The following is a 110,255-nucleotide window of genomic DNA, read 5'->3' as shown; positions in this document are numbered from 1 at the left end:
CCTGGCACGGGACTTCGACCGGGCCTTCGCCATCGCCCGGGAGGGCGGCCTGCTGGCGGCCCCGCACGGCGGCGAGCTGGCCGGGGCGAGCAGCGTCCGCGACTGCCTGGACGACCTGCACGCGAGCCGGGTCGGGCACGGCGTCCGGGCCGCGGAGGACCCGCGGCTGATGGCCAGGCTCGCCGAGCGCGGCGTGACCTGCGAGGTGTGCCCCGCCTCCAACGTCGCCCTGGGTGTCTACGAGGAGCCCGGGCAGGTGCCGCTGCGCACGCTCTTCGACGCCGGGGTGCCGATGGCCCTGGGCGCGGACGACCCGCTGCTGTTCGGCTCGCGGCTGGCCGCGCAGTACGAACTGGCACGCGGGGCGCACGGCTTCGGGGACGCCGAACTGGCCGAACTGGCCCGCCAGTCGGTGCGCGGCTCGGCGGCACCGGAGGGGGTGCGCACCAAGCTGCTGGCCGGCATCGACGACTGGCTCGCTCACTGATCCGGGGCGATCCCGGACAGCACGGTGCGGGCGATGGCGGCGGCGAACTCCTCCAGCGGCTGGTCGTCGACGGGTTCGCCCAGGTAGCAGTTGAGGAAGCCGCGCTGGTAGCAGGCGCCGAGGAGCAGCGCGGCGGCCGCGTCGGTGTCGGCGTCGGCGCGGATGCGGCCGCCCGCGCGCTCCGCGCGCAGGTAGCGGGAGAGCGCGCGCAGCGGGACGACCGGGCCGCGGTCCAGCGGGCGCAGGGCCTCGCGGTGCCGGGCCAGCAGGGCGGGTTCGGCGAAGAGCGAGGCGGCGATCGGCACGCTGGACTCGTAGAACAGCACGGCGGTGCGCGCGATGTCGGCCAGGCAGCTCTCGACGCTGCGGCCGCCGGGGTCCGCGGTCAGCTCGGCCATCAGCGGTCCGAGCCGGGGCGCCCGCTCCGCCAGGACGTGGACGAAGAGCTCCTCCTTGTTGGCGAAGTGCTTGTAGAGCGCGGCCTCTGAGCAGCCGGCCGCCTTGGCGATCTCCTTGGTGGTCGTCCTGGCGAGGCCGATCGTGCGCATCAGGCGGTCGGCGGCGTCCAGAATTCGCTGCCGGGTGGGCGTTGACTCGGGGGTGAGCATGCACTCACCCTAGTAGTGAGTGAATACTCACCCACTACTCACTCGGGGAGATCAGCGATGGAGCTCACGGTGTTCGGAGCGACCGGCGGCATCGGGCAGGAGATCGTGCGGCAGGCACTGGCGCAGGGCCACGGTGTGACCGCGGTGGTGCGCGACCCGGCCCGGCTGCCGGTGACCGGTACCGGCCTGCGGGTCGTCACCACGGGGCTGACCGACCCCGAACCGCTGCGCACGGCGGTCGCCGGGCGGGACGCGGTGCTGTCCGGGCTCGGCCCGCGACGGCGGGGGGACGCGGGGATCGCCACCCGGATCACCCGTCCGGTACTGCGCGCCATGGAGGCCGAGGGCGTACGCCGCTTCGTCGCGGTCAGCGCGGCGCCGCTGGGTCCCGTGCCGGAGGGCGAGACGCTGTTCGGGCGGATCATGACGCCCGTGGTCTCCGGGCTGCTGCGGCCGGTCTACGACGACCTGCGGGAGATGGAGGACGAGATGCGCCGCAGCGCGACCGACTGGACCGCCGTCCGGCCGCCGAAGCTCAACGACAAGCCGCTGACCGGGGTCTACCGGACGGCCCTGGGCGCCAATCTGCGCGGCGGCCACAGCATCGGTCGGGCCGACGTGGCCCACGCGATGCTGGCCGCGATCGGCGACCCCGCGACCGTGAAGCAGGCCCTCGGCGTGGCGTACTGACCCCTGGCGACGCCCGGCCCCGCACGTCCGCTTCCCGCCCGCCGGGTCACTGCGGCATCGTTCCCGGTATGACACATGCGCCGCGCCTGGAGACGATCACCGTCGGCAACATCGACGCCGCGCTCGGCCTGCGCGTCCGGCCCGGACAGGAGCACCTGGTCGCGCCGGTCGTGAAGTCCCTCGCCGAGGCGTACGTCCATCAGGACACCGCCTGGCCGCGGCTGATCGTCGACGGCGGCCGGGCGGTCGGCTTCGTGATGGCCTTCCTGGACATCGACTGGACCGGCGACGGCACCGGCCGCGACGTGCGGTCCGGCCTGTGGCGGCTGCTCGTGGACGCGGACGAGCAGGGCCGCGGTTACGGCCGCTTCGCCGTCGCGGAGGTCGCCGCCGAGATCCGCCGCCGCGGCGGCACCCGGATGACCGTCACCTGGGTGCCCGGCCCGGGCGGCCCCGAGCGGTTCTACGCGGGCCTCGGCTTCCGCCTAACCGGGGAGACCAGCGGGGACCAGGTGGTCGGCGAGCTGGAGCTCGGCGGCCCGGGCTCCGGCCCGGCCCCGGTCAGAGGCTGACGCCCACCGTCACCGGCTCGTTGACCAGGACGACGCCGAAGGCCTCGTGGACGCCCGCGACGACCTCGCGGGCGAGGGCCAGCAGGTCGGCGGTGGTGGCGGAGCCGCGGTTGGTCAGGGCGAGGGTGTGCTTGGTGGAGATGCGGGCGGGACCGCTGCCGTAGCCCTTGGTGAAGCCGGCCTTGTCGATCAGCCAGGCCGCGGAGGTCTTGATGTGCCCGTCGCCCGAGGGGTAGGCGGGGGGCTCCGTGTCCGCGCCGAGGCGGTCGTGGACGCGGGCCAGGAAGTCGGCGTACCCGGCCTCCGTGAGGATCGGGTTGGTGAAGAAGGAGCCGGCCGACCAGGTGTCGTGGTCCTCCGGGTCCAGCACCATGCCCTTGCCGGAGCGCAGCTTCAGCACCGTCTCGCGAGCGGTGGCCAGCGCCACCCGCTCCCCGGCGCCGACCCCCAGGGCGCGGGCCACCTCGGCGTACTTCACGGGCGCGGACATGCCGTCGGCGTCCTCCAGCGCGAAGCGGACGCGCAGCACGACGTAGCGCGCCGGGTCCGCCTTGAAGCGGCTGTGGCGGTAGGAGAAGGCGCACCCGGCGTTGTCCAGCGTGACGGTCTCCCCCGCGACGCGGTCGTACGCGATCACCTCGGTGATCGTGCTCGCCACTTCCTGGCCGTACGCCCCCACGTTCTGGATCGGCGTGGCCCCGGCGGAGCCCGGGATGCCGGCCAGGCACTCCACGCCCGCCAGGCCCGCCTCGACGGTGCGGGCGACGGCATCGGTCCACACCTCACCGGCGGCCAGTTCCAGTGCGGTGCCGAGCAGTTCGAAGCCCTGGGTGGCGATGCGCAGCGCCGTGCCCGCGAAGCCCTCGTCGCCGATGACCAGGTTGCTGCCGCCGCCGATGACCAGCAGCGGTGTCCCGGACGCGTCGGCCTCCCGGACGGCCTCGACGACCTCGGCGTCGGTGGTCGCGGTCACCAGGCGGGCGGCGGGGCCGCCGAGGCGGAAGGTGGTCAGGGGCGCGAGCGGGGCGTCGTGGAGTACGTGCACGGCATTCAGGGTACGGGGCGGGCCGCGCCGGTCCGCGGCCCGGCCGCCCCGCACCCCGGGCGGCTAGAGCGCTTCGAGGATCGTGGCGTTGGCCAGGCCGCCCGCCTCGCACATGGTCTGCAGCCCGTAGCGCGCGCCGCGTGCCCGCATGGCGTGGACGAGGGTGGTCATGATCCGCGCGCCGCTGGCGCCGAGCGGGTGGCCGAGCGCGATGGCGCCGCCGTTGACGTTGACCTTGGCCGGGTCGGCGCCGGTCTCCTGCTGCCAGGCGAGGACGACGCTGGCGAAGGCCTCGTTGACCTCGAACAGGTCGATGTCCTCCAGGTTCAGTCCGGCACGGCGCAGGACCCGCTCGGTGGCCGGGATGACGCCGGTCAGCATGAGCAGCGGGTCGGAACCGGTGACGGCGAAGCTGTGCAGGCGCGCGAGCGGGCGCAGGCCGAGGCGTTCGGCGGTCTCACTGCTCATGATCAGCACGGCGGAGGCGCCGTCGTTGATCGGGCTGCTGTTGCCGGCGGTGACCGACCAGTCGATCTGCGGGAAGCGCTCGGTGTAGCCGGGGTGGGCGAAGGCGGGGCGAAGCCCGGCCAGGACCTCCGGGGTGGTCGCGGGGCGCACGGACTCGTCGGCGGTCAGCCCGGCGAGCGGCGCGACCTCCGCGTCGAAGGCGCCCGCCGCCCAGGCCGCGGCCGCCTTGCGGTGCGACTCGGTGGCGAAGACGTCCATGGCCTCGCGGCTCAGCGACCACTTGGCCGCGATCAGCTCGGCGCTGATGCCCTGCGGGATCAGCCCGCCGGGGAAGCGCTCGGCGATGCCGGGCCCGAACGGGTCGGAGCCGGGCAGCACGTTGGAGCCCATCGGCACCCGGCTCATCGACTCCACTCCGCAGGCCACGACGATGTCGTAGGCGCCCGCGACGACGCCCTGCGCGGCGAAGTGCACCGCCTGCTGCGAGGAACCGCACTGGCGGTCGACGGTGGTGGCCGGGACGGAGTCGGGGAAGCCGGCGGACAGCCAGGCCCAGCGCGTGGTGTTCATGGCCTGCTCGCCGACCTGGCCGACGGTGCCGCCGATGACGTCGTCCACCAATGCGGGGTCGATACCGCTACGGGTGACGAGCTCCGCGAGGGTGTGGGCGAGCAGCTCCACCGGGTGCGTCCCGGCGAGCGCCCCGCCGGGCTTGCCCTTGCCGATCGGGGTGCGGACGGCTTCGACGATGACGGCGTCACGCATGACGGTCGCCTCCTGGGTGAGGGTGGGGTTCCGGACGACGAGAGGGGCGGCGCGCGGCAACCGCTCCCGACAGGTCGCCGGGCCGGACACCGGGTCCGCCGAGGGAGTTGATTTGAATCTCCAACTCACTCCCTACTCCAGAGTAGGACCAGTCGATTTGAAATCACAACCTGCCATGTGAGACTGGACCGGTGAGCCCGACCACAGCCCGCCCCGCCGTCCCCGGACGCCCCTGCTCCGCTGCCGCCGCGCTCCAGGTCGTCGGGGAGAAGTGGGCGCTGCTCGCGATGCGCGAGATCCTCTACGGCAACCACCGCTTCGACGTCATCGCCCGCAACACCGGCGCCCCGCGCGACCGGCTCACGGCGCGGCTGCGCGCGCTGGAGGAGGCGGGCGTCATCGAGCGCCGCGCCTACAGCGAGCGTCCGCCGCGCTACGAGTACCACCCCACCGCCGCCGGACGGGACCTCACCGAGGTGCTCCGCGCCCTGGTCAGGTGGGGCGACACATGGGTCCTCGACGAGCCGCCGGTCTCCTTCCGCCACCACGACCACCCCTTCGACCCCGTCGAGACCTGCCGCACCTGCGGGGAGACGGTGGCCGAGGGCACCCTCTCGCTCACCCTCAACACCCCGGACTGGGACCACGCCGGCCCCGTGGGCTGAAGTCCGCGGCCGAGTCCGCCGGCGAAACGCCGTGCGGCCCCGCCCCCGCACCGGGGACGGGGCCGCACGCGCACCGGTGTCACTGCTCGGCGCCCACCAGAAGCCGCGCGTCCCCGGCCGCGCCCGCCTTCCCTGCCGCCGCCGCGGAGCGCCGCCCCGGTACGAGGAGCGCCGCGACCGCGCCGACAGCGACCGCCGCCGCGCCGACCCAGAGGGCGGGGGTGATGCCGTCCACGAAGCGGGTCGCGGACTCGTAGCCGCCCTGGGCGGAGAAGACCGCCGCCAGACTGGCCACGCCGAGCGCGCCGCCGACCTCGCGCAGGGCGTTGTTGGCGCCCGAGGCGATGCCCTGCTCCTCGGGGCGGACGCTGCTCATGACGATGTTGGCGCTGGGCGCGAAATACAGAGCCATGCCGACACCGCTCACGACGAGCGCCGGGATCTGCGCTCCGTAGGACACGCCGGGCTCGATGACCAGGGCGAAGAGCCCGAGCCCGACCGCCTGCAGGGCGAGCCCCGCCGCGACGACCGGGCGGCCGCCGATCCGGTCGGAGAGAAAACCCGCGATCGGCGCCACGATCATCGGCATGCCGGTCCAGGGCAGCATCCGCAGCCCCGCCTCGGTCGGGGAGTAGCCCGCCACGCCCTGCAGGAACTGGCTGAGCAGGAAGATCGACCCGAACATCCCGAGGAACATCAGCAGGCTGGCCGTGTTGATCGCGGCGAACGCGCGGCTGCGGAACAGCCGCATCGGCAGGATCGGGTTGCGGGCCCGCATGCCGTGCCGCACGAACAGGGCGAGCAGGACGCCGCCCGCGATCAGGCCGCCGAGCACCGGCCCGCTGGTCCAGCCGTCGGCGTTGCCGCGGACCAGGGCGTAGACGATCCCGAAGAGGCCACCGCTGGCGAGCAGCGTGCCGGGCACGTCCAGCCGCGGGTTGGGGCCGCGGCTCTCCGCCAGGCGCAGCCGGGCGAGCGGGATGAGCAGCAGACCGAGCGGGACGTTGACCCAGAAGATCCACTGCCAGGAGATGTGCTCGGTCAGCGAGCCGCCGATCAGCGGCCCGGCGGCGACCGCGAGGCCGTTGACCGCGCCCCAGATGCCGAAGACCATGCCGCGCCGCTGCGGCGGCACCGCGGCCGACAGCAGGGTGAGGGTGAGCGGCATGAGGATGGCCGCGCCGATGCCCTGGACCGCGCGGGCCGCGATCAGCTCCCCCATGCCCGGCGCGAGCGCGGCACCCGCGGAGGCCGTGGAGAAGATCCCGAGGCCTACCAGGAACATCCGGCGCCGTCCGAAGCGGTCGCCGAGGGCCGCGCCGAACATGAGGAGGACGGCGAAGGTGAGCGTGTAGGCGCTCACCGTCCATTCCAGGTCCTCCAGGGCGCCGCCCAGGTCCTTGCGGATGGAGGGCAGCGCGGTGGTGACGACGAGGTTGTCCAGCGCGGCCATGAAGCCGGCGACGCTGGTGACGAGCAGGGCCCAGCCGACGCCCCCGCGTCCCGCGGGGGCGTCCTGCCGCTGTTCTTGCTGTGCCGGTTCCATGATTCCGTCCCCCAAGCAATTTAGTAATTGATCAATAACTTTCGCGGACAGACGTCCGCCCGCCGGGATCCGGCCCGCGCGGTCCGCCGGCCGTTCCCCTCCTTGTGCGTGCTCAGTGCGCGCCGCCCGGGGGCTTGTCCGGGAAGCGGTCGCCGTACAGCTCCTCGACGCCCGCCCAGCAGCGCGACTCCGGTGGGACACCGAGCGCGACCAGGACGTTCACCAGCATGCCGGTGCCGAAGAACTCGGCCGTCTCCCGCTCGCTCACCCCGGTACGGGCCGCGACGTACTCCCACAGCCCCATCCAGCCGCTGCGGCAGGCGTCCCGGATCTCCTCGTCGTCGACGGAGGCCACGTACATCTGCAGCTGCATCCGCAGGATGTCGCCGCCCGAGATGAGCTCCTGGTACGAGCCGCACATCGCCTCGAAGGCCTCGCCGCCTTCCAGACCCTGCGCCGCCTTCTCGAAGTGCCCCTCGATGGACTGCAGGCACCGTTCGAGCACGGCCAGGAACAGCGCCTTCTTGTTCGGGAAGAGCCGGAAGAGGTACGGCTGCGACACGCCCATGCGCTTGGCGATGACGCCGGTGGAGGTGCCGTGGAAGCCGCTCATGCCGAACTCCGTCATCGCGGCGCGCACGGCCGCCTCGCGGCGCTCGTCCGCGCTCATCCGCATTCCGTCGCTCGCCATGGTCAGTAAGTTATCAGTCACTAACTACGCGGGGCAAGAGGGGAGGCGGCGGGACCTCCCGCCGCCTCCCCCCTCGAACGCCGCTTCCGGCTACGCCAGCCGGACCACCGCACGGGACATGCCCAGCACCTTCTGCCCGGCACTGACGGCCGTCAGATCCACCCGCACCGTGCGCTCCCCGTCGTCCAGCTTTGCCGCGACCTTGGCGCTGACCTCGATGAGTGCGCCCTCGTCGTCGTCGGGCACCACGACCGGCTTGGTGAAGCGCACCCCGTAGTCGACGACCGCGCCCGGGTCGCCCGTCCAGTCGGTGACCACCCGGATCGCCGAGGCCATGGTGAACATGCCGTGCGCGATGACGTCCGGCAGGCCCACCTCCTTGGCGAACCGCTCGTTCCAGTGGATCGGGTTGAAGTCGCCCGAGGCACCCGCGTACTGCACGAGTGTGGCGCGATTCACGGGGAAGGACCGCGCCGGCAGCTCGGTGCCGACCTCGACCTCGTCGTAGGAGATCTTCGCAGTCATCAGCTCACTCACCCTCCGGCGCGCGCGCCACCAGCTTCGTCAGCGCCGTCACCACGTGCTCGCCGCTCTCGTCGTGAGCCTCGCCACGAACGTCGATGACATCGTTGCCCGCGAGCGACTTGATCGCGTCGATCGCGACCGTCACCGACAGCCGGTCACCGGCGCGCACCGGACGGGTGTACTCGAACCGCTGGTCGCCGTGGACGACCCGCTCGTAGTCGAGGCCCAGTTCCGGGTCGAGGATGACCTGCATCGAGGCCTTGTAGGTCATCACGAAGGCGAAGGTCGGCGGGGCGATCACATCGGGGTGCCCGAGCGCCTTGGCGGCCTCGGGGTCGAGGTAGACCGGGTTCGGGTCGCCGATCGCCTCGGCGAACTCGCGGATCTTCTCCCGGCCGACCTCGTACGGAGCGGTGGGGGGATAGGTCCGCCCCACGAACGACTGGTCCAGCGCCATCGGCACCTCCTGGAGCTGTGGTGGTTCTTGGTCCAACAACGCCGCGAGGCCGCCCCTGCAGTACAGGGACGGCCTCGTCGGTCCTACTACGGCCTGTGTCAGCGCGTCTCGCGGTGCGCGGTGTGCGCGTTGCAGCGCGGGCAGTGCTTCTTCATCTCAAGACGGTCCGGGTCGTTGCGCCGGTTCTTCTTGGTGATGTAGTTCCGCTCCTTGCACTCCACGCAGGCCAGCGTGATCTTCGGGCGGACGTCGGTGGCGGCCACGTGAGTGCTCCTTGACGAACGGTAATAAGGTTTCGAACACGGAAAGAGTAGCCGATTGAGGGACCGATCCCACAATCGGCTACGCAAGGTAGCGGCGACCGGACTTGAACCGGTGACACAGCGATTATGAGCCGCTTGCTCTACCGACTGAGCTACGCCGCTTCGATGAGGAGATCACCCGCCCGAAGGCGGGTCACCTGATCATCAGAGCCCCAATACGGAATCGAACCGTAGACCTTCTCCTTACCATGGAGACGCTCTGCCGACTGAGCTATTGGGGCGAGCGAGGAAGACATTACACGGTCCGCCGCCGAAGGTGAAATCCGTATCTAGTGGGCACCGGCCGCGTCCCCCGGGCGGCGGCCACGCGCCACCCACCCGGTGCCGTACGTCACTTGACGGCACCAGTACGACTATTCGCTCTTCCCGGACGGATCGGGCACCGGCCCCTAGGCTCGGATCCGCGTGATCTTGCCTCCGGCCCCGAGGAGCGCGATGACCGACAGCCAGCCGCAACAGCCCGCCGACCCGCTCCGCGGCGAATCCGCCCCGGCGCCCGCACTCCTGCTCTGCGGGGGCCGCCTCGCCGACGGCCGGACGGTCGACGTGCGCCTGGCCGGGCCCCGGATCGAGGCCGTCGGCACCGCGGGCAGCCTCACCGGTGACGGACAGACACCCCGCGTCGACCTGGCCGGCTATCTGTTGCTGCCCGCACCCGCCGAACCGCACGCCCACCTCGACACCGCCCTGACCGCGGACTGCGCCGGGCCGCCGTCCTACGAGGGCGAGGAGGTCCAGCGCCGGGTGACCGAGGCGGCCCTCCTGCAGCTCGGGCACGGCGTGACCGCGGTGCGGGCCCACGCGCGGATCGGCGACGTGCAGGGGCTGCGCGCGGTCGAGGCCGTCCTCCAGGCCCGGCGCGCCCTGCGCGGGCTGATCGAGGTGCAGGCCGTCGCCGTGCCCCGGGTGCTCACCGGTGCCGCCGGCGCGGACAGCCTCGCGATGCTCCACGACGCGCTGAAGATGGGGGCCGGCGTGGTGGGCGGCTGCCCCGACCTGGACCCCGACCCCTCCGGGTACGCGGAGGCGGTGCTCGGCGTCGCCGCGGAGTACGGGCTCCCCGTCGACCTGCACACCGACGCGGCCGACCCCGCCCGGCTCTCCCGGCTCGCCGCCATGGCCGGCGGCCTGCGCCCCGGGGTCACCCTGGGGCCGTGCGGGGGTCTGGCCCTGCAGGGAGCCGACACCGTCACCCGGCTCGCCGGGCAACTCGCGGCCGCCGGGGTCTCGCTGACCGCCCTGCCGCAGGGCGGCTGCGGCGCCATGGAGTCCGTGCGCCGGGGCACCACCGCCCCGGTGCGCGCGCTGCGCGCGGCCGGGGTGCGCGTCGCCGCGGGCAGCGGGGCGCTGCGCGACCTCACCAACCCGGTGGGCCGGGGCGACCCCCTGGAGGCCGCGTTCCTGCTCGCGTCGCACGGCGAGTGCTCCCCCGCGGAGGCCTACGACGCGATCAGCCGCGAGGCCCGGGCCGTCATGGGCCTGCCCGAGGTGCGGGTCGAGGCGGGCTTCCCCGCGGAACTGCTGGCGGTGCGCGCCGAGCGGCTGGAGAACGCGCTGTCGCTCGCGTACAGCCGGGTCGTGATCCACCGCGGGAGGGTGGTCTCGCGCACCAGTGCGGTCCGCGAGTTCACCGACACGCTCGCGCTCGACCTGCCACGTCAGTCCCGGAGCCGCCGAGATCCGGCATGAGCCGTCCGGCGGGCGTACGGTCGGTGGCATGCGCACTGTGATCGCTGGTGGACATGGACAGATCGCGCTGCGGCTGGAGCGGCTGCTCGCCGGGCGCGGTGACGAGGTGGCGGGCATCATCCGCAAGCCTGAACAGGCCGCGGCGCTGAGAGAGGCCGGCGCGGAGCCGGTCGTCCTGGACCTGGAGGCGGCCTCGGTCGACGAGGTCGCGGAGGTCCTGCGGGACGCCGACGCGGTGGTCTTCGCCGCCGGCGCGGGACCCGGCAGCGGCGTCGCGCGCAAGGAGTCCGTCGACCGGGACGCGGCCGTGCTGCTCGCCGACGCGGCCGAACGCGCGGGCGTGCGCCGCTATCTGATGGTCTCGTCGATGGGCGCCGACTCCGATCCCCGGCCGGGCACCGACGACACCTTCGCCGCCTATCTCAAGGCCAAGGGCGCCGCCGACGCGGCGGTGCGGCACCGTGCCGCCCTCGACTGGACCGTCCTGCGGCCCGGCCTGCTCACCACCGACCCGGGCACCGGCCGGGTGCGGCTCGCCGCGTCCACCGGCTACGGGTCGGTGACCCGCGACGACGTCGCCGCGGTCCTGGCCGAACTCCTGGACACCCCGTCGACGGCCGGCCTGACACTGGAACTGATCGGTGGTCACACCCCGGTGCCGGTCGCGGTCAAGGACGTCGCCGGCAACTGAGCGTCACTTCATTCGTTTGGCCGTCACAGTGAGCAACCCCCTGTGGCGGCCTCTTGAATGGCCTCATCAGTCTCATTTCGGCCGTAGCGGAACGCTGCGGCGTGCCACGAAAGAGGTGTCCGATGAGGCGTATCGAACGATCGGGTCAGGACGACACTCCGCCCGGCATATCCCGCACAGGCCGCCGCCATCGCTGGCGGCGGCTCGTCGTCCTGGCGCTCGCCCCCCTGCTGGCGCTGACCGCCACCGGCGCGACCGCCCAGGGCGTGTGGCTGACCCTCCCCTCCATCCCCACGGCCCGTTCGGGCCACGCGGCGGCGACGGCGCCGTGCCCGGGCGGACTGCAGAAGGCGTGCGTGTACGTGTTCGGCGGGCAGCTCACTGCCGGTGGCCTGCGCAACGAGTTCGAGGCCTTCAACCCGGTCACCAACGCCTGGGCCACCCTGCCCCCGCTGCCCACGCCGCGCAGCGGCCTCGCGGGCCGCGGGGCGCCCTGCCCGGGCGGACTCGACGACGGGTGCGTGTACGCCATCGGCGGGACCAACGGCACCACGCCGCTGAAGACCGTGGAGGCGTACAGCCCGGCCACCAACGCCTGGGCCACCCTCCCCGACCTGCCCACCGCCCGTGAGGACCTCGCCGCGGCGAAGGCGCCCTGCCCGACCGGGCTCGGCCTGCGCGGCACCTGTGTGTACGCGATCGGCGGCCGGAACGCGAGCGGCCCCCTCACCACGGTGGAGGCGTACAGCCCGGCCACCGAGACCTGGGCCACCCTGCGTGACCTGCCCGTCGCCCGCACCGACCTCGGCGCCGTGGGCGCCCCCTGTCCTCCCGGCCTCGGCCTGCACGGCGGCTGCGTCTACGCCATCGACGGCACGGGCAACGGCTCGGTGACGGTCTACAGCCCGGTCACGAACGCGTGGGTGACGCTCCCCGCGCTCCCGGTCTCGCACGGCGACCGCCCTGCGGTGGTCGCGGCTCCCTGCCCGGGCGGACTGCCGGGCGGCTGCGTGTACGTCATCGGCGGCACCAGCGCGGGTGTGCTGCTGCGCGCCGTGCACGCGTACAGCCCGGTGGCCAACTCCTGGGTGACCCTGCCGCTGACGCCCACCCCGCACCGGCGGACCGCCGGCACGGTGGCGCCGTGCCCCAAGGAGTCCGCGAGCCCCTGCGTGTACGTCGTCGGCGGGCTGCCCGACAACGGGGGCGTGGCGGGTGCGGCGACCGAGGCCTTCGCGGTCGAGCACCACCGCCAGCGTCCCGGCGGACCCGGAGGACCCGGGGGACCCGGCGGGCCTCGCGGATGAACGGGCCCACCACCCTCGTGCCTGCGCCCCTCGACACACCTTTGCGCTCCGCCTGTTCGAGCACGTACCCCGCAACTGCCCTTGGGGGCGCGGCAGCAGCCGCGTCCCGCCATGGAAGAGGTAATCGATGAGGCGCATCCGACGGTCCGGGCCCGGGTCGGGACCCCGGTCCGCGACCGCCCCGGCCGGCCATCTCAGGCGCCGCCGGCGGCTCGCCGGGCTCGCCGGCCTTGTCCTGGCCCCGCTCCTCGCGCTGGTGCCCACGGGCGCGACGGCGGACGGCGTATGGCTGGACATCCCCCCGCTGCAGACCCCGCGCGCGGAGCTCGCGGCCGCACCCGCACCCTGCCCGCCGGGCTTGCGGCAGACCTGCGTGTACGCCTTCGGAGGCCGTGACGCGGGAGGGCTGACCCACACCCTCGAGGCGTACAGTCCCGCCACCAACGCCTGGATCACCCTGGCCCCGCTGCCCACGGCGCGCACCGGGCTGGCGGGCAAGGCGGCTCCGTGCCCGGAGGCCGTGAAGAAGAAGACGTGCGTGTACGCCGTCGGCGGCTCCGTCGATCGCAGTGTCGTGGGCACGGTGGAGGCCTACAACCCGGCCGCCAACACCTGGATCGACATCCCCCCGCTGCCCACCCCCCGCAGCGACCTGGGCGCGGCACCGGCGCTCTGCCCCGAGGGGTACGGCCTGCGCGGCGCCTGCGTGTACGCCGTCGGGGGCAGGACGGACACGGACGCGGCAGTGGGCACGGTGGAGGCCTACAGTCCGGCAACCGGCACTTGGGCCACCCTGCACGACCTGCCCACGCCGCGGGCCGGGCTCGCCGTCGCCTCCGCGCCGTGTCCCGAGGCGCCCGGGCTGCGCGGACTGTGCGTGTACGCGTTCGGCGGGCGTGACGACGCCGGGATCAGCCTGCGGACGGTCGAGGTCTACAGCCCCGTCACCAACGCCTGGCTCACCTTGCGGCCGCTGCCCACCGCCCGCGACAGCTTCGCCGTCGCGCCGGCGCCCTGCTCGGACGGACCGCGCGGACGGTGCCTCTACGTCTTCGGCGGCGTCCAGAGAACGGGCGTGGCGCCGGACCGCCTCCTGGACACCGTCCAGGCCTACAGCCCGGTGGCAGACACCTGGTCGATCCTGCCTCCGTTGCGGATCGCCCGTTCCCACCTGGCGGTCGCCTCCGCGGCGTGCCCCAAGACGTCGAAGGGGGTCTGCCTCTATCCCCTCGGCGGATTCGTCACGACCGGTCCTCCTTTCGTCCTCACGGACACGGCGGAGGCCTTCGCCATCAAGCACGAACTCCCGCCGGCCCGCCCGACGCTGGGCGAGCGTCCGTACGGCGGCGGTGGCGGCGGCGGGAGGCCCGACGCCGCACAGGGCGGCGGCCGGGAGCAGGCGGGCCGGAACGAGCAGGCCGGCGGCCGTCCGGGCGGCGGCTGGAACGACAACGGTCCCCGGCAGAGCACCCGCGACGGCCTCGGCCAGGGCAACGACCGCACCGAGACCGGCCAGAACGATCTGGACGACGCCGGCACCGGCCGCTCAGGGCCCCCAGCGGGCTGACGGGAACACCCTTCGGGCCGGCGCCTCCCCAGGTGCCGGCCCGCGGTCCGTCAGGGGTGACGCGTCCTCACCGGCCGTGCCCGCCCGGGTCCGCGGCCCGGTCACGGCGGCATCCCCGGAATAGTAGCTGCGGACATAATATCCGCATACAGTATCTCGTATGAAGCTCGACTACACGCCCGGCTATCTGGTGTGGCGGCTGTCCATGAAGTGGCGCGCCGCCGTCGACCGCGCGGTCGGCCCGCTCGGCCTCACCCACGCGCAGTACTCGCTCCTGGCGTCGCTGTACGGCATGACACGCGGCGGGACGCGCCCCAGCCAGCGCCAGCTCGCCGACCACACGGGCCTGGAGCCGATCTTCGTCTCGAAGCTCGTCCGCACCCTGGAGGCGGCCGGCCTCGTACGCCGCGACGCCCACCCCGACGACGCCCGCGCGGTCCAGCTCACCCTCACCGACGAGGGCGCCGACGTGGCCGTCCGGGCGGTCGCGGTCGTACGGAAACTCCACGAGGAACTGACCGCACCCCTCGGCGGACCGGGCGCCGCGCCCACCGCCGAGTTCACGCACGCCCTGCACACCCTCCTCGGCACCGACGACAGGAGCAGGAGCACGTCCGTCACCCCCGCCCCCACCCCCCTGACCGGCCAGGACATCGGCAGCGCCCACCACTCGACCCGCGCCGTGCTCGACGTGCTCCTCCAGCGGCACGGACTCGACTTCGGCCAGTGGGCCGCGCTGCGCACCCTCGCCACCCGCGGCGAGGCCCTCGGCCGCCCCGACCTGGAACGGGTGCTGACCGAGAGCCGCGCCTTCACGCCCGAGGCCTCGAGCACCCTCGCCGACCGCCTCACCGATGCAGGGCTCGCCACCGCCGACGCCTCCGGCGCCCTTACCCCCACCCCCCGGGGCGACGCCCTCCACGCGGAGATCACCGAGGCCCTGGCGGTCGTCACCGACCGCATCTACGGCCGCCTCGACCCCGCCGACCTGGCCACCACCCAGCGCACGCTCGCACTGATCACCGAACGGGCACGCGAGCTGCACGACGAGTTCCAGGCCTCCTCTTCTAGGCCTCCTCGTCCCTCCGCTCCGGGACGAGCGCGGTGATCGCCGCGATCTCCTCGGCCGTCAGCACGAGGTCCCGCGCGGCCAGGTTCTCCCGCAGGTGGCCGATGCTCGTGGTGGCGGGGATCGGCAGCACGGCGGGCGAGCGGGCGAGCAGCCAGGCCAGGGCGACCTGCGGGACGGTCGCCCCGTGCCGGGCTGCGACGGGGCCCAGCACCGCGCGCAGCGCCTCCGGGCCGCCGGTGTCGGTGGCCGCCCCCGGCGGCGTGAGCGAGACCGGCTGCCAGGGCACGAAGACCGCGCCGGCCGCCGCGGTCGCTTCCAGCAGGGCGGCCTCGCCCCGGGCGGCCACATTGAAGTGGGCCGTGACGGCGGCGATCGGGGCGATCCCGCGCGCCGCGGCCAGCTGGGCGGGGGTCACGTTCGACAGCCCGATGTGCCGGATCAGGCCCTCCTGGCGCAGCGCGGCGAGGGTGCCGACCTGTTCCTCGAAGGACGCGTCCCGCGCCCAGCCGCTGTGCAGGTAGTACAGGTCGATCCGCTCGACCCCGAGCCGCCGGGCGCTGGTGTGCACGCACTGCCGCAAGTAGTGCGCGTTGCCGACGGCACTGATCGTCGACAGGTCGCGGCCGCCGCGGACGAAGCCGCCCTTGGTCGCGATCGCGAGCCCGTCGCGGTGGGGGTGCAGGGCCGCGCGGATCAGCTCCTCGTTGGTGTGGGGTCCGTAGACGTCGGCCGTGTCGATCAGGGTCACGCCCGCCTCGACCGCCTGCCGCAGCAGCCGTACGCCGCCGTCGTGGTCGGGGTACGGCCCCCACAGCTCAGGCCCGGTGAGCCGCATCGCGCCGTAGCCGATCCGGCCGACGTGCAGGTCGCCGCCGAGTGCGAGCGTCCTTCGTTCCGCCGTGGTGCTCATGGGGTCCGCCTTTCGCCGGGGACCCACGCCGGTCGTGGGTGCCTCCGGGGTCCCACCGTCGTGCCGCCGGGGGCGCGGTGCCAGGGAGGACCGTGCCTGTGCAGACCGGTACCAGGCACGCGGCGCGGCGGCGCCGGACACTGGAGTCATGGAGCACCGTGGTGACACCTCCGGCGGCCCTCCCGGCGGCCCGCCGGGCAGCGCCTCCGGCGGGAACGAGCTGGGCGACTTCCTGCGCGCCCGCCGCGCCGCCCTCGACCCGCGCCGGGCGGGCCTGCCGGACGACGGCCGGCTGCGCCGCGTACCGGGCCTGCGCCGGGAGGAACTGGCCCAGCTCGCGCACGTGAGCATCGACTACGTCGTACGGCTGGAGCAGGGCCGCACCCGCCGGGTGTCCCGCCCCGTCCTCGACGCGCTCGCGGACGCCCTCCAACTCGCCCCGGACGAACGGGCGTACCTCTTCGCCGTCGCCGACGTCGCGCCGGCCGCCCCGGCACGGCGGCCGGCCGCGCAGACGGTCGACCCGCAACTGCTCCAGGTGCTCGACGGCATGCGCGACGTGCCCGCGCTGGTCCTCGGGCGCCGCCAGGACGTACTGGCCTGGAACGCCGCCGCGACCGCTCTGCTCACGGACTTCGCCGCGGTGCCGCCGGGCGAGCGCAACCTGATCCGGATGACCTTCCTCGACGAGGCCTACCGCGCCCTGTACACGGACTGGCCGCGCGCGGCCCGGGACTGCGTCGCGGTGCTGCGCATGGAGGCCGGCCGGCACCCCGACGACCCCGCCCTGGCCGCCCTCGTGGGCGAACTCACCGCGCGCGACCCGGACTTCCGCACCTGGTGGGAGACGCACCGGGTGCGCGGTCCCCGGCAGCTCACCAAGACCTACCGCCACCCGGTCGTGGGCCGGCTCACGCTGGACGTCCAGCAGCTGTCCGTGGCGACCGCGCCCGACCAGCTCCTGGTGGCGTACACGGCCCGGCCGGACTCACCGTCCTACGAGGCGCTGCGCTTCCTGCTCCAGTGGTCCGGGCGGGCCGGCGACCGGCCCGCGCGGGGCGGGCCCCGAAGCCAGGCCTAGGCATTCCGGCGCCCGCGGCCGCGGTGGCGACCGCGGAACCCGGGCAGTACTTTGACTCACGACAGCTTTCGCATGCTTTGTACGGAAAGGGCATTCCCGCCGGGCCCGCGTGGCGCACAGGCAGCCCGGGCCCGGGCGCACGAGGAGCGGCCGGAATCGCGGAGGATGCGATGCGCGAATGAACGCGGAACGCCAGTCGGTCTGTTCGCGGTTCCTGCCGGCGCTCGTCCTCATCCCGATCCTGGCCGTCATGGCCGGGCTCTTCGCCGGCTCGTACAGCTTCGCCATGGCCCATCCCACGCCGCACCGCGTGCCGGTCGGGGTCGTCGACGAAGCGCCCGCCGTGGGGACCTTCGTGGCGCGCCTGGACGCGGGGCTGAGCACCCAGTTGGAGGAACGGCGCTTCGCCACCCGCGCCGCGGCCGTCGAGGCCGTGGAACGGCAGCGCATCTTCGCCGTGCTGCAGGCCGGGCCCGGCGGCAGAGGCGTCACCCTCGAACTCGTGCCGGCCGCCGGCGCCTCGGTAGCCCGGGTCCTGGCGACCGCGGCGCCCGGCGCGGCCGCGCAGGCCGGCGTACCGCTCACCGTCACCAGCCTCAAACCGCTGCAGCCCGGCGACCCGCAGGGCCTGGCCATCTTCTACATCACCCTGGCCGCCATCATCATCGGCTTCGTCGGGTCCGGCCAACTCACCGTGCACGCACCGGACCTGCGGCCGCTGGAGCGCCTGGCGGCGATCGTGGCCTACTCGGCGCTCGGCGGCTTCGCGATCTGCGCCGTCGTGGACTGGGGCCTTGACGTGCTGCACCTGCCGTTCTGGGAGTCCTGGGGCATCCTGACCATGACCATGGTGACGTCGGCCCTGGTCTTCACGATGTTCCACATCCTCTTCGGCCGCTGGGCGATCCTGCCCACCTGGGCGCTGATGGTCGTGCTGGGCAATCCGTCCTCCGGCGGCGCGGTGTCCTGGCCGCTGCTGCCGCAGCCGCTGGGCGCCATCGGGCGCTGGCTCCCGCCCGGGGCGTCGGTCAACGCCCAGCACAACGCCATCTACTTCTACAGCCACCAGTACGCCTTCCCGTTCCTGGTGCTCATCGGGTGGGCCCTGCTGGCCGCGGCGGTCTACTGGATCCGGCGCTACCGCCACCGCCCGGCGTCGTGATGCTCCGGCGCGTCGCGTCCCGGGCCTCGTCCGGCGGGGTCTCCGCGCGGCCTCCTCGGCGCCGGCGTGCGGTGACCTTCGCCACGTCGCGGTCGCGCCGGGACGCGGTTCCCGAACGGGCGAAGTGCCCGAAATGCCGCGCCGGGGAGGGCCTGCGGGAGGCCCGGGCGGAACCGGGCGGCGGGAAGGGGCGGCGGACGGCTGTGAGCCACGTCCTGTCGGCACCCCGGCGAGCGTCCTACGCTGGCCGGCCAGGCACGCCCCTCGCGGGCGCGCCAGTGCTCGCGACCGCAATGACGCGCCGGCAGAGGACCACGGCGGGCACATGTGAAGGACGGTTCACGATGCCCACTGATCTCTCGCCATTCATCGCCGCCGCCACGCGCTGGCTGCTCTCGGCGTTCCCGCCGGCGGCCGGCCCGCTCAACCACGCCCTGGCCGAGGCCCAGGCGTGGCAGGCGGCCACCATCGCCGCCGCCCTCCGCTACCCCACCCCGCTCGACGCCGAGCTGCTCACCATGCTCGGCCCCGGCGGCTCCGGCCGCCTGGACGCGGTCACCGGCGCCGACGTCCACCCGACGGCGGACGACGACCGCGTCTGGCGGACCTGGGTGGACGAGACCGTCGTGAGCTGGGCCGCCTGCCTGCTCGCCGACGTGGAACTCGCCGCGGCCGCGGCGGCCTGCCTGGCCGCGACCCACCACGGCGCGGGCGGCTCCGGCGCCGTGGGCGACGCGCGCCGCCTGACGATCCCCAGCCCCCGCGACCACAGCGCGGCCCCGCTGCTCCGCCACCCCGACCTCCTGGGCCCCATCGCCGGCCTCCACCGCGAGGGCCTGCTCGGCCTCCTCTACGCCGACCCGACGGGCGACACCTCCCTGCGGGCGTAGGGCGCGCACCGCCGGCCCACGGGGCGTCCCCTCCCTGCCGGCGTCGCACGGACGGGTTCTCCGGCGTCAACTCCGCTCGTTGCCGGTGGACTTCGCACGGTCGGGGATCCTCCGCGCCCGGACCGGAAACGCATTGGCCGCGCCGGGCGTGCAACCTGCCACGCACATTTGGGAGTACCTAAGGACGGACGTCCCCACGGCGGCCACCACATCCGGTGACCGCCGCAGGCCGGCGCGCGGGCCCAGCGCGCCGGCCGCCGAGGACCGCCCGGCGCCGTGCCGGGCACCGGCTGCAAGGAGAAACTCCCCATGGCTCTCAGTTCAGCAAGGAAGGCCGCCCTGGCCGCCGTCATGGCGACGGTGGTCGGCGCGCTCTCGTTCGGCGCCTCCGCGATGGCGGCCGCGCCGAGCCCGGCCGCTTCGGGCCCGGCCGTCCACCGGGCCGCGGCGCCCGCTCCCGGCTCCGCCGCCGCTGCCAGCGCGCACCGGCAGGCGCCGCGGGTCGTCACCCAGCTGATCGGCAAGGGCCGGGTGGACGGCCGGCGCTGGTCCGTGTCACTGGAGTTCCACCGCACCCTGCCCAAGGGCTACACGCTGCCCACGCTTCCCGGCGGCGACACCGTGCCCGGTGACGCCCTGCTCTGCCAGCGCATGTACATCGGCGGCGTGCGCATCGACCACCAGGGCGGCCCGTGGAGCGACTGCCAGCCCGTCACCGGGGCCCACGACTCCCAGGGCAGCGGGAGCCTGGGCCTGTGGGGCCTGCAGGACAAGGGCACCACCGGCACCCGGCTGATGGTCTCCACCCCCGGCCCCGAGGTCGCCTACGGCATGCTCCACCTCTCCGACGGCACGCGGGTGCGGGCGAACACCGTCACCCTGCCGGGCACCGACTACCGCGGCTGGGCCGCGCCCATAGCCGACGGCCAGACGATCGACGCGGTCGACGAGTACGACGCCCAGGGCAAGCGCCTGAGGCACGACACCTTCTGGCACTGACCACCGAGGCGAAGGACGGGCACTTCCTGCCGTGCAGTCACGTGATCGCAGGGCCGCCGACAGCGGACCGGACGCGGAGTTCTCCCGCTTCGTCGCCGCCCGCTGGCGATCCCTGACCCACACCGCGTACCTGCTCACCGGCGACTTCCACGAGGCGGAGGACCTGGTGCAGACGACGCTTGCCCGGGTGTACCCGCACTGGCGCCGACTGCGGCCCGAGTCCGCCGAGCAGTACGTGCGGCGCGCCCTGGTCAACACCAACCGCAGCCGGCACCGCCGCCGCAGGATCGCCCATCTCCTCCTCGCCTCCGTGCCCGACACCCGCCCCGTCCCCGACGACGGGGCGGGCGTCGGCGCCGTGGACGGGAACGACGCCCTGGCCCGCCTGCTGTCCGTCCTGCCCGAGCGCCAGCGGGCGGTCGTGGTGCTGCGCTACTGCGAGGACCTGTCCGCCGAGGAAGTGGCCGACGTCCTCGGCTGCTCGGTCGGCACCGTGAAGAGCCAGGCGTCCCGGGCCCTGGCCAGACTGCGCAGCGACGCCAGGCTCGCCCCTCCCCACCGGCCCGGCCGCCCCCTAGAGGCACGATGACTCCCGACCCCGAGCAGGAAGACCGGCTGCGCGCCGCCTTCGCCAGGTCACGCGACGCCTACCCCTCGTCCCGGCCGCCCGTCGAGCGGATCCTGACCTTCGCGCGCACCCGCAGGAGGCGCCGCCGGGCCGCGGCCGCCGCCACGGCCGGAGCCGCGTGCGTGCTCACCGCCGCCCTGACCCTGCCGTTCCTCGGTTCGCACCCCTCGGCCGGCCCCGCGCACACGGGCTCCCCTTCCGCGAGCCCCACCGCCACCGGCACGGCCCGCACCCCCGACACGGTCACCGTCCGCGTCGCCGAGGGGACGACGGACGGTCAGCCCTGGTCGGTGGCGCTGGAGTTCCACCGCACCCTGCCCGAGGGCTACACCCGGCTCGTCCTCCCCGACGGCAGCACCACTCCCGGCGACGCCCTGCTCTGCCAGCGCATGTACATCGGCGGGGTACGCATCGACCACCAGGGCGGCCCCTGGAGCGACTGCCAGCCCGTCACCGGCACCGACGACCCACAGGCCGGCGGAAACACCGGCCTGTGGGGCCTGCACGACAAGGGCACCACCGGCACCCGGCTGATCGTCTCCCACCCCGGCCCCGAGGTCGCCTACGGCGTGCTCCACCTCTCCGACGGCAGCCAGGTGAAGGCCTTTGTGATCACCCTCCCCGGTACCGGGTACCGCGCCTGGGCCGCCCCCGTCCCCGGCGGACGGACGATCACCTCGGTCGACGAGTACGACGCCGGCGACCGGCGGCTCGGCCACTACACCGACTGGCGCTGAGCCGGCCCGCGGTCGGCACTTCCGCGGGCCCGGATCAGGCCGGTTTGCCCTGCCCGTCCACCGGCCGCCCGTCCTGACCGGGGCTGCCGGCACCGGGGCTGCCGAGCCGGCGGTCGAACCACGCCCGGGTGCGCCGGAGCAGGTCGAGCAGATGGCCGCGTTCACCGATCATGTGGCCCTCGCGGGGGTAGGTGACGAACTCGTGCTCGACACCGAAGTGCCGCAGTGCGCGGTGGAAGAGGACGGCCTGGCCGATGGGCACATTGGTGTCGTGCTCCCCGTGCAGGATCAGCACCGGGGTGCGGATCCTGGACGCGTACGAGATCGGGCTGACCCGGTCGTGCGGGTGCGGGCCCGGTCCCTCCCAGCCGACGCTGCCGCTGACGCCGGCCTCGTTGGCCGGTCCCCACTCGCCGGTCGCGGCGAGCATGCCCCAGTCGCTGACCCCGGCACCCATCACCGCGGCCTTGAAGCGGTCGGTCTGCCCCACCGCCCACGCCGCCATGTACCCGCCGTGGCTCCAGCCGCCGATCCCGAGCCGGTCCGGGTCCGCGACGCCCTCCGCGATCAGCAGGTCGATGCCCTCGGTGATGTCGGTCCACTCGGCACCGCCGGCCGCCCCCGCCGCCATCGCCGCGAAGGGATGGCCGTGGCCCTCGCCGCCGCGCGGGTTGGGCAGGAAGACGGCGTACCCGGCGGCCGCGAACCACTGCCCCGGCGGCAGGTCGATGTGGAACTGGAACTCGTCGGCGTAGCGCCCGTACGGGCCGCCGTGCACGATCGTGATGAGCGGGAAAGGGCCGTCCTCGCGGCTCCGGCCGGGCGGCAGGAGCAGCAGCCCGTCCAGAGCGAGGCCGTCGGACGCCTTGTAGGACAGCCGTTCCTGACTCCCCCACACGACGTCGCGCAGTTGCGGCCTGGTGTCGCTGACCCGGGCCAGCGCACCTTCGGGGGACCCGGCGTGCACGTCCTTCGGCTCATGGGCCGTGCCCGCCATCACGGCGATCGTCCCACCGGACCCGCTCACGCTGAGCGCGTGGACGATGCCCTGCCTGCTGAACAGCCGCCGGAACCGCAGGTCCCGTGGGTCCAGCCGGAACAGAGCGGTGTCCAGGCCGTCGGCGAACAGCGCCAAGGGCGGGCCGTCGGCGGCCTGCACCAGTTCGGTCGGGCAGACGACCGTGTCCGCCGTCAGATTGCGGTGCTCCGCGGCGGGGCCGGCCTCCGGAACGGCGACGTCCAGGACCGCGCTGCCGCCCACGGTGCCGGGAGGAGTGGTCGTCAGGTAGGCCAGGTGCCACCCGTCGTCGGCGGCCCACCAGGCCGGCGAGCTCGCATCCGGCCCGGCGGGGCCGAGGTCGTGCACGGCCCCCGACACCGGGTCCACCACGTGCAGTTCGGCGGTGGACAACCCGGGATCGATGTCCGGGCTCGACCAGCTGACCACCGCCAGCGGGCCGCCGTCCGGGCGCTGCGCCATGTGCACGACGTGCCGGTCGCCCAGTTGGTCCACCACGCGCAGCTCACCACTGCCGAGATCGAGCAGCCGCAGGCGGGCGAAGGGCACCCGCTCGCCCCACACCTCGGCGTCGTCCCCCTCGGCCTCCCTGCGTTCGTCCTCCGCGTCGGGCTCGTCCTCCGCGATCACGGCGACCGTGCGTCCGTCGGCCAGCGGCAACTGGCCCGCGATACCGCTCGCCCAGGACGTGAGGGTCTCCGTCTCCCCGCCCCCGACCGGTATCCGGTGCAGCTGGCCGCCCGCGGTGAAGAACAGCGACGCCGAATCCGGCGCCCACCGCGGTGCGCCGTACCGGCCCGTCCCCTCGGTCAGCCGTCGGGAAGGCGCGCTCCCGTCGGCGGACGCCAGCCACAGGGTGCTGGCCGGGCGCTCCCGGACGCCTATCGTGCTCGCCGCGTAGGCGACCGCGCAGCCGTCCGGCGAGATTGCCGGGAACCGTGGCGCGACGCTGTCCACGATCAACTCGGCCAGCGATGTCGATGTCCTCTCGGTCAACCCGGTCAATTCGCCTACCCCATCCGTCCGTGACAACCCGACTGCAAAGGACCTTCATAACGTTCGGGTCGCGGCCCTGTCAGCGGTTCTGCCCACCGGGCGGCTCGCGGCGGCGCGCGGGGGCCAGGGGCGACGGTTCCCAGGACAGGCGCGCGCCGCTGGCGCGGGCGATCACGCGCAGATGGGGACCCGTGCTGCCGATGTACCGGGTCCGCCGCTCCCTGCGCGGCCACGCGTAGGCCGGGACACCGTCGTCCAGCAGGTCCGTCAGCCGCGGTGGCCCAGCGACTCGGCCGAGAACGCGTAGAGCGCGGGCAGCCGCGGGACGATCAGTCCGTAGTCGAGCATGCGGGCGAGGGCGTGCTCGTCGAGGACGGTCTCGTCGATGGGTGTGGTCACCGGATAGTCGGGCAGGAAGGACCGGCCGAGGTCGAGGAACATCCGGACGGCCCGGTGCCGCGGGTCGGGCAGCAGGGGCCCGAGGGCGGCCGCCCGGCCGAGCGCGAGGCGCGGCCGCGCCAGCATCGCGTGGGTGAACAGGACGCGCAGCAGCGCGACGTTCATCATGAACCGCTCCACCCGCGACTCGGCGGCGGCCAGGTCCTCGCGCTCCAGGTAGCCCGCGACGATGCTGGCGTTGTGCGCGCGGTACCAGCGGCCGGGGTCGGGTGCGCGGAGAAGTGAACCCAGAACTCGACGCTGCGGGCGTCGGCCGCGGCCGTGTTCCCGGCGCACAGCAGGTGGGCCTCGGTCTTGTCCCGCAGCAGGCGTTCGTTGACGGCCCGCCACCAGGGACTGCCGGGCCGCTCGGCGGTTTCCGGCGCGAGCACGACGCGGGCGAGCGACCAGCGCATGAAGCTCAACTCGGCATGTCCGTACCGGCGCCGTGGCCCCGAGGCCACCTGGTAGAACTCCCGCGCCGGCGCGTACCGTCCGGCCGGGTCGTCCCGTACGCGCGCGACCCGTTCCTCCGCGCGTGAGGCCGCGTCAGTCACGGCTGCTGCTCGATCGGCTCGGCGTCATACGAAGAGCTCACGGCTCGCGGGACCGGAACGTCACCGTACCCGCGGCGCGGACGGATCCCCTTGATTCACACCGCCGTCCGCGCCGGGTACCCCGCTACCGAGCCTTACGGCCCCTACGGCTCCTACGGCTGCCGCTGACCGAGGACACAGAACTCGTTGCCCTCGGGGTCCACCAGGACCACCCACGACTGGTCGCCCTGGCCGATGTCGACCCGCTTCGCGCCATGGGCTTCGAGGCGGGCCACCTCGGCGGCCTGGTCATCGGGCCTGAAGTCGAGATGCAGCCGGCTCTTGGCCTTCTTGCTCTCAGCGAGCCGGACGAAGTCCAGCCCCGGCAGCCGATCGGGCTCCGGGCGGATCTCGAACTCATCGTCGGAGGAGTGGACCACGACCCAGCCGAGGGCCTCGGCCCACCATTGCCCGAGGGCCGCCGGATCCTCCGAGTGGACAACTACCTGTTCCCATTCCAAGGCCATCCGCCGAGGTTAGACCTGCCGCGGCCCCGAGCACCAGGCACTTGGGTCGCCCCGGCCGGCGGTGTCCTGGGCCGCTGAACGCCTCGGCGTCGACAGCGACCACACCCGCCTCACACAACTCGCTGCCCTGCGCTACGGCTCGACAGCAAAGAGGGGGATGGTTGGTGGCGGCGGGAGGAGCACGCCACGAAGCCGGTTGAGCGTCGTACGCCATTGCCTGCCGTCTCGTGGGTCGATCCAGTTCGACGCCAATCCGCATTCGTCACTGACGACGCGGGCAAGGGCTTCGTCCGCCAGGGTCCGGAGGTCGAGGGGGAAGTTCGGCATGGGTGTTTCAGGGCCGTAGGGCGTGTCGACTGGTTCCCCGCCCGGACACTGCGCCGCGATCAGTGCCGCGGCGGCCACAGCCTCCTCCGCTTCCGTGAGGCAGCCGCTGGCCTCCACGGTACGGGTGAGTACGCCCCGGACCAGGGCTTCACGTTCTTCGGGCTGGGCGTTGTCGAGAGCGTGGGCGAAGTCTGCGGCACTGTCGTTGTCGAAGGCGCCGGTAGCCCAGGTACCCATGATGATCTCCTCGTACGGCTGGACCGGGAGCCTCGCACGAGCCACCGACAATGCGACCACGACAACGACCGGGCTCGGACACTCACCGGGCGCGGTCCGCCCGTCCCACACATGTCCCGCAGCCGCAGGCCGGCCCCCGGATCCCTGTCCACAGCCGCTCGGAGGGTTCATGCGTGAACGGGACGGAGCGAGACAGGGGCCCCCACCGGCCGAAGCAGGCAAAACAGCCCCTGCTCTGCGTTTCCGCAGTTCAGGGGCTGTGTTTCCACTGTGGCGGCGCCAGGATTCGAACCTGGGTAGGCTAAGCCGACGGATTTACAGTCCGCTCCCATTGGCCACTCGGGCACACCGCCTGGGAAGTGTCTCCAGGGGCCGTTTTGCGTGGTCCCCGTGGCGACGTCGTAAACAATACCCGATGCGTGGGGGTGCTCCGCCACCCTATTGATCAGCGCCTCCGGCGGGTCGGATGGCTAGGCTTGCGGGAGCGGCCCGGTGGTGGGTCGCGGACCTGACGGATCAGAGCCAAGGAGCCAACAGAAGATGGCCGACTCCAGTTTCGACATCGTCTCGAAGGTCGAGCGGCAGGAGGTCGACAACGCCCTCAACCAGGCCGCGAAGGAGATCTCGCAGCGCTACGACTTCAAGAACGTCGGCGCTTCGATCGCGTGGTCCGGGGACAAGATCGCGATGCAGGCCAACTCGGAGGAGCGGGTCAAGGCGATCCTCGACGTCTTCGAGACGAAGCTGGTCAAGCGCGGGATCTCGCTGAAGGCGCTGGACGCGGGCGAGCCCCAGCTGTCCGGCAAGGAGTACAAGATCTTCGCGTCGATCGAGGAGGGCATCTCCCAGGACAACGCGAAGAAGGTCGCCAAGATCATCCGCGATGAGGGGCCCAAGGGCGTCAAGGCGCAGGTGCAGGGCGACGAGTTGCGGGTGAGCTCGAAGAGCCGCGACGACCTTCAGGAGGTCATCGCGCTGCTCAAGGGCAAGGACCTGGACTTCGCCCTGCAGTTCGTGAACTACCGCTGACCGCGGCACGCCGAGGTCCCGGCCGGAGGAGGCGGCCGGGACCTTTGTCGTAGGCCGACGGGTCCGCGAGGTCGCCGGGGCGCCGGCACGGGTGGATTCGGACGGGTTCCTCCCCGTACGCAGACCGAGGTGAACGGGAGGGGCCGCCATCGTGAACCGCCCCGGCATGCGTAGGGTCGTTCGTTGAAGGTCTCCTCGGGCCCACCCTCCACGTGGGACCCGGGCAGTCGTCTCGAGGATGGAGCCGGGCAATGCAGAACCGCACCGCAGTGGTGGAAGACCTGATGGGCCGCTTCCCGCACGTGCCACGCGAAGCGGTCATCAAGGAGGACCTGCTGCGTGGCGGGATCGCGTTCGACGATTCCGCGCTCAGCGGTGGTGACGACGGCGACGTGAAACCGAAGTCGTACTTCATCTTCTCCTTCGACCACCGCACGCTGCCGGAGCTGGGCGCCGCCGCACTGAACCGCCCGCCCGAGGAGATCGTGCTCACCGGCGGTCCGTACGACCTGCGCCGCACCGTGGTGTCGGTCCGCGTCAACCCGTCCTCGCCGTACCGGGTCCAGGCCGGCGGCCGCGGGGTGCTGGGGCTGTACCTGGACGGGGTGCGCATCGCGGACGTGGGCCTGCCGCCGATGCCGGACTACTACCGGCACACCCTGGAGAACGGGAAGTCGGTGATGGAGGTCGCGCCGACGATCCAGTGGGGCTACCTCATCTACCTGACGGTCTTCCGCGTCTGCCAGTACTTCGGCGCCAAGGCGGAGTGCCAGTACTGCGACATCAACCACAACTGGCGCCAGCACAAGGCGGCCGGCCGTCCGTACACGGGCGTGAAGCCGGTCGAGGAGGTGCTGGAGGCGCTGGAGATCATCGACAAGTACGACACGGCGAAGACCTCCACCGCGTACACCCTCACCGGCGGGGCCATCACCAGCAAGGTGGCGGGCCGCGACGAGGCCGACTTCTACGGGCACTACGCCAAGGCCATCGAGGAGCGCTTCCCCGGCCGCTGGATCGGCAAGGTCGTCGCCCAGGCGCTGCCCAAGGAGGACGTGCAGCGCTTCAAGGACTACGGCGTGCAGATCTACCACCCCAACTACGAGGTGTGGGACCGCCGGCTGTTCGAGCTGTACTGCCCCGGCAAGGAGCAGCACGTCGGCCGCGACGAGTGGCACCGCCGCATCCTGGACTCCGCCGAGATCTTCGGCCCGCGCAATGTGATCCCGAACTTCGTGGCGGGCGTGGAGATGGCCGAGCCGTTCGGCTTCACCAGTGTCGGCGAGGCGATCGACTCCACCGCCGAGGGCCTGCGCTTCTTCATGTCGCGCGGCATCACGCCGCGCTTCACCACCTGGTGCCCGGAGCCGACGACGCCGCTCGGCAAGGCCAACCCCGAGGGCGCGCCGCTGGAGTACCACATCCGGTTGCTGGACGTGTACCGCGCGACGCTGGAGGAGTACGGCCTGTCCTCGCCGCCCGGGTACGGTCCGGCCGGTCCCGGCAACGCCGTGTTCTCCGTCAGCTCCTTCATGGACAGCATCCCCGCCGCCGCGGCCCCGGTCGGCTGAGGTGGCCACGCTCCTGATCGTCCATCACACGCCCTCGCCCCATCTCCAGGCGATGTTCGAGGCAGTGGTCGCGGGCGCGACGACGGACGGGATCGAGGGTGTGGACGTCGTACGGCGGCCGGCGCTGTCCGCGACCGCCTCCGACGTGCTGGCGGCGGACGGCTACCTGCTCGGCACGACCGCGAACCTGGGCTACATGTCGGGGGCGCTCAAGCACTTCTTCGACCAGGTCTACTACCCGTGCCTGGACGCGACGCGCGGCCGCCCCTTCGGCTACTGGGTGCACGGCGGGAGCGACCTGACGGGGACCGTGCGCGGGATCCGGTCGATCACCACGGGTCTGGGCTGGGAGCAGGCGGCGGCCGAGGTCATGGTCACCGGCGAGCCCTCCAAGGGCGATCTGGAGGCCTGCTGGGAGCTTGGGGCCGCCCTGGCGGCCGGGCTGTCCGCCTAGCCCGCCCGCGCCCCGCCCGGAGCCCGGCGGGGCCCCCGGCCCGACGTGCCGCCGCCGGGGCCCCGTCCTACCGTGGAGGAGGAGAGAGGGGCACGCGATGGCACCCCGGATCCTCGACGACACGGCACTGGATGCGCTGCGTTCCGGCCTCGACGGGGAGGTCGTCACTCCGGGCGATCCGGCGTACGACGAGAACCGCACCGTCTTCAACGCGATGATCGACCGGCGTCCGGCGGTCGTCGCGCTCTGCGCGTCGGCCGGGGACGTGGCGTCGGCGGTCGGTTTCGCGCGCGGGCGCGAGCTGGAGATCGCCGTGCGCGGTGGCGGCCACAGCGTCGCCGGTACGTCCCTGACCGACGGTGGTCTCGTGGTCGACCTGCGGCGCATGCACGCGGTGGTGGTGGATCCCCGGGCGCGTACGGCGCGGGTCGGCGGCGGCGCCCTGATGAGTCATCTGGACCGCGCGGCGCAGCCGTACGACCTGGCCACCACCGGCGGCCGGGTGTCGACGACCGGGGTGTGCGGCTTCACCCTGGGCGGCGGTTCGGGGTGGCTGGAGCGCAGGTTCGGGCTGGCCTGCGACAGCCTGGAGGAGGTCGAGCTCATCACGGCGGACGGCACCATGGTGCGCGCCGCGCAGGACGAGAACCCCGAGCTGTTCTGGGCTCTGCATGGCGGCGGCGGGAACTTCGGCGTCGTCACCTCGCTGACGCTGCGGCTGCACCCCGTGCCGCGGATGACCGCGGCCCTGCTGCTGTGGCCGCCCGAAGCGGGGCCGGAACTGCTGCGCGCCTACCGGGACTTCATGGAGTCGGCGCCACCGGAGGTCGGCGGCGCCATGCTCTATGTGACGGCCCCGCCGGAGGACTTCGTCCCGCCGCACATGGCCGGCACCATGGTGGCGGCCGCCCTGGTGACGTACATCGGCCAGGAGGAGCCGGCGCGGGAGCTGATCGCGCCGCTGCTGGCCCTCTCCCCCGAGGGCAGCATGATCGCGGAACTGCCGTACGCGGAGCTGCAGGGCATGTTCGACGACCCTCCGGGCTACCGCAACTACTGGTCCGCGGAGTACCTGGAGTCGCTGCCGGACGAGGCCGTGGAACGCTTCTGCGCCAGGTCCCGGGCGATGGTCGTCCCCTCCCCCTCGCAGCAGGTCCTCTTCCCCTGCGGCGGCGCCATGACGCACGGCCCTGACGACTACCCGCTGCCCTGGCGCCGTGCCGCCTGGGTGGCCCACCCCTTCGGGCTGTGGGAGAACCCCGCGGACGACGGCCGGGCGCGGCAGTGGGCCCACGACGTGCGCGAGGACATGAAGCCGTGGTCCACCGGCGCCGTCTACCTCAACTTCATCGGCGACGAGGGCGCGGGGCGGGTCATCGCCGGGTTCGGCGCGCACAATCTGAGCCGGCTCGCGCGGGTGAAGACCGAGTACGACCCGGACAACGTCTTCCGGCTCAACCACAACATCGCGCCCGGCTGAGCCCTCCCCCGCGGACCGCCGCGCCTCACTCCTCGACGGGGACGATCTCGCGGCCGAGCGGCACCAGGGAGATCGGCACCATCTTGAAGTTGGCGATGCCGAAGGGGATGCCGATGATCGTCAGGCAGAAGCCGATGCCGGCGACGACGTGACCGATGGCGAGCCAGATACCCGCGAAGATCAGCCAGATGATGTTGCCGATGGTCGAGGCGACGCCGGCGCCGGGGCGCTCCACCGTGGTGCGGCCGAACGGCCACAGCACGTAGTTGGCGATGCGCAGCGAGGCGATGCCCCACGGAATGGTGACGATGAAGACGAACATCAGCAGGCCGAGCAGGGCGTAGCCGATGGCCATCCACAGCCCCCAGATGATCAGCCACACGACGTTCAGGACGAGGTTGATCGGCTTCATGCTGTCAGCCTCCCACGGGAGCGCGGGCGGTGCCCGCGAGGGATCGGTGACCGGCACTCAAGGGCGGTGACCGGCCATCTCCTCCAGCCGGGCGATGCGCTCGGCCATCGGCGGGTGGGTCGAGAAGAGCTTGGACGCGTCGCCCGGGCGGAACGGGTTGGCGATCATCAGGTGGCTGGTGGTCTCCAGCCGCGGCTCGGGCCGCAGCGGCAGGCGCTTGGTGCCCGCGTCCAGCTTGCGCAGGGCGGAGGCCAGGGCGAGCGGGTCCCCGGTGAGGCGGGCGCCGGAGGCGTCGGCCTCGTACTCGCGGGAGCGGCTGACGGCGAGCTGGATGAGGGACGCCGCCAGCGGGCCCAGGATCATCAGCAGCAGCATGCCGAGCAGGCCGGGGCCCTCGTCGTCGTCGGAGCGGCCGATGGGGATCAGCCAGGCGAAGTTGACCAGGAACATCACGACGGAGGCCAGGGCGCCGGCGACCGAGGAGATGAGGATGTCGCGGTTGTAGACGTGGCTGAGCTCGTGGCCGATGACGCCGCGCAGCTCGCGCTCGTCCAGGATGCGCAGGATGCCCTCGGTGCAGCACACCGCGGCGTTGCGCGGGTTGCGGCCGGTGGCGAAGGCGTTGGGGGCCTCGGTCGGGGAGATGTAGAGCCGCGGCATCGGCTGCCGGGCGGCGGTGGAGAGCTCGCGGACCATCCGGTAGAGGGCCGGGGCCTCGAACTCGCTCACCGGCCGCGCGCGCATCGCCCGCAGGGCGAGCTTGTCGCTGTTCCAGTAGGCGTACGCATTGGTGCCGACCGCGATGACGAGCGCCACGACCAGTCCCGTCCGGCCGAAGAAACTGCCGATGACCAGGATGAGTGCCGACAGTCCGCCGAGGAGCGCGGCGGTCTTCAGCCCGTTGTGCCGGCGGTGCACGGTCACCCTCCAAGATGTGCAGCAGGAAGACGTTTTCTCCGTTTTCCTAGGAGAACCTCCTGTAAGGGCCAACGCCACCGGGGGGACGTTAGTTCCCTTGTGCGCTTTCCACAGGATGCTCGGAGCGAGTGCTCAGAGCAGCGTGCTCGACGCGAAGCGCAGGACGAGCTGCGGCGCACCCGACAGGGCGACCCCGATGACGGCGGTGAGCGCGATGGCGGCCGTCAGGGGGGCGGGGGTACGGGTGCGCTCGGCGGCCGCCGGGTCCGCGGCCGGGGCCTCGGCGCGGGTGAAGAGCAGGGCCGTCCAGCGCAGGTAGTACACCAGGGCGATGACGACGTTGACGGCCGTGACGGCGGCCAGCCAGCCCAGGCCCGCGTCGACCGCCGAGGAGAAGACGGCGACCTTGGCGAAGAGGCCGATGACGCCCGGCGGCAGACCGGCCAGGCACAGCAGGAAGAAGGCCATGGCGAGCGCCGCGAACGGGTGGCGGGCGTACAGGCCGCGGTAGTCGGTGAGCCGGTTGCCGGGCGCCGTGCGGGCGACGAGGGCGGCGACGCCGAAGGCGCCGAGGTTCACGGCGCCGTACATCAGGGCGTACGCCAGGGTGATGCCGACCTGGCGTTGCGGGTCGGCGTACGCGGCGGCGGCGATCGGCACCAGGAGGTAGCCCGCCTGGCCGATGGAGGACCAGGCCAGCAGGCGCACCGCGCTGCGCGACTGGCCGGGGCGCTGCCGCAGGGCGGCGACGTTGCCGACGGTCATGGTGAGCGCGGCCAGGACCGCGACGACGGGGCCCCACACGTGCGCGTACGGCTCGAAGGCGACGACCGTCACCAGGATGAGGCCGGAGAAGCCGGCGGCCTTGCCGACGACCGACAGGTAGCCGGCGACGGGCAGCGGGGCGCCGGTGTAGGTGTCGGGCACCCAGAAGTGGAAGGGGGCCACCGCGAGCTTGAAGGCGAACCCGACGACGGTCAGGGCGGCGCCCGCGGCGGCGAGGGCGTCCAGGCGCGGATCGACTGCGTCCAGGCCACGGGCGATGGCGTTCAGGTGGAGGCTGCCCGTGGCGGCGTAGACGAAGCTGACGCCCAGCAGGGTGACCGCGGTCGCGGCGACGGAGGTGAGGAAGAACTTCAGCGCCGCCTCGCCCGACAGGCGGTCGCCGCGGCGCAGGCCCACGAGCGCGAAGGAGGGCAGTGTGGTGACCTCCAGTGCGATGACGAGGGTCGCCAGGTCGCGGGAGGCCGGCAGCAGCGCCGCCCCGGCGGCCGAGGACAGCAGCAGGAACCAGAACTCGCCGGCCGGCATCCGGTCCGTCAGGTGGACCGAGAGCAGGGCGGCGACCAGCGCCCCGGCCAGCACCAGCAACTGCACGACCAGGGTGAAGTGGTCGGCGACGTAGGAGCACTCGCCGGGACGGCCGGCCAGGCAGAAGGTGGTGCGGTCGCCGTCCAGCAGCGGCAGCAGGCCGAGCCCGGCCAGGACCAGGCCGCCGACGGTGATCCAGGCGAGCACCTGCTTGCGGCCCTCGGGCAGGAACAGGTCGGTGACGAGCACGACCAGCGCGGCCGCCGCGGCAATGGCGGGCGGCGCAATCGCCGCCCAGTCGACGGACTGGATGACGGAGGTGGCGAGGGGGCTCATCAGCTGCCTCCGAGCAGGGAGCGCACGGCCGGGTCGGTCAGGCCGAGCAGGACGGCGGGCCATAGGCCGGCCAGGACGGTGAGGGCGACCAGCGGGGTCCAGGCGGCGAACTCGTAGCCCCGTACGTCGGCGAGGGCCGGTGCACCGGTGACGGTGTCGCGGTCGCCCATGCAGACCCGGCGCACGACGACCAGGAGGTACGCGGCGGTCAGCAGGGTGCCGAACGCGGCGATCGCGGTGAACGTGAGGTACGCGCCCCGGTCCAGGCCCGCGGCGGGCTCGAAGGAGCCGAACATGGCCAGCATCTCGCCCCAGAAGCCCGCCAGGCCCGGCAGGCCGAGGGAGGCGACGGCCGCGAAGGCGAGCAGCGCGCCCATGCGGGGGGCGCGGCCGTAGAGCGCGGCGCCGGTACGGCCCGCCAGGCCGTCCAGGTCGGTGGTGCCGTAGCGGTCCTTCAGGGCGCCGACCAGGAAGAAGAGGAGGCCGGTGATCAGGCCGTGGGCGATGTTGGCGAAGAGCGCGCCGTTGACGCCGGTCGGGGTCAGGGTGGCGATGCCCAGCAGGACGAAGCCCATGTGTCCGACGGAGCTGTAGGCGATCAGGCGCTTGAGGTCGCCGCCGGTGCCGCTGCGGGCCAGCGCCAGGCACGCCAGCGATCCGTAGATGATCCCGACGACGGCGAAGGCGGCCAGATAGGGCGCGAAGGTCCGCATGCCGTCGGGGGCGATCGGCAGCAGGATCCGCACGAAGCCGTACGTGCCCATCTTCAGCAGGACGCCGGCGAGCAGCACCGATCCGACCGTGGGGGCCGCGGTGTGGGCGTCGGGGAGCCAGCTGTGCAGCGGCCACATCGGGGCCTTCACCGCGAGACCGATGCCGATGGCGAGGACGGCGATCAGCTGCGTGGAGTGACTGAGCGCAGCAGCGGGGCCACTGTCAGTGGCGAGTGCCACCATGTCGAATGTGCCGGCCTTCACCCCGATGAGGAGCAGGCCGAGCAGCATGACCACGGAGCCGAGCAGTGTGTAGAGGATGAAGCGGAGGGCGGACTTCTCCCGGTTCTCGCCGCCCCAGCGGGCGATGAGGAAGTACATCGGGATCAGGACGGTCTCGAAGGCCAGGAAGAAGAGCACCAGGTCGAGCACGGCGAAGGTCGCCAGCGTGCCCGACTCCAGCAGGAGCAGGAGCGCGACGAACGCCTTCGGGGACGGGCCCGCGGGCATCTTGAAGTAGCTGTAGAGCGCGCAGAGGAAGGTCAGCAGCGCGGTCAGGACGAGGAGGGGGAGGCTGATGCCGTCGACACCCAGGTGGAGGTGGATGCCGAGCGCCGGGATCCAGTTGATGTCGGTGGTCGCCTGCATCGTCGCCGGCCGGCCGTGGTCGAACCCGGCGGCCAGGACGACGGTGAGGGCGAGCACCAGACCGGTGACGGTCACGCCGTGGCGCAGCACGGCCTGGTCAGGGTTCTTGCCCTTGAGGCCGGGCGGGGGCGGCAGCAGGGCGCCGGCGGCCCCGAGCAGCGGCAGGACGACGACGGCCGCGAGGACGTACGGGAGGACGGTGTCGTTCACGGCTCACGCTCCGACGGCGACGAGGACGGCGAGGATCACGGAGCCGGCCAGCAGCACGCTGATGTAGGTCTGCACATTGCCCGTCTGGGTACGCCGCACCACCGCGCCGATCAGCCGGGGCAGGCCGCCCGCACCGCGCACGTACGTCTCCACGACCTCGCGGTCGAGGAAGCGCACCAGGCCCGAGGCGGCGAGCACCGGGCGGACGAACAGCGCCGAGTAGACGGCGTCGAGGCGGAAGCCGTGCGAGGCGGGGCCGAAGAGCGGGCCGAGCAGCAGGCGCCCGGGGTCGGCGGGGTCGTGGGCGGCGGCGACGTCCCCGTAGACCTGCTCGTGCGTCTGCAGCGCGGCGGCCTCGGTGAGGGCGGGCTCCTCCTCGGCGGCCGCCCCGGCGGTCACGACCGCGCCGAGCGGCGCGGCGCGGCGGGCGGACATCGCCTGCCAGGCGCCGTAGGTGGCGAGCACACCGACGAGGGAGAGGCCGACGCCGAGGATCGAGGTCACCAGGGTCGGGGCGAGTTCTCGGCCGTCGAACCAGGCGGGCAGATCCAGGAGGGAGGGCACCAGGGAGACCGCGCCGAAGGCGAGGGTGGGGACGGCCAGCACCCACAGCACGGCGTTCATCACGGCCGGTTCCTTGGCGTGCGCCTCGGGAGCGGCGGGTCCGCGGCCGCGGAAGGCGAGCAGGAAGAGCCGGGTGGCGTAGCCCGCGGTCAGTACGGCGGTGACCAGGGCTGCGATCAGGACCAGCCAGCCGGCCCCCGCCGGGACGCCCTTGGCGTGGCCGGAGGAGGCGTGCTCGGCGGCGCGCAGCATGGACTCCTTGGAGAAGAAGCCGGAGAAGGGAGGGATCGCGGCCAGGGCCGCCAGGGCGATGCCCATCGTCCACATGGCGTCCGGCGCACGCCTGCCGATGTCGCTCATGCGGGACATCGCGGCGAGCGAGTTGGTGCCCGCGGCGTGGATGACCACGCCCGCGGCCAGGAAGAGCAGGGCCTTGAAGGCGCCGTGCGACAGGAGGTGGAAGACGGCGGCGCCGCGGTCGCCGACGGCGAGGGCGCCGGCCATGTAGCCGAGCTGACCGATCGTGGAGTACGCCAGGACCCGCTTGATGTCGTCCTGGGCGAACGCCGCGAGGCCCGAGCCGACCATGGTGACGGCGGCCGTCACCGCGAGCACCGTGAGCACCGCGGCGGACGCCTCGAAGACCGGCAGCAGCCGGGCGACGAGGTAGATGCCGGCGGCGACCATCGTGGCGGCGTGGATCAGCGCCGACACCGGCGTGGGGCCGGCCATGGCGTCCGGCAGCCAGGTGTGCAGCGGGAACTGCGCGGACTTGCCCGCCACACCGGCGAGCAGCAGCAGGCCGATCACGGTCGGGTGGGCGAGGCCGCCGTGGGTCGCCGCGGTGAGGATGCCGTTGATCCGGAACGTCCCGGCGTCGGCGGCCAGCGCGAAGACGCCGATCAGGAAGGGGACGTCGCCGAGCTTGGTGACCAGGAAGGCCTTGAGGGAGGCGGCGCGGGCGACCTCGGTCTCCCAGTAGTGGCCGACCAGGAAGTACGAGCAGATGCCCATGATCTCCCAGCCCACCAGCAGCACCATCAGGTCGCCGGTGTAGACGACCAGGAACATGGCGGCGGTGAAGAGGGAGACCAGCGCGGAGTAGGAGGCGTAGCGCGGGTCCTCGCGCAGGTAGCCGGTGGAGTACAGCTGCACGCAGGTCGCGACCAGGCCGACGAGCACGGCGATGAGCACCGAGAAGCCGTCGAGGTGCAGGGCGAGGTCGATCGGCACCGAGCCGGTCGGGGTGAGCCGGGTGGCCGCGTCGGTGGCCGCGCCGCTGCCCTGGCGGGTCGCGACGATCACCGCAAGCACGAAGGCGGTCGCCGTCGGCAGGACCGCCAGCGGCCGGACGAAGCCGGGCGCGGTGCGGCCGAGCAGCAGCGCGCCGGCGGCGCCGAGGAAGGGCAGGAGGGGGACGAGGACGGCGAGGGTCGTCAGGGTCACGCGGCGGCCTCGGCGTTCTTCTCGGGGCTCTCGGGCGTCTTCGGTGCGGCGGTGGACACGCCCCCATCGTCCTCGCCGTCCCCCGTGACGAGTTCGGTGAGCCGGTCGATGTCCGAGGTGCCCCGGTTGCGGTACACGAGCAGGACGATGGCGAGCCCGATGCCGATCTCGGCGGCGGCGATGACGATGACGAAGAGCGTCAGCGCCTGCCCCGCGTGCAAGGTGTCGCGCAGCCACACGTCGAAGGCGACCAGATTGAGGTTGACCGCGTTCAGCATCAGCTCGACCGACATCAGGACGAGGATGGCGTTGCGCCGGGCCAGGACCCCGTACAGGCCGACGGAGAAGAGCAGGACGGCCAGGACGGCGGGATAGGCGAGATGCATCAGCGCTCCCCGGGCTGCTGACGGGACTGCTTGCGGGACAGCACGATGGCGCCGACCAGGGCGGCCAGCAGGAGCACCGACAGCGCCTCGAAGGGCAGCACCCAGTGCCGGAACAGGATCTGCCCGGTGACCTCGGTGGAGCCCTGCACGCCGTGGTCCACGTCGATCCATGTGGACCGGAAGGCGTCGACGACCAGCCACACCAAGGTGCCGGCGGACGCGGTCGCGACGGTCAGCGCGGCGATCCGGTTGCCCGAATCGGCGTCCGGGGAGGGGCCGATGGGCGCCTTGGTGAGCATCAGGCCGAACAGGACGAGGACGACGACGGAGCCGACGTAGATCAGTACCTGCACCCACGCGATGAACTCGGCGGTGAGCAGGAGGTATTCGACGGCGACCCCACCGAGCGCCACCACCAGCCACAGGGCGGCGTGCACCAGGTGCTTGGTGGTGACGCTGACCGCGGCCGCGCCGAGCGTGGCGATGCCGACCAGCACGAAGACGATCTCGACGCCCGTCGGGGACAGGAAGCCCGGGTGGGCCGCTGCGGAGAGGTTCACGCCTCGTCCTCCGCCTGCTGCGCGGCGGCCGAGGCCTTCTCCGCGGCCTTGCGCGCCGCGCCGAGCTCCTTGGGCTCCTCCGCGGCGGGGTCGAGCGGCGGCGGGGCGGGCACCGTCCACATCCACTCGCGCAGCTTGTCGCGCTCGTGGGTGAGGTCGAGGATGTCGGTCTCCGCGTACTCGAACTCCGGCGACCAGAACAGCGCGTCGAAGGGGCACACCTCGATGCAGATGCCGCAGTACATGCAGAGCGAGAAGTCGATGGCGAAGCGGTCCAGCACATTGCGGCTGCGCTCGCGGCCGCCGGGCGCGGCGGCCGGCATCGTCTCCTTGTGGGAGTCGATGTAGATGCACCAGTCGGGGCACTCGCGCGCGCAGAGCATGCAGACCGTGCAGTTCTCCTCGAACAGCGCGATCACGCCGCGGCTGCGCGGCGGGAGTTCGGGCTGCGCCTCCGGGTACTGCGCGGTGTGCGAGCGCCGCGTCATCGTACGGAGGGTGACGGCCAGGCCCTTGGCCAGGCCGGAACCGGGGATGCCCATCAGGAGGTCACCACCTTCACCACGCCGGTGAGCGCGATCTGGGCGAGGGCGAGCGGGATGAGGAAGGTCCAGGCGAAGCGCTGCAGCTGGTCCTCGCGCATACGGGGGTAGGTGACCCGCAGCCAGATGACGACGAAGGCCAGCAGGCCGGTCTTGACCAGCGTCCACAGCCAGCCGAGGCTGTCGGACCACGGGCCGTGCCAGCCGCCGAGGAACAGGACGGTGGTCAGCCCGCACAGCACGACGATGCCGGCGTACTCGGCGAGCAGGAACAGCGCGAACCGCAGGCCCGTGTACTCGGTGTACGCACCGAAGATGATCTCCGAGTCGGCCACCGGCATGTCGAACGGCGGCCGCTGCAGCTCCGCCAGGCCCGCGGTGAAGAAGACGACGGCGCCGATCAGCTGCCACGGCGTCCACCACCACTGGTACGCCTCCACGATGCCGGGCAGCGAGAGCGTCCCGGCGGCCATGGCGACGGACGCGGCGGCGAGCAGCATCGGCAGTTCGTACGACATCAGCTGCGCGGCCGTCCGCAGGCCGCCGAGCAGGGAGAACTTGTTGGCCGAAGCCCAGCCCGCCATGAGCGAGCCCAGGACGCCGACGCCCATCACGGCCAGCACGAAGAACAGGCCGGCGTCGATGGTCTGGCCCACCAGGCCGTTCGGGCCGAGCGGGATCGCGGCGAGGACCAGGAGGTAGGGGAGCAGCGCGACGGCCGGAGCCAGCTGGAAGACCTTGCGGTCGGCGTCGGCCGGGACCACGTCCTCCTTCTGCGCGAACTTCACGCCGTCGGCGACGAGTTGCGCCCAGCCGTGGAAACCGCCCGCGTACATCGGGCCGAGGCGGCCCTGCATGTGGGCCATCACCTTGTGCTCGGTCTGGCCGACGACGAGGGGCAGCACGAGGAAGACCGCGAGGACGGCGAGCAGGCGGAGGATCACGTCGAGTGCGTCGCTCACGGGGTGCCGCCTCCTTCTGCCGTGTCGCCGTCGTTGCCGTTCTCGTTGCCGTGCTCGTTGCCGTTCGCGTTGCGGTCGCCGTCGCCGTTGCCGCGGCGGTCCCCGGGTTCCGCGGGCGGCGCGGGTTCGCTCCCGGGCTCCCCCTCGGGCGGGGTCGCCGGCGCGGCGGCGGGCGCGGGTGCCGGGGTGTCCTGGGCAACCTCCCAGGGGGCGTCCGGCGTGCGCTTGCGGGGCGCCGCGGGGGCGTCCGCGGCCGTCTCGGCCGGGCCCTCCGTGACGCCGCGGGTGCGCCGCGCGGGGCGCTCCCCAGCGGCGGCTCCGGGGGCACCGGCCGCGCCCGTGGTACCGGCCGCGCGCGGGGTACGCGCGGGGCGGGCCGGGGCGGGCGGGAGCTGGCCCTTCATCGGGCCCCAGTCGTTGGGGTCGGGCACGCCCGGCGGCAGCATCTGGCGCCGCCTGGGGCCGCCGTGCGCCGCTCCCGCCGAGGGCTCCCCCGGTTCCTTCGCGCCCGGCCAGGCCTTGGCGACCCGCGCCGCCAGCACGAAGTCCTTGCGCAGCGGGTGCCCCTCGAATCCGTCGGGCAGCAGCAGCGGCGCCAGGTGCGGGTGGCCGGTGAAGCCGACGCCGAACATCTCGTGGGTCTCGCGCTCGTGCCAGGCGGCGCCCGCGTAGACACCGGTCGCGGTCGGCAGCACCGGCGCGTCGTGCGGGACGGTGGTGCGGATCAGCAGCCGCCGTACGGAGCCGACGGACGGGGCGACGACGTGGGCACAGACCCGGAAGCCGGAGCCGGGCTCGTCGACCGCGCTGAGCCAGTCGAAGAAGGTGCAGCCGAGCACGTCGCGGGCGGCTTGCAGGGCGCCGGTCCAGGCACCGGCGGGCACGTCCACGGTGAGCAGGCCGTACGCCTCCTCCGCCGTGGCCTCCGGGCCGAAGACCTCGGCGACGGCCGCCGGACCGGTCAGCCGCTCGAAGGGGGTGGTCACTTCGCGGCCTCCCCCGGCGGCGGCGGTGCCTGCACCAGGCCGCTGCGCAGCGCCTGGGCCGACACCTGCGGGGCGCCGCCCTCGCCGTAGCGTTCGCCCAGCGACTCGCGGGCGATCTTCTCCTGCAGCTTGAGAATGCCCTGCAGCAGCGCCTCGGGCCGCGGCGGGCAGCCGGGCACGTAGACGTCGACGGGGATGATCTGGTCGACACCCTTGGTGACGGCGTACGAGTCCCAGTAGGGCCCGCCGCAGTTGGAGCAGGCGCCGAACGAGATCACGTACTTCGGTTCGGGCATCTGCTCGTACAGGCGCTTGACGGCGGGCGCCATCTTGTCGGTCACCGTGCCCGAGACGATCATGAGGTCGGCCTGGCGCGGGCCGGGCGCGAAGGGGATCACGCCGAGCCGGATGAAGTCGTGCCGGGCCATGGAGGCGGCGATGAACTCGATGGCGCAGCAGGCGAGCCCGAAGTTGAAGACCCACAGGCTGTAGCGGCGGCCCCAGTTGAGGACCACCTTCATGGGTTCGGGTGCGAGGCGGGCCAGCGTGCCGAGCCGGCGCGGCTCGGGCAGGTACTGGGGCTCGGGGGTGGTCACGTCCATTCCAGGACCCCCTTCTTCCATGCGTAGAGCAGGCCGACGGCGAGGAAGCCGAGGAAGACGAACATCTCCACCAGCGTCGTGCCGCCGTATCCCGGGGCCGCGTAGACCGTCGCCCACGGGAAGAGGAACACCGCGTCGACCGCGAAGATCACGTACAGGAAGGAGTAGACGTAGTAGCGGATCTGGGTGTGCGCCCAGCCCTCGCCGACCGGGTCGACGCCGCACTCGTACGTGAGCATCTTCTCCTGCGTGGGCACGACCGGCCGCAGCAGACGGCCGGCCCCGAAGGCCACGGCCACGAAGAGCACCCCGAGCACCGCGACCAGGCCGACGACCGAGTAGCCGTGGAAGTAGTCCACGTCCGTCCGCCCCTCGTTCTCTCGTCGTTCGTGCGTTGTCCAGCGATCCCGGCGGATCTTTAGACGATCTGTACGAACGGAGTCTAGGCCCTGCCTCAGGCGTCGCAGCCACCCCGTGTGAGCGGGGTACGGATAACCCCACCTCGTCCCCGCAGGCGCACCCCATGGCGGCAGCCCCCCGCCCACCGGCAGGCTTGGCCCCATGACCACCAACTCCCAGCGCGGGGACGCCCCCCTCCCACCGGCGCGGCTCGCCTTCGACCCGGTGACGTGGAAGGAGATCTCATATCTCCTGACGAACCTGGCGGTCGACCTCGTGGGCTTTGTCTACGTCGTCGTCGTGCTGTCCCTCGGCATCGGCCTGTCGGTCACGGTCGTCGGCCTGCCGCTGCTGGCGCTGGGGCTGGCCGGCTGCCGGCTGCTGGGGTGGCTGGAGCGGATCCGGGCCCGTGGGCTGCTCGGGGTCGCGGTGGACGAGCCGCGCCCGCTGCGGCCGGGACGGATGGGCTTCTTCCCATGGCTGTGGACGTCGCTGAAGGACCCGGTGGCGTGGCGGCACGGGCTGTACTTCCTCGCCCGGCTGCCGTGGGGCATCGCGACCTTCACCATCGCCTTGACCTCGCTGTTCGTGGCGTGGCCGGTGCTGCCCTTCATCGCACGGGGGCTGGCGAACGCGGACCGGGCGATGGTGCGCGCCCTGCTGTCGCCCTCGGACGAGCTGGAGCGCCGCATCGCCGAGCTGGAGTCCGACCGGGGCACCGTGGTGGACACCGCCGCCGCCGACCTGCGGCGCATCGAGCGCGACCTGCACGACGGCGCACAGGCCCGCCTGGTGGCCCTCGCCATGGACCTCGGCCTGGCCAAGGAGAAGCTCCAGGAGGACCCGGAGGCGGCGGCCAGGATGGTCGGCGACGCCCACGGCGAGGTGAAGCTCGCCCTGCAGGAACTGCGCGACCTGGCCCGCGGCATCCACCCGGCGGTCCTCACCGACCGCGGCCTGGACGCGGCCCTGTCGTCCGTGGCCGCGCGCTGCACCGTGCCGGTCCAGGTGAGCGTGGACCTGCCGTCCCGGCCGGCGCCGGCGATCGAGGGCATCGCGTACTTCACCGTCTCCGAGCTGCTGCAGAACATCAGCAAGCACAGCGGGGCGGACCATGCCGCGGTGGAGCTGTGGCGGTCCGACGGGCGCCTGATGATCCAGGTGCGGGACGACGGCAGGGGCGGGGCGAGCACCGCGAGCGGCAGCGGTCTCGCCGGGCTCAGCGAGCGGCTGGGCTCCGTGGACGGCCTGCTGGTCGTCGACTCCCCCCAGGGCGGCCCCACGACGGTGACGGCCGAGCTGCCCTGGCGCGACCGCGACTGACGCAGGCCCGGCCGCCCGGACGGGCCGGGGTGGGGTGGGGTGGGGTTTTCCCCAGGTCGAAGAGGCCGATCCGCACCATGGGCCGCGGTGGCCGGGGCGGCGAGTCTGGAAGCGTGCACGGACCAGTGGCACGAGGGCACCACAGGCACACGGAGAGAGGGACGGACGTGACCATGGCATACGGTTTTCCGGAGCCGCGAGAGCACCGGCTGCCCGCGGCGCTGCGCGCGCCGATCGAGGCCCGCACCTGGCGCGAACTCCTCTATCTGCTGCTCAATCTGCCGATGGGCATCATCGGCTTCACCTTCGCGGTGACGATGCTGTCCCTGGGCGCCGGTCTGCTGGTGACCTTCCTCGGCCTGCCGGTCCTCGCGGTGGCGCTGGCCGGCTGCCGCGGCCTCGGCATGGTGGAGCGCGAGCGGGCCCGCAAGTGCCTGCACCTGGACGTGGCCGAGCCGGCGCCGCTGCGTCGGCAGCCGGGGCAGGGCTTCCTGGCGTGGCTGGGCGGCCAGCTCACCAACGGCACGTCCTGGCGGCACGTCCTCTACTGCTTCGTGCACTTCCCGTGGGGCGTCTTCACCTTCTCCGTGGCCGTCTTGTTCTTCACCTACGGGTGGGGCATGCTCACCTATCCGCTGTGGCGGTGGGTCTTCCCGGCCTACACCGACCAGCCCGGTCTGCAGCTGTACGGGGACGGGCACGGCCGCGGCTGGTACCTGGACTCCCCCTTCGAGCAGGCGGCGACCTCCGCGGTCGGGCTGCTGCTGGTGCTGGCCACGCCGTGGCTGATCCGCGGCATGGCGTACGTCGACCGGGGGCTGGTCGCCGGGCTGCTCGGCCCGTCCCGGCTGGCCAGCCGTGTCACGGAGCTGGAGTCCGACCGCGGGGTGGTCGTGGACACCGCCGCAGCCGACCTGCGGCGCATCGAGCGCGACCTGCACGACGGCGCACAGGCCCGCCTGGTGGCCCTCGCCATGGACCTCGGCCTGGCCAAGGAGAAGCTCCAGGAGGACCCGGAGGCCGCCGCGACCATGGTCGAGGAGGCGCACGGCGAGGTGAAGCTCGCCCTGCAGGAACTGCGCGACCTGGCCCGCGGCATCCACCCGGCGGTCCTCACCGACCGCGGCCTGGACGCGGCCCTGTCGTCCGTGGCCGCGCGCTGCACCGTGCCGGTCCAGGTGAGCGTCGACCTGCCCGGCCGCCCGGTGCCGGCGATCGAGGGCATCGCGTACTTCACCGTCTCCGAGCTGCTGCAGAACATCAGCAAGCACAGCGGGGCCTCGCGGGCCACGGTCGACCTGTGGCGCTCCGGCGACCGGCTGATGATCCACGTCGTCGACAACGGCCGCGGCGGCGCGAGCACCGCCGCCGGGTCGGGTCTGGCCGGGCTCGCCGAGCGGCTGGGCGCGGTGGACGGCGTGCTGGCCGTGGACTCCCCGGCCGGCGGTCCGACGACCGTCGCCGCGGAACTGCCCTGGCGCACCTGAGCGACGATCCGGTCCCCGCCCTCCCCGGCGCGGCAAGGCCGTGTGCCTTCCGCCGGAAGCTGGAATGCTGGGGAGGGACACGTCGACGTCGACCTGGGGGCCGAAAGCGTGGAGGACAGGGTGCGGGTGGTCATCGCCGAGGATTCGGTGCTGCTGCGGGAGGGGCTGACCCGGTTGCTGACCGACCGGGGGCACGACGTCGTGGCGGGGGTGGGGGACGCCGAGGCGCTGCTGAAGGTGATCGCGGAGCTCGCGGCGGAGGACGCGCTGCCCGATGTCGTCGTCGCCGATGTGCGGATGCCGCCCACCCACACCGACGAGGGCGTCCGCGCGGCGGTGCGGCTGCGCCGCGACCATCCGGGGCTGGGTGTGCTCGTGCTGTCGCAGTACGTGGAGGAGCAGTACGCCACCGAGCTCCTGGCGGGCAGCAGCCGCGGCGTCGGCTACCTGCTCAAGGACCGGGTGGCCGACGTCCGGGAGTTCGTCGACGCCGTGGTCCGGGTGGCCGCGGGCGGTACCGCGCTGGACCCGGAGGTGGTGGCCCAGCTGCTGGGCCGCAGCCGCAAGCAGGACGTGCTGACCGGGCTGACGCCGCGCGAGCGCGAGGTGCTGGGGCTGATGGCCGAGGGGCGGACGAACTCCGCCATCGCCCAGCAGCTCGTGGTGAGCGACGGGGCCGTGGAGAAGCACGTGAGCAACATCTTCCTGAAGCTGGGACTGGCGCCCAGCGTCGGGGACCACCGGCGTGTGCTGGCCGTGCTGACGTACCTGAACTCGTAGCCTGCTGACATCTTGTCAGATCCGGTCGCGGGTGCGCGGACCTGCGGGGAGGACGCCAGGCGTCCCCGCGCGTGGGGCCTTCGTGCCCCGCACGGATTTCACCCTGTGGGAACACCCGGGAAGGCGACCCTTACCCACGTACGATGGCGCGTGGGACAAAAGGTCACGGCTCCGGCCGTGTGCCGCCGCCTGAAGGAGGTCCGTTTCAGTGACCAGCCAGGTCAGCAGCGCGTCAGGCACCGATCAGCCCGTTCTGGGTGAGCAGCGCAAACCGGCCAAGGAGACCAGGAAACTCGACCGGGTCGTCATCCGTTTCGCGGGGGACTCCGGCGACGGCATGCAGCTCACGGGAGATCGGTTCACCTCGGAAACGGCGTCGTTCGGCAACGATCTTTCGACGCTGCCGAACTTCCCCGCCGAGATCAGGGCGCCCGCAGGCACCCTGCCGGGCGTCTCGAGCTTCCAGCTGCACTTCGCCGACCACGACATCCTCACCCCGGGTGACGCCCCGAACGTGCTGGTCGCGATGAACCCGGCGGCACTGAAGGCCAACATCGGCGACCTGCCGCGCGGCGCCGAGATCATCGTCAACACCGACGAATTCACCACCCGCGCGATGACGAAGGTCGGCTACGCCGTCTCGCCCCTGGAGGACGACTCGCTGTCGGCCTACGCGGTGCACCCGGTGCCGCTGACCACCCTGACCGTGGAAGCGCTCAAGGACTTCCCGCTGACCCGCAAGGAGGCCGAGCGCAGCAAGAACATGTTCGCGCTCGGGCTGCTCTCGTGGATGTACCACCGGCCCACCGAGGGCACCGAGGACTTCCTGCGCAAGAAGTTCGCGAAGAAGCCCGAGCTCGCCGAGGCCAACGTCGCCGCCTTCCGCGCGGGCTGGAACTTCGGCGAGACCACCGAGGACTTCGCGGTCAGCTACGAGGTGGCCCCGGCGGAGCAGGCCTTCCCGGCCGGCACGTACCGCAACATCTCCGGGAACCTGGCCCTGTCCTACGGCCTGGTCGCCGCGAGCCGCCAGGCCGACCTGCCGCTGTTCCTCGGCTCGTACCCGATCACCCCGGCCTCGGACATCCTGCACGAGCTGAGCAAGCACAAGAACTTCGGTGTGCGCACCTTCCAGGCCGAGGACGAGATCGCCGGCATCGGCGCGGCGCTCGGCGCGGCCTTCGGCGGCTCGCTCGCCGTCACCACGACCTCCGGCCCCGGTGTGGCGCTGAAGTCGGAGACGATCGGCCTGGCGGTGTCGCTGGAACTGCCGCTGCTGGTGATCGACATCCAGCGCGGCGGGCCCTCGACGGGCCTGCCGACCAAGACCGAGCAGGCCGACCTGCTGCAGGCGATGTACGGCCGCAACGGCGAGGCGCCGGTGCCCATCGTGGCGCCCAGCACCCCCGGCGACTGCTTCGGCGCCGCCTTGGAGGCGGCCAGGATCGCCCTGACGTACCGGACGCCGGTACTGCTGCTCTCCGACGGCTACCTGGCCAACGGCTCGGAGCCCTGGCGCGTCCCTGAGCTGGACGAACTGCCGGATCTGCGCGTGCAGTTCGCCACCACGCCCAACCATGTGGCCGAGGACGGCACCGAGGAGTTCTGGCCCTACCAGCGCGATCCGGAGACCCTGGCCCGCCCCTGGGCGGTGCCCGGCACGCCGGGGCTGGAGCACCGGATCGGCGGCATCGAGAAGCAGGACGGCACGGGCCACATCTCGTACGACCCGGCCAACCACGACCACATGGTGCGCACCCGGCAGGCCAAGATCGACGGCATCGAGGTGCCGGACGTGACCGTGGACGACCCCGGCGGCGCCGCGCGCACCCTGGTCGTCGGCTGGGGCTCGACATACGGGCCGATCACGGCGGCCGTCCGGCGCATCAGGGGCGCAGGGGGCGCGGTCGCGCAGGTCCACCTGCGCCATCTGAACCCCTTCCCGGGGAATCTCGGTGAGGTCCTGAAGCGTTACGACAAGGTGGTGGTGCCGGAGATGAACCTCGGCCAGCTCGCCCACCTGCTGCGGGCGAAGTATCTGGTCGACGCCCGCTCCCACACCCAGGTCACCGGCCTTCCGTTCAAGGCCGAGCAGCTCGCTGCCGCCATCCAGGAGGAGAGTGCGGATGTCTGAGGCTCCTGCCGTCGACCATCCCGGCCCGGGGGCGCCGGCGCTGTCACTGGTGCCCAAGTCCGACACCAAGCAGTCCATGAAGGACTTCAAGTCGGACCAGGAAGTGCGCTGGTGCCCCGGGTGCGGCGACTACGCGATCCTCGCCGCCGTCCAGGGCTTCATGCCCGAACTGGGCCTGGCCAGGGAGAACATCGTCTTCGTCTCCGGGATCGGCTGCTCCTCCCGCTTCCCGTACTACATGAACACCTACGGGATGCACTCCATCCACGGCCGCGCCCCGGCCATCGCGACCGGGCTCGCCGCCTCGCGGCGCGACCTGTCGGTGTGGGTGGTCACCGGTGACGGCGACGGGCTGTCGATCGGCGGCAACCACCTGATCCACGCGCTGCGGCGCAACGTGAACCTGAAGATCCTGCTCTTCAACAACCGGATCTACGGGCTCACCAAGGGCCAGTACAGCCCGACGTCCGAGCTCGGGAAGATCACCAAGTCCACGCCCATGGGCTCGCTGGACGCGCCCTTCAACCCGGTGTCGCTGGCGATCGGGGCGGAGGCCTCCTTCGTCGCCCGCACCATCGACTCCGACCGCAAGCACCTCACGAGCGTGCTGCGCGCGGCGGCGGCACACCCGGGCACCGCGATCGTGGAGATCTACCAGAACTGCAACATCTTCAACGACGGCGCCTTCGAGGCGCTCAAGGACCGCGCCACGGCCGAGGAGGCGGTGATCCGCCTGGAGCACGGTCAGCCCGTGCGCTTCGGCGCCGGGGGCGCCAAGGGCGTCGTACGCGACCCGGCCACGGGCGACCTGAGGGTCGTCGAGGTCACCGACGCGAACGAGGGCGACATCCTGGTGCACGACGCGCACGCGGCGTCGCCCACCACCGCCTTCGCCCTGTCCCGCCTGGCCGATCCCGACACGCTGCACCACACGCCGATCGGCGTGCTCCGCAGCGTCGTCAGACCGGTCTACGACGACCTGATGTCGGAGCAGCTGGAGCGCTCGGTCGAACAGCACGGCAAGGGCGACCTGTCCTCGCTGCTGGCCGGCGGCGACACCTGGACGGTCGTCGGCTGACGCGCCGCTCCCGCCTCGTCCGGGGCCCGGGCCTGTCGATCAGGCCCGGGCCCCGTCGTATGTCTCGCGGGCCGCGGCGACCTGCTCCGTACGGCTCTCGGCCCACCGGGCCAGGCCCCAGACCTGGTCGGCGGCCTCCTTGCCGAGCGGGGTGAGGGAGTACTCGACGCGCGGCGGGATCACCGGGTAGGCCACGCGGTGCACAAAACCGTCGCGCTCCAGGGTCTGCAGGGTCTGCGCGAGCATCTTCTCGCTGACGCCGCCCACGGTGCGCCGCAGCTCGCTGAAGCGCCGGGTGCCGTCGATCAGTGCGGCCAGCACGAGGACGCCCCACCTGCTGGTGACGTGTTCGAGGATCACACGCGAGGGGCAGCCGCGGGCGTTCACGTCCGGCGTCCCCAGTACGGCGGCGAGCTGTTCCCTTACGTCCATGCCACTAGCTTACCCAGAAGTGGGTACTTTCCCAGAGTTAGTACCCCACCTAGGGTGAGTTGCGCATCCGCATTCAATGGAACCGCCCGACTGGAGTGAACCCCTCATGAGCATCGTCGTCACCGGAGCCACCGGACACCTGGGCCGTCTCGTCATCGACGAGCTGCTGGCCGGCGCCGGGGTCCCGGCCGACCGTGTCGTGGCCGTCGTGCGCGACGCGGACAAGGCCGCGGACATCGCCGCGCGCGGTGTGGAGCTGAGGGTCGCCGACTACAGCGCTCCCGCCACCCTCAAGGGCGCCTTCCAGGAGGGCGACGTCGTCCTGCTGATCTCCGGCAGCGAGGTCGGGCAGCGTGTCGCGCAGCACGCGGCCGTGATCGACGCCGCCAAGGAGGCGGGCGTCGCACGCCTGGTCTACACCGGCATCCTGGGCGGCCCGGCCGCCGACTTCGCGCTCGGCGACGAGCACAAGGCAACCGAGCGGGCGCTGCTCGACTCCGGGCTGACCTACACCCTGCTGCGCAACGGCTGGTACACCGAGAACTACACCGCCCAGATCCCCGTCCACCTGGAGCACGGCGTCGTCGGCAGCGCGGGCGAGGGCCGGGTGGGCAGCGCGGCCCGCCGCGACTTCGCCGCCGCGGCGGCCGCCGTCCTGACCGGCGAGGGCCACGAGAACAAGGCCTACGAACTCAGCGGCGACCACGCCTGGACGCTCGCCGAGTACGCGGCGGAGCTGTCCCGGCAGTCCGGCCGCACGGTCACCTACACCGACCTGCCCGAGGCGGCGTTCGCGGAGGTCCTCGTCGGCGCCGGCCTGCCCGCACCGGTCGCCGCGATCTTCGCCGACTGCGACGCCAACGGCATCGCCCCCGGCCTGCTGGAAGGCGGCAGCGGCGACCTGAGCCGGCTGATCGGCCGCCCGACCACCCCGCTCGCGGACACGATCGCGGAGGCGCTCAAGGGCTGACGGGAAGGGCTTGGCGGGCCCTGCCGGGGCCCGTCCCGAGAGCGCGCGGGCCCCGCGGCGGATTCCCCTCCGGCCGCGGGGCCCGCGCTTCAGCGCGCCGCCACCGCCTCGCTCCGCCGCCTGTCATGACCGTCATGCGATACGCAGATGACGAACGAACTCCCCCGCGCTACCTTCGCAGCAGTCGGACGGCGCCCAGGGGAGGAACCGAGTGAGCGAGCAGCGCGCGGGACTGCTGTACGGATTCGCCGCCTACGGCCTGTGGGGGCTCTTCCCGCTCTACTGGCCGCTCCTGGAGCCCGCGGGCGCGGGCGAGATCCTCGCCCACCGCATGGTCTGGTCGCTGGCCGTCGTCTCGCTGATCCTGCTCGCGACGCGCCGCTGGGCCTGGATACCCGAGCTGCTGCGGCAGCCGCGCAAGCTCGCCCTGCTCGCCGTGGCGGCGGCGGTCATCTCGGTCAACTGGGGCCTGTACATCTGGGGCGTCAACAGCGGCCACGTCGTCGAGACCTCGCTCGGCTACTTCATCAACCCCCTGGTCACCATCGGGCTCGGCGTCCTGGTGCTGCACGAGCGGCTGCGGCCCGCGCAGTGGGCCGCGGTCGGCATCGGCGCCGCGGCCGTGCTGGTACTGGCCCTCGGCTACGGCCGGCTGCCGTGGATCGCGCTGACACTGGCCTGCTCTTTCGCCACGTACGGCTTCGTGAAGAAGAAGGTCGGCATGGGCGGCCTGGAGTCGCTGGCCGCCGAGACCGCCATGCAGTTCCTGCCCGCGATGGGCTTCCTGCTGTGGCTGGGCGGCCGGGGCGAGGCCACCTTCGGCTCGCACGGCGCGGGCCACGCCTCCCTGCTGGCGTTGTGCGGCATCGTGACCGCCGTACCGCTGATCTTCTTCGGCGCGGCCGCGATCCGGATCCCGCTGAGCATGATCGGCCTGCTCCAGTACCTCGCGCCGGTCTTCCAGTTCCTGCTCGGCCTGCTCTGGTTCCACGAGGAGATGCCGGCCGAGCGCTGGGCGGGCTTCGCCCTGGTGTGGCTGGCGCTGGCCCTGCTCACCTGGGACGCGCTGCGCACGGCCCGCCGCGGGCGGATCGCACTGCGCGATGCCGCCGTGCCGGCCGACGGGTCCGCGCCGCGCGGGGCCGTCGCGAGCTGAACGGCCCTCTCCGCGGGCAGCGGCTCCGGGCCCTGCGGGCCGGGACCGAAGGCGGGCCATCCCTTCGGGTGAATGAGCGACCAGCCCCATTGCGCGCTCCGGCGGGGAACCCATACAACTGGTTCCACATCGAACAGGGGAGCGAATGATGGCGGTGCACTGGAAGCTCGTGATCGACGCGGCCGACCCGCACGGGCAGGCCGCTTTCTGGGCGGCGGCGCTCGCATACGAGACCGAGGACCACAGCGCACTCATCGAGCGGCTACTGGGGGCCGGCGCGGTGACGCAGGACCTGCTCACGGAGACCGGTGGCCGCAAGGCCTGGCGGGAACTGGCGGCGGTGCGCCACCCCGAGGACCCGTACGAGGAGGAGAGCGGCATGGGACTGGGGCGGCGCATCCTCTTCCAGCTCGTGCCCGAGTCCAAGACGGTGAAGAACCGGCTGCACATGGACCTCCACCCGGGGCCGGGGCGGATGGAGGCGGAGGTCGCGCGACTGGAGGGGCTGGGCGCGACCGTGCTGCGGCACATAAAGGAGCCTTCCGGGGAGTGGGTCACCATGGCCGATCCGGAGGGCAACGAGTTCGACGTCCAGTAGCGCGGTGAGCGGCGGCCGGCACGGCTTCCGCGCCCTCGCGCGGCCCCGAGGGCCCCGTGGCCACCCGTCTTGACGACGGGACGGCGACGGTGAAAAGGTCTCCATGCATACGCAATTTATGCATGCGCAAGGAGATGACGGGTTGTCGGAGACAGAGCGCACGTTCCTGTTCCTGGTGGGGAGCACTCGCGCCGAGGGGAACACCGAGACGCTGGCGAGGCGGGCCGCCGAGCAGTTGCCTCCCGGGGTCGACCGGCGGTGGGTGCATCTGAGGGATCTGCCGCTGCCGCTCTTCGAGGACCACCGGCACGACGGGGACGGCGTCGCTCCCGCGCCGACCGGGCAAGCCGCGACGCTGCTCGACGCCACGCTGCGGGCGACCGACCTGGTGATCGTGTCGCCGCTGCACTGGTACACCGTCTCGACCAGCACCAAGCTCTACCTGGACCACTGGTCGGACTGGATGCGCGTACCCGGCTTGGACTTCCTGGAACGGATGCGCGGCAAGACCCTGTGGTCGGTGACCGTGCACGGCGGCCAGGACCCGGCCACGGCGGCGCCCCTGGTGGGCACCTTGCGCCACACCGCGGCGTACGCCGGGATGCGCTGGGGCGGAGCACTGCTCGGGCACGGGAAACGGCCGGGGGACGTGCTGCGGGACACCGCGGCCCTGGGCCGGGCGAAGGCCTTCTTCGCCTGACAACGCCGGGGGAGGCCGCCCGACGCGTCAGGCGGTGACGTCGCGGGCGGCGAAACGGGCCCAGGCCGCGGAGCCGAACACGGCGACGTACAGGGCCTGGAGCTCGAAGTTGCGGCGCAGGTCGTCCCAGTAGACCGGGTCGCGGACGAGGTCGGCGAAGCTCAGCCAGTAGTGGGGGAAGAGGTAGGGCTGGATCCCGTGCAGTTGGGGGATCGTGTCCACGATCTGCACGGTGATCAGCAGACCGACGGTGGTCGCCATGGCGGCGATGCCGCTGTTGGTGAGCGTGGAGATGAACAGGCCGAGCGCCGCGATCCCGGTGAGGGAGGCGGCGACGGCCAGGGCGACCAGCAGCGCGCGCAGCAGGCCCTCGGAGAAGGACACGCTCGTGCCGGACAGCAGCGTCACATCACCGAGGGGGAACAGCAGCGCGCCGGTGATCAGCGCCGAGGCCGCCACGACGAGGGTCGCCAGCACGCAGAAGGCGAGAACGGAGGCGTATTTGGAGAGCAGGAGCCGGGTGCGCCCGGCCGGGGCGACCAGCAGGTAGCGCAGGGTGCCGGCGTTGGCCTCGCCCGCGATGGCATCGCCCGCGACGACCCCGATCGCCATCGGGAGGAAGAAGGGCAAGGTCGCGGCGAGCGAGGTGAAGACCAGGAACAGGCCGTTGTTGGTGATCAGCGCGATGAAGGCGGGGCCGCCGCCTCCGCCTCCGGCGCTCCCCCCGTCGCCGGTCTCGATCTTCACCGCGATGCCGATCAGAACCGGCACTCCGGCCAGGACGGCCAGCAGGGCGAGGGTGCGCCAGCGGCGCAGCACGGTGACCAGCTCGTTGCGCAGCAGTCCGAGCGACCACAGGGGCCGTCGTACGGTCCCGGCCGCCCCTCGGGGCGGGGTCCCGGCGCCGGTGTCAGCCTGCGACATCGAATCCCTCTCCCGTCAGGGCGACGAACGCGTCCTCCAGTGAGGCGCGTTCGACGCCGAAGCCGCGCACCCGTACACCGGCCCCGACCAGCGCCGCGTTGAGGTCGGCGAGATCCGGCACCGCCGCCGGGTCGGCCGGCAGTTCGCCGGTGACCCGCTCGCCGTCGGCGGCCAGGCCGGTCACGCCCTGCTCCTTGAGGACGCGCACGGCGTCGGCGGGGTCGGGCGTGGTGACCAGCAGCCGGCCGCCGGAGGACAGTGCCTCGACCGGGCCCTGGGTGATCAGCCGGCCGCGGGACATCACGGCGGCGTGCGTGCAGACCTGTTCGATCTCGTCGAGGAGATGAGAGGAGAGGAAGACCGTGGTGCCGTCCGCCGCCAGTTCGCGGACCAGGGCCCTGATCTCCCGCATGCCCTGCGGGTCCAGGCCGTTGGTCGGTTCGTCCAGCACCAGCAGCTCACGCGGCCGCAGCAGGGCCGCGGCCAGTCCGAGCCGCTGCTTCATCCCGAGCGAGTACGCGCGCGCCTTCTTGCCCGCCGCCGCGGACAGACCGACGCGCTCCAGCGCCTCGCCGACCCGGGACCCGCGGGTGCGCGGGTCGGCGGTCGCGTCGGCCGAGTCGAAGCGCAGCAGGTTGTCCCGGCCTGACAGGAAGCCGTACAGGGCCGGGCCCTCGATCAGTGCGCCGACCCGGGGCAGCACGCTGCGCACGGCGCGGGGCACGGGCTCGCCCAGTACCCGCGCCGTGCCGGAAGTCGGCTCGATGAGGCCCATCAGCATGCGGATCGTGGTCGTCTTCCCGGAGCCGTTGGGCCCCAGGAAGCCGAACACGCTGCCGCGCGGGACGATCAGGTCGAGGCCGTCGACGGCGAGTTGCCCACCGCGGTACCGCTTGGTGAGTCCGCTCGTGGAGATCGCGTCCTCACGGGCGTCGGCGGACGGTTCCCCCATCGGCGCTCCCTCGCTCGCTGCCCTGCCGGCCGGTCTGCCGGCCGAACGTGACTTACCTGGCCCCGGCGTTGGCGGCCTTGATCAGGGCGTCCTGGTTCACGGTGCCCACGTAGACCTTGCCGCTGTCGGTGATCAGGGCGTTGACCAGGCGGGTGCCGACGACCGTGCCGGTGCCGAAGTCGCCCTTGACGTCCTTGCCGAAGGAGCTGAGCAGCGACGGACCCTCCGAGCCCTGGCCCCGGGCCTTGTCGGGGCTCTGGTTCAGCGCGTCCTTCGGCAGCTGGAGCTCGGCGATCGAGTCCCAGCCCTTGCCCAGGACGTCCACGCCGCCGAGCCCGTCGAGGCCGGAGAGCTCGCCGGGCGCCGGACGGGTGCCGTGCGCGCCGTCCGCGGCGTGCTCGCCCGCCTTCTCCGTCGTCACCTCGGCACCCTTGGGCGGGGTGAAGTCGAAGGTGGCGGCCGAGGGCTTGGCGAAGTCCACCTTGGTGAAGGCGACGTCGACGATGGCCTTGCCGCCGCCCTTGGGCGCCAGCGTGAACTTCAGGGGCACTCCGGTGGCGGAGTCGACGGCGATCCGTACGGAGCCGACCGTGGAGTCCTCTGCCTTGGGCGTGACCACCAGCTGGTAGGCGCTGCGGCCCGCGACACGCGCCGTGCCGTCCACCGACACCGAGGTGGTGTCGTCCACCCCGTCCAGGAGCCGCTTGGCCGCTTCCTGCGGGCTGGTGGGCCAGCCCTCGGGCAGCTTGTGCTCGCCCTTGTCCTTGGCGGCGCCCCGCTCCTGAGGCACATCGGTGAGGTGGTAGGCCGAGTTGGTGGCGCTGTCGTAGGCCCAGACCTCGTCGCCGTTGTGGATGACGCTGTACTCGGCGGCGTCCTCGACGATGGAGACCTTCTGGCGGTCGGGGCCGTCGGCCGCGATGTGCAGCGTGTGGGAACCGGCCAGGAGCTGCGTCAGCTGCTCCTGGGGTGCGGCGGAGGAGCCGTCCCCGCCGCGGCTCTCGCCGCGGCCGCCGCCGAAGGGGCCGGCGGAGCCGCCCACCCCGTTCATGAAGGACGGGAGCCCGAAGTCGGTGGTGATCCGGACGGAGCCGGAGAGCGTCCGGGTGTCCGAGGCGGCGATCTTGGCGATCAGTTCCTCGGCGGTGATCTTCGGCAGCTCGGGGCTGCCCGCGCTCGCGAGCGCGGGTACGAGCCCGATGGTGGCCGCGGCGGCGCCGGCCGCCAGGACCGGAACCGCGTAACGTATCGCCTTGGTCCGGCGCCGGCGGTCCCGGTCGTCGTCCAAGGGCTGGATCGGTGCCATTACGTCCCTACCTCCGTCGTCAACGGCGGGTTGTCGTCAGCGTCGCACTCGTCCACCTCTTGGGCCATTGTCACCCGATCCGCCGTGTGGTGGTGCCTCTTATCCCATCAATCCGGCCGGTCGAGCACATCGCCCGGCGGGATCAACTCGGCGTACACCTCAGGGATGAGGCCCCTGACAACGGCTCAGGGCGTGGTGAGGCCCCCCGCGTCCGAACGGGAACGGGCACGGATCAGCCCGCGCGGTGCACCACCGCGTCGCACAGCCCCTCCAGGGCCCGCTTGGCGGCACAGTCCGGCAGCGGCGCCAGCAGCGCCCGCGCCTCGTCCGCGTACCGGACGGTGTCCCGGCGGGCCTGCTGCAGTGCGGGGTGGGCGCGCATCAGGGCGAGCGCCTCGGCGTGCCGGAGGTCGTCCGTCAGGTCCCCGTCCAGCAGTTCGCACAGCCGGCGGTCGTCGGCCGGCGCAAAACCGTCGGCCTTTGCCACGGCCGCACGCAGATGCAGCACCGGCAGGGTCGCCACGCCCTCGCGCAGGTCCGTGCCCGGGGTCTTGCCGGACTCGTGCGTGTCGCTGGCGATGTCCAGAACGTCGTCGGCGAGCTGGAAGGCGGTGCCGACCCGCTCCCCGTACTGGCTGAGGATGTCGACCACGGCCTCGCCCGCGCCCGACATCATCGCGCCGAAGCGGCACGAGACGGCGATCAGGGAGCTGGTCTTGCCCGCGATGACTTCCATGTAGTGCTCGATGGGGTCACGCCCGTCACGGGGGCCGACGGTCTCCAGGATCTGTCCGGTGACCAGCCGCTCGAAGGCCTCGGCCTGGATGCGTACGGCCTCCGGCCCGAGGTCGGCCAGTATGTGCGAGGCCTTGGCGAACAGGAAGTCGCCGGTGAGTACGGCAACCGAGTTGTCCCAGCGGGCGTTGGCGCTCGGCACACCGCGCCGCACCGCGGCCTCGTCCATGACGTCGTCGTGGTAGAGCGTCGCCAGGTGGGTGAGCTCGACCACCACGGCCGCCGGCACGATCTTCGGGGCGTGCGGATCGCCGAACTGCGCGGCCAGCATCGCCAGCAGCGGGCGGAACCGCTTTCCGCCGGCATGCACCAAATGCCGCGCCGCCTCTGTGATGAAGGGCACATCGCTCTTGGTCGCCTCGAGGATGCCTTCCTCCACGGCCGACAGCCCGGCCCGGACATCGGCCTCGAGTCCCTCGTCCATAACACTCAGCCCGAAGGGCCCGACGACGGTCGTCACCTGGGATTCTCCTGTCGCTGAGATCACTTCTGCGGCGTGTGGCATGGCGCAGCACTACACCGGCAGCGTAACCGGTCGCCTCTCGATCACTGCGAGGGCATGGCCCCCTCAGGCCACTACGGCCGGTTTTGCCCGCCTGTTCGGGCCGCCGGGCCTCCGGTCGCCGTTGTCGCGCCTTCCCCGGCGCGGCCCTCCGCATGCGTGCTCCGGGCCCCGGAGGCGCTCCGGGCGGTGCCGTTCGGGGCGGGCGCACTGGGCCACCCGGATGAGCCGCGGTTCCCTGCCGACCCGCATGCGGTGAGGACCAGCGGGCAGCAGCGGACGCCTTGTTGCCTGCGTGCCTGCGTGCGGGCGGGCGGGTGCGGGCCCATGCGGGCACACGGACGGGCGGCGGCGAGGCCCCGACGTGCCGCCGGACGGCGGCGGGCCGGGTCAGGAGTCCTGACCCGGCCCGCCGCGTGCACGGAACAACTAGCGCCCGTACGCCGCCGTCACCGCCCGGGCCAGTCGCGGCGACGCCCACTCCGTGCCGCACACGAAGCGCAGCACCGGCCCGAAGGTGGCCGCCGCCGGCAGCCCCGTGAAGTACAGCCCCGGCACCGAGGAGCAGAAGTCGGCGCCCAGGCGCGGGGAACCGCCCGTGCGGGCCAGCGCGGCGCGCAGCTCCGGTGCGAGGAAGTCCAGCGCGTCCAGGTCGACCCGGTAGCCGGTGGCGGCGATGACGTGGTCGGCGGCGAACTCGGCGGCCCGCCCGCCGGGCGCCGCCGTGGACAGCACGACCTTGCCCTCGCCGTCGAGACGGGCGCTGCGCAGCGCGTGGCCCTCGCTGACCGCGACCTTCCCCTCGAAGCGCTCCCGCAGCCACCACGCCCCCAGCGGCCCCAGGACGCGCCGTACCAGGTACAGCCGCAGCGACGTGGGCAGCGGACGGAAGTACTGGGCGTGGTAGGAGAAGGCGTACAGCGACCAGGCCCGCCCGAAGGGCGACTCGGGCCGCAGCCGCGGCTGGCGGTCCGGCGGGTCGCCGAAACCGACCGCTCGCCGGCCGCGGGCCAGCAGCCGCACCGTCGCGCCCGCCTCCGCCAGCAGCGCGGCGCTCTCCAGCGCGGACTGGCCCGCACCGACCACGGTCACCTCCCGCCCGGCGAACCGGGCGAGGTCGGTGTGCTGGGAGCTGTGCGAGACCGGTCCACCGGCCGACGGGCCGTCCGGGGACAGGCCGCGCAGCAGGTCGGGGGTGTGGGCGAAGCCGAGCAGGCCGCTGGCGACGACCACGGCCCGCGCCTGGAACTGCTCCCCGGAGTCCAGCTTGAGGTCGAATCCGCCGCCCGGCCGCCGGTCGACGGACACGACGCGCACCTGCTCCAGGTCCGGCACAAGCCGCTGCTGGAACCACTGCCCGTAGCGGACGAACGTCTCCGAGGGGATCAGGTCCCAGTCGGTGACCAGTGGCCGCTCCCCCATCTCCCGGCAGAAGTCGGGCAGCGTGTACCCCTTCCGGCCGGTGGAGATGTTGGAGGCGGGCGGCGTGGACTTCAGGACCATGCCGGCCGGCATGTTCTCCCGCCAGCTGACCATCGGATCACCGAAGGTACGCACGGGCACGCCGCGTTCACGCAGGTGGGCGGCGATGGACAGGCCGTACGGCCCGGCTCCGATCACGGCTACGGGCGTCGTCATGAGGGGTCCTTTCGCAACGCGGTTCGACGTCGTGACCGGTACATCTGGATCAGGTGCCGCGCGCCCGGGCGGACGAAGCGGGCGAGCATGGTGACGAAGGGCTTCAGGTCGTCGGCGGCCAGCCAGGCCAGCTCGGTGCCGCTGGCGCGGGCGGGCGCGTGGGGTGTGGTGTAGCCGCTGCGCCGGTAGGCGAGCAGCGCGGGCAGGTCGATGTTCTCCACGACGAAGCGGCGGCCCTCCAGCTGGCCCGCGCGTGGGATCTCCCGGCCGGTGAGGTCCAGGTGCTGGGCCCGGACCACGTCGATCCCGGCCGCCGACTCGAAGAGCCGGAACTGGGCGCCCATGCGCGGGTTGAAGTCCAGCAGTTTGTAGCGCCCGTCGCGGCGGTCGTAGCGCCAGTCCAGGTCGGCGATCCCCTGGAAGCCGACGCTCTTGCAGAACTGCGCTGCCAGGGCCGCGAGTTCGGGGTTGGCCACGACGTACGCGCAGGCGGTCATCCCGGCGTGCGGTGGCCAGGAACGGACCTTGACCCCGGTGAACAGCACCGGCTCGGCCGCGCCCGCGCCGAAGTACGCGTGCACGATCCAGTCCTCGGCCTCCTCGCGCGGCAGGTACTCCTGGAGGATGACGCCGGGCTTCGGCCCCCAGCCGCGCGCCAGTTCCAGCAGTTCCCGCGGCCCCGCGATCCGGGTCGTGCCCGGTACGGCGGGCGCCCTCCGGCGCACGAAAGCCTCCCGGTTCTTGGCGACGACGGGAAAGCGGGCGGTGGCCGCGAACTTCTCCACGTCCTCGTAGGAGTCCGGGAAGGCCGCCTGCGGCGACGGCACGCCGTACTGGACGCACAGTTCGTGCAGCCCCTGCTTGCTCGCCAGCCGCCGCAACAGCCCCGGGTCCTCGGTGCGCGGGAACAAGAAGAATTCGGCGAGTTCGCCGGCGTGCTCGGCGATGAGCACGGCCGCCTCCTCGTCGGTCGGGATGAGCACCGTCGGGCGCCCGATCCGGCGCCCGATGCCGCATAACCCCTCGACCAGCCGTTCCGCGGGCTCCAGTCCGGTGGTCGGCCAGACGAAACGGTCGCGCAGATAGCGCGAGGCGGCGGCAGGCGTCCGCCGGTCCTCGGTGACGGCGTACATGGGGACGCCGAGCCTCCCCAGACTCCGGATCGCTCCCACCCCGCCGTGGTGCAGCGGATAGTTACCGATTTTCACGATCAATCCGGGCACGGCAGGATCGATCGCGAACGCGGACCTCACCACGTAATCCCCCCAATGATCACGGTTTCATCGGCCCACCCCGACCGTGACCTGAAAGGAAGCTAAGCCCGAATTGACCGCGTCGGCAAGACTTTTCCGGACATTGCGAACTCTTTAGGCAACGTCCCGCGGGCCGTCGCGTGTCGCTCCGCCGCAGGTCACAGCAGTGGTGGTGGTGGCGGGTCCGGAGGGGCGCGCGGAGACCGGGAACGCTCCCAGCGGTGCCCGGGAGCCCGCACACGCCGACGCGCCCCGGAGCCTGCTGGGCTCCGGGGCGCGTCGGGGCGGTGCGGGGTCAGCGGATGAACGTGCCCGCCTGGTTGGCCAGATCCAGGAAGTACTGGGGCGCCACACCCAGCACGACCGTGACGGCGACGCCGATGGCGATCGCGGTCGACGTGAGCGGCGACGGCACGGCGACCGAGGGGCCGTCCGCCTTGGGCTCGCTGAAGAACATCAGCACGATGACGCGGATGTAGAAGAAGGCCGCGATCGCCGACGACAGCACACCCACGATGACCAGCGGCACCGCGCCGCCCTGCGCGGCGGCCTTGAAGACCGCGAATTTCCCCGCGAAGCCGGACGTGAGCGGGATGCCCGCGAAGGCCAGCAGGAAGACCGCGAAGACGGCGGCGACCAGCGGGGAGCGCCGCCCCAGGCCCGCCCAGCGCGACAGGTGGGTGGCCTCGCCGCCGGCGTCGCGCACCAGCGTGACGACCGCGAAGGCGCCCAGCGTCACGAACGAGTAGGCCGCCAGGTAGAAGAGCACCGACGAGACGCCCTCCTTCGAGGTCGAGATGACACCGGCCAGGATGAACCCCGCGTGGGCGATGGAGGAGTACGCCAGCAGGCGCTTCACGTCCGTCTGCGTGACGGCCACGATCGCGCCGACCAGCATGGTGAGGATCGCGACGCCCCACAGCACCGGCCGCCAGTCCCACCGCAGTTCCGGCAGGACGACGTACAGCAGGCGCAGCAGCGCGCCGAAGGCGGCGACCTTGGTGGCCGCGGCCATGAAGCCGGTGACCGGGGTCGGGGCGCCCTCGTAGACGTCCGGCGTCCACATGTGGAAGGGCACGGCGCCGACCTTGAACAGCAGGCCCATGCCGACGAGCGCGGAGCCGATCAGCAGCAGCGCGTCGTTGCCCGAGGAGCCGGCGAGCGCCGGGGTGAGCTTGGCGGTGCCGTCCACGACCGAGGCGATGCCGGAGTACGAGACGGTGCCCGCGTAGCCGTACAGCAGGGCGATGCCGAACAGCAGGAAGGCCGAGGAGAAGGCGCCCAGCAGGAAGTACTTGACCGCGGCCTCCTGCGACATCACGCGCCGGCGCCGCGCCAGGGCGCAGAGCAGGTACAGCGGCAGGGAGAAGACCTCCAGCGCCACGAAGAGCGTCAGCAGGTCGTTGGCGGCCGGGAAGACCAGCATGCCGCCGACGGCGAACAGCAGCAGCGGGAAGACCTCGGTGGTGGTGAAGCCCGCCCGGACGGCGTCCTTCTCCTGCTCGCTGCCGGGCACGGCGGAGCCCTGCGCGGCGAAGGAGTCCACGTGCCGGCCGTGCGCCTTGGGGTCGAGGCGGCGCTCGGCGAAGGTGAACACCCCGACCAGGCCCACCAGCAGGATGGTCCCCTGCAGGAAGAGCGCGGGGCCGTCGACGGCGACCGCGCCCATGGCGGCGATGTGCGCCTTCGTGGTCGCGTAGCCGCCCGCCGCGAGTGCCACGACCGCGGCGAAGGCGGCGGCCATGCCGAGGACGGCCAGCCCCACTTGGGCGGTGTAGCGGGCCCGGCGCGGCAGGAAGGCCTCGACGAGGATGCCGAGGACGGCGGCGCCGAAGACGATCAGCACCGGCGCCAGCTGGGCGTACTCGATCTTCGGCGCGGTGATCTTGTCGGCGGCGAGCGGGGCCGCCGTTGTCCACAGGCTGTGGACAGCACCTGTGCTGCTCACTTGGAGGCCTCCAGCGCCGGCTTGGGGTCGGTCTTGTGCACGTCGGACAGCGTCTGCTGGACCGCCGGGTTGACGATGTCGGTCACCGGCTTGGGATAGACGCCCAGGAAGACCAGCAGCAGGATCAGCGGGGCCACCACGGCGACTTCGCGGACCTTGAGGTCGGGCATGCCCTCGACCTCGGCCTTCACCGGACCGGTCATCGTCCGCTGGTAGAGGACGAGGACGTACAGCGCGGCGAGCACGATGCCGACGGTGGCGATGATCCCCAGCGCCGGGTAGCGGCTGAACGTGCCGACCAGGACGAGGAACTCACTGACGAAGGGCGCGAGCCCCGGCAGCGAGAGGGTGGCCAGACCGCCGATCAGGAAGGTGCCGGCCAGGACCGGGGCGACCTTCTGCACCCCGCCGTAGGCGGAGATGAGCCGGGAGCCGCGGCGGGAGATCAGGAAGCCCGCGACCAGCATCAGCGCGGCGGTGGAGATGCCGTGGTTGACCATGTAGAGCGTCGACCCGCTCTGGCCCTGGGTCGTCATCGCGAAGATGCCGAGCACGATGAACCCGAAGTGCGAGATCGACGCGTAGGCGACCAGCCGCTTGATGTCCCGCTGGCCGATGGCCAGCAGGGCGCCGTAGATGATGCTGATCACCGCCAGCACCAGGATCACCGGCGTCGCCCACTTGCTGGCCTCCGGGAAGAGCTGGAGGCAGAAGCGGAGCATCGCGAAGGTGCCGACCTTGTCGACGACCGCGGTGATGAGCACGGCGACCGGCGCCGTGGACTCCCCCATCGCGTTGGGCAGCCAGGTGTGCAGCGGCCACAGCGGGGCCTTGACCGCGAAGGCGAAGAAGAAGCCCAGGAACAGGGCGCGTTCGGCGGTGGTGGACATCTCCAGCTTGCCCGCCGCCCGCGCGTTCAGGATCTCCTGGAGGGAGAAGGTGCCCTGGCCGAGCTGGTCGGCGGTGACCGCGTACAGCCCGATGACGGCGGCCAGCATGATGAGTCCGCCGACCAGGTTGTAGAGCAGGAACTTCACGGCCGCGTACGAGCGCTGACGGGCCGCCTCCTCCTCGCCGTGCTCGTGGGCACGGTCCCCGAAGCCTCCGATGAGGAAGTACATCGGGATGAGCATGGCCTCGAAGAAGATGTAGAAGAGGAAGACGTCGGTGGCCTCGAAGGAGATGATCACCATCGCCTCGACCAGCAGGATCAGCGCGAAGAAGCCCTGCGTCGGCCGCCAGCGGCGGTTGGGGTTCTTCTCCTCCAGGGGGTCGGCGTCGTGCCAGCCGGCCGCGATGACGAAGGGGATGAGCAGCGCGGTGAGCCCGATGAGCGCGACCGCGATGCCGTCGACGCCCAGCTCGTAGCGGACGCCGAAGCTGGCGATCCAGGGGTGCGACTCGGTCAGCTGGTAGCGCGCGCCGCCCGGCTCGAAGCGGGCGACCACGAGCGCCGCGAGCACGAACGTGGCCAGGGACACGCCCAGCGCGAGCCATTTCGCGGTCCCTCGCCGGGCCGCCGGGACGGCGGCCGTGGCGATCGCCCCGAGCGCCGGGAGCCCGGCGGTCACGGTGAGCAGGGGGAAGGACATCAGGCAACACCCCTCATGAGCGGGAGCCGCTGGGCGGCCGGGAGGACGGGTACGGCTGCCGTGCCGGGCCGGTGGAGCCGCATCACGCCACCCCCCGCATCAGCAGCGTCGCCGCCACCAGCACCGCGGTGCCGGCCAGCATCGACACGGCGTAACTGCGCACGTAGCCGTTCTGGAGGCGCCGCATCCGGCCGGAGAGGCCGCCGACGGCGGCCGCGGTGCCGTTCACGACGCCGTCCACACCCTTGTGGTCCACATAGACCAGGCCGCGGGTGAGGTACTCGCCGGGCAGCACCAGGGCGACGTGGTTGAAGTCGTCCTGGAGCAGGTCGCGCCGGGCGGCGCGGGTCAGCAGGTTGCCGCGCGGGGCGACGGCGGGGACCGGGCGGCGCCCGTACACGGCCCAGGCCAGGGCCACTCCGAGGAGCATCACGACCAGGGTGGCGGCGGTGACGGCGCCGGCGCCGATCGGCGGGTGCCCCTCCTCGTGGCCGGTGACGGGTTCCAGCCACTTCACGAAGGACTCGTTGAAGCTGAACAGGAAGCCCGCGAAGACCGAGCCGAAGGCCAGGACGATCATGGGGATCGTCATCGACTTCGGCGACTCGTGCGGGTGCGGCTCGTGGCCGTCCGCGTCGGACTGCCAGCGCTTCTCGCCGAAGAAGGTCATCAGCATCACGCGGGTCATGTAGAACGCGGTGATCGCCGCGCCCAGCAGGGCCGCGCCGCCGAGGATCCAGCCCTCGGTGCCGCCCTTGGCGAAGGCGGCCTCGATGATCTTGTCCTTGGAGAAGAAGCCGGACAGGCCGGGGAAGCCGATGATGGCCAGGTAGCCGAGCCCGAAGGTGACGAAGGTGATCGGCATGTACTTCCGCAGGGCGCCGTACTTGCGCATGTCCACCTCGTCGTTCATGCCGTGCATGACCGATCCGGCGCCGAGGAAGAGGCCCGCCTTGAAGAAGCCGTGGGTGACCAGGTGCATGATCGCGAAGACGTAGCCGATCGGGCCGAGGCCCGCGGCCAGCACCATGTAGCCGATCTGCGACATCGTGGAGCCGGCCAGCGCCTTCTTGATGTCGTCCTTCGCGCAACCGACGATCGCACCGAAGAGCAGCGTGACCGCGCCGACCGTGACCACGGCCACCTGGGCGGTGGGCGCGGCGTTGAAGATCACGCCGGAGCGGGTGATCAGGTAGACGCCCGCGGTCACCATCGTCGCCGCGTGGATCAGGGCCGAGACCGGGGTCGGGCCCTCCATCGCGTCGCCGAGCCAGGACTGCAGCGGGACCTGGGCCGACTTGCCGCAGGCGGCGAGCAGCAGCATCAGGCCGATGCCGGTCAGGATCCCCTCGCCCGCCTTGTCCACCTGGCCGAAGAGCGGCTCGAAGGTGAAGGTGCCGAAGGTGGTGAACATCAGCATGATCGCGATGGACAGGCCGACGTCACCGACGCGGTTGACGATGAACGCCTTCTTGGCCGCCGTCGCCGCGCTGGGCTTGTGCTGCCAGAAGCCGATCAGCAGGTACGAGGCCAGGCCCACGCCCTCCCAGCCGACGTACAGCAGCAGGTAGTTGTCGGCGAGCACCAGCAGGAGCATCGCCGCGAGGAAGAGGTTGAGGTAGCCGAAGAAGCGGCGGCGCCGCTCGTCGTGCTCCATGTAGCCGATCGAGTAGATGTGGATCAGCGTGCCCACACCGGTGATCAGCAGGGCGAAGGTCATCGACAGCTGGTCGAGCTGGAAGGCGACGTCCGCGTGGAAGCCGCCGACCGAGATCCAGGTGAAGGCGGTGGAGTGCAGCGCGCGCTGCTCCCCGCTGCGGCCGAGCATGTCGAAGAAGAGCACCGCCGCGACGACGAAGGACGCGGCCGCGAGCACGGTGCCGATCCAGTGGCCCGTACGGTCCAGCCTCCGGCCGCCGGTGAGCAGCGCACCGGCGCCCAGCAGCGGCAGGAGGACGAGCCATCCGATCAAGTAGTCCACTGTCGCTACCCCTTAGAGCTTCATCAGGCTGGCGTCGTCGACCGAGGCCGAGTGGCGGGAGCGGAAGATCGTCACGATGATCGCCAGGCCCACGACCACTTCCGCGGCGGCGACGACCATCGTGAAGAAGGCGATGATCTGGCCGTCGAGGTTGCCATGCATCCGGGAGAAGGTGACAAACGCCAGGTTGGAGGCGTTCAGCATCAGCTCGATACACATGAAGACGATGATCGCGTTGCGCCGGATCAGCACCCCGGCCGCGCCGATGGTGAACAGCAGCGCCGCCAGGTACAGGTAGTTGACCGGGTTCACTTCGACGCCTCCTCAGTGCGCTGCTCCAGCTCGGCGACCTTGGCGACCGCCTCGGCGGAGACGTCGCGGTACTGGCCGCGCCCGCGCAGCGTCGGGCTGACGCTGAGCTCGGAAACCGTGCCGTCCGGCAGCAGGCCGGGGACGTCGACCGCGTTGTTGCGGGCGTAGACGCCCGGCGCGGGGAGCGGGGGGAGCTGCTTGCCCTCGCGCACCCGCCGCTCGGCCAGCTCGCGCTGGGTGGCGCGGGCCTCGGTGCGCTCGCGGTGGGTGAGGACCATCGCGCCGATGGCCGCGGTGATCAGCAGCGCGCCGGTGATCTCGAAGGCCCACACGTACTTGGTGAAGATCAGCGACGCCAGTCCCTCGACGTTGCCGCCGGCGTTGGCCTGACCGAGCCCGGTGAACTGCTTGAGCGAGGCGTTGGCGATACCCGCGATCAGCAGGACGCCGAAGCCGATCCCGGCCCCGGCGGCGAGCCAGCGCTGCCCCTTCAGCGTCTCCTTGAGCGAGTCGGCGGCGGTGATGCCGACCAGCATGACGACGAAGAGGAAGAGCATCATGATCGCGCCGGTGTAGACGACGATCTGCACGACGCCGAGGAAGTACGCGCCCTGGGCCAGATAGAAGACCGCCAGGACGATCATCGTCCCGGCGAGCGACAGTGCGCTGTGCACGGCCTTCTTCATCAGCACGGTCGCGAGCGCCCCCAGCACCGCGACGGTGCCCAGCACCCAGAACTGGACCGCCTCCCCGGTGGAGGTGGTGTACCCGGCCGCCAGCGTGGTCAGCCCGTTCATGCCTCGTCTCCCGTCCCGGCCGGTGCGGTGCCGCCGGTCGCGGGGACCTGCACGTCGGCCGTTCCGTCACCCTCCGGCTCGTCCCGCACCGTCTCGTCGGGCTTCTCGCCCTTGGAGACCGCGACCTGCCGGACGGTGCCGGGGGCCGCGTGCGTGACCGCGCCGCGGTAGTAGTCGCCCTCGTCGGTGCCGGGGAAGATCGCGTGCGGAGCCTCGACCATGCCCTCGTCCAGGCCGGCGAGCAGCTGCTCCTTGGTGAAGATCAGCGACTCGCGGCTGCTGTCGGCGAGTTCGTACTCGTTGGTCATCGTCAGCGCCCGCGTCGGGCAGGCCTCGATGCACAGCCCGCACAGGATGCAGCGGGCGTAGTTGATCTGGTAGACGCGGCCGTAGCGCTCGCCCGGCGAGTAGCGCTCCTCGTCGGTGTTGTCGGCGCCCTCGACGTAGATCGCGTCGGCGGGGCAGGCCCAGGCGCACAGCTCGCAGCCGACGCACTTCTCCAGCCCGTCCGGGTGGCGGTTGAGCTGGTGGCGGCCGTGGAACCGCGGCGCGGTCGGCTTCTTCTCCTCGGGGTACTGCTCGGTCAGCCGCTTCTTGAACATGGCCTTGAAGGTCACGCCGAAGCCCGCGACCGGGCCCAGGAACTCAGGCATCGTCGGCCTCCTTGCCTACGAGTTGACGCTCCGCACGGGACGGCCGCCGCGGGACGGGCGGCAGCTCCTGGCCGGGCAGCGGCGGCACGGGGAACCCGCCCGCCATGGGGTCGAACGGCTCCGGCGGCCCCGCCGCGGCGGCCGCCTCCTTGTCCTTGTCGCCGCGGTCCCGCAGGACGTCGAAGGCGAGCGAGACCAGGAGCAGCAGGACGACGGCACCGCCGACGTAGAGCAGGATCGACTGGAAGCCGTAGTTCTCGTTGCGCAGCGCCCGGACGGTGGCGACGAGCATCAGCCACACCATCGAGACCGGGATGAGCACCTTCCAGCCCAGCTTCATCAGCTGGTCGTAGCGCACGCGGGGCAGCGTGCCGCGCAGCCAGATGAAGAGGAAGAGCAGCAACTGGACCTTGACCACGAACCACAGCAGCGGCCACCAGCCGTGGTTGGCGCCCTCCCAGAAGGTGCTGATCGGCCACGGGGCCCGCCAGCCGCCCAGGAAGAGGGTGGTCGCGACCGCCGAGACGGTCACCATGTTGACGTACTCGGCGAGCATGAAGAGCGCGAACTTGATCGAGGAGTACTCGGTGTTGAAACCGCCGACCAGGTCGCCCTCGGACTCCGGCATGTCGAAGGGGGCGCGGTTGGTCTCACCGACCATCGTGCCGATGTAGATGATGAAGGACACCGGCAGCAGCACGATGTACCAGCGGTCGTGCTGCTGGGCGACGATCTGCGAGGTCGACATCGAGCCGGAGTAGAGGAACACCGACGCGAAGGCGACGCCCATCGCGATCTCGTACGAGATCATCTGCGCGCAGGAGCGCAGGCCGCCGAGCAGCGGGTACGTCGAGCCGGACGACCAGCCGGCCAGCACGATGCCGTAGATGCCGACGGACGCGGTCGCCAGGATGAACAGGATGCCGATCGGCAGGTCGGTGAGCTGCATCGGCGTGCGCTGGCCGAAGATCGAGACCTCGTTGTCGGCCGGCCCGAAGGGGATCACCGCGATCGCCATGAACGCCGGGATGGCCGCCACGATCGGGGCCAGCACGTAGACGACCGCGTCGGCCTTCTTGACGATCAGGTCTTCCTTGAGCATCAGCTTCACGCCGTCGGCGAGCGACTGGAGCATGCCCCAGGGGCCGTGCCGGTTGGGGCCGATGCGCAGCTGCATCCAGGCGACGACCTTGCGCTCCCACACGATGGAGAACAGCACGGTCAGCATCAGGAACGCGAAGCAGAAGACCGCCTTGACGGCGATCAGCCACCACGGGTCCCGCCCGAACATGGACAGGTCCTCGACGGACATCGTCATCACTGGGCCACCTCCTTCGTGGGCGCGGCCACCGTGACGACCTGGCCGGGCAGGGCACCGGTGTCCGAGACGAGGCCGCCGCCCACGGAGTTCAGCGGCAGCCACACGACGCGGTCGGGCATCTCGGTCACCATCAGCGGGAGCCGTACGGCACCGGCGGGGCCGGTGATCTCGGCCTCGGCACCGTCGGTGAGGCCGATCTCCTCCGCCGTGGCCGCCGACAGGCGGGCGACCGCCGGGTGGCGGGTGCCGGCGAGGGCGTCGTCGCCCTGCTGGAGCAGGCCCTGGTCGAGCAGCAGCCGGTGACCGGCGAGTACCGCCTCGCCGACGCCCGGCTTGGGGATCGGGCGGCCGGTCTCGCGCGGCGCGGCGGCGCGCGGGCCGTCGAACGGGGCGAGCCGGGTGAGTTCGGCGCGCGCCGCCTTCACGTCGGCGAGGCCGAGGGGGACGTCGAGCGCGTCGGCCAGCATCGTCAGCACCCGGGCGTCCGGGAACTGGTGGCGCTGGACCTGCTGCGCCGGCTTGATCGCGGTCTCGAAGAGCCGCACCCGGCCCTCCCAGTTGAGGAAGGTGCCGGCCTTCTCGGCGACCGCGGCCACCGGCAGGACGACGTCCGCCCGCTCCGTGACCTCGCTCGGCCGCTGCTCCAGGCTCACCACGAAGCCGACCGCGTCCAGTGCCTCACGGGCCTTGGCCGGGTCGGGCAGGTCGGCGACCTCCACACCGCCCACGAGCAGCGCGCCGAGTTCACCGGCCGCCGCCGCCTCGACGATCGCCGCGGTGTCGCGGCCGAAGCGGGACGGGAGCGTGGCCACGCCCCAGACCGCGGCGACCTCGTCGCGGGCCCGCGGATCGACGACCGGGCGGCCGCCGGGCAGCAGCCCCGGCAGGGCGCCCGCCTCGACCGCGCCGCGCTCACCGGCCCGGCGCGGGATCCACGCCAGGCGGGCGCCGCTGGCCTCGGCCAGCCGGAGCACCGCGGTCAGCGCGCCGGGAACGGCCGCCAGCCGTTCGCCGACCAGGACGACGGCGCCCTCGGCACGCAGCGCTTCGTGCGCGGCGCGGCCGTTGGACTCCAGACCCGTACCACCGGCGAGCGCGTCCAGCCACTCGGTCTCGGTGCCGGGCGCGGCGGGCAGCAGCGTGCCGCCGGCCTTGCCCAGTCCCCGGGTGGCGAACGGGGCCAGCGCGAAGGTGCGTTGACCGTGCTTGCGCCAGGCCTTGCGGAGCCGCAGGAAGACGCCGGGCGCCTCCTCCTCGGCCTCCAGCCCGGCCAGCAGCACCGCGGGGGCCTTCTCCAGCAGGGTGTAGGTGACGCCGTCGCCCGACAGGTCCCGGCCGCGGCCCGCCACGGCGGAGGCCAGGAAGTCGGCCTCCTCGGCGGAGTGCGCGCGGGCCCGGAAGTCGACGTCGTTGGTGTCCAGGACGACGCGGGCGAACTTGGCGTACGCGTACGCGTCCTCGACGGTCAGCCGGCCGCCGGGCAGCACGCCGGTGCGGCCACCGGCCGCGGCCAGCCCGCGGGCCGCCGCCTCCAGCGCCTCCGGCCAGCTCGCCGGCTCCAGCTCACCGCTGTCGGCGTTGCGCACCAGCGGCGTGGTGAGCCGCTCGGGCCGCTGCGCGTAGCGGAAGCCGAACCGGCCCTTGTCGCAGATCCACTCCTCGTTGACCTCGGGGTCGTCCTGCGCGAGCCGCCGCATGACCTTGCCGCGCCGGTGGTCGGTGCGGGTGGCGCAGCCGCCGGCGCAATGCTCGCACACGCTCGGCGAGGAGACCAGGTCGAAGGGGCGCGAGCGGAACCGGTAGGCCGCCGAGGTGAGCGCGCCGACCGGGCAGATCTGGATGGTGTTGCCGGAGAAGTACGACTGGAAGGGGTCGCCGTCCCCGATGCCGACCTGCTCCAGCGCGCCGCGCTCCAGCAGCTCGATCATCGGGTCGCCCGCCACCTGCTGGGAGAAGCGGGTGCAGCGCGCGCACAGCACGCACCGCTCGCGGTCCAGCAGGATCTGGGTGGAGATCGGCATCGGCTTGGCGTAGGTCCGCTTGCGTCCCTCGAAGCGGGTGTCGGCCTGGCCGGCGGACATCGCCTGGTTCTGCAGCGGGCACTCGCCGCCCTTGTCGCAGACGGGGCAGTCCAGCGGGTGGTTGATGAGCAGCAGCTCCATCACCCCGCGCTGGGCCTTCTCGGCGACGCCGGAGGTGAGCTGGGTGCGTACGACCATGCCGTCCGTGCAGGTGATCGTGCACGACGCCATGGGCTTGCGCTGGCCCTCGACCTCGACGATGCACTGCCGGCAGGCACCGACCGGGTCCAGGAGCGGGTGGTCGCAGAAGCGCGGGATCTCGATCCCGATCATTTCGGCGGCCCGGATCACCAGCGTGCCCTTGGGCACCGACAGTTCGATGCCGTCGATGGTGACGGACACCAGGTCCTCGGGCGGCACCGCTGCCTCTCCGGAAGCGGCGTTCGTGGTGACGGTCACGCGTTCACCTCCAGGTGAGACTTGTCGGCCCAGACCGTGGACTTGGACGGGTCGAAGGGGCAGCCGCGGCCCTCCAGGTGCTCCACGTACTCGTCGCGGAAGTACTTCAGGGAGGAGAAGATCGGGCTGGCCGCTCCGTCGCCGAGGGCGCAGAAGGACTTGCCGTTGATGTTGTCGGCGATGTCGGCGAGCTTGTCGAGGTCGGCCAGGGTGCCCTTGCCGCCCTCGATCTCGCGCAGCAACTGGACGAGCCAGTAGGTGCCCTCGCGGCAGGGGGTGCACTTGCCGCAGGACTCGTGGGCGTAGAACTCGGTCCAGCGCGTGACGGCGCGCACCACGCAGGTGGTCTCGTCGAAGCACTGCAGCGCCTTGGTACCGAGCATCGATCCGGCGGCGCCGACGCCCTCGTAGTCCAGCGGGACGTCGAGGTGCTCGTCGGTGAACATCGGGGTGGAAGAGCCGCCCGGCGTCCAGAACTTGAGCTTGTGGCCCGGACGCATGCCGCCGCTCAGCCCGAGCAGCTGACGCAGGGTCACCCCGAGCGGCGCCTCGTACTGGCCGGGGTTGGCCACGTGGCCGCTGAGCGAGTACAGCGTGAAGCCCGGGGACTTCTCGCTGCCCATGGAGCGGAACCACTCCTTGCCCTTGGTGAGGATCGCGGGCACCGAGGCGATCGACTCGACGTTGTTGACCACCGTCGGGCACGCGTACAGGCCCTCGACCGCCGGGAAGGGCGGCCGCAACCGGGGCTGGCCGCGCCGGCCCTCCAGCGAGTCCAGGAGCGCCGTCTCCTCGCCGCAGATGTACGCGCCGGCGCCGGCGTGCACGGTCAGCTCCAGGTCGAAGCCGCTGCCCAGGATGTTCTTGCCGAGGAAGCCGGCCTCGTACGCCTCGGCGACCGCGTGGTGCAGCCGCCGCAGCACGGGGACGACCTCGCCGCGCAGATAGATGAAGGCGTGCTGGGAGCGGATCGCGTGGCAGGCGATCACGATGCCCTCGATCAGCGAGTGCGGATTGGCGAACATCAGGGGGATGTCCTTGCAGGTGCCCGGCTCCGACTCGTCTGCGTTGACGACGAGGTAGTGCGGCTTGCCGTCGCCCTGCGGGATGAACTGCCACTTCATCCCGGTCGGGAAGCCGGCGCCGCCGCGGCCGCGCAGACCCGCGTCCTTGACGAACGCGATCACGTCGTCCGGGGGCATGGCGAGCGCCTTGCGCAGGCCCTCGTACCCCTCGTGCCGGCGATAGGTGTTGAGCGTCCAGGACTGCGGGTCGTCCCAGAAGGCCGACAGAACGGGTGCGAGCACCTTCTCCGCCGAGTCAACCATCGTCACTGCTCCCCCTCGCCTTCGTTCGTGCGCTGCTCGGTGACGGGCCCGGCGGGGTGGTCGGGGTCGGAGACCGCGGACTCCTGCGGGGCGTCGTGGGAGCTGGCGTGCGCCGGCGGCGTCTCGTCCCCGGGAGGGGCGGAGGTCTGCCGCGGCACTCCGCCGCCGGAACCCGGCAGGGCCTCGCCGCGGGAGAGCCTGAGGCCCGCCAGCGAGGCCGGGCCCGCGCCGCCGCTCGCCTCGACGGCGCCGGGGCGCTCGTCGGGGAACCCGGCGAGGATCCGGGACGTCTCCTTGTATGTGCACAAGGGAGCGCCCCGGGTGGGCTCGACGGTCCGGCCGGCGCGCAGGTCGTCCACGAGCCGCTTGGCCGACTGCGGGTCCTGGTTGTCGAAGAACTCCCAGTTGACCATCACCACGGGGGCGAAGTCGCAGGCCGCGTTGCACTCGATGTGCTCCAGCGTGACCTTGCCGTCCTCGGTGGTGCCGCCGTTCTCGACGCCGAGGTGCTCCTTGAGCTCGTCGAAGATCGCGTCCCCGCCGAGCACCGCGCACAGGGTGTTGGTGCAGACCCCGACCTGGTACTCGCCGGACGGCGCCCGGCGGTACATCGTGTAGAAGGTCGACACCGCCGTCACCTCGGCCGTGGTCAGCCCGAGCATCTCGGCGCAGAAGCGGACCCCGGTACGGGAGACGTAGCCCTCCTCCGCCTGCACCAGGTGCAGCAGCGGAAGCAGGGCGCTGCGGCTGCCGGGGTAGCGCGCGATGACCTCGCGCGCGTCCGTCTCCAGGCGCTGCCGCACGTCGGCCGGGAAGTCCGGCGCGGGCATCGCGGGGATGCCGAGTGATACCTCAGTCACCGGTCGACGCCTCCCATCACGGGGTCGATGGACGCCACCGCGACGATGACGTCGGCGACCTGGCCGCCCTCGCACATCGCCGCCATGGTCTGCAGATTGGTGAAGGACGGGTCCCGGAAGTGGACGCGGAAGGGGCGGGTGCCCCCGTCGCTGACCACGTGGACCCCGAGTTCGCCCTTGGACGACTCGACGGCGACGTACGCCTGGCCGGGCGGCACCCGGAAGCCCTCGGTCACCAGCTTGAAGTGGTGGATCAGGGCCTCCATGGAGGTGCCCATGATCTTCTTGATGTGGTCCAGCGAGTTGCCGAGCCCGTCCGGGCCGAGCGCCAGCTGCGCGGGCCAGGCGATCTTCTTGTCGGCGACCATGACCGGGCCGGGCTGCAGCCGGTCCAGGCACTGCTCGACGATCTTCAGCGACTCGCGCATCTCGTCCAGGCGGATGAGGAAGCGGCCGTAGGAGTCGCAGGTGTCGACGGTCGGGACGTCGAACTCGTAGTTCTCGTAACCGCAGTACGGCTGCGACTTGCGCAGGTCGTGCGGCAGTCCCGTGGAGCGCAGGATCGGGCCGGTGGCGCCGAGCGCCATGCAGCCGGCCAGGTCCAGGTAGCCCACGTCCTGCATCCGGGCCTTGAAGATCGGGTTGCCGGTGGCGAGCTTGTCGTACTCGGGGAGGTTCTTGCGGAACTTCTTCACGAACTCGCGGATCTGGTCCACGGCGCCGGGCGGCAGGTCCTGGGCGAGACCGCCGGGGCGGATGTACGCGTGGTTCATCCGCAGGCCGGTGATCAGCTCGTAGATGTCCAGGATCATCTCGCGGTCGCGGAACCCGTAGATCATGATCGTGGTGGCGCCGAGTTCCATGCCGCCGGTGGCGATGGCCACCAGGTGCGAGGAGATGCGGTTCAGCTCCATCAGCATCACGCGGATGACCGAGGCGCGGTCGGGCACTTCCTCGGTGACGCCGAGCAGCTTCTCCACCGCCAGGCAGTACGCCGTCTCGTTGAAGAACGGCGTCAGGTAGTCCATGCGCGTCACGAACGTGGACCCCTGGGTCCAGGTCCGGAACTCCATGTTCTTCTCGATGCCGGTGTGCAGGTAGCCGATGCCGCAGCGGGCCTCGGTCACCGTCTCGCCGTCGATCTCCAGGATCAGCCGGAGCACACCGTGGGTGGACGGGTGCTGCGGACCCATGTTGACGACGATGCGCTCGTCGTCGGCCTTGCCGACGGTCTCGGACAGTTCGTCCCAGTCGCCGCCGGTGACCGTGAAGACCCGGCCCTCGGTGGTGTCCCGCTCCGAGGCCTGCCGGGGTGCTGCGTGCGACGTGCCGTGCGTGCTCACGAGTACGACCTCCGCTGGTCCGGAGCCGGGATCTGGGCGCCCTTGTACTCGACGGGGATGCCGCCGAGGGGGTAGTCCTTGCGCTGCGGATGGCCCTGCCAGTCGTCCGGCATCATGATCCGCGTCAGGGCGGGGTGACCGTCGAAGACGATCCCGAAGAAGTCGTACGTCTCGCGCTCGTGCCAGTCGTTGGTCGGGTAGACCTCGACCAGCGTCGGGACGTGCCGGTCGGCGTCGGAGACGCTCACCTCCAGCCGGATCAGCCGGTTGTGGGTGATCGAGCGCAGGTGGTAGACGGCGTGCAGCTCGCGGCCCTTGTCCTCCGGGAAGTGGACGCCGCTCACCCCGGTGCAGAGCTCGAAGCGCAGGGCGGGGTCGTCGCGCAGGGTCCGGGCGACGAGGGGCAGGTGCTCGCGCGCGACGTGGAAGGTGATCTCGCCGCGGTCGACGACGACCTTCTCGATCGCGTTGTCCGGGACGAGGCCCTGCTCCTCCAGGGCGCCCTCCAGCTCGTCGGCGACCTCGTCGAACCAGCCGCCGTAGGGGCGGTTCGCGGCACCCGGCAGGCGCACGGTGCGCACCAGCCGTCCGTACCCGGAGGTGTCGCCGCCGTTGTTGGCGCCGAACATGCCGTGCTGGACGCGGATCGCCTCGCCGTGGTCCCCGCGCTGACCGGGCAGGCCGCTCGCCTGCACGTCCTTGTCCGGGTTCGGGGTGTCCGGGGAATCCGTCATCGGAGAAGCCCCTTCATCTCAATGGTCGGCAGCGCCTTCAGCGCCGCCTCCTCCGCCTCGCGCGCGGCCTGTTCCTGGTTCACGCCGAGCTTGCTGTGCTGGATCTTGTGGTGGAGCTTGAGAATGGCGTCCATCAGCATTTCGGGACGGGGCGGACATCCGGGGAGATAAATGTCAACAGGGACCACATGGTCAACACCCTGCACAATTGCGTAGTTGTTGAACATCCCGCCGCTGGATGCGCAGACGCCCATCGAGATGACCCACTTGGGATTGGGCATCTGGTCGTAGACCTGGCGCAGGACGGGGGCCATCTTCTGGCTCACCCGGCCGGCCACGATCATCAGGTCCGCCTGGCGCGGGGAACCGCGGAAGACCTCCATCCCGAAACGGGCGAGGTCGTACCGGCCGGCCCCGGTGGTCATCATCTCGATGGCGCAGCAGGCCAGACCGAAGGTCGCCGGGAAGACCGACGCCTTCCGCACCCAGCCCGCGGCGGTCTCGACCGACGTCAGCAGGAATCCGCTCGGCAGCTTCTCTTCAATACCCATGGCTTTTCTCCGCCCCTAGTCCCATTCCAGACCGCCGCGACGCCAGACATAGGCGTATGCGACGAAGATGGTGAGCACGAAGAGGAGCATCTCGACGAGCCCGAAGATCCCCAGGGAGTCGAAGGAGACCGCCCAGGGGTAGAGGAAGACGATCTCGATGTCGAAGACGATGAAGAGCATCGCCGTCAGGTAGTACTTGATCGGGAAACGGCCACCACCGGCCGGATGCGGAGTCGGCTCGATGCCGCACTCATACGCCTCCAATTTAGCCCTGTTATACCGTTTTGGGCCGATAATTGAGGCCATGACCACGGAGAAGATCGCGAAGCCGGCCGCGAGGCCGCCCAGCACGAGGATGGGCGCGTAGGCATTCACGTCCCCGCTCCTTCCAGTCGACGGTGACTGATGACGGACCGTGCCCGGGCGGGTGCGCCACGCCACCTAGATCCTCTCTATGTGAGGCAGTTCACAAGCCCGAACTGCCCGCATCTTATGCCTCCTGGTCTGTGATCTGCGACACGGGGTTCCCACCGGACTTTGTGATCTACACCACCCGTCGGAGGATCCCCCGTCCGGATGAGCGGTGATCTTCTCACGCAGGTCTCTCAAATGATCACCAGAAGTCATATTTGCTCGCGTTATCGCTGGCCAGAGGGGGTGGCTCACTATCAGGCCATCGCGGCTCAAAGCAAATTGGAGCTCCCCCAGGCGGCGTGATAGCGCGCCGCCGCCCGTCCGGGTGAGGCCGGAAAGTCCGTGCTGACGGCGGCAGAAGGCACGTGAACGCACGCACGAGGAAATGGACTTGGATATCCGATTCATCCCGAATCAGGAAGATCAAAAAAGGGACAATAGCACTGGGGTGATGCCAACTGTGGCGCATCACACTTTTGTTGAACGGAACCGATTCCGCCTGATACCCAAGAGCGCATGCACCTTCAGATCTCGCATATACGCCGCCGGCGACGCGCCACGCAGAGCACCAACTGGGTGCGCCGCGCTGGAGTCGCCGGCGGCGTCATCGGAACGCTCGCCCTCACCGGAATGTCCGCCCCGGCGAACGCAGAACCGACGGCCGCCGACCCGGCGACCACCGGAAGCATCCCGGTCATCCCCGCCCTCTCCACCGAGGCGAGCGCCGCGCAGGCCGCCGCCGCGATCGACGAGACCGTCGTCGAACAGCAGCTGGACGCGGCCCGCGACGAGGCCCGCGCCGAGGCGATGAAGGCCGCCGCCAAGAAGAAGGCCGCCGCCGACGCCCGCAAGGCCGCCGCCGCCAAGGCCGCCGAGGCCCGGGAGTCCGCCACGGCGTCCCGCTCGGCCGGACGCACCGCGCTGGCCGGCTCCGCCTCCGCCCCGTCGGTCGCGTCGGTGTCGAGCTCCGCCGCGAGCGGCAGCGTCGCCTCCGTGCTCAGCTTCCTGAAGGCCCAGGTCGGCAAGCCGTACGTGTACGGCGCCACGGGCCCCAGCGCGTACGACTGCTCCGGCCTCACCCAGGCCGCGTTCCGGACCATCGGCGTCGAGCTGCCGCGCACCTCCCAGGCGCAGTCGACCTTCGGCACCCAGGTCCCCGTGAGCGAGGTCCAGCCGGGCGACCTGCTGTTCTGGGGTGGAGTCGGCTCCGCCTACCACGTCGCCGTCTACGTCGGCGACGGCCAGTACCTGGACGCGGCCAACCCGAGCAAGGGCGTCGTGATCCAGCAGATGGCCTATTACATGCCCACCTCCGCCGTCCGCGTGGCCTGATCCCGCGACCCCGTCCCCACGGGAGGGCCGCCGCCCGCACCGGCGGCAGGTCCCTGGCGCCGCCGTGCCCCGGCGCACCCGCGCACCCCGCTCGTGAAGGCGCGCACACGCCCTTACGGGGCCGGGCCCGGCCCCGCCGCAGTGGCGGGGCCGGGCCCGGGTCGAGGGACGGTGACGGGAGCGTGAACGGGGATCAGCGACGGACGCAGACCTTGTGGGCGGGGTGCCAGACCTTCTCCCAGCGGACGGAGCCGTGGGCCGGCCCGCCCCGGCGGTCGCGGTCGCCCCGGCCGGCGTGGCCGTCGCGGCCGGCGTGGCCGTCGCGGCCGGCGTGGCGGTACGTCCAGTAGCCCTTGTGCCAGGTGCAGTGGAGCTTCTTGCCGTGCCCGGAGCCGTGTCCGGACGGGGCGGCGGAGGCGGTGGCAGTCATCCCGCCGACCGCGAGCAGAACAGCCGCGGCAGCGGTCGCAAGGGACTTCGCGAAGGTGTTCATGGTGTGGCCTTCCTCCCGTTGAGGGTGGTGTCCCCGGTGGGGTGAGCAAAAGTATGGGCACACCATCACGAACCGCGCATTTCGGGCTGATGCCCCCAACACCCCCTCCCCGCACGTGACATCGATGTCAGATGGGACGGCCGTCCCGCCGCTCCCCCGCCCCGTATGGTGTTCGTATGTTCGACACCGTGTCCCCCGCCGGGTTACGCGCGACCGAATACGCCTACCTGGACGAGAAGCAGCACGTCTACCTCGACCACACCGGCGCCGGCCTCCCCGCCGGGCACCAGCTCCGCGCCCACGCCGACCGGTTGACCTCGGACGCGTACGGCAATCCGCACTCGCAGAACCCCACCTCCACCGCCTCGGAGGAACTGGTCGCCCGGGCCCGGGCCGCCGTGCTGCGGCACTTCCGCGCCGACCCGGCCGAGTACGCGGTGGTCTTCACCGCGAACGCCACCGGTGCGCTGCGCCTGGTCGGCGAGGCCTACCCGTTCGGCCGCCGCGACCGCCTGGTGCTGCTCGCGGACAACCACAACTCCGTCAACGGACTGCGTGAGTTCGCCCGGTCGCGCGGCGCCCGCACCACCTACGTCCCGCTCGACCTGCCGGACCTGCGTACCTCCGACGCAGCCGTGCGCGCCGCCCTGTCCGGCCGCCGCCGGGGGCTGTTCGCGTACCCGGCGCAGAGCAACTTCACCGGGGTGCGGCACCCGCTGCGCTGGATCGGCGAGGCGCGGGACGCCGGCTTCGACGTGCTGCTGGACGCGGCCGCCTTCGCCCCGGCCGGGCGGCTGGACCTGTCGGCCGTGCACCCGGACTTCGTGGCGGTCAGCTGGTACAAGGTCTTCGGCTACCCCACCGGCATCGGCTCACTGATCGTCCGCCGCGACGCCCTGCCGCGGCTGCGCCGGCCGTGGTTCTCCGGCGGCACGATCCACGTGGTCAGCGCGCGGGCGCAGTGGCACCGCATGGCCGGCGACGAGTCCGCCTTCGAGGACGGGACGCTCAACTTCCTCCACATACCGGACGTGGAGACGGGACTGGACTTCATCGGCGCCGTCGGGGCGGACACGGTGCGGCGCCATGTCGCCGAGCTGACCGCCGCGCTCCTGGACGGCCTGCGCGGCCTCGCGCACAGCTCCGGCGCCCCCATGATCCGGCTGTACGGGCCCAAGGACACCGCGAACCGCGGCGGCACGGTCGCGCTCAACTTCCTCGACGTCCGCGGGGAGGTGGTCGACGAGCGCGTGGTCGCCCGGGACAGCGCGGCGCACGGCATCTCACTGCGCACCGGCTGCTTCTGCAACCCCGGCGCCGGCGAGGCCGCGTTCGGCATCGGCATGCAGGAACTGCGCCGGGCGGCCCGGGCACCCCGGGGCGCCGGCGGCACGATCGACGACTACCTGGACCGCCTGGCGCTGCCCTCCGGAGGCGCGGTGCGCGTCTCGCTCGGCCTGCCCTCCAACCGGGCGGACGTGGACGCGTTCCTCGCCTTCGCCGCCGCGGCCTACCGCGACCGCGTCCCGGACACCGCCGGCCTGCCCCCCAGACTGCGCTGCTGATCAGCCTGCTGACGCACCATCAGCTCGTCAGCCGGGCGTCCAGCTCACCGAGATCGGTCACGAACCACACCTGCTCGCCGCGGTTGGACTCGCGCACCAGGTCGCGCAGCGCCGTGCTGGCCCCGGTGTACGCGGACACGTCGCCGACGACCACCAGCCGCAGCCGGTAGGTGACGAACTTCTGCAGGATCTCGCCCGCCACCCCGGTGCGCAGCGCGAAGAAGCGCTCGTCGAACCGGGACACGGGCACGGCCACCACCTCGGCGCGGGAGAAGGCCGCGCCGATCACGTCGAGGGCGTCCTGCGGGCCCGCGATGCTCGGGCCGTCCTCCCCCACGAGCAGGACGGGCACGCCCGCGCGTTCGGTCACCACGTCGGTCATGGCGTCGGCCTTCCGGTCTCGTCGAGGAACATGCCGTTCTCCGCGCCGAGAACGCCGTCGATGACGGCCAGCACGTCGCTCGTGGGGGCGAGCCCGCCCAGCACCACGACCGTGAGCCGGGCGCGCGACTCGTCGTACACCGTCTGGATGCGCACCGGCTCCGCGCTATCGCGCGGCATCCGGGCACCGGCGGCGAGCAGGGTGCCCAGGCGGTCGGCGGCCGCCGCCCCGATCCCGTCGAGTTCGACGATGGCGGAGACCTCGGCCCGCCGCGGGGGCGGTGCGGGGGCGGGTCGCCCGGTGAGCGCGTCGAGGTCGGCCGGCGCGACGCGGTACTGCTTGCCGATGCGCACGGCCTTCAGCCGCCCGTCGCGGATGTAGCCGCGCACGGTCCGCACATGCAGTCCGAGCCGGTCGGCGACCTGGTCGACCGAGTACCAATCCTGCCCCATGCTTACGCATCCTACCCATCATGCGTAAGGATGAAGAAGGTTGTGTAAGCGTGAGTGCGCTCTCACCCCCGCCGCACCGTGCGGCACCGGCGCGCCAGCACGATCCAGGTCCCCGCGAGGAAGAGCAGGGTGAAGCCGGCCAGCAGCGCGTCCCCGAACACCGCGGGCCGGCCGAAGGTGTCGCCGTACGAGGCCAGCAGCGGCGGCCCGAGCGGCGAGCGGCCGCGGGTCCACAGCTCCTCCAGGCCGATGGCGCTGCCCAGCGCCTCGTACGCCCAGCGGTTGGTCATCGCACAGCTCAGCACCCGGCCCGCCCAGGCCATCTGCGGGACGGGCACGAAGGCGCCGGAGAAGAGCACCTGCGGGAAGCAGAGCAGCGGCAGCAGCAACGTGGCCTGCGCGGGATGCGAGACGCACGCGGAGGCGAGCAGCCCCAGCGCCAGCGCCGCCGCGGACGCGAGCAGGGTGGTCGTCAGGAGCGAACCGTAGACGTCCCACCCCGCGGCCGGCAGCCGGTCCAGGGCGCGCAGCACCGCGAGCAGCAGCACGTCCGCCGCCGCGAGCACGGGCAGCAGGACCGTCAGCTTGGCCAGCACATAGGGCCCGAGTCGCAGCACGGTCAGCCGTTCCCGGCGCACGACCGGCAGTTCGGCGCAGATCTGCGGCAGTCCGTAGGCGAGCCCGAAGAAGAAGGCCCCGAAGGCGATCCAGAACAGGATCATCGCCGAGGAGGACGGCATGGGGGTCTCCGGGTCGAAGGCACCGGGCTTGAACAGCAGGGCGAACATCGCCACGATCATCACCGGCGACCCGGCGAGGACCGCCCGCGACAGCCGGTCGCGCCGCAGGATCTCGGCGTTGCGCCGGGTCAGCAGCGCCCACTGCCGCACCGCGCCGAGCCGGGGGACGCCGGGTCCTGCGGCCTCCGTCACCGACGGCAGCGGCTCGGGGGACTCGGCGGCGCCCGTGTGCCGCGCGCCGGCCGCGACCTTACCGTAGACCTCCTCCACCGTCGCCGCGCCGAAGGCCGCGCACAACTGCCCCGGCGGGCCGTCGTAGGCGATCTCCCCGTCGGGCGCGAGGAAGACCACCCGGTCGGCGCGGACGAGGTCGGCCGGGGTGTGCGTGGTGAGGACGACGGTGGTCCCGGCGGCGGCCAGTTCACGAAGGGTGGCCACGAGCGCGGCGCCGGTGGCCGGGTCGAGGCCGGAGGTGGGCTCGTCGAGGAAGAGCACGCCGGGCCGGGTGAGCAGTTCGACGGCGATGCTGACCCGCTTGCGCTCGCCGCCGCTGAGGGTGGCGACGGTCTGCCGCTCCTGCCCGGTCAGCCCCAGCTCGCACAGCACCCGCGCCACCGCGTCGTCCACGGCGGCCGCGCTCGTGCCCGGCGGCATGCGCAGCCGGGCCGCGTACCGCAGCGTGCGGCCCACCGGCAGTTCGCGGTGGATGATGTCGTCCTGCGGGACGAAGCCCGTCGCGTCGCCGCGCGGGACGGCGCCCCCCGTGCCGCGGAGCCCTGCCAGCGACTCCAGAAGAATCGTTTTCCCTGCACCGCTGCCACCGGCGACGGCGGTCACCCCGCCGGTGGCGCGGACGGTTAAGCCCGGCGTCGTCACGACCGCGGGGCCACCTTCGACAGGCCGTTGATGACCCGGTCCATCGCGTCGCCGCCGGACGGGTCGGTCAGGTTCGCCAGCAGCTTGAGCGTGAAGCGCATCAGCAGCGGGTGACTGAGCCCGCGCTGCGTCGCCACCTTCATGACCTTCGGGTTGCCGATCAGCTTCACGAAGGCCCGGCCGAGCGTGTAGTAACCGCCGTAGGTGTCCTTCAGGATGCGCGGGTAGTTGTGCAGCGCCAGCTCCCGCTGCGCCGCGGTCCCCCGCGCGTGCGCCTGGACGATGACGTCGGCGGCGATCCGGCCGGATTCCATCGCGTAGGCGATGCCCTCGCCGTTGAACGGGTTGACCAGACCGCCGGCGTCGCCGACGAGCAGCAGGCCGCGGGTGTAGTGCGGCTGGCGGTTGAAGGCCATCGGGAGCGCGGCGCCGCGGATGGGCCCGGTCATGTTCTCGGGGGTGTAGCCCCAGTCCTCGGGCATGGACGCGCACCAGGCCTTGAGGATCTCGCGCCAGTCCAGCTCCTTGAAGGAGGCGGAGGTGTTGAGCACGCCGAGGCCGACGTTGGACGTCCCGTCGCCCATGCCGAAGATCCAGCCGTAGCCGGGCAGCAGCCGGGGGTCGCCCGGGACGCGCCGGTCCCACAGCTCCAGCCAGGACTCCAGGTAGTCGTCGTCGTGGCGGGGCGAGGTGAAGTACGTGCGGACCGCGACGCCCATCGGACGGTCCTCGCGGCGGTGCAGGCCCATCCCCAGCGAGAGCCGGGTGGAGTTGCCGTCGGCGGCCACGACCAGCGGGGCGTGGAAGGTGACCGGGGTCTTCTCCTCGCCGAGCTTCGCCTCGACCCCGGTGATCCGGCCGGTGCGCTCGTCGCGGATCGGACCGGAGACGTTGCAGCGCTCGTACAGCCGCGCACCGGCCTTCTCGGCCTGGCGGGCCAGGACTTCGTCGAAGTCCTCGCGCTTGCGGACGAGTCCGTAGTCGGGGTACGAGGCCAGGTCCGGCCAGTCGAGCTGGAGGCGGACACCGCCGCCGATGATGCGCAGGCCCTTGTTGCGCAGCCAGCCCGCCTCCTCGGAGATGTCGATGCCCATCGCGACGAGCTGCTTGGTCGCCCGCGGGGTGAGACCGTCGCCGCACACCTTCTCGCGGGGGAACGCGGTCTTCTCCAGCAGCAGGACGTCCAGACCGGCCTTCGCCAGGTAGTACGCGGTCGTCGAACCGGCGGGACCGGCCCCGACGACGATCACATCGGCACTGCGCTCGGAGGCGACGGTCGTGTCAGTCACGGTCGGGATCTCCCGTCGGTATGGGTCATCGGCGTTGAGAGTCTATGAGGCGGCGCCCCGGGTCAGCGCACCGCCCGGTGCAGTGCCACGATCCCGGCCGACAGGTTGCGCCACGCGACCTTCGACCAGCCGGCCCGGGACATCCGTCCGGCCAGCGCGGGCTGGTCGGGCCAGGAGCGGATCGACTCGGCGAGGTAGACGTACGCGTCGGGGTTGCTGCTGACCGCGCGGGCCACCGGCGGCAGCGCCCGCATCAGGTACTCGGTGTAGACGGTGCGGAACGGAGCCCAGGTGGGGTGGCTGAACTCGCAGATGACCACGCGCCCGCCGGGCCGGGTGACGCGCAGCATCTCGCGCAGCGCGGCGTCGGTGTCGTGGACGTTGCGCAGCGCGAAGGAGATGGTGACGGCGTCGAAGACCCCGTCGGCGAACGGCAGCCGGGTCGCGTCGCCCGCGGTGAGCGGCAGCGAGGGATGCCGGCGCTTGCCCTCGCGCAGCATGCCGAGCGAGAAGTCGCACGGCACGACGCTCGCCCCGGCCCGCAGGAAGGGCAGCGAGGAAGTGCCCGTGCCGGCGCCGAGGTCCAGCACCCGCTCGCCGGGCCGCACGTCCAGGGCCTGAGCGACGGCCTTGCGCCAGCGCCGGTCCTGCCCGAGCGAGAGCACGTCGTTGGTCAGGTCGTAGTTGGCGGCGACGTCGTCGAACATCGCGGCGACTTCGTGCGGCTGCTTGTCCAGGGAGGCTCGGGTCACGCCCCCATTGTTCACCCGGCGGCCCCGGGCCCCGCGCAGGGGCCCGGGGGAGCCGTCACGGGATGCCGAGCGAGGTCTCGCAGTGGTCCGCGCGGTCGCGGCGGCCGGCTTCGCCGTCGCAGACGTCGCGGTCCGCTCCGCCGTCGATCCGGTCCTCGCCCGGGCCCGCGCGGACGACGTCGTCACCGGGACCGGCCACCAGCAGATCGCGGCCGCCCGGCGCGCCGTTGCTCGCGTCGCGGGCGACATTCGTGTTGTCGCCGAAGACCGTGTCGCGGCCGCGGTGCCCGGTGATCACGTCGTCGCCCGCCGAGGTGACGTGGTCGCCGGAGTTGTCCCCGATCAGCGTCTCGTCGGCGGCGCCGCCGATGATCCGGTCGTTTCCTGAACCCGCCGCGGTGCGGCCCCGGCTCACCGAGAAGTTGTCGCCGACGACCTCGAGGCCGCCGTCGGCGCCGAGGTCGAGGAGGTCGTCCCCGCCGCTGCCGACGGCGTTGAGGAAGGCGAAGCTGTCGCCGACCAGGCGGTCGGCGCCGGGACCGCCGTTCAGGACGTCGTCGCCCGCGCCGAAGGCGTTGCCGGTGTCGGCCGCGGAGTCGCCGGTCATCAGGTCGTTGCCGGGACCGCCGTCGATGCGGTCGTCGCCGCCGCCGAAGCCGTCGCCCGCGGTGGCGCTGTTGTCGCCCGCCGCGCGGTCGTCGCCCTCCCCCAGGATCAGCAGGTCGTCGCCCTGGCCGACGGCGTCGCCGCTGTCGGTGAACAGGTCGCCGGCCGCCAGGTCGTCGCCGCCGCCGGTGGCGATGCTGTCGTTCCCTGGGCCGCCGCTGACCCGGTCGTTCCCGGCGAGGGAGCAGATGCGGTCGTCACCGCCGCCGCCGTCGATGCGGTCCGGCCCGGCGGAGCCCACGATGACGTCGTCGCCCGGGGTGCCCTGGATGCCGCCGGAGCCGGTGATCGTCGGCACGCGGCCGAAGCACGGCGCCGCCCCGGCGGAGGGCGCCTCACCGGCGGCGGCCGCGGGGAGGGCCACGAGGGCGACCGCCGCGAGCACGGCGATCACCGGGGCCGCGAGGCGGCCGGAGAGGACGCGGGGTACTGATATGTCCGGCATGACCGGAACCTAAGCGACGGCCTGTCAGCCGGCCACCGGTGCACGGCGGCCGGGTGATCGCCTCACGCCCTGCGGTACAGCAGCCGTCCCCCGACGAGCGTGGCCAGGCACGCGCCGCTCCCGTCGACGACGGCGAAGTCCGCCCGCGCGCCCGGGGCCGGCTCGGGTGCCCGGCGCGCGGGCAGCAGCCCGCTGCGGTCCAGCGCGGAGCGCAGCGCGGGGTCGTCGGGAAGGGCCGCCACGGCGGTGACGCCGCGGGACAGCAGGGCGTGCACCCGCTCGCGCGGGCTCGGCGCCGGCGGCAGCGCGCCCTCGTGGGTCAGGCCGGGCCGCAGCGTGCCCGGCCAGGACCTGACCCGGGCTCCGGGACGGCTCGCGCGCAGCGCGTCCAGCGGGCCGACGGCGGCGATGGTGCCGCCGTCGACCACCAGGGCCGCGCCGTCCGCGCCGGCGTGGATCGTCAGCATCGCGGACCGCGGGCGCGGGTCAGGAGGTGCTGATCAGCTTGAGCTCGGGGTGCGCCGTGCCGCCCTCGATGGCGGTCGACGACAGGTGCGAGACGACGTGGTCGTCGACCGGGTCGTTCGCCGGGTCGTCGTGGACCACGAGGTGCTCGTACGTGGTGGCGCGCTGGGCCGGGACGCGTCCCGCGGCCCGGATCAGGTGGATCAGCTCCATGCGGTTCGAGCGGTGCTTGGCGCCGGCCGAGGAGACGACGTTCTCCTCCAGCATCACCGAGCCCAGGTCGTCGGCGCCGTAGTGCAGCGACAGCTGGCCGACCTCCTTGCCGGTGGTGAGCCAGGAGCCCTGGATGTGGGCGACGTTGTCCAGGAAGAGCCGGGCGATCGCGATGATCCGCAGGTACTCGAAGAGCGTGGCCTGCGTGCGGCCCTTCAAGTGGTTGTTCTCCGGCTGGTAGGTGTACGGGATGAAGGCCCGGAAGCCGCCCGTGCGGTCCTGGACGTCCCGGATCATCCGCAGGTGCTCGATGCGCTCGGCGTTGGTCTCGCCGGTGCCCATGAGCATGGTGGAGGTGGACTCCACGCCCAGGTTGTGCGCGGTCTCCATGATCTCCAGCCAGCGCTCGCCGCTCTCCTTCAGCGGGGCGATCACCTTGCGCGGCCGCGCCGGCAGCAGCTCGGCGCCGGCGCCCGCGAAGGAGTCCAGGCCGGCCGCGTGGATGCGGGTGATGGCCTCGTCCACCGGCACCTTGGAGATGCGGGCCATGTGCTCGACCTCGGAGGCCCCGAGGGAGTGGATGACCAGCTGGGGGTAGGCCTGCTTGATGGCGCTGAAGTGCTTCTCGTAGTACTCGACGCCGTAGTCCGGGTGGTGGCCGCCCTGGAACATGATCTGGGTGCCGCCGAGTTCGACGGTCTCCGCGCAGCGGCGCAGGATGTCGTCCAGATCGCGGGTCCAGCCCTTGGCGGTGTCCTTGGGCGCGGCGTAGAAGGCGCAGAACTTGCAGGCCGTGACGCAGACGTTGGTGTAGTTGATGTTGCGCTCGATGATGTACGTCGCGATGTGCTCGACGCCCGCGTAGCGACGGCGGCGCACCGCGTCCGCGGCGGCGCCGAGTGCGTGCAGGGGTGCGGAGCGGTAGAGGTCGAGCGCCTCCTCGGGGGTGATGCGGCCACCGTCGGCGGCACGGTCGAGGACGGACTGCAGGTCGGCGTTCTCGCTCACCGGGCATCCCTTCCGAGGGGTTGTGACGGACCCGCTCAGCCTACGCCAGGGGTTCAGCCGCCCTGCTTCCTGAGGTCGCCTTCCGGGTTCCCGGCCAGGGAGTCGCCCGACCGGTAGTGTAGCGAGCCGTCGTCGTCGAGGGTGAAGCGCTCGTCGGCCGAGCCGTCCGAACACACCCCGGGGTGCGGGTTGGTGCCCCCGCTGGTGTCCAGCACGATCCACCGCTCGGTGGCCGTGGCGAGCTTCCACTGCCCGCTGCAGTCGTAGGTCTGCCCGAGCAGCGACAGCACGCTCTTGTCGTGGCCGACCACCGCGCCGACCTTGCCCGGGGTGATGGTGATCTCGAAGGTGCCGGGGACGCCGTGGGCGGTGACGGTGTCGCCCTTCCACGTGCCGGCGAAGGCCGCGGGCAGCGACGCCAGCCGGGGCGCGGAGGGGGTCGCCGAGCCGTGCGACGGCGACGCCGGCGCCGACACCGAGGCGGTGGACCGCGAAGTGGCCGGGCTCCCGCCGCCCTTGCCCTGGTCGTCGGCCCGGCCGCCGTCGTGGAGCACGAGCCCCAGCGTCACCGCCGCCGCGACCAGCACGACGCCGGCGCCCGCCAGCGACGCCGCCCGGCCTCGGCGGGGCACGGCCGGGGTGGTGACCGGCGGCGGCGTGGCGGCGAACGAGGACGGCACCGCGTCGTGCGGCTCGGTCAGCCGCGGCGGCGGGCCGAAGGTGCCGTACGAGGGATGGGAGCCGTACGAGGAGCCCGTGCCGGCCGTGCCGCTGTCCGTGCCGGCAACGCCGCCCAGCGCGCCGGGCGGCGGCGTCGGCTCCAGGTCCAGCAGTTCCACCGCCTGGCGGCCGAGCCGCTCGGTCAGCGCCGCGGGGAGCCAGCCGCCGTGCACCAGGGAGGCGGCCCCGCCGTCCGGCGCGAGCAGGCCGGCGAGCTGACGGGGCGTGGGACGCGCCGCGGGGTCCTTGGCCAGGCAGGACTCGGCCACACCGCGCAGCCCGGCGGGCATGCCCTCGAACTCGGGCTCCTCGTGGGCGACCTTGTACAGCAGCACGGCCGCGCTGTCGCCGGGGAAGGGCCCCTGTCCGGTCGCGGCGAAGACGATCACCGCGCCGAGGGCGAAGACGTCGGCGGCCGGCCCGGTCGGCCGGCCGGTGACCTGCTCGGGCGCCATGTAGCCGGGCGAGCCGACCACCACGCCCTTGCTGGTGAGCGCCGCGGTGGCGTCCATGGCACGGGCGATGCCGAAGTCGATCAGCACCGGCCCGTCCAGCGAGAGCAGCACGTTGGACGGCTTGATGTCGCGGTGCACCAGGCCGCGTCCGTGCACCTCCTCCAGCGCCTCGGCGAGACCGGCGCCCAGCGCTCGCACGCCGTCCTCCGGCAGCGGCCCGAAGGTCTTCACGGCGTCGGACAGCGCGGGCCCGGCGACATAGCGGGTGGCCACCCACGGCACCGGCGAGTCGGTGTCCGCGTCGAGCACCGGGGCGCTCCACGCACCGCCGACCCGGCGCGCCGCCTCCACCTCGCGTTGGAAGCGGGTGCGGAACTCCAGGTCGTCGGCGAGTTCCGAGCGCACCACCTTCACGGCCACCGTCCGGCCGCCCGGGCTGCGCCCGAGGTAGACCCGGCCCATGCCGCCGGCCCCCAACCGACCGAGCAGCCGGTAGGGACCGATCGCCGTGGGGTCGTTCGCCTGCAGCGGTTGCATCTGCGCGCCTCTCGCGGTGCGGAAGGTCGAAGAACAACGGGAGTTCCCCGGATATGCCGGGCAACCTACGGGAAGCCGGTGAAATCAGAGAAGGTGTACCCGCGCCCGGGGCGGGAACCCCACGCGGCGGGCGAACTCGGCGATGCCCGTCAACTGGTCCTGGCCGAGGGAGAAGTCCAAGGTGGTGAAGTAGCGCTGCAGGGTGTCCGCGTCGAAGGACTCCCAGCGGGCGGCCTGTTCCGCGACCTTCTCCACCTCCTCCATGCTGAGGTCGCGGGAGGCGAGGAAGGCCCGGTGCACCTCGCGCACCGCCTCGGGGTGCGCGGCCAGGTAGTCCCGGCGGGCGGCCCAGACGGCGAAGACGAAGGGCAGCCCGGTCCACTCCTTCCACATCAGGCCGAGGTCGTGGACCTCCAGGCCGAGCCGCGGCGCGTCGTGCAGGGAGGCGCGCAGCGCGGCGTCGCCGATCAGGACGGCGGCCTGCGCCTCCTGCATCATCAGCGACAGGTCCGGCGGGCACGTGTAGTAGTCGGGCTCGACCTTGTACTGCTCGGCGAGCAGCAGCTCCGCGAGTCGCACGGACGTACGACTCGTGGAACCCAGGGCGACCCGGGCGCCGTCCAGGCTGCCGAGCGGGACCTGGCTCACGATGACGCAGGACATGACGGGGCCGTCGCAGCCGACGGCGATGTCCGGGAGGGCGACGAGCTCGTCGGCGTGGCGCAGGTACTCCATGAGCGTGATCGGGCCCACGTCGAGGTCTCCGGAGACGAGCTGGGCGCTCAGCTTCTCGGGGGTGTCCTTGGTGAGCTCCAGGTCCAGCAGGGCACCCGTTCGGGCCAACCCCCAGTAAAGAGGTACGCAATTCAGGAACTGGATGTGCCCGACGCGAGGCCGGGTCCGGCGCTCACCACCGGCGGAGGGAAGGGGCGCAGATTTGTCCACATCAGGAGGCTAGACCCCCGCTCCGGCGATCTTTCGCCGGGGCCCGCCGGGGAGTCGCACCGGACACTGCCCGGAGGCCACGGGTTCACCGCGCGTTCGAGCTTTAGGCGGTCCGGGTGAATGGGGATCTTGTTGCTCTTCCCCGGCGAGGATGCTCCGTGCTACTGTCGTCGCAAGTTGCAGTTTGGTTTCCCTTGCAGTACAAAGCCTGCGGAGCATGTGACCGCGGGCTTTTGTAGTTTTCAGACTTCTTGCGGTTAGCAGGGCAGGTTCTGGAGCAGGGCAACCCTTTGGCCCAAGGAGGGCTTATGGCTACCGGAACCGTCAAGTGGTTCAACGCCGAGAAGGGCTTCGGCTTCATCGCCCAGGACGGCGGCGGCCCCGATGTCTTCGTCCACTACTCCGCGATCAACGCCAGCGGCTTCCGGTCGCTGGAGGAGAACCAGGCGGTGACCTTCGACGTCACGCAGGGTCCGAAGGGCCCGCAGGCGGAGAACGTCGTCCCCGCCTAATTGCGGACAGACGTGTAGTACCCGATTAGCAGTACCCAAGGAGCCCCGCGCTGTGTGCGGGGCTCCTGCCTTTTCCGGCGGCGGTCGGCGGGCGGCCCGAGGGATTTCAGAGGGGTGAGCGTTACTTCGGGTAACATCGCTCTCACGTCAATGCGCCGCGGCTTCGTCGGGGGGACTTCCGTGCCACTGCTGCTGACCCTCGCCAAGGGGGTGCTGACCGGCTTCGGCAAGCGTCCGGCGGCCGACGCCCCGCTGCCCGCGGAGCGTCCGACCGCGCCGGCGGTCCGGGTCGACCCCGGCCGCGTCGCCGCCTACGCACGTGTGTGCGGTTTCCCCGCGCCGGGGACGGCCGTACCGCTGACTTACCCGCACGTCCTCGGGTTCCCGCTCGCCGCGCGGCTGATGGCGCGACGCCGCTTCCCGCTCCCGCTGCTCGGGCTGGTGCACACCGCGATCGAGATCACGCAGCACCGGCCGCTGCTGCCCTCGGAGACCCCCGACATCACCGTCCACGCGCGGGAGCTGCGCGCGCACCGGCGCGGAGTGGAGGTCGTCGTCGTCACGGAGGCCCGGATCGACGGCGCGGTGGTCTGGGAGGACCGCAGCACGTACCTGGCCAGGACCGGCGGGCCCGCGCCCACCGCCGCCCCGCCGGAGGCACGGCGTCCGCTGCCGGAGGTGGCGCGGTGGCGGCTCGCCGCCGACCTGGGGCGCCGGCACGCGGCGGTCTCGGGCGACTGGAACCCCCTCCACGTGCATCCGCTGACCGCCCGGCCGCTCGGGTTCCCCCGGGCCATCGCCCACGGCATGTGGACCGTCGCCCGGTGCGCGGCCGAGGTGGTCCCGGGCACGGCCCGGGGTGTCGTCCTGCGCGCGCGGTTCGCGGCACCCGTCCTGCTGCCCACCACGGTCGTCCACGCCGCGGACGCCGGTGCGTTCGAGCTCCGCTCGGCCGACGACCCGTCCCGCCTGCACCTGACGGGCTCGGTGCGGCTCCTGTGAACCCGGCCGTCAGGCCGCGGGGTCAGCTGCCGGTCGCGGCGCGCGAGGCGTCGTCCGCCTCGTCCTCCTGAGCGGCGCTGGCGGCCAGGTTGGCCCTCGTGCGCTCCACCCGGGTCGAGACCTGCACGGAGGCCTGCTCGCGCAGGCCGCGCAGCACCACGAAGCTGAGCGGCGCGCTGATCACCAGGGCCAGCAGCATGACCCACAGCAGGTTGGAGTCGCCGAGGCCGGCCGGCAGCACGTGGACGTAGACCAAACCCCAGATGGCGAGGAAGCAGGCCGCGAAGAGGCCAAGGCGCATCAGGGAGTAGCGCAGCATGGGACTCGGCTTCCAGCTCACGGCGATGCCACTTCCTTCGGTGTGTTCGGCGGTCCGGTCCGCGGAACGCAGCGGACGTACTGCCCCACCAGTGAAGCACGCGGCCTTCACGCTCAGAGCAGCGGGAGCCACATCGTCATCTCGTCGCGGTCGTCACCTGCGGCGACACGGATCGCCCCGGGCGTCCTGCCGACCTCCTTGTAGCCCACGGAGGCGTAGAAACGGTCCAGGCCCATGCCGCTGCGGCAGGTGAGCCGCAGTCCCTCCAGGCCGAGTTCGCGGGCCGCGCTCTCGGCCTCGCGCAGCAACTCCGCGCCGTGACCGCGGCCCTGGTGGGCGGGGTCGACCATGACGGTGTAGAGCCAGGCCCAGTGGCCCATCAGGCGGTGGTTGTTGAGGGTCAGGAACGCCGTCGCGACCAGGCGCCCGTCCTCGAATCCGGCGATCAGATGCGCCCTGCCCTCGGATATCGCCTCGCAGCGGCCCTGCGCCTGCGGGGCCACGTCGGCGGCGGTCACGGGGGCCACGAAGCCGACGGCGCCACCGGCGTTGGTGACGTCCGTCCAGAGGGTCACGAGCTGGTTCCGCAGGTCGGCGGTGAGCTCGGGGTCGAGGGCGAAGCGCAGTGCCATGGCGAAAACTGTAAGGACCCGCCCTGACGGCATCTGAAGCCGGTCCGGACTCCGGGCGACGCTCAGGTGAAGCGCGGGCCCCGGGATTCCCGGGGCCCGCGGCACGCCCGCGGCACGCGGAACGGGTCAGAAGCGCATCGGCTGCGGCGACTCGCGGCGCGCGGCGTCCGGGCCTGGGTACTCGCGGATGATCTCGTAGCGGGTGTTGCGCTCGACCGGGCGGAAGCCCGCGTCCGTGATGAGCTCCAGCAGGTCCTCGCGGGTGAGCTTGTTGGGCGTGCCGTAGTTGTCGGCGTCGTGAGTGATCTTGTACTCGACGACCGAGCCGTCCATGTCGTCCGCGCCGTGCTGCAGCGCCAGCTGCGCGGTCTGCACGCCGTGCATGACCCAGAAGACCTTCACGTGGGGCACGTTGTCGAACAGCAGCCGGGAGACGGCGAAGGTCTTCAGCGCGTCGGCGCCGGAGGCCATGGTGGTGCGGGCCTGGAGGGTGTTGCGGACCTTGCCGTCCTTCAGGTCGACGAAGTCGTGCTGGTAGCGCAGCGGGATGAAGACCTGGAAGCCGCCGGTCTCGTCCTGCAGCTCACGCAGGCGCAGCACGTGGTCCACCCGGTGCCGGGGCTCCTCGATGTGCCCGTACAGCATGGTGCACGGGGTCTTCAGGCCCTTCTCGTGCGCCAGGCGGTGGATGCGCGACCAGTCCTCCCAGTGGGTGCGGTGGTCGACGATGTGCTGCCGCACCTCCCAGTCGAAGATCTCGGCGCCGCCGCCGGTCAGCGACTCCAGGCCGGCCTCGATCAGCTCGTCCAGGATCTCGCTCGCGCTCAGTCCGGAGATCGTCTCGAAGTGGTGGATCTCGGTGGCGGTGAACGCCTTGAGGGAGACGTTCGGCAGCGCCTCCTTGAGCGCCTTGAGCGAGCGCGGGTAGTAGCGCCACGGGAGCGTGGGGTGCAGGCCGTTGACGATGTGGAGCTCGGTGAGGTTGTCCCCCTCCATCTCCTTGGCCAGCCGCACGGCCTCCTCGATGCGCATCGTGTACGCGTCCTTCTCCCCCGGCTTGCGCTGGAAGGAGCAGTAGGCGCAGGAGGCCGTGCACACATTGGTCATGTTGAGGTGGCGGTTGACGTTGAAGTGGACGACGTCACCGTTCTTCCGCGTCCGCACGTGGTGGGCGAGGCCGCCCAGCCAGGCGAGGTCGTCGGACTCGTAGAGGGCGATGCCGTCCTCACGGGTCAGCCGCTCACCCGCCCGGACCTTCTCCTCCAGCTCCCGCTTGAGCCCAGCGTCCATGCCTCGCCTCGCCTCCATACTGTCCTTGACCGGCAGACAACCCGATCGACCTTACGCCTACATGGTCTCGGGCAGTTCCCCGACCCGGTTCTCCCACTTCGTGGACAGCACGATGGTGGTGCGGGTGCGCGCGACGCCCTTGGTGCCGGACAGCCGGCGGATCGTGTGCTCCAGGCCGTCCACGTCGGGGACGCGGACCTTGAGCATGTAGGAGTCGTCGCCGGCGATGAACCAGCAGTCCTCGATCTCGTCGAGATCGCGCAGCCGGGTGGCCACGTCCTCGTGGTCGGCGGCGTCGCTGAGCTGCAGGCCGACCAGGGCGGTGACGCCGAGGCCGAGAGCGGCGGGGTGAATGGTGGCCCGGTAGCCGGTGATCACGCCGGCCTGCTCCAGGCGGTTGATCCGGTCGGTGACACTGGGACCCGACAGACCCACCAGCCGGCCCAGCTCGGCGTACGAGGCCCGGCCGTTCTCACGGAGGGCCTGGATGAGCTGCCTGTCCACCGCGTCCATCAGACTGGACCCCTTCATTCATGCCGTGATTGCGCTGTCGGGACAAGAATCTAAGGCATCGGCGGGCATGTGCCTTGCGCATTGAGCGGCGCCGGCCTCATTCGCCGTCATCCGCCTCCACAGTCCCGGGCATCCCCGTCATCCCGGCCATATCGTCCGCGTCCCTCGTCACGGCGGTCCCGGCGGCCGCTTGCGCTGCCCCCAGTTCCCCCTCCCAGCGGTGGTAGAGCTTGTGCGGCACCCTGGCGGCGTCCAGCACCCGCCCGGCGACGAAGTCGACCAGGTCCTGGATGTGCCGGGCGCCCGCGTAGAACGCCGGGGACGCCGGCAGCACCACGGCGCCCGCCTCGTCCAGCGCGACCAGGTGCCGGAGCGTCTGCCCGCCGAGCGGGGTCTCCCGTACGGCGACGACCAGCGGCCGCCGCTCCTTCAGGGTGACACTCGCGGCGCGCTGCAGCAGGTCCTTGGAGAGCCCCAGCGCCACCCCGGCCACACAGGCGGTGCTCGCCGGGACGATCAGCATGCCCTTGACGGGGTACGAGCCCGAGCTCGGCCCGGCCGCCAGATCCCCGGCGGCCCAGTGGCGCACCCGGGTGACATCGGCCCCGAAGCGGTCCGGGGTGCCGTCGGCGCCGCGGGCCAGCCAGCGGGACAGGTCCTCGCGCCAGTGGCCGTCGCGGAAGGGGGCCCCGGTCTCGTCCAGCACCGTGAGCCGCGCGGCCCGGCTGACCACCAGGTCGACGGCCTCGCCCGCGTCCAGCAGCGCCCGGATCACGGCGGCCGCGTACGGCGTCCCGGAAGCCCCGGAGACCCCGACCACCCAGGGCGTCCCGCGCCCGCTGTCGTCCATGTGGCGAGCCTATCCGGCCGCTCGTACAACCTTCCGGCCAGCTCACGGGTCAGTGAGGTGTTCATGTAACGACCAAGGGGTTGGGGAGAACACCATCAACGCCATGCGCAAGGGCATCGCCGCCGCGGGCTGCGCCGCCTTCATCGCCACCACCGCCGCCGCGTGCGGCACCGCCGGGAACCTGAGTGCCGGCGCCAAGGTCCAGCAGGCGCTGGACCGGCTCGGCGAGCAGAAGGCCGCCACGCTGTCCGTCGGCTTCGGCGGCAGCGAGCAGCAGATCTGGTCCGCGCTCAAGGGCGCGGACGGTTTCACCCGGGCCGACGCGAAGCTGCTCGCCGGTCTCGACGTGTCGCTGTCCATGAGCGCCACCACGCCGCTGAAGGACCTCAAGAGCGACAAGGACAACGCCTCGGTCGCGCTGCGGGTCTCGCTCGGCCAGGGCAAGGACCTGCTGGAGATCCGCAGCCTCGCGGGGAAGCAGGCCTACTTCCGGGCGGACGTACGGCAGTTCCTGTCGCTCGCCGGCGATCTCGGCGCCAAGCAGGACGACGCCGATCTGCGGGAGTTCCGGCAGATGCTCGACGCCGCCGACGGCCTGCCCTCCTCGTTCAAGTCCGTGAAGGACGCGCTCGGTGGCAAGTGGGTCTCCGTCGATCCCAAGGCCTTCGAGGAGTTCTCCAAGAGCATGGCCGAGGGCAGCCAGGGCGGCTCGCCGCTGCCGGACCCCTCGGCGCTGGACGCCAAGACGCAGGAGCGGATCACCAAGGCGCTGCGCGAAGCCCTGGAGCACAACGCGAAGTTCACCGACGCCGGCACCAAGGACGGCGCCGACCACGTCACGGTCACCTTGGCCGCCGGGAAGACGGCCGACGCGCTGGCCGACGCCCTCGAACCGCTGGCGGACCAGCTGCCGGACGGGTTCTCGGCCGCCGACCTGAAGCAGGTACCCGACAAGGACGTCAGTGTGGACGTCGCCGTCAAGGACGGCACCCTGTCGGGAATCAGCCTGGACCTCGACCAGTTCGACACCGGCGACGAGATCCACGGCGCGCTGCCGCTGACCGTCGGCTTCGCCCCCGACGCCCGGCCCGTCTCGGCCCCGGCCGGCGCCACCCCGCTCGACCCCCAGGACATCATGGGTGCCGTGATGCAGCTCATGGCGGGCGGAACGGACGCCTGAGACGCGGAACCGCCGCAAACCCCCATGTCGTTGTCTACCGTGGGAAGTCCGGGGAAGTCCGGCCGGACCGACGGACGGTGGACCACCACGAGGGGGGATCCTGTGGCGTACGAACCCATCGCCGGCCACGATGCCGGTGACGCCCGGCACGGCGCCCGCGACGGCGCGGTGCCGGGCCCGGGCGTCCGGGCCCGCGCGGCCGGGGCGCTCATGCTCACCTGGGTCGGGCTGCTCTGGCTGATCGAGTCGATCGACATGATGACCCACCACGCGCTGGACACCTTCGGCATCGTGCCGCGCGAGGCCGGGGAGTTGCGGGACATCGTGCCGGCGGCCTTCATCCACTTCGGCTTCGACCACGTCGCCGCCAACAGCCTCCCGCTGCTGGTGCTCGGGTTCCTGGCGGCGCTGCGCGGCACCCGCCGCTTCCTGAGCGTGGCCTTCGTCATCATCCTGTGCAGTGGCCTGGGCGTGTGGCTGGTCGCGCCGCCGCACACCAACACCGCGGGCGCGTCCGGGCTGGTCTTCGGCCTCTTCGGCTATCTGCTGGTGCGCGGCTTCGTGGACCGGCGGCTGATCGACATCGCGGTCGGCCTGGTCGTCGCGGTGCTGTACGGCTCGATCCTGTGGGGCGTGCTGCCCACCGCGCAGGGCGTGTCCTGGCAGGGCCATCTCTTCGGCCTGGCGGGCGGTGTGGCGGCGGCGTTCCTGTTCCGGGACCGCCCCGCCGACGGCTTGATCCGCTGAGGCCGTAGGATCCGGGAAACACGATCACGGGGGGCGGTCGCGCATGACCGATTTCAGCAAGCACGAAGGCATACCGCCGCAGGACGCGGCACCTCGGCAACCGCCGCAAGGGCCGCCGCAGGGGGCCCCGCAGGACCCGCCGCCGCCGGGACCCGGCCCGTGGGCCGCTCCCGGCCCCGGCGCGGGACCGTTCCCGCCGCCGCCCCCGCCGTACGGCCACCCCGGCCCCGGCTGGGCGGGCGCCCCGGGTTATCCGCCGCCGTTCCCGCCGCCGCCGATGCGGCCGCCGACCGGGCCGGCGATGTGGGCGCACCTGAGCGCCCTGATCACGGTCCTCGTGGGCTCCAGCATCTGCTGCCTCGGCTGGGCGCTGGGCTGGATCCCGCCGCTGATCATCCGCAGCAACGAGCAGAACAAACACGACCCGTTCATCCGCCACCACGCCGCGCAGGCCATGAACTTCGGCATCACCGCCGCCATGACCGTCCTGCTGGGCGGGGTCGGCTACATCGCCGGCTTCGGTGGCGTGATCTGGCACGGCGAGGACGACGGCCCGATCGCCCTGGCCATCGCCGGCTTCGGCCTGCTCGGGCTCTGCGCGCTCCACATGCTGCTCGGGATCATCTTCTGCGCCATCGGCAGCACCAAGGCCAACAGCGGCCAGTGGTGGCGCTATCCGCGGTTCGTCGCGCTGCCCTTCCTCAAGTCCGAGCAGGGCTGAGCAGGGCCCGGGAGTTCCCGGGGTCCGGGGGCCCGGCGGCGTTCAGACGCCGAGTCCCCGGACCGTCAGGTCCAGCAGGGCGCACACGAACAGCGCCATGCCGATGAAGCCGTTGACCGTGAAGAACGCGCGGTTGAGCCGGCTGAGGTCGCCGGGCTTGACGATGCTGTGCTCGTAGACGAAGGCGCCGCCGACGATCAGCATGCCGACCCACCAGAACGCGCCCGCGCCGACGGCCAGTCCGTACCAGACCAGCAGCACGGTGGTCACCACGTGGCTGACCCGCGCGCCGTACAGGGCGCCGTCGATGCCGAACCGGGCCGGCACCGAGCGCACGCCGTGCGCCCGGTCGGCGGCGACGTCCTGGCAGGCGAAGATCAGGTCGAAGCCGCCGATCCAGATGCCCACCGCGAGCCCGAGGATCACCGCGTCCCAGGACCAGGAGCCGGAGACCGCGAGCCAGGCGCCCACCGGGCCCATGGCCTGGGCGAGTCCGAGGATCGCGTGCGGGTAGTCGGTGAACCGCTTGCCGTACGGGTAGACCACCATCGGGACCACCGCGATCGGCGCCAGCGCCAGGCAGAGCGGGTTGAGCAGCGCGGCCGCGCCCAGGAAGAACACGACGGCGATCAGCGCGCCGGTCCACGCCGAGCGCACGGACACGGCGCCGGTGACCAGTTCACGCCCCGCCGTGCGCGGATTGCGGGCGTCGATCTCGCGGTCGATGATCCGGTTGCAGGCCATCGCGAAGGTGCGCAGGCCCACCATGGCGACCGTGATCAGGAGGAGCTGCCACCAGTGCACGCTCCGGTCCTGCGCGAACATCGCGCTGAGCGCGGCGATGTAGGCGAAGGGCAGCGCGAAGACCGAGTGCTCGATCATCACCAGCCGCAGGAACGCGCGGACTTTGCCGTCGGGCCGGGGCGAGGGGCCGAAAAGGTCCGGGGTCGCGGATTCCGCGCTCACAGGCCGTACTCCTTCCAGCGGCGGTCGACCTTCGCGGCGGTCTCCGGGTCGGAGAGCACCATCTCGGGCCAGCCGCCGTCGCGGGTGTAGCCCTCCTCGGGCAGCTTCCGGGTCGCGTCGATGCCCGCCTTGCCGCCCCAGAACTGCTGGTAGGAGGCGTGGTCGAGATGGTCCACGGGACCCTCGACGACCGACAGGTCGCGGGCGTAGTCGGTGTTGCCCAGCGCCCGCCAGGCGACCTCGTGCAGATCGTGCACGTCGCAGTCGGCGTCGACCACGACGATCAGCTTGGTCAGCGACATCATGTGCGCGCCCCAGACGGCGTGCATCACCTTCTGCGCGTGCTTGGGGTACTTCTTGTCGATGGAGACGATCGCGCAGTTGTGGAAGCCGCCCGCCTCGGGCAGGTGGTAGTCCACGATGTCCGGCACGATGATCTTCAGCAGCGGCAGGAAGAACCGCTCGGTGGCCCGGCCCAGCGGTCCGTCCTCGGTCGGCGGCCGGCCGACCACGATGGACTGCAGCAGCGGGCGCTTGCGCATCGTCACGCAGTCGATGGTCAGCGCGGGGAAGGGCTCCTGCGGGGTGTAGAAGCCGGTGTGGTCGCCGAACGGCCCCTCGGGCAGCGTCTTCCCGGGCTCCAGCCAGCCTTCCAGCACCACCTCGGCGTGGGCGGGCACCTGGAGCGGGACCGTCTTGCAGTCGACCATCTCGACACGCTTACCCCCGACGAAGCCCGCGAAAAGGTACTCGTCGATGTCGCCGGGGAGCGGGGCGGTGGAGGCGTACGTCACGGCCGGCGGGCAGCCGAAGGCGATGGCGACCGGCAGCCGCTCACCGCGCCGCTGGGCCACCTGGTAGTGGTTGCGGCTGTCCTTGTGGATCTGCCAGTGCATGCCGATGGTGCGGCGGTCGTGCCGCTGCAGCCGGTACAGGCCGAGGTTGCGGACGCCGGTCTCCGGGTCCTTGGTGTGCGTCAGGCCCAGGTTGAAGAAGGAGCCACCGTCCTCGGGCCAGGTGAACAGCGCGGGCAGCGCGTCGAGGTCCACGTCGTCACCGGTGAGGACGACCTCCTGGACGGGCGCGTCCTTGACCTTCCTCGGCGGGACGTGGGTCATCCCGGCGAGCTTGCCGAACGCCTCGCGCACCCCGACGAAGCCCTGCGGCAGTTCCGGCTTCAGCAGCCCGCCGATGCGGTCGCTGATGTCGGCGTAGGACGTCAGGCCCAGCGACTTCAGCAGCCGGCGGTCGGTGCCGTACACGTTCATCGCCAGGGGCATCGAGGAGCCCTTGACGTTTTCGAACAGCAGCGCGGGGCCGCCCGCCTTGTTCACCCGGTCGACGATCTCCCCGACCTCCAGGTACGGGTCGACCTCGGCGGTGACGCGCCTGAGGTCGCCCTCCTTCTCCAGGGCCCTCAACAGCGAGCGAAGATCGTCGTAAGCCATGCTGTCCAGTATCCGGTACGCACTACTCTTGACCCGTCACCGGGGCCCTGTCATGCCCCGCCGTCGCTGCCTGGGGGGCATTACCGCGATGATCCGGCTTCTCCCGTTCCTGCTGGTGCTGGCGTTGATGATCTACGCCTTCATCGACTGCCTCAACACCCCCGAGGAGCAGGTCCGCGGCCTCCCCAAGGTCGTGTGGATCATCATCATCCTGCTCTTCGGCGAGATCCTGGTCGGCCCGGTCGTCTGGCTGGTCGCCGGCAAGCACCGCACCGGGCCGGCGGGCGGCAGCACGCCCGCGGAGTGGCACCGCAACCACCGCACGCAGTGGGTCGCCCCCGACGACAACCCGGCGTTCCTCCACTCGCTCCGCGAGGAGAACAAGCGGGACGAGGACCTGCTGAAGAGCTGGGAGGCCGACCTGCGCCGCCGCGAGGAGGAACTGCGGCGCCGCGAGAACGGCTCCGGCGGCACGCACGGCGAAACCCCGCCCCGCGGCTGATCCCCGCGGGACACTGGCCGTCATGGACAACGCACAGGCGATGCTCGCGACGGCCGTCGCCGAGGCCCGCGCCGGCCTCGCGGAGGGCGGCATCCCCATCGGCGCCGCGCTGTACGCCGCGGACGGCCGCACGGTCCTGGGCCGCGGGCACAACCGCCGCGTGCAGGACGGCGACCCGTCGGCGCACGGCGAGACCGCCGCCTTCCGCGCGGCCGGCCGGCAGCGCACCTACCGGGGCACGACCATGGTGACCACGCTGTCGCCGTGCTGGTACTGCAGCGGCCTGGTGCGGCAGTTCGGGATCTCCCGGGTGGTCATCGGCGAGGCCCGCACCTTCCACGGCGGCCACGACTGGCTGGCCGGGCACGGAGTGGAGATCGTCCTGCTGGACGACCCCGAGTGCGCCGCCCTGATGACCGAGTTCATCGCGGCCCGCCCCGATCTGTGGAACGAGGACATCGGCGCATGATCCCCACCATCGACCTCGGCCCCTGGCTCACCGGCGATGCCGCCGACCGCGCCCGCCTCGCCCGAACCGTCGACGAGGCCCTGTGCACCGCGGGCTTCCTGCTGGTCACCGGGCACGGCGTGGACCCGGGACTGCGCGCCGCCATCAGGGAGTCGGCGCGCGGCTTCTTCCTGCTGCCCGCCGCCGCCAAGCAGGCGTACGCGGTGCGGGTCGGCGGCCGCGGCTGGCTGGGGCCGGGCGCGGAGGCCAACGGCTACGCCGAGGGCACCGCGACGCCGCCGGACCTGAAGGAGTCCTGGTCCTTCGCGGCCGAGGAGCCCACCGGCGACCCGGCCGTCGACGCCGAGTGGTTCCTGCCCAACGTCTGGCCGTCCCAGGTCCCCGGACTGCGGCCGCTGGTGACGGCCTACACGGCGCGGATGCGCGCGCTGTCGGACCGGCTGCTGGAACTGCTGGCCGCCGCTCTGGGCGCGCCGCCGGACTTCTTCACCCGGCACACCGGACATCCCACCTGGGGCCTGAACCTCAACTGGTACCCCGGTACGGAGATCGTCGGCGAGCCCGCGCCCGGCCAGTTCCGGATCGGCCCGCACACCGACTTCGGCACGGTCACCGTGCTCGACCGCCAGCAGGGCAAGGGCGGTCTGCAGGTCCACACCGACGCCGGCGGGTGGCAGGACGCCCCCTGGCACCCGGACGCGTTCACCGTCAACATCGGTGATCTGATGGCCCGCTGGACCGGCGACCGCTGGCGCTCCGGCCGGCACCGCGTGCTGCCTCCGCCGGCCGACGCGCCGGCGGAGGAGCTGATGTCGCTGGTGTGGTTCTACGAGTGCGACCCGGGCACCCGGGTCGCCCCGCTGCCCGCGCCCGTCGGCCGGGTCGCGTACGAGCCGGTGGACTCGCACGCGTACCTGCGGGCCAAGCTGGACGCGATCAGCGTGGACTGAGCGGCCCGTGAGGGCGCTCAGACGCCGGCGTAGGAGTGCTTGCCGGTGATGAAGATGTTCACGCCGTAGTAGTTGAACAGGAAGCAGGCGAAGGCGAGCAGCGCCAGGTAGGCGGCCTTGCGGCCCTTCCAGCCGGCGGTGGCGCGGGCGTGCAGGTAGCACGCGTAGACCACCCAGGTGATGAAGGACCAGGTCTCCTTGGGGTCCCAGCCCCAGTAGCGGCCCCAGGCGGCCTCGGCCCAGATCGCGCCCGCGATGATCGTGAAGGTCCACAGCGGGAAGACCATGGCGTTGACCCGGTACGCGAACTTGTCCAGGCTCGCGGCGGCGGGCAGCCGGTACATGATGCCCGCCCAGGTGCCCTCGGCCTTGCCCGAGGCCGCGAGGGACGTCTCGTAGTGGTCCCGCAGGAGGTAGAGCAGCGTGGCGACCGCGCCCAGGTAGAACACCGCTCCCGAGATGATCGCGCAGGAGACGTGGATCCACAGCCAGTACGAGTGCAGGGCGGGCACCAACTGGTCGCTGTCCGTGTAGAGGACGGAGACGGCCAGGCCCAGGTCGAGCAGGACCGAGGTGGTCAGGATGAGCCCGATCCAGCGGACCTTCCTGCCCAGCGCGAGCAGCACGAGGTACGCGGTGACCGCGACGGCGCCGAAGGTCGTGGAGAACTCGTACATGTTGCCCCAGGGGGCGCGCTGCACCGAGACCGCGCGGGCGACGACACTGCCCACGTGCAGCACCCAGGCCAGCCCGGTCAGCGAGATCGCCATCCGGCCGTAGGTGTCCCCCTGCTGGTCACCGCCGGCGGCGCCGGGACCGTCGGCGAAGCCGCGGTCACTGCTGGAGGCGCGGGTGACGACCGTGGGCCGCTGCAGGGTGGCGGTGCCGCCGCCCTTGACGGTGACGGTGACCGCGGGCCGGGCCGCGGCGGGTTCGGCGGCGAGCGCGGCGGAGGTCCTGGCGACCTTGCTGCGGCTGCCGAAGACCCACTCCGCGATGTACGCCAGGAAGGCCAGCGTGTAGACCGCCATCGCCGAGTAGATCAGGTAGTTGCTGATATGGGCGACGTTCTCGTTGACCGCGGCAGCACTGGTCACGCGCGCGCTCCTTCGTCATCGGGCAGGGGTTCTTCTGAGGATTGCGGGTCCGCCGCGGGCAGCAGCGGTGCCGTGGACGTGAGGTCGGCCGCGAGTTCGCCGAGTTCGTCGGCGATCCGCACCGACTCGCTGCGGCCGAGTCCGGCGAGCTCGACGACGGTGACCCCGTCCGCGCCGCGCACCGCCCGCACCCAGACGCGGCGGCGCTGGATGAACAGCGATCCGGCCAGGCCGAGGATGGCGGCGACGGCGCTCACCAGCGCCCAGCCGTTGCCGACCTGGTGGGAGACCTGGAAGCTGGCCCAGGTCTTGACGCCGTCGAAGGTGAGCGTGCCGTCGCCGTTCGGCAGGGTCAGCGTGTCGCCCGTCTTCATGGCCTTGCGGACGATCTCGCCGTCGCCGTCCTTGAACTGCTTCATGTTGGTCGTGTCGAGCTGGTACACGTTCTGCGGCAGGCCGGCGTCCACGCCCAGGTCGCCGTAGTAGGCGGTGAGGACGAGCGCCGGGTAGTCCAGGGCAGGGAACGTGGAGTGCGGGCCCTGCGTGGCGTTCAGCCCGAAGGTCGGCGTGAACAGGCCGCTGAAGCCGTACTGGATCCGCTTGTCCGCGTGGTTGCGGGCGTCCATCACCTTGATCACGCCGGACGAGGTGAGGTTGCCGTCCTGTGGCAGGAAGGGCACCGGGCCCTGGAAGACCACGTTGCCCTTGCCGTCCTTGACGGTGACGGAGGGCGCGTAGCCGTGGCCGATGAGGTAGACCTTCGAGCCGCCGATCTCCAGCGGCTTGTTGACCTCGATCGCCGACGGGGTGCGCTTGCCGTCCGCGTCCGTCCAGTAGTGGATGTTGGCGCGGAAGGTGCGCGGGGTGCCCTTCTCGGGGCCGCTGCGGGCGTACGAGGCGGTGAAGCCGTCCAGCTTGAAACCGAAGGTCGCCAGGTCGTCGGCGTTGTAGAAGGTGCCGGGCTTGAAGTCGTCGTACTGGGTGAGGGTGTTGTTGAAGCCGTCGCCCTCCACGATCAGCTTGCCGCCCTCGGCCTTGAACAGCCCGCCCACCGCGAAGGCGATCAGCAGCCCGAACAGGGCGACGTGGAAGAGCAGGTTGCCGGCCTCGCGCGAGTAGCCCTTCTCGGAGGCGACCGCGGAGTCCGCCGCCCGGGTCCGGAAGCGCCGGCCGCGCAGCACCTGCCGTGCCGCAGCGAGCACCTCGTCAGGACCGGCCTCGGTGCGCCAGGTCGCGTACGCGGGGAGCCGGGTGAGGTTGCGCGGCGGGAGCGGGGGCTTGGCGCGCAGCTGGCCGACGAACTGCCAGCTGCGCGGCACGATGCAGCCGGCGAGCGAGACGAAGAGCAGGATGTAGATCGCCGAGAACCACACCGAGCTGTAGACGTGGAAGAGCCCGAGCTTCTCGTACAGCGGCGTCACCGCGGTGTGCGCGTCCTTGAAGTCCTGGGCCTTGACCGCGTCGACGCTGGTCTGCGGGACCAGGGAGCCGGGGATCGCGGCCAGCGACAGCAGGAAGAGCAGGATCAGCGCGACCCGCATCGAGGTCAGCTGCCGCCACACCCAGCGCAGCCAGCCCCACACCTCGCGGACGGTCCAGCCGAGCCCGCCGGCGAGGCCGGGCCTGCGCACGCCGCCGAAGGAGCCCGGCACGATCTCGCCGAACTCCTCGACGGGCGCGGTGGACAGCTGGGCGCCAGCGGCCGCGAGGTCCGTGCCCGCGTCGGTGGTGTCTTTGGAGCTCATGGATCAGATCCCTGGGGTGAAGCCGGACGACCAGATCTGCATCTGGTAGACGATGTGGTCCCACACGCCGGTGACGAGCAGGACGCCGACCGCGACGAGCATCGCGCCGCCGGCCCGCATGACCCACACATAGTGGCGCTTGACCCAGCCGAAGGCGCCGAGGGCCCGCCGGAAGGCGACGGCCGCCACTATGAACGGCAGCCCGAGGCCCACGCAGTAGGCGGCGGTGAGCAGGGCGCCGCGCCCGGCGCTGGCCTCGTTGAAGGCGAGCGCGTTGACGGCGGCCAGCGTCGGGCCGATGCAGGGGGTCCAGCCGATGCCGAAGAGCACGCCGAGCAGCGGCGCGCCCGCCAGCCCCATCGTCGGCCTGCGGTGGAAGCGGAACTCGCGCTGCGTGATGCCGCCGACCAGACCCATGAAGGCCAGTCCCAGGACGATGGTGAGCGCGCCGAGCACCTTGGTGATGACGCCCTTGTGCTCCTGCAGCGTCCAGCCGAAGTTGCCGAACAGCGCGCCGCCGGAGACGAAGACGGCGGTGAACCCGATGACGAACAGCGAGGCCCCGGCGAGCATCCGCCCGCGCCGCGCCTCGGCGAGGTCGCTGCCGGTGACGCCGGTCACGTACGACAGGTAGCCGGGGACGAGCGGCAGCACACAGGGGGAGAAGAAGGAGACCAGGCCTCCGAGCAGCGCGACCGGCACGGCGGCGAGCAAGGCGCCGTTGAGCACGGTCTGGTTGACGTCGCCTGCGGCGAGTGCGCTCACGTCACTTCTCCGCGACCACCGGGTCGAGCGCCTTGTGCAGCTCCCCGGCGCTCAGCTCCTTCAGGGCGCGCACCGCGATCTTCCCCTGCCGGTCCAGGATCAGGGTGGACGGGATGGCCTGCGGGTTGAGGCTGCCCTTGGGGAAGCGCAGCAGGAGGTCGCCGGCCGGGTCGTACAGGCTCGGGAAGGGGATGCCGAACTCCTTCTCGAAGGCCTTGGCCTGCGCGGTCTGCAGGTCGCGGGTGTTGATCCCGACGAACTCCACGCCCTGGGACTTCGTCTGCCGCGCCACCTCCGCCAGGTGCGGCGCCTCCGCCCGGCAGGGCGGGCACCACGAACCCCAGACGTTGACGACGACGACCTTGCCCCTGTAGTCGGCGAGGCTGAGCTGCGCGCCGTCGACGGTCTTGCCGCTCAGGTCGGGAGCGGCCGTCCGGTGGCCCTGCGCGATCGTGGAGATCTCACCGGTGCCGCCGACGTAGTTGCTCCCGTTGCCCGTGCCGTTGGAGGAGGCCGTGGAGGTCGAGCAGGCCGTGGCGGCCAGCGCGAACGCGGCCGCGCCGGCCAGTGCCGCGGCGCCGCGGAGCAAGCGGCAACGGAGGGCGCGCGTAGGACTCATGTGAAAAGTTTCGCATGTGGTCCCGAGCGATCTTACGCACCCCCGACACCTTTGCCGAAAGCGGCGAATGCCCCGTATAAACGGCGCTTAACCACGGCCCGGTGTGTGTTCGGCGAACGCCGTGACGAACGCCGTCTCGAAGGCCTTGAGGTCGTCGGGCCGGCGACTGGTCACCAGGACGTTGGAGCCGGTGGGGTCGACCACGACCTCCTGGTCGAGCCAGGTGCCGCCCGCGTTGGTGATGTCGGTGCACAGGCTCGGCCAGGAGGTGAGGGTGCGTCCGCGCACCGCGCCCGCCTCGATCAGCAGCCAGGGCGCGTGGCAGATCGCGGCGACCGGACGTCCCTCGTCGAAGAAGTCCTTGGCGAAGCGGACGGCGTCGGGGTCCAGGCGCAGGGAGTCGGGATTGGCGACCCCGCCGGGGAGCACGAGACCGTCGAAGTCCACCGAGGCCACCTCTTCGAGGGTGTCGTCCACCGGGAAGGTGCCCGCCTTGTCCAGGTGGTCGAAGGCCTGGACGGTGCCGTGCGCACGGGAGACGAGCCGCGGGGTGCCGCCGGCCTCCCGCACGGCCCGCCACGGGCTGGTCAGTTCGATCTGCTCGACGCCCTCGGAGGCGACGAGGAAGGCGATCTTCCTGCCCTGCAGCGGTGCGGTCATGGGGTTCCCTTCGATGCCTGGTGTGAGTGAATGCCCGGTCGTCGGTGCCCGGTTGCCGATCAGGCGCCTTCCCCGAGCGGATCGGGCGAAACGGACCCTCCACCCCGGGAGGGGATGCGTTCCCGGGCCAGGAACCGCCGCCAGCCGCCGGGCGGCGGCAGGCCCGGCCCGAGTGTGCGCAGGTTCGCCAGCACCGCCGGGTCCTGGACGTCCAGCCAGTCCACGAACTGCCGGAAGGACACCAGGCGCACCTCGTCGTGACCGGCGATCCGCCGCAGCGCGTCCTCCACGGCGTCCATGTAGATGCCGCCGTTCCACCGCTCGAAGTGGTTGCCGATGAACAGCGGCGCCCGGTTGGTCTCGTACGCGCGCAGGAAGCCGGACAGGTAGGCGTCCCGCGCCTGCCGCTCCCACAGCGGGTAGTTGGCGGGATTGCCGCGGGTGGAGTTCGCCGACTGGTTGGCGAGCATGTTGTAGTCCATCGACAGGACCTCGAAGGAGCGCCCGGGGAAGGGCACCGACTGCAACGGCAGGTTCCACATGCCGTGCGCCCTGCCCGGCCACATCTGCAGGCCCCCCGGCGCGCTCGCGTCGTAGCGCCAGCCGAGCCGCGCGGCGGTGGGCAGCAGCCCGTCCCGCCCGAGCAGGCAGGGGGTGCGGCCGCCGGTCAGCTCCCTGCGGTAGTCGAAGGGCAGGGCCGGCAGGTCGTCGAAGCCGGTGTTGGTGCGCCAGGTCTCCACGAAGAAGACCGCCTGCTCGATCTCGCTCCGCCAGTCCGCCGGGGTCCAGCGGCCCACCGAGCCGGGGCCGGCGCAGAAGTGGCCGTTGAAGTGCGTGCCGATCTCATGGCCCTCCAGCCAGGCCAGCCGCACCTGTTCGAGGGTGGCGCGCACGTGCGCGTCGGAGAGGTAGCCGATCGCGGAGGCGCCGACGGGGTTGTTCGGGGGCCGGTACAGGTGCTTCTTGGACTCGGGGAGCAGGTAGATCCCCGAGAGGAAGAAGGTCATCTTCGCGCCGTGGTCGTCGGCGACCTTGCGGAAGCGCGAGAAGAGCCCGTCGTCGAGCTCCCCCGCGCCGTCCCAGGAGAACACCACGAACTGCGGGGGCCGCTCCCCCGGCTCCAGCCGCCGCGCGACCGGCTGGTGCGGCTGCGGGCCGGTGTCGGCGGTCGAGCCGTCCCCGATCGGACGGGCGGGGTACGCGGTGCCGGCCGGCCGGGGGCCCGGCGACACCTCCGGTCCCCCGGCCGCCGCACGGCGTCCCTCGATGTGATCTCCGCCACAACCCGCCAGAGCCGCCGCGGCGGCACCGGCCGCCAGGCCCAGCACTCCACGTCGGCTGATCTCCCGCATTCCGCCCCATTCCCGTGCGCGACGGCCTCAACGCAGTGGATGCCATGGCGGAGGGGCGGGCTCCTGCGTCGCACGGGGGATTCACCGGGAAAGCGGAGTGATTCGGCCACGGTGGCGGCACGACGGTTGCGGTCCGGACGGAACGGTGGTGGAGCCGGTGCGGCCGGTGCCCCTGAGGCACCGGCCGCCGCCGGGACTACGCCCCGAAGCCCTTGCTGCCGCCCTTGACCGGCTTCGCACCGGCCAGCAGATGGGCCGGGACGAGGTCGCGGGCGGGCTCGCTGTACCCCACGGAGACGAGCCTGTCGTCCTCGTAGGTGAACGTGGTCAGGCTGGCCAGGGTGCACTGCCGCTTGCGCGGGTCGTGCCACAGCCGCCGCCGCTCCACGAAACTGCGCACGGTCCAGATCGGCAGCTGGTGGCTGACGCAGACCGCCTCGTGGCCGCGCGCCGCGTCGCGTGCCGCCTCCAGCGCGCTCGTCATCCGCACGACCTGGTCGACGTAGGGCTCGCCCCAGCTCGGCCGGAACGGGTTGACCAGGAGCTTCCAGTTCGACGGGCGCCGCAGGGCACCGTCGCCCACACCGAAGGTCTTGCCCTGGAAGGCGTTCTCCGCCTCGATGAGGCGCTCGTCGCGCGCGACGTCCAGTCCGAGCACGGAGGCGATGGGCGCCGCCGTCTCCTGGGCGCGCTCCAGCGGGGAGGCCACCACGTAGGTGATGTCGCGCCCGGACAGGTGCTCCGCGACCCGGTCGGCCATCTTCCGGCCGAGGTCGGACAGGTGGTAGCCGGGCAGGCGCCCGTAGAGGACCCCGCTGGGGTTCTCCACCTCGCCGTGCCGCATCAGGTGGACGACCGTGATCTCGCTCATGCGGTGGCCTCCGCGGCGCGGGCGGCGGCCGGCAGGGCGGCGGCGATCCGCTCGATCGCGGCGGCGTCGTGCGCCGTCGACACGAACCAGGACTCGAAGGCCGACGGCGGCAGGTAGACGCCCTGGGCCAGCATCGAGTGGAAGAAGGCGGTGAAGCGGTACGACTCCTGCCGCTTCGCCGCGTCGTAGTCGGTCACACGCCCCTCGGTGAAGAACACCGAGAACATGTTCCCCGCGGTCTGCAGGCTGTGCGCCACGCCCTCCTTGGCCAGCGCCTCGCTCACCAGGCCGGACACCTCGGCGGCGACCCGGTCCACCGTCGCGTACGCGGCGTCGTCCAGCAGCCTCAACTGGGCCAGGCCCGCGGCGGTGGCCACCGGGTTCCCGGAGAGCGTGCCCGCCTGGTAGACCGGGCCGGCCGGGGCCAGGTGCGCCATGACGTCGGCGCGGCCGCCGAAGGCCGCGGCGGGGAAGCCGCCGCCCATGACCTTGCCGAAGGTCATCAGGTCGGGGCGTACGCCGTCGATGCCGTACCAGCCCGCCCCGGAGACCCGGAAGCCGGTCATGACCTCGTCGGAGATGTAGAGCGCCCCGTTCTCCCGGCACAGGTCGGCAAGGCCCTGGTTGAAGCCCTCCGCCGGGGGCACCACGCCCATGTTGCCGGGCGAGGCCTCCGTGATCACGCAGGCGATCTCACCGGGGTGCGCGGCGAACGCCGCCCGCACCTGGTCCAGGTCGTTGTAGGGCAGCACCACCGTGTCGCCGGCCTGCGCGCCCGTCACCCCGGGGGTGTCCGGCAACCCGAAAGTGGCAACGCCGGAACCCGCCGCGGCCAGCAGCGCGTCCACATGACCGTGGTAGCAACCCGCGAACTTGATCACCTTGGCCCGGCCGGTGAATCCGCGCGCCAGCCGGATCGCCGACATGGTGGCCTCAGTGCCGGACGACACCAGCCGCACCTGCTCGACCGGCGCGACCCGCGCGACGATCTCCTCGGCGAGTTCCACCTCGCCCACACCGGGGGTGCCGAAGGACGTGCCGCGGGCGACCGCGGCCTGCACGGCGGCGATCACCTCGGGGTGCGCGTGGCCGAGAATCATCGGTCCCCACGAGCACACGAGGTCCACATATTCGCGGCCGTCCGCGTCCTTCAGGTAGGGACCATTGCCGGACACCATGAATCGGGGCGTACCGCCCACGGCGCGAAAGGCGCGAACCGGGCTGTTCACCCCGCCTGGGGTCACGGCGGCTGCTCGATCGAACAAGGTCTGAGAAACTGGCGCGTCGTAGGCGTACGGATAGCTCACAAGCACATGCTCTCAAATGCCGGGCGTTGCGCGATGAGGTATCGACCGTGCATCTGAGACGATGATCGGGTTGCGCGGTTGGGTCTGCGGATGGTCGGGTAGTGGAATGCAGCGCGGTGGCGAACGCGGTGGCGATCTGGGCGGCGGGGACGACGACCCCGATCCCGAGCACGCCCGTACCACCGGCCGGCGACGCCGGCCGTCAACAGAGCGCGACAAGGCCGTTGAGAAACGCGGGAGCAGGGGTGGCCGAGTGGGGGTGACCTACAAGTACTTCGGCGCACCCGACGGTGCCACGGCCGCGCGGGTCCCCATCTCCATGCGTCCGGAGGAGCTCGGCGGCGACGAACTGGGCCAGGGCATGTACACCAAGGTCAAGCCGGAGACCATGGCCGCCATGGTGCTCACCGGCATCGAGGGCATACCCCCGGCCAAGGTCCCGCCGCTGGAACTGGTCGTCCTCCACCCCGACTACGCCGTCGTCAAGCTGCCCATCTCCGTCGTCGAGCCGCTCCGCAAGGCCGACGAGGAGGCGCTCGGCGCCGCCGCGTTCATCTGGTCCACCGTCCCCGACCGGCGCGGTCCGCGGGACGCCTTCATGATCTACAAGATGCTCCACGAGTGGCAGGACTTCGCCCAGCGCTGCCACGAGAGCGGGCACCAGCTGTACTGCCTCGTCTGGCCCTGACCGGCCCGCACACGCGAAAGGCCCGGCGCGTCGGTACGACGTCCGCCGGGCCTTCGCGTACGGGTCAGTTGGCGGGGGTGGACTCCACCGGAGCCGGGGCGGGCGCCTCGGCGGGGGCCGCGACGGGCGCCGCGGGGGCCGCGGGGGCCGCGGGGGCCGCCACGGGCGCGGCGGGAGCCTCGGCCGGGGC

Annotated in this window: 111 protein-coding genes, 3 tRNA genes and 1 pseudogene (1 of these 115 running past the window's edge); 39 read left to right on the top strand and 76 right to left on the bottom strand. The window is 72.2% G+C overall.

Annotated features, from left to right (window positions below):
• Positions 1-487 carry the 3' end of an adenosine deaminase gene (locus PV364_RS05155; RefSeq protein ID WP_319658466.1) on the top strand. 527 nt of this gene lie to the left of the window's left edge, so only the last 487 of its 1,014 coding nucleotides appear in the window; its start codon lies off the left edge, out of view; it ends in the stop codon at positions 485-487.
• Here the strand turns inward: PV364_RS05155 and PV364_RS05150 are convergent.
• The gene (locus PV364_RS05150; protein WP_319658465.1) at positions 481-1,095 is read right to left on the bottom strand and encodes a TetR/AcrR family transcriptional regulator; all 615 of its coding nucleotides are present in this window, start codon (positions 1,093-1,095) and stop codon (positions 481-483) included. The genes PV364_RS05155 and PV364_RS05150 overlap by 7 nt on opposite strands.
• A 57-nt stretch (positions 1,096-1,152) precedes the next feature.
• Here PV364_RS05150 and PV364_RS05145 point away from each other — a divergent pair, with 57 nt between their 5' ends.
• Together PV364_RS05145 and PV364_RS05140 are read left to right on the top strand one after the other, a co-directional pair.
• Positions 1,153-1,785, top strand: a complete 633-nt coding sequence (locus tag PV364_RS05145; RefSeq protein WP_319658464.1) for an NAD(P)-dependent oxidoreductase — start codon at positions 1,153-1,155, stop codon at positions 1,783-1,785.
• A 68-nt stretch (positions 1,786-1,853) separates the two neighbouring features.
• On the top strand, positions 1,854-2,357 hold the full coding sequence (locus PV364_RS05140; RefSeq protein ID WP_319658463.1) for a GNAT family N-acetyltransferase: 504 nt from the start codon (positions 1,854-1,856) through the stop codon (positions 2,355-2,357).
• On the opposite strand, the gene PV364_RS05135 is transcribed toward PV364_RS05140, so the two are convergent.
• Positions 2,347-3,402 carry a UDP-N-acetylmuramate dehydrogenase gene (locus PV364_RS05135; protein ID WP_319658462.1) on the bottom strand — a complete coding sequence of 352 codons (1,056 nt, stop codon included), beginning with the start codon at positions 3,400-3,402 and terminating at the stop codon, positions 2,347-2,349. The two genes, PV364_RS05140 and PV364_RS05135, sit on opposite strands and share 11 nt — an antisense overlap.
• A gap of 63 nt (positions 3,403-3,465) precedes the next feature.
• Positions 3,466-4,635, bottom strand: coding sequence for a thiolase family protein (locus PV364_RS05130; protein ID WP_319658461.1), 1,170 nt, complete (start codon positions 4,633-4,635; stop codon positions 3,466-3,468).
• A 191-nt stretch (positions 4,636-4,826) separates the two neighbouring features.
• On the opposite strand from PV364_RS05130, the gene PV364_RS05125 reads away from it, so the two are divergent.
• Positions 4,827-5,300, top strand: a complete 474-nt coding sequence (locus PV364_RS05125; protein WP_319658460.1) for a helix-turn-helix domain-containing protein — start codon at positions 4,827-4,829, stop codon at positions 5,298-5,300.
• A gap of 79 nt (positions 5,301-5,379) precedes the next feature.
• Here the strand turns inward: PV364_RS05125 and PV364_RS05120 are convergent, their stop codons facing one another.
• From PV364_RS05120 to PV364_RS05090, 7 genes are all read right to left on the bottom strand, one after another.
• On the bottom strand, positions 5,380-6,846 hold the full coding sequence (locus PV364_RS05120) for a DHA2 family efflux MFS transporter permease subunit (protein WP_319658459.1): 1,467 nt from the start codon (positions 6,844-6,846) through the stop codon (positions 5,380-5,382).
• Between the two features lie 112 nt (positions 6,847-6,958).
• Positions 6,959-7,537, bottom strand: coding sequence for a TetR/AcrR family transcriptional regulator (locus PV364_RS05115; RefSeq protein WP_319658458.1), 579 nt, complete (start codon positions 7,535-7,537; stop codon positions 6,959-6,961).
• Between the two features lie 90 nt (positions 7,538-7,627).
• Positions 7,628-8,062 (bottom strand): MaoC family dehydratase, encoded by a 435-nt coding sequence (locus PV364_RS05110; RefSeq protein WP_319658457.1) that lies wholly within the window; start codon positions 8,060-8,062, stop codon positions 7,628-7,630.
• 4 nt (positions 8,063-8,066) lie between these two features.
• Complete coding sequence (locus PV364_RS05105) at positions 8,067-8,519, bottom strand: MaoC family dehydratase N-terminal domain-containing protein (protein ID WP_319658456.1); 453 nt, start codon at positions 8,517-8,519, stop codon at positions 8,067-8,069.
• Between the two features lie 98 nt (positions 8,520-8,617).
• Entirely contained in the window at positions 8,618-8,782 is a 165-nt protein-coding gene (rpmG, locus tag PV364_RS05100; protein WP_004571794.1) for a 50S ribosomal protein L33, read from the bottom strand.
• Positions 8,783-8,871: 89 nt separating this feature from the next.
• Positions 8,872-8,944 (bottom strand) — tRNA-Met (locus PV364_RS05095).
• Positions 8,945-8,990: 46 nt separating this feature from the next.
• Positions 8,991-9,063 (bottom strand) — tRNA-Thr (locus tag PV364_RS05090).
• Positions 9,064-9,277: 214 nt separating this feature from the next.
• On the opposite strand from PV364_RS05090, the gene PV364_RS05085 reads away from it, so the two are divergent.
• The 5 genes and pseudogenes from PV364_RS05085 to PV364_RS05065 form a co-directional block, all read left to right on the top strand.
• Positions 9,278-10,531 (top strand): amidohydrolase family protein, encoded by a 1,254-nt coding sequence (locus PV364_RS05085; protein ID WP_319658455.1) that lies wholly within the window; start codon positions 9,278-9,280, stop codon positions 10,529-10,531.
• A 28-nt stretch (positions 10,532-10,559) separates the two neighbouring features.
• The gene (locus PV364_RS05080) at positions 10,560-11,222 is read left to right on the top strand and encodes an SDR family oxidoreductase (RefSeq protein ID WP_319658454.1); all 663 of its coding nucleotides are present in this window, start codon (positions 10,560-10,562) and stop codon (positions 11,220-11,222) included.
• 122 nt (positions 11,223-11,344) lie between these two features.
• Positions 11,345-12,529: a Kelch repeat-containing protein gene (locus tag PV364_RS05075; RefSeq protein WP_319658453.1), complete on the top strand. Its 1,185-nt coding sequence runs from the start codon at positions 11,345-11,347 to the stop codon at positions 12,527-12,529.
• 127 nt (positions 12,530-12,656) lie between these two features.
• Positions 12,657-14,096, top strand: coding sequence for a Kelch repeat-containing protein (locus PV364_RS05070; protein ID WP_319658452.1), 1,440 nt, complete (start codon positions 12,657-12,659; stop codon positions 14,094-14,096).
• Between the two features lie 160 nt (positions 14,097-14,256).
• Positions 14,257-14,688 (top strand): annotated as a pseudogene (locus PV364_RS05065) (MarR family winged helix-turn-helix transcriptional regulator); the annotation flags it as partial.
• A 475-nt stretch (positions 14,689-15,163) separates the two neighbouring features.
• Here PV364_RS05065 and PV364_RS05060 read toward each other — a convergent pair.
• On the bottom strand, positions 15,164-16,078 hold the full coding sequence (locus tag PV364_RS05060) for an aldo/keto reductase (RefSeq protein ID WP_319658451.1): 915 nt from the start codon (positions 16,076-16,078) through the stop codon (positions 15,164-15,166).
• A 148-nt stretch (positions 16,079-16,226) separates the two neighbouring features.
• Here PV364_RS05060 and PV364_RS05055 point away from each other — a divergent pair, with 148 nt between their 5' ends.
• The 6 genes from PV364_RS05055 (at position 16,227) to PV364_RS05030 (ending at position 21,575) form a co-directional block, all read left to right on the top strand.
• On the top strand, positions 16,227-17,159 hold the full coding sequence (locus tag PV364_RS05055; protein WP_319658450.1) for a helix-turn-helix transcriptional regulator: 933 nt from the start codon (positions 16,227-16,229) through the stop codon (positions 17,157-17,159).
• Between the two features lie 178 nt (positions 17,160-17,337).
• A complete protein-coding gene (locus PV364_RS05050; RefSeq protein ID WP_319658449.1) occupies positions 17,338-18,321 on the top strand; it encodes an ABC transporter permease in 984 nt (327 codons plus the stop codon).
• Between the two features lie 344 nt (positions 18,322-18,665).
• Positions 18,666-19,211, top strand: coding sequence for a hypothetical protein (locus PV364_RS05045; protein ID WP_319658448.1), 546 nt, complete (start codon positions 18,666-18,668; stop codon positions 19,209-19,211).
• A gap of 309 nt (positions 19,212-19,520) precedes the next feature.
• Complete coding sequence (locus PV364_RS05040) at positions 19,521-20,210, top strand: hypothetical protein (RefSeq protein WP_319658447.1); 690 nt, start codon at positions 19,521-19,523, stop codon at positions 20,208-20,210.
• Between the two features lie 31 nt (positions 20,211-20,241).
• On the top strand, positions 20,242-20,799 hold the full coding sequence (locus tag PV364_RS05035; RefSeq protein ID WP_319658446.1) for a SigE family RNA polymerase sigma factor: 558 nt from the start codon (positions 20,242-20,244) through the stop codon (positions 20,797-20,799).
• Entirely contained in the window at positions 20,796-21,575 is a 780-nt protein-coding gene (locus tag PV364_RS05030; protein WP_319658445.1) for a hypothetical protein, read from the top strand. The genes PV364_RS05035 and PV364_RS05030 overlap by 4 nt, the downstream gene beginning before the upstream one ends.
• Before the next feature lie 34 nt (positions 21,576-21,609).
• Here PV364_RS05030 and PV364_RS05025 read toward each other — a convergent pair whose 3' ends face one another.
• The 6 genes from PV364_RS05025 to PV364_RS05000 form a co-directional block, all read right to left on the bottom strand.
• Positions 21,610-23,589: a S9 family peptidase gene (locus PV364_RS05025; RefSeq protein WP_319658444.1), complete on the bottom strand. Its 1,980-nt coding sequence runs from the start codon at positions 23,587-23,589 to the stop codon at positions 21,610-21,612.
• Between the two features lie 267 nt (positions 23,590-23,856).
• Entirely contained in the window at positions 23,857-24,156 is a 300-nt protein-coding gene (locus PV364_RS05020) for a hypothetical protein (RefSeq protein WP_319658443.1), read from the bottom strand.
• Complete coding sequence (locus PV364_RS05015) at positions 24,153-24,584, bottom strand: hypothetical protein (RefSeq protein WP_319658442.1); 432 nt, start codon at positions 24,582-24,584, stop codon at positions 24,153-24,155. The genes PV364_RS05020 and PV364_RS05015 overlap by 4 nt, the downstream gene beginning before the upstream one ends.
• Positions 24,585-24,736: 152 nt before the next feature.
• A complete protein-coding gene (locus PV364_RS05010; protein ID WP_319658441.1) occupies positions 24,737-25,090 on the bottom strand; it encodes a VOC family protein in 354 nt (117 codons plus the stop codon).
• A 132-nt stretch (positions 25,091-25,222) separates the two neighbouring features.
• Entirely contained in the window at positions 25,223-25,654 is a 432-nt protein-coding gene (locus PV364_RS05005) for a DUF4259 domain-containing protein (protein ID WP_319658440.1), read from the bottom strand.
• 271 nt (positions 25,655-25,925) lie between these two features.
• Positions 25,926-26,007 (bottom strand) — tRNA-Tyr (locus PV364_RS05000).
• A 187-nt stretch (positions 26,008-26,194) separates the two neighbouring features.
• Here PV364_RS05000 and PV364_RS04995 point away from each other — a divergent pair.
• The 4 genes from PV364_RS04995 (at position 26,195) to PV364_RS04980 (ending at position 30,188) form a co-directional block, all read left to right on the top strand.
• Positions 26,195-26,683, top strand: coding sequence for a YajQ family cyclic di-GMP-binding protein (locus PV364_RS04995; RefSeq protein ID WP_319658439.1), 489 nt, complete (start codon positions 26,195-26,197; stop codon positions 26,681-26,683).
• Positions 26,684-26,934: 251 nt separating this feature from the next.
• Positions 26,935-28,254 (top strand): radical SAM protein, encoded by a 1,320-nt coding sequence (locus PV364_RS04990; protein ID WP_319658438.1) that lies wholly within the window; start codon positions 26,935-26,937, stop codon positions 28,252-28,254.
• Between the two features lies 1 nt (position 28,255).
• Positions 28,256-28,708, top strand: coding sequence for a flavodoxin family protein (locus PV364_RS04985; RefSeq protein ID WP_319658437.1), 453 nt, complete (start codon positions 28,256-28,258; stop codon positions 28,706-28,708).
• Between the two features lie 97 nt (positions 28,709-28,805).
• Positions 28,806-30,188, top strand: a complete 1,383-nt coding sequence (locus tag PV364_RS04980) for an FAD-binding oxidoreductase (RefSeq protein ID WP_319658436.1) — start codon at positions 28,806-28,808, stop codon at positions 30,186-30,188.
• A gap of 25 nt (positions 30,189-30,213) precedes the next feature.
• On the opposite strand, the gene PV364_RS04975 is transcribed toward PV364_RS04980, so the two are convergent.
• The 12 genes from PV364_RS04975 to PV364_RS04920 form a co-directional block, all read right to left on the bottom strand.
• Entirely contained in the window at positions 30,214-30,600 is a 387-nt protein-coding gene (locus PV364_RS04975; RefSeq protein ID WP_319658435.1) for a YccF domain-containing protein, read from the bottom strand.
• A 57-nt stretch (positions 30,601-30,657) separates the two neighbouring features.
• On the bottom strand, positions 30,658-31,518 hold the full coding sequence (gene htpX, locus PV364_RS04970; protein WP_319658811.1) for a zinc metalloprotease HtpX: 861 nt from the start codon (positions 31,516-31,518) through the stop codon (positions 30,658-30,660).
• A gap of 132 nt (positions 31,519-31,650) precedes the next feature.
• Positions 31,651-33,165, bottom strand: coding sequence for an NADH-quinone oxidoreductase subunit N (locus PV364_RS04965; RefSeq protein WP_319658434.1), 1,515 nt, complete (start codon positions 33,163-33,165; stop codon positions 31,651-31,653).
• Entirely contained in the window at positions 33,165-34,736 is a 1,572-nt protein-coding gene (locus PV364_RS04960) for an NADH-quinone oxidoreductase subunit M (protein ID WP_319658433.1), read from the bottom strand. The genes PV364_RS04965 and PV364_RS04960 overlap by 1 nt, the downstream gene beginning before the upstream one ends.
• A gap of 3 nt (positions 34,737-34,739) precedes the next feature.
• Positions 34,740-36,746: an NADH-quinone oxidoreductase subunit L gene (locus PV364_RS04955; RefSeq protein ID WP_319658432.1), complete on the bottom strand. Its 2,007-nt coding sequence runs from the start codon at positions 36,744-36,746 to the stop codon at positions 34,740-34,742.
• A complete protein-coding gene (gene nuoK, locus PV364_RS04950; RefSeq protein WP_319658431.1) occupies positions 36,743-37,132 on the bottom strand; it encodes an NADH-quinone oxidoreductase subunit NuoK in 390 nt (129 codons plus the stop codon). Before nuoK (PV364_RS04950) ends, PV364_RS04955 begins: the two co-directional genes overlap by 4 nt.
• The gene (locus PV364_RS04945) at positions 37,132-37,692 is read right to left on the bottom strand and encodes an NADH-quinone oxidoreductase subunit J (protein ID WP_319658430.1); all 561 of its coding nucleotides are present in this window, start codon (positions 37,690-37,692) and stop codon (positions 37,132-37,134) included. Before PV364_RS04945 ends, nuoK (PV364_RS04950) begins: the two co-directional genes overlap by 1 nt.
• A complete protein-coding gene (locus PV364_RS04940) occupies positions 37,689-38,234 on the bottom strand; it encodes an NADH-quinone oxidoreductase subunit I (protein ID WP_319658429.1) in 546 nt (181 codons plus the stop codon). Before PV364_RS04940 ends, PV364_RS04945 begins: the two co-directional genes overlap by 4 nt.
• On the bottom strand, positions 38,234-39,196 hold the full coding sequence (gene nuoH / locus PV364_RS04935) for an NADH-quinone oxidoreductase subunit NuoH (RefSeq protein ID WP_319658428.1): 963 nt from the start codon (positions 39,194-39,196) through the stop codon (positions 38,234-38,236). Before nuoH (PV364_RS04935) ends, PV364_RS04940 begins: the two co-directional genes overlap by 1 nt.
• The gene (locus PV364_RS04930; protein WP_415924526.1) at positions 39,193-40,182 is read right to left on the bottom strand and encodes an NADH-quinone oxidoreductase subunit C; all 990 of its coding nucleotides are present in this window, start codon (positions 40,180-40,182) and stop codon (positions 39,193-39,195) included. The genes nuoH (PV364_RS04935) and PV364_RS04930 overlap by 4 nt, the downstream gene beginning before the upstream one ends.
• Complete coding sequence (locus PV364_RS04925; RefSeq protein ID WP_319658427.1) at positions 40,179-40,784, bottom strand: NADH-quinone oxidoreductase subunit B family protein; 606 nt, start codon at positions 40,782-40,784, stop codon at positions 40,179-40,181. The genes PV364_RS04930 and PV364_RS04925 overlap by 4 nt, the downstream gene beginning before the upstream one ends.
• Positions 40,775-41,143, bottom strand: coding sequence for an NADH-quinone oxidoreductase subunit A (locus tag PV364_RS04920; protein WP_319658426.1), 369 nt, complete (start codon positions 41,141-41,143; stop codon positions 40,775-40,777). Before PV364_RS04920 ends, PV364_RS04925 begins: the two co-directional genes overlap by 10 nt.
• Before the next feature lie 202 nt (positions 41,144-41,345).
• On the opposite strand from PV364_RS04920, the gene PV364_RS04915 reads away from it, so the two are divergent.
• The 5 genes from PV364_RS04915 to PV364_RS04895 all read left to right on the top strand — a co-directional run bounded on the left by PV364_RS04915 (position 41,346) and on the right by PV364_RS04895 (position 47,985).
• Positions 41,346-42,506: a sensor histidine kinase gene (locus PV364_RS04915; RefSeq protein ID WP_319658425.1), complete on the top strand. Its 1,161-nt coding sequence runs from the start codon at positions 41,346-41,348 to the stop codon at positions 42,504-42,506.
• A gap of 173 nt (positions 42,507-42,679) precedes the next feature.
• Positions 42,680-43,993: a sensor histidine kinase gene (locus PV364_RS04910; protein ID WP_319658424.1), complete on the top strand. Its 1,314-nt coding sequence runs from the start codon at positions 42,680-42,682 to the stop codon at positions 43,991-43,993.
• A 120-nt stretch (positions 43,994-44,113) separates the two neighbouring features.
• Positions 44,114-44,773, top strand: coding sequence for a response regulator transcription factor (locus PV364_RS04905; protein ID WP_319658809.1), 660 nt, complete (start codon positions 44,114-44,116; stop codon positions 44,771-44,773).
• Positions 44,774-44,981: 208 nt separating this feature from the next.
• Positions 44,982-46,907, top strand: a complete 1,926-nt coding sequence (locus PV364_RS04900; protein WP_319658423.1) for a 2-oxoacid:acceptor oxidoreductase subunit alpha — start codon at positions 44,982-44,984, stop codon at positions 46,905-46,907.
• Positions 46,900-47,985 (top strand): 2-oxoacid:ferredoxin oxidoreductase subunit beta, encoded by a 1,086-nt coding sequence (locus PV364_RS04895; protein WP_319658422.1) that lies wholly within the window; start codon positions 46,900-46,902, stop codon positions 47,983-47,985. The genes PV364_RS04900 and PV364_RS04895 overlap by 8 nt, the downstream gene beginning before the upstream one ends.
• Before the next feature lie 39 nt (positions 47,986-48,024).
• On the opposite strand, the gene PV364_RS04890 is transcribed toward PV364_RS04895, so the two are convergent.
• Complete coding sequence (locus PV364_RS04890) at positions 48,025-48,417, bottom strand: helix-turn-helix domain-containing protein (protein WP_319658421.1); 393 nt, start codon at positions 48,415-48,417, stop codon at positions 48,025-48,027.
• Between the two features lie 106 nt (positions 48,418-48,523).
• Here PV364_RS04890 and PV364_RS04885 point away from each other — a divergent pair, with 106 nt between their 5' ends.
• The 4 genes from PV364_RS04885 to PV364_RS04870 all read left to right on the top strand — a co-directional run bounded on the left by PV364_RS04885 (position 48,524) and on the right by PV364_RS04870 (position 51,841).
• Positions 48,524-49,387 (top strand): SDR family oxidoreductase, encoded by an 864-nt coding sequence (locus PV364_RS04885; RefSeq protein WP_319658420.1) that lies wholly within the window; start codon positions 48,524-48,526, stop codon positions 49,385-49,387.
• A 211-nt stretch (positions 49,388-49,598) separates the two neighbouring features.
• Entirely contained in the window at positions 49,599-50,543 is a 945-nt protein-coding gene (rarD, locus tag PV364_RS04880) for an EamA family transporter RarD (protein WP_319658419.1), read from the top strand.
• Between the two features lie 148 nt (positions 50,544-50,691).
• Positions 50,692-51,141, top strand: coding sequence for a VOC family protein (locus tag PV364_RS04875; protein ID WP_319658418.1), 450 nt, complete (start codon positions 50,692-50,694; stop codon positions 51,139-51,141).
• Between the two features lie 142 nt (positions 51,142-51,283).
• The gene (locus PV364_RS04870; protein ID WP_319658417.1) at positions 51,284-51,841 is read left to right on the top strand and encodes an NAD(P)H-dependent oxidoreductase; all 558 of its coding nucleotides are present in this window, start codon (positions 51,284-51,286) and stop codon (positions 51,839-51,841) included.
• A 27-nt stretch (positions 51,842-51,868) separates the two neighbouring features.
• Here the strand turns inward: PV364_RS04870 and PV364_RS04865 are convergent, their stop codons facing one another.
• From PV364_RS04865 to PV364_RS04770, 20 genes are all read right to left on the bottom strand, one after another.
• Entirely contained in the window at positions 51,869-52,765 is an 897-nt protein-coding gene (locus PV364_RS04865; RefSeq protein ID WP_319658416.1) for an ABC transporter permease, read from the bottom strand.
• Entirely contained in the window at positions 52,752-53,717 is a 966-nt protein-coding gene (locus PV364_RS04860) for an ABC transporter ATP-binding protein (RefSeq protein ID WP_319658415.1), read from the bottom strand. The genes PV364_RS04865 and PV364_RS04860 overlap by 14 nt, the downstream gene beginning before the upstream one ends.
• A gap of 52 nt (positions 53,718-53,769) precedes the next feature.
• Positions 53,770-55,023 carry a LolA family protein gene (locus PV364_RS04855; RefSeq protein WP_319658414.1) on the bottom strand — a complete coding sequence of 418 codons (1,254 nt, stop codon included), beginning with the start codon at positions 55,021-55,023 and terminating at the stop codon, positions 53,770-53,772.
• Between the two features lie 232 nt (positions 55,024-55,255).
• Complete coding sequence (locus PV364_RS04850) at positions 55,256-56,242, bottom strand: polyprenyl synthetase family protein (RefSeq protein ID WP_319658413.1); 987 nt, start codon at positions 56,240-56,242, stop codon at positions 55,256-55,258.
• 507 nt (positions 56,243-56,749) lie between these two features.
• On the bottom strand, positions 56,750-57,958 hold the full coding sequence (locus tag PV364_RS04845; protein ID WP_319658412.1) for an NAD(P)-binding domain-containing protein: 1,209 nt from the start codon (positions 57,956-57,958) through the stop codon (positions 56,750-56,752).
• Entirely contained in the window at positions 57,955-59,166 is a 1,212-nt protein-coding gene (locus PV364_RS04840) for an ATP-grasp domain-containing protein (protein ID WP_319658411.1), read from the bottom strand. Before PV364_RS04840 ends, PV364_RS04845 begins: the two co-directional genes overlap by 4 nt.
• A 340-nt stretch (positions 59,167-59,506) precedes the next feature.
• Positions 59,507-61,159, bottom strand: a complete 1,653-nt coding sequence (gene nuoN, locus PV364_RS04835) for an NADH-quinone oxidoreductase subunit NuoN (RefSeq protein ID WP_319658410.1) — start codon at positions 61,157-61,159, stop codon at positions 59,507-59,509.
• On the bottom strand, positions 61,156-62,751 hold the full coding sequence (locus tag PV364_RS04830; RefSeq protein ID WP_319658409.1) for an NADH-quinone oxidoreductase subunit M: 1,596 nt from the start codon (positions 62,749-62,751) through the stop codon (positions 61,156-61,158). Before PV364_RS04830 ends, nuoN begins: the two co-directional genes overlap by 4 nt.
• Before the next feature lie 82 nt (positions 62,752-62,833).
• Positions 62,834-64,732 (bottom strand): NADH-quinone oxidoreductase subunit L, encoded by a 1,899-nt coding sequence (gene nuoL, locus PV364_RS04825; RefSeq protein WP_319658408.1) that lies wholly within the window; start codon positions 64,730-64,732, stop codon positions 62,834-62,836.
• Positions 64,733-64,744: 12 nt separating this feature from the next.
• Complete coding sequence (gene nuoK / locus PV364_RS04820) at positions 64,745-65,044, bottom strand: NADH-quinone oxidoreductase subunit NuoK (protein WP_319658407.1); 300 nt, start codon at positions 65,042-65,044, stop codon at positions 64,745-64,747.
• Complete coding sequence (locus PV364_RS04815; RefSeq protein WP_319658405.1) at positions 65,041-65,841, bottom strand: NADH-quinone oxidoreductase subunit J; 801 nt, start codon at positions 65,839-65,841, stop codon at positions 65,041-65,043. The genes nuoK (PV364_RS04820) and PV364_RS04815 overlap by 4 nt, the downstream gene beginning before the upstream one ends.
• Positions 65,838-66,494, bottom strand: a complete 657-nt coding sequence (gene nuoI / locus PV364_RS04810) for an NADH-quinone oxidoreductase subunit NuoI (protein WP_319658404.1) — start codon at positions 66,492-66,494, stop codon at positions 65,838-65,840. Before nuoI ends, PV364_RS04815 begins: the two co-directional genes overlap by 4 nt.
• On the bottom strand, positions 66,487-67,812 hold the full coding sequence (gene nuoH / locus PV364_RS04805) for an NADH-quinone oxidoreductase subunit NuoH (protein WP_319658403.1): 1,326 nt from the start codon (positions 67,810-67,812) through the stop codon (positions 66,487-66,489). Before nuoH (PV364_RS04805) ends, nuoI begins: the two co-directional genes overlap by 8 nt.
• Positions 67,812-70,295, bottom strand: coding sequence for an NADH-quinone oxidoreductase subunit G (locus PV364_RS04800; RefSeq protein WP_319658402.1), 2,484 nt, complete (start codon positions 70,293-70,295; stop codon positions 67,812-67,814). The genes nuoH (PV364_RS04805) and PV364_RS04800 overlap by 1 nt, the downstream gene beginning before the upstream one ends.
• Positions 70,292-71,623 carry an NADH-quinone oxidoreductase subunit NuoF gene (gene nuoF / locus PV364_RS04795; protein WP_319658808.1) on the bottom strand — a complete coding sequence of 444 codons (1,332 nt, stop codon included), beginning with the start codon at positions 71,621-71,623 and terminating at the stop codon, positions 70,292-70,294. Before nuoF ends, PV364_RS04800 begins: the two co-directional genes overlap by 4 nt.
• Positions 71,624-71,625: 2 nt before the next feature.
• A complete protein-coding gene (gene nuoE, locus PV364_RS04790) occupies positions 71,626-72,453 on the bottom strand; it encodes an NADH-quinone oxidoreductase subunit NuoE (protein WP_319658807.1) in 828 nt (275 codons plus the stop codon).
• 26 nt (positions 72,454-72,479) lie between these two features.
• Positions 72,480-73,826, bottom strand: a complete 1,347-nt coding sequence (locus PV364_RS04785; protein WP_319658401.1) for an NADH-quinone oxidoreductase subunit D — start codon at positions 73,824-73,826, stop codon at positions 72,480-72,482.
• Entirely contained in the window at positions 73,823-74,560 is a 738-nt protein-coding gene (locus PV364_RS04780; protein WP_319658400.1) for an NADH-quinone oxidoreductase subunit C, read from the bottom strand. Before PV364_RS04780 ends, PV364_RS04785 begins: the two co-directional genes overlap by 4 nt.
• Complete coding sequence (locus PV364_RS04775) at positions 74,557-75,111, bottom strand: NuoB/complex I 20 kDa subunit family protein (RefSeq protein WP_319658399.1); 555 nt, start codon at positions 75,109-75,111, stop codon at positions 74,557-74,559. The genes PV364_RS04780 and PV364_RS04775 overlap by 4 nt, the downstream gene beginning before the upstream one ends.
• A gap of 15 nt (positions 75,112-75,126) precedes the next feature.
• Positions 75,127-75,486 (bottom strand): NADH-quinone oxidoreductase subunit A, encoded by a 360-nt coding sequence (locus PV364_RS04770; protein ID WP_319658398.1) that lies wholly within the window; start codon positions 75,484-75,486, stop codon positions 75,127-75,129.
• 555 nt (positions 75,487-76,041) lie between these two features.
• On the opposite strand from PV364_RS04770, the gene PV364_RS04765 reads away from it, so the two are divergent.
• A complete protein-coding gene (locus PV364_RS04765) occupies positions 76,042-76,857 on the top strand; it encodes a C40 family peptidase (RefSeq protein WP_319658397.1) in 816 nt (271 codons plus the stop codon).
• 193 nt (positions 76,858-77,050) lie between these two features.
• On the opposite strand, the gene PV364_RS04760 is transcribed toward PV364_RS04765, so the two are convergent.
• Complete coding sequence (locus PV364_RS04760; RefSeq protein ID WP_319658396.1) at positions 77,051-77,350, bottom strand: hypothetical protein; 300 nt, start codon at positions 77,348-77,350, stop codon at positions 77,051-77,053.
• Positions 77,351-77,526: 176 nt separating this feature from the next.
• Here PV364_RS04760 and PV364_RS04755 point away from each other — a divergent pair, with 176 nt between their 5' ends.
• The gene (locus PV364_RS04755) at positions 77,527-78,915 is read left to right on the top strand and encodes an aminotransferase class V-fold PLP-dependent enzyme (RefSeq protein WP_319658395.1); all 1,389 of its coding nucleotides are present in this window, start codon (positions 77,527-77,529) and stop codon (positions 78,913-78,915) included.
• A 19-nt stretch (positions 78,916-78,934) separates the two neighbouring features.
• On the opposite strand, the gene PV364_RS04750 is transcribed toward PV364_RS04755, so the two are convergent.
• From PV364_RS04750 to PV364_RS04705, 10 genes are all read right to left on the bottom strand, one after another.
• Positions 78,935-79,297 carry a DUF4180 domain-containing protein gene (locus PV364_RS04750; protein WP_319658394.1) on the bottom strand — a complete coding sequence of 121 codons (363 nt, stop codon included), beginning with the start codon at positions 79,295-79,297 and terminating at the stop codon, positions 78,935-78,937.
• Positions 79,294-79,749, bottom strand: coding sequence for a helix-turn-helix domain-containing protein (locus PV364_RS04745; RefSeq protein ID WP_319658393.1), 456 nt, complete (start codon positions 79,747-79,749; stop codon positions 79,294-79,296). Before PV364_RS04745 ends, PV364_RS04750 begins: the two co-directional genes overlap by 4 nt.
• Positions 79,750-79,811: 62 nt before the next feature.
• Entirely contained in the window at positions 79,812-81,365 is a 1,554-nt protein-coding gene (locus PV364_RS04740) for an ABC transporter permease (RefSeq protein ID WP_319658392.1), read from the bottom strand.
• Entirely contained in the window at positions 81,362-82,654 is a 1,293-nt protein-coding gene (locus PV364_RS04735; RefSeq protein ID WP_319658391.1) for a geranylgeranyl reductase family protein, read from the bottom strand. The genes PV364_RS04740 and PV364_RS04735 overlap by 4 nt, the downstream gene beginning before the upstream one ends.
• 62 nt (positions 82,655-82,716) lie before the next feature.
• Positions 82,717-83,406, bottom strand: coding sequence for a demethylmenaquinone methyltransferase (locus tag PV364_RS04730; RefSeq protein ID WP_319658390.1), 690 nt, complete (start codon positions 83,404-83,406; stop codon positions 82,717-82,719).
• A gap of 55 nt (positions 83,407-83,461) precedes the next feature.
• The gene (locus PV364_RS04725) at positions 83,462-84,517 is read right to left on the bottom strand and encodes a hypothetical protein (protein ID WP_319658389.1); all 1,056 of its coding nucleotides are present in this window, start codon (positions 84,515-84,517) and stop codon (positions 83,462-83,464) included.
• Between the two features lie 62 nt (positions 84,518-84,579).
• The gene (locus tag PV364_RS04720) at positions 84,580-84,984 is read right to left on the bottom strand and encodes an imidazolonepropionase-like domain-containing protein (RefSeq protein WP_319658388.1); all 405 of its coding nucleotides are present in this window, start codon (positions 84,982-84,984) and stop codon (positions 84,580-84,582) included.
• 19 nt (positions 84,985-85,003) lie between these two features.
• Positions 85,004-86,203, bottom strand: a complete 1,200-nt coding sequence (mqnC, locus tag PV364_RS04715) for a cyclic dehypoxanthinyl futalosine synthase (protein ID WP_319658387.1) — start codon at positions 86,201-86,203, stop codon at positions 85,004-85,006.
• 53 nt (positions 86,204-86,256) lie between these two features.
• A complete protein-coding gene (locus PV364_RS04710; protein ID WP_319658386.1) occupies positions 86,257-87,915 on the bottom strand; it encodes a serine/threonine-protein kinase in 1,659 nt (552 codons plus the stop codon).
• 84 nt (positions 87,916-87,999) lie between these two features.
• Complete coding sequence (locus PV364_RS04705; RefSeq protein ID WP_319658385.1) at positions 88,000-88,860, bottom strand: menaquinone biosynthesis protein; 861 nt, start codon at positions 88,858-88,860, stop codon at positions 88,000-88,002.
• Between the two features lie 308 nt (positions 88,861-89,168).
• On the opposite strand from PV364_RS04705, the gene PV364_RS04700 reads away from it, so the two are divergent.
• The gene (locus tag PV364_RS04700; RefSeq protein ID WP_018558781.1) at positions 89,169-89,372 is read left to right on the top strand and encodes a cold-shock protein; all 204 of its coding nucleotides are present in this window, start codon (positions 89,169-89,171) and stop codon (positions 89,370-89,372) included.
• 150 nt (positions 89,373-89,522) lie between these two features.
• The gene (locus PV364_RS04695) at positions 89,523-90,374 is read left to right on the top strand and encodes a MaoC family dehydratase (RefSeq protein ID WP_415924525.1); all 852 of its coding nucleotides are present in this window, start codon (positions 89,523-89,525) and stop codon (positions 90,372-90,374) included.
• A 22-nt stretch (positions 90,375-90,396) separates the two neighbouring features.
• Here PV364_RS04695 and PV364_RS04690 read toward each other — a convergent pair whose 3' ends face one another.
• From PV364_RS04690 to PV364_RS04670, 5 genes are all read right to left on the bottom strand, one after another.
• Complete coding sequence (locus tag PV364_RS04690) at positions 90,397-90,693, bottom strand: DUF4229 domain-containing protein (protein ID WP_319658805.1); 297 nt, start codon at positions 90,691-90,693, stop codon at positions 90,397-90,399.
• A 113-nt stretch (positions 90,694-90,806) separates the two neighbouring features.
• Complete coding sequence (locus tag PV364_RS04685; RefSeq protein WP_319658384.1) at positions 90,807-91,325, bottom strand: GNAT family N-acetyltransferase; 519 nt, start codon at positions 91,323-91,325, stop codon at positions 90,807-90,809.
• 126 nt (positions 91,326-91,451) lie between these two features.
• On the bottom strand, positions 91,452-92,615 hold the full coding sequence (gene mqnE / locus PV364_RS04680) for an aminofutalosine synthase MqnE (protein WP_319658382.1): 1,164 nt from the start codon (positions 92,613-92,615) through the stop codon (positions 91,452-91,454).
• A gap of 57 nt (positions 92,616-92,672) precedes the next feature.
• Complete coding sequence (locus PV364_RS04675) at positions 92,673-93,128, bottom strand: Lrp/AsnC family transcriptional regulator (protein WP_319658381.1); 456 nt, start codon at positions 93,126-93,128, stop codon at positions 92,673-92,675.
• Positions 93,129-93,225: 97 nt separating this feature from the next.
• On the bottom strand, positions 93,226-93,978 hold the full coding sequence (locus PV364_RS04670) for a UbiX family flavin prenyltransferase (protein ID WP_319658380.1): 753 nt from the start codon (positions 93,976-93,978) through the stop codon (positions 93,226-93,228).
• A 103-nt stretch (positions 93,979-94,081) separates the two neighbouring features.
• On the opposite strand from PV364_RS04670, the gene PV364_RS04665 reads away from it, so the two are divergent.
• The 3 genes from PV364_RS04665 to PV364_RS04655 all read left to right on the top strand — a co-directional run bounded on the left by PV364_RS04665 (position 94,082) and on the right by PV364_RS04655 (position 96,626).
• A complete protein-coding gene (locus PV364_RS04665) occupies positions 94,082-95,158 on the top strand; it encodes a hypothetical protein (RefSeq protein WP_319658379.1) in 1,077 nt (358 codons plus the stop codon).
• Positions 95,159-95,368: 210 nt separating this feature from the next.
• Positions 95,369-95,905, top strand: a complete 537-nt coding sequence (locus PV364_RS04660) for a rhomboid family intramembrane serine protease (protein ID WP_319658804.1) — start codon at positions 95,369-95,371, stop codon at positions 95,903-95,905.
• Between the two features lie 43 nt (positions 95,906-95,948).
• On the top strand, positions 95,949-96,626 hold the full coding sequence (locus tag PV364_RS04655) for a DUF4870 domain-containing protein (RefSeq protein WP_319658378.1): 678 nt from the start codon (positions 95,949-95,951) through the stop codon (positions 96,624-96,626).
• Between the two features lie 42 nt (positions 96,627-96,668).
• Here PV364_RS04655 and mqnP read toward each other — a convergent pair whose 3' ends face one another.
• Both mqnP and PV364_RS04645 read right to left on the bottom strand, forming a co-directional pair.
• Positions 96,669-97,592 (bottom strand): menaquinone biosynthesis prenyltransferase MqnP, encoded by a 924-nt coding sequence (gene mqnP / locus PV364_RS04650; RefSeq protein ID WP_319658377.1) that lies wholly within the window; start codon positions 97,590-97,592, stop codon positions 96,669-96,671.
• Positions 97,589-99,040 carry a menaquinone biosynthesis decarboxylase gene (locus PV364_RS04645; RefSeq protein ID WP_319658376.1) on the bottom strand — a complete coding sequence of 484 codons (1,452 nt, stop codon included), beginning with the start codon at positions 99,038-99,040 and terminating at the stop codon, positions 97,589-97,591. The genes mqnP and PV364_RS04645 overlap by 4 nt, the downstream gene beginning before the upstream one ends.
• An 88-nt stretch (positions 99,041-99,128) precedes the next feature.
• On the opposite strand from PV364_RS04645, the gene PV364_RS04640 reads away from it, so the two are divergent.
• From PV364_RS04640 to PV364_RS04630, 3 genes are read left to right on the top strand one after another with little or no spacing between them, the layout of a single operon-like run.
• Positions 99,129-99,542: a PLDc N-terminal domain-containing protein gene (locus PV364_RS04640; protein ID WP_319658375.1), complete on the top strand. Its 414-nt coding sequence runs from the start codon at positions 99,129-99,131 to the stop codon at positions 99,540-99,542.
• Between the two features lie 22 nt (positions 99,543-99,564).
• Entirely contained in the window at positions 99,565-100,011 is a 447-nt protein-coding gene (locus tag PV364_RS04635) for a nucleoside deaminase (protein ID WP_319658374.1), read from the top strand.
• Positions 100,008-100,961, top strand: a complete 954-nt coding sequence (locus PV364_RS04630; RefSeq protein ID WP_319658373.1) for an isopenicillin N synthase family dioxygenase — start codon at positions 100,008-100,010, stop codon at positions 100,959-100,961. The genes PV364_RS04635 and PV364_RS04630 overlap by 4 nt, the downstream gene beginning before the upstream one ends.
• A gap of 17 nt (positions 100,962-100,978) precedes the next feature.
• Here the strand turns inward: PV364_RS04630 and ccsB are convergent, their stop codons facing one another.
• From ccsB to hemL, 8 genes are all read right to left on the bottom strand, one after another.
• Entirely contained in the window at positions 100,979-102,058 is a 1,080-nt protein-coding gene (gene ccsB, locus PV364_RS04625) for a c-type cytochrome biogenesis protein CcsB (protein WP_319658372.1), read from the bottom strand.
• Positions 102,055-103,803 carry a cytochrome c biogenesis protein ResB gene (locus tag PV364_RS04620; protein WP_319658371.1) on the bottom strand — a complete coding sequence of 583 codons (1,749 nt, stop codon included), beginning with the start codon at positions 103,801-103,803 and terminating at the stop codon, positions 102,055-102,057. The genes ccsB and PV364_RS04620 overlap by 4 nt, the downstream gene beginning before the upstream one ends.
• A 3-nt stretch (positions 103,804-103,806) precedes the next feature.
• Entirely contained in the window at positions 103,807-104,568 is a 762-nt protein-coding gene (locus tag PV364_RS04615) for a cytochrome c biogenesis CcdA family protein (protein ID WP_319658370.1), read from the bottom strand.
• A 1-nt stretch (position 104,569) separates the two neighbouring features.
• The gene (locus tag PV364_RS04610; RefSeq protein ID WP_319658369.1) at positions 104,570-105,187 is read right to left on the bottom strand and encodes a TlpA disulfide reductase family protein; all 618 of its coding nucleotides are present in this window, start codon (positions 105,185-105,187) and stop codon (positions 104,570-104,572) included.
• A gap of 87 nt (positions 105,188-105,274) precedes the next feature.
• Positions 105,275-105,847, bottom strand: coding sequence for a type 1 glutamine amidotransferase domain-containing protein (locus PV364_RS04605; RefSeq protein ID WP_319658368.1), 573 nt, complete (start codon positions 105,845-105,847; stop codon positions 105,275-105,277).
• 59 nt (positions 105,848-105,906) lie between these two features.
• Entirely contained in the window at positions 105,907-107,199 is a 1,293-nt protein-coding gene (locus PV364_RS04600; RefSeq protein ID WP_319658367.1) for a hypothetical protein, read from the bottom strand.
• 196 nt (positions 107,200-107,395) lie between these two features.
• Positions 107,396-108,070: a histidine phosphatase family protein gene (locus tag PV364_RS04595; protein WP_319658366.1), complete on the bottom strand. Its 675-nt coding sequence runs from the start codon at positions 108,068-108,070 to the stop codon at positions 107,396-107,398.
• The gene (hemL, locus tag PV364_RS04590; protein WP_319658365.1) at positions 108,067-109,377 is read right to left on the bottom strand and encodes a glutamate-1-semialdehyde 2,1-aminomutase; all 1,311 of its coding nucleotides are present in this window, start codon (positions 109,375-109,377) and stop codon (positions 108,067-108,069) included. Before hemL ends, PV364_RS04595 begins: the two co-directional genes overlap by 4 nt.
• A 106-nt stretch (positions 109,378-109,483) precedes the next feature.
• On the opposite strand from hemL, the gene PV364_RS04585 reads away from it, so the two are divergent.
• Entirely contained in the window at positions 109,484-110,065 is a 582-nt protein-coding gene (locus PV364_RS04585; RefSeq protein ID WP_319658364.1) for a hypothetical protein, read from the top strand.
• Positions 110,066-110,255 lie beyond the last annotated feature (190 nt).

Origin of the sequence: Streptomyces sp. MI02-7b, assembly GCF_033793585.1 — a bacterium.
Taxonomy (GTDB): domain Bacteria; phylum Actinomycetota; class Actinomycetes; order Streptomycetales; family Streptomycetaceae; genus Actinacidiphila.
The sequence above is the reverse complement of the archived record's forward strand: the minus strand, read 5'-3'. Positions and strand labels throughout refer to the sequence as shown.

What these genes read in the sequence shown, in the direction of transcription:
- PV364_RS04710 (WP_319658386.1), bottom strand. Translation starts at nt 87,915, where the DNA reads ATGCAACCGCTGCAGGCGAACGACCCCACGGCGATCGGTCCCTACCGG.
- PV364_RS04875 (WP_319658418.1), top strand. Translation starts at nt 50,692, where the DNA reads ATGGCGGTGCACTGGAAGCTCGTGATCGACGCGGCCGACCCGCACGGG.
- PV364_RS04620 (WP_319658371.1), bottom strand. Translation starts at nt 103,803, where the DNA reads ATGAGCTCCAAAGACACCACCGACGCGGGCACGGACCTCGCGGCCGCT.
- PV364_RS04685 (WP_319658384.1), bottom strand. Translation starts at nt 91,325, where the DNA reads ATGGCACTGCGCTTCGCCCTCGACCCCGAGCTCACCGCCGACCTGCGG.
- PV364_RS05070 (WP_319658452.1), top strand. Translation starts at nt 12,657, where the DNA reads ATGAGGCGCATCCGACGGTCCGGGCCCGGGTCGGGACCCCGGTCCGCG.
- PV364_RS04775 (WP_319658399.1), bottom strand. Translation starts at nt 75,111, where the DNA reads ATGGGTATTGAAGAGAAGCTGCCGAGCGGATTCCTGCTGACGTCGGTC.
- nuoK (WP_319658431.1), bottom strand. Translation starts at nt 37,132, where the DNA reads ATGCATCTCGCCTATCCCGCCGTCCTGGCCGTCCTGCTCTTCTCCGTC.
- PV364_RS05060 (WP_319658451.1), bottom strand. Translation starts at nt 16,078, where the DNA reads ATGAGCACCACGGCGGAACGAAGGACGCTCGCACTCGGCGGCGACCTG.
- PV364_RS04675 (WP_319658381.1), bottom strand. Translation starts at nt 93,128, where the DNA reads ATGGACGCGGTGGACAGGCAGCTCATCCAGGCCCTCCGTGAGAACGGC.
- PV364_RS05040 (WP_319658447.1), top strand. Translation starts at nt 19,521, where the DNA reads ATGGCTCTCAGTTCAGCAAGGAAGGCCGCCCTGGCCGCCGTCATGGCG.
- PV364_RS04915 (WP_319658425.1), top strand. Translation starts at nt 41,346, where the DNA reads ATGACCACCAACTCCCAGCGCGGGGACGCCCCCCTCCCACCGGCGCGG.
- PV364_RS05110 (WP_319658457.1), bottom strand. Translation starts at nt 8,062, where the DNA reads ATGACTGCGAAGATCTCCTACGACGAGGTCGAGGTCGGCACCGAGCTG.
- PV364_RS04995 (WP_319658439.1), top strand. Translation starts at nt 26,195, where the DNA reads ATGGCCGACTCCAGTTTCGACATCGTCTCGAAGGTCGAGCGGCAGGAG.
- PV364_RS04725 (WP_319658389.1), bottom strand. Translation starts at nt 84,517, where the DNA reads ATGCCGGACATATCAGTACCCCGCGTCCTCTCCGGCCGCCTCGCGGCC.
- PV364_RS05120 (WP_319658459.1), bottom strand. Translation starts at nt 6,846, where the DNA reads ATGGAACCGGCACAGCAAGAACAGCGGCAGGACGCCCCCGCGGGACGC.
- PV364_RS04645 (WP_319658376.1), bottom strand. Translation starts at nt 99,040, where the DNA reads ATGGCTTACGACGATCTTCGCTCGCTGTTGAGGGCCCTGGAGAAGGAG.
- mqnE (WP_319658382.1), bottom strand. Translation starts at nt 92,615, where the DNA reads ATGGACGCTGGGCTCAAGCGGGAGCTGGAGGAGAAGGTCCGGGCGGGT.
- PV364_RS05045 (WP_319658448.1), top strand. Translation starts at nt 18,666, where the DNA reads ATGCCCACTGATCTCTCGCCATTCATCGCCGCCGCCACGCGCTGGCTG.
- PV364_RS05075 (WP_319658453.1), top strand. Translation starts at nt 11,345, where the DNA reads ATGAGGCGTATCGAACGATCGGGTCAGGACGACACTCCGCCCGGCATA.
- PV364_RS04765 (WP_319658397.1), top strand. Translation starts at nt 76,042, where the DNA reads ATGCACCTTCAGATCTCGCATATACGCCGCCGGCGACGCGCCACGCAG.
- PV364_RS04690 (WP_319658805.1), bottom strand. Translation starts at nt 90,693, where the DNA reads ATGCTGCGCTACTCCCTGATGCGCCTTGGCCTCTTCGCGGCCTGCTTC.
- PV364_RS04780 (WP_319658400.1), bottom strand. Translation starts at nt 74,560, where the DNA reads ATGACGGATTCCCCGGACACCCCGAACCCGGACAAGGACGTGCAGGCG.
- PV364_RS05085 (WP_319658455.1), top strand. Translation starts at nt 9,278, where the DNA reads ATGACCGACAGCCAGCCGCAACAGCCCGCCGACCCGCTCCGCGGCGAA.
- PV364_RS04750 (WP_319658394.1), bottom strand. Translation starts at nt 79,297, where the DNA reads ATGACCGACGTGGTGACCGAACGCGCGGGCGTGCCCGTCCTGCTCGTG.
- PV364_RS04600 (WP_319658367.1), bottom strand. Translation starts at nt 107,199, where the DNA reads ATGCGGGAGATCAGCCGACGTGGAGTGCTGGGCCTGGCGGCCGGTGCC.
- PV364_RS04890 (WP_319658421.1), bottom strand. Translation starts at nt 48,417, where the DNA reads ATGGACGTAAGGGAACAGCTCGCCGCCGTACTGGGGACGCCGGACGTG.
- PV364_RS04610 (WP_319658369.1), bottom strand. Translation starts at nt 105,187, where the DNA reads ATGAGTCCTACGCGCGCCCTCCGTTGCCGCTTGCTCCGCGGCGCCGCG.
- PV364_RS04865 (WP_319658416.1), bottom strand. Translation starts at nt 52,765, where the DNA reads ATGTCGCAGGCTGACACCGGCGCCGGGACCCCGCCCCGAGGGGCGGCC.
- PV364_RS04700 (WP_018558781.1), top strand. Translation starts at nt 89,169, where the DNA reads ATGGCTACCGGAACCGTCAAGTGGTTCAACGCCGAGAAGGGCTTCGGC.
- PV364_RS04990 (WP_319658438.1), top strand. Translation starts at nt 26,935, where the DNA reads ATGCAGAACCGCACCGCAGTGGTGGAAGACCTGATGGGCCGCTTCCCG.
- PV364_RS04640 (WP_319658375.1), top strand. Translation starts at nt 99,129, where the DNA reads ATGATCCGGCTTCTCCCGTTCCTGCTGGTGCTGGCGTTGATGATCTAC.
- PV364_RS04635 (WP_319658374.1), top strand. Translation starts at nt 99,565, where the DNA reads ATGGACAACGCACAGGCGATGCTCGCGACGGCCGTCGCCGAGGCCCGC.
- PV364_RS04860 (WP_319658415.1), bottom strand. Translation starts at nt 53,717, where the DNA reads ATGGGGGAACCGTCCGCCGACGCCCGTGAGGACGCGATCTCCACGAGC.
- PV364_RS05115 (WP_319658458.1), bottom strand. Translation starts at nt 7,537, where the DNA reads ATGGCGAGCGACGGAATGCGGATGAGCGCGGACGAGCGCCGCGAGGCG.
- PV364_RS05080 (WP_319658454.1), top strand. Translation starts at nt 10,560, where the DNA reads ATGCGCACTGTGATCGCTGGTGGACATGGACAGATCGCGCTGCGGCTG.
- PV364_RS05020 (WP_319658443.1), bottom strand. Translation starts at nt 24,156, where the DNA reads ATGATGAACGTCGCGCTGCTGCGCGTCCTGTTCACCCACGCGATGCTG.
- PV364_RS05010 (WP_319658441.1), bottom strand. Translation starts at nt 25,090, where the DNA reads ATGGCCTTGGAATGGGAACAGGTAGTTGTCCACTCGGAGGATCCGGCG.
- PV364_RS04925 (WP_319658427.1), bottom strand. Translation starts at nt 40,784, where the DNA reads ATGGACGTGACCACCCCCGAGCCCCAGTACCTGCCCGAGCCGCGCCGG.
- PV364_RS05130 (WP_319658461.1), bottom strand. Translation starts at nt 4,635, where the DNA reads ATGCGTGACGCCGTCATCGTCGAAGCCGTCCGCACCCCGATCGGCAAG.
- PV364_RS04695 (WP_415924525.1), top strand. Translation starts at nt 89,523, where the DNA reads ATGCGCCGCGGCTTCGTCGGGGGGACTTCCGTGCCACTGCTGCTGACC.
- PV364_RS04755 (WP_319658395.1), top strand. Translation starts at nt 77,527, where the DNA reads ATGTTCGACACCGTGTCCCCCGCCGGGTTACGCGCGACCGAATACGCC.
- PV364_RS04655 (WP_319658378.1), top strand. Translation starts at nt 95,949, where the DNA reads ATGACCGATTTCAGCAAGCACGAAGGCATACCGCCGCAGGACGCGGCA.
- PV364_RS05050 (WP_319658449.1), top strand. Translation starts at nt 17,338, where the DNA reads ATGAACGCGGAACGCCAGTCGGTCTGTTCGCGGTTCCTGCCGGCGCTC.
- PV364_RS05140 (WP_319658463.1), top strand. Translation starts at nt 1,854, where the DNA reads ATGACACATGCGCCGCGCCTGGAGACGATCACCGTCGGCAACATCGAC.
- PV364_RS04660 (WP_319658804.1), top strand. Translation starts at nt 95,369, where the DNA reads ATGCTCACCTGGGTCGGGCTGCTCTGGCTGATCGAGTCGATCGACATG.
- PV364_RS05150 (WP_319658465.1), bottom strand. Translation starts at nt 1,095, where the DNA reads ATGCTCACCCCCGAGTCAACGCCCACCCGGCAGCGAATTCTGGACGCC.
- PV364_RS04965 (WP_319658434.1), bottom strand. Translation starts at nt 33,165, where the DNA reads ATGAGCCCCCTCGCCACCTCCGTCATCCAGTCCGTCGACTGGGCGGCG.
- PV364_RS04940 (WP_319658429.1), bottom strand. Translation starts at nt 38,234, where the DNA reads ATGGGCATCCCCGGTTCCGGCCTGGCCAAGGGCCTGGCCGTCACCCTC.
- PV364_RS05005 (WP_319658440.1), bottom strand. Translation starts at nt 25,654, where the DNA reads ATGGGTACCTGGGCTACCGGCGCCTTCGACAACGACAGTGCCGCAGAC.
- PV364_RS04845 (WP_319658412.1), bottom strand. Translation starts at nt 57,958, where the DNA reads ATGACGACGCCCGTAGCCGTGATCGGAGCCGGGCCGTACGGCCTGTCC.
- PV364_RS04975 (WP_319658435.1), bottom strand. Translation starts at nt 30,600, where the DNA reads ATGAAGCCGATCAACCTCGTCCTGAACGTCGTGTGGCTGATCATCTGG.
- PV364_RS04855 (WP_319658414.1), bottom strand. Translation starts at nt 55,023, where the DNA reads ATGGCACCGATCCAGCCCTTGGACGACGACCGGGACCGCCGGCGCCGG.
- PV364_RS04815 (WP_319658405.1), bottom strand. Translation starts at nt 65,841, where the DNA reads ATGAACGGGCTGACCACGCTGGCGGCCGGGTACACCACCTCCACCGGG.
- nuoH (WP_319658403.1), bottom strand. Translation starts at nt 67,812, where the DNA reads ATGACGATGTCCGTCGAGGACCTGTCCATGTTCGGGCGGGACCCGTGG.
- PV364_RS04760 (WP_319658396.1), bottom strand. Translation starts at nt 77,350, where the DNA reads ATGAACACCTTCGCGAAGTCCCTTGCGACCGCTGCCGCGGCTGTTCTG.
- nuoI (WP_319658404.1), bottom strand. Translation starts at nt 66,494, where the DNA reads ATGCCTGAGTTCCTGGGCCCGGTCGCGGGCTTCGGCGTGACCTTCAAG.
- PV364_RS04895 (WP_319658422.1), top strand. Translation starts at nt 46,900, where the DNA reads ATGTCTGAGGCTCCTGCCGTCGACCATCCCGGCCCGGGGGCGCCGGCG.
- nuoE (WP_319658807.1), bottom strand. Translation starts at nt 72,453, where the DNA reads ATGCCCGCGCCGGACTTCCCGGCCGACGTGCGGCAGCGCCTGGAGACG.
- PV364_RS04910 (WP_319658424.1), top strand. Translation starts at nt 42,680, where the DNA reads ATGGCATACGGTTTTCCGGAGCCGCGAGAGCACCGGCTGCCCGCGGCG.
- PV364_RS04885 (WP_319658420.1), top strand. Translation starts at nt 48,524, where the DNA reads ATGAGCATCGTCGTCACCGGAGCCACCGGACACCTGGGCCGTCTCGTC.
- PV364_RS05145 (WP_319658464.1), top strand. Translation starts at nt 1,153, where the DNA reads ATGGAGCTCACGGTGTTCGGAGCGACCGGCGGCATCGGGCAGGAGATC.
- PV364_RS04585 (WP_319658364.1), top strand. Translation starts at nt 109,484, where the DNA reads ATGCAGCGCGGTGGCGAACGCGGTGGCGATCTGGGCGGCGGGGACGAC.
- PV364_RS05105 (WP_319658456.1), bottom strand. Translation starts at nt 8,519, where the DNA reads ATGGCGCTGGACCAGTCGTTCGTGGGGCGGACCTATCCCCCCACCGCT.
- PV364_RS05030 (WP_319658445.1), top strand. Translation starts at nt 20,796, where the DNA reads ATGACTCCCGACCCCGAGCAGGAAGACCGGCTGCGCGCCGCCTTCGCC.
- PV364_RS04665 (WP_319658379.1), top strand. Translation starts at nt 94,082, where the DNA reads ATGCGCAAGGGCATCGCCGCCGCGGGCTGCGCCGCCTTCATCGCCACC.
- PV364_RS04595 (WP_319658366.1), bottom strand. Translation starts at nt 108,070, where the DNA reads ATGAGCGAGATCACGGTCGTCCACCTGATGCGGCACGGCGAGGTGGAG.
- nuoF (WP_319658808.1), bottom strand. Translation starts at nt 71,623, where the DNA reads ATGGTTGACTCGGCGGAGAAGGTGCTCGCACCCGTTCTGTCGGCCTTC.
- PV364_RS04670 (WP_319658380.1), bottom strand. Translation starts at nt 93,978, where the DNA reads ATGGACGACAGCGGGCGCGGGACGCCCTGGGTGGTCGGGGTCTCCGGG.
- PV364_RS04745 (WP_319658393.1), bottom strand. Translation starts at nt 79,749, where the DNA reads ATGGGGCAGGATTGGTACTCGGTCGACCAGGTCGCCGACCGGCTCGGA.
- PV364_RS04830 (WP_319658409.1), bottom strand. Translation starts at nt 62,751, where the DNA reads ATGTCCTTCCCCCTGCTCACCGTGACCGCCGGGCTCCCGGCGCTCGGG.
- PV364_RS05055 (WP_319658450.1), top strand. Translation starts at nt 16,227, where the DNA reads ATGGAGCACCGTGGTGACACCTCCGGCGGCCCTCCCGGCGGCCCGCCG.
- PV364_RS04980 (WP_319658436.1), top strand. Translation starts at nt 28,806, where the DNA reads ATGGCACCCCGGATCCTCGACGACACGGCACTGGATGCGCTGCGTTCC.
- PV364_RS04850 (WP_319658413.1), bottom strand. Translation starts at nt 56,242, where the DNA reads ATGGACGAGGGACTCGAGGCCGATGTCCGGGCCGGGCTGTCGGCCGTG.
- PV364_RS04720 (WP_319658388.1), bottom strand. Translation starts at nt 84,984, where the DNA reads ATGCTGACGATCCACGCCGGCGCGGACGGCGCGGCCCTGGTGGTCGAC.
- PV364_RS04630 (WP_319658373.1), top strand. Translation starts at nt 100,008, where the DNA reads ATGATCCCCACCATCGACCTCGGCCCCTGGCTCACCGGCGATGCCGCC.
- PV364_RS04605 (WP_319658368.1), bottom strand. Translation starts at nt 105,847, where the DNA reads ATGACCGCACCGCTGCAGGGCAGGAAGATCGCCTTCCTCGTCGCCTCC.